The sequence below is a fragment of the Acidovorax sp. GW101-11A03 genome, from assembly GCF_059424825.1.
Map to the genome: position 1 here is coordinate 1 of NZ_JBWKZU010000007.1, position 115,343 is coordinate 115,343.

96 protein-coding genes and 1 tRNA gene (1 of these 97 running past the window's edge) are annotated in these 115,343 nt (G+C 65.5%); 46 read left to right on the forward strand and 51 right to left on the reverse strand.

The features are described 5' to 3' along the window. Window positions 1-115: 115 nt before the first annotated feature. The gene (gene polA, locus AC07Z7_RS04930; protein WP_494765528.1) at window positions 116-2,914 is read right to left on the reverse strand and encodes a DNA polymerase I; all 2,799 of its coding nucleotides are present in this window, start codon (window positions 2,912-2,914) and stop codon (window positions 116-118) included. Window positions 2,915-2,978: 64 nt separating this feature from the next. On the opposite strand from polA, the gene AC07Z7_RS04935 reads away from it, so the two are divergent. The 4 genes from AC07Z7_RS04935 to AC07Z7_RS04950 all read left to right on the forward strand — a co-directional run bounded on the left by AC07Z7_RS04935 (window position 2,979) and on the right by AC07Z7_RS04950 (window position 6,266). Next, entirely contained in the window at window positions 2,979-3,338 is a 360-nt protein-coding gene (locus AC07Z7_RS04935) for a hypothetical protein (protein WP_494765529.1), read from the forward strand. Between the two features lie 99 nt (window positions 3,339-3,437). After that, a complete protein-coding gene (locus AC07Z7_RS04940) occupies window positions 3,438-4,388 on the forward strand; it encodes a homoserine kinase (RefSeq protein ID WP_252657723.1) in 951 nt (316 codons plus the stop codon). 191 nt (window positions 4,389-4,579) lie between these two features. Further along, complete coding sequence (locus AC07Z7_RS04945) at window positions 4,580-5,428, forward strand: BPSS1780 family membrane protein (protein ID WP_252657722.1); 849 nt, start codon at window positions 4,580-4,582, stop codon at window positions 5,426-5,428. Further along, entirely contained in the window at window positions 5,382-6,266 is an 885-nt protein-coding gene (locus tag AC07Z7_RS04950) for a FecR domain-containing protein (protein ID WP_494765530.1), read from the forward strand. The genes AC07Z7_RS04945 and AC07Z7_RS04950 overlap by 47 nt, the downstream gene beginning before the upstream one ends. 134 nt (window positions 6,267-6,400) lie before the next feature. On the opposite strand, the gene AC07Z7_RS04955 is transcribed toward AC07Z7_RS04950, so the two are convergent. Then, complete coding sequence (locus AC07Z7_RS04955; protein WP_094285420.1) at window positions 6,401-8,617, reverse strand: PhoX family protein; 2,217 nt, start codon at window positions 8,615-8,617, stop codon at window positions 6,401-6,403. A 325-nt stretch (window positions 8,618-8,942) separates the two neighbouring features. Here AC07Z7_RS04955 and AC07Z7_RS04960 point away from each other — a divergent pair, with 325 nt between their 5' ends. The 4 genes from AC07Z7_RS04960 to AC07Z7_RS04975 are packed head-to-tail and all read left to right on the forward strand — an operon-like array spanning window position 8,943 to window position 13,855. Next, on the forward strand, window positions 8,943-10,157 hold the full coding sequence (locus tag AC07Z7_RS04960; protein WP_494765531.1) for an imelysin family protein: 1,215 nt from the start codon (window positions 8,943-8,945) through the stop codon (window positions 10,155-10,157). Window positions 10,158-10,159: 2 nt separating this feature from the next. Further along, window positions 10,160-11,641, forward strand: a complete 1,482-nt coding sequence (locus tag AC07Z7_RS04965) for a di-heme oxidoreductase family protein (RefSeq protein WP_494765532.1) — start codon at window positions 10,160-10,162, stop codon at window positions 11,639-11,641. Further along, complete coding sequence (locus tag AC07Z7_RS04970; RefSeq protein ID WP_494765533.1) at window positions 11,638-12,729, forward strand: imelysin family protein; 1,092 nt, start codon at window positions 11,638-11,640, stop codon at window positions 12,727-12,729. The genes AC07Z7_RS04965 and AC07Z7_RS04970 overlap by 4 nt, the downstream gene beginning before the upstream one ends. Further along, window positions 12,719-13,855, forward strand: a complete 1,137-nt coding sequence (locus AC07Z7_RS04975) for a DUF1513 domain-containing protein (protein ID WP_494765534.1) — start codon at window positions 12,719-12,721, stop codon at window positions 13,853-13,855. The genes AC07Z7_RS04970 and AC07Z7_RS04975 overlap by 11 nt, the downstream gene beginning before the upstream one ends. Window positions 13,856-13,986: 131 nt before the next feature. On the opposite strand, the gene AC07Z7_RS04980 is transcribed toward AC07Z7_RS04975, so the two are convergent. Then, the gene (locus AC07Z7_RS04980) at window positions 13,987-14,532 is read right to left on the reverse strand and encodes a P-loop nucleotide/nucleoside kinase family protein (protein WP_494765535.1); all 546 of its coding nucleotides are present in this window, start codon (window positions 14,530-14,532) and stop codon (window positions 13,987-13,989) included. Beyond that, window positions 14,533-16,986 (reverse strand): UvrD-helicase domain-containing protein, encoded by a 2,454-nt coding sequence (locus AC07Z7_RS04985; protein ID WP_494765536.1) that lies wholly within the window; start codon window positions 16,984-16,986, stop codon window positions 14,533-14,535. 43 nt (window positions 16,987-17,029) lie between these two features. On the opposite strand from AC07Z7_RS04985, the gene AC07Z7_RS04990 reads away from it, so the two are divergent. Together AC07Z7_RS04990 and AC07Z7_RS04995 are read left to right on the forward strand one after the other, a co-directional pair. Continuing rightward, on the forward strand, window positions 17,030-17,737 hold the full coding sequence (locus AC07Z7_RS04990; RefSeq protein WP_494765537.1) for a hypothetical protein: 708 nt from the start codon (window positions 17,030-17,032) through the stop codon (window positions 17,735-17,737). Window positions 17,738-17,980: 243 nt separating this feature from the next. After that, window positions 17,981-18,958 carry a GMP reductase gene (locus tag AC07Z7_RS04995; protein ID WP_094285413.1) on the forward strand — a complete coding sequence of 326 codons (978 nt, stop codon included), beginning with the start codon at window positions 17,981-17,983 and terminating at the stop codon, window positions 18,956-18,958. Between the two features lie 48 nt (window positions 18,959-19,006). On the opposite strand, the gene AC07Z7_RS05000 is transcribed toward AC07Z7_RS04995, so the two are convergent. Then, window positions 19,007-19,888 (reverse strand): alpha/beta hydrolase, encoded by an 882-nt coding sequence (locus AC07Z7_RS05000; RefSeq protein ID WP_494765538.1) that lies wholly within the window; start codon window positions 19,886-19,888, stop codon window positions 19,007-19,009. Window positions 19,889-20,010: 122 nt separating this feature from the next. Between AC07Z7_RS05000 and AC07Z7_RS05005 the strand changes: the two genes are divergently transcribed. The 11 genes from AC07Z7_RS05005 to AC07Z7_RS05055 all read left to right on the forward strand — a co-directional run bounded on the left by AC07Z7_RS05005 (window position 20,011) and on the right by AC07Z7_RS05055 (window position 37,264). Continuing rightward, on the forward strand, window positions 20,011-20,919 hold the full coding sequence (locus AC07Z7_RS05005; RefSeq protein ID WP_494765593.1) for an NAD(P)-dependent oxidoreductase: 909 nt from the start codon (window positions 20,011-20,013) through the stop codon (window positions 20,917-20,919). Window positions 20,920-21,006: 87 nt separating this feature from the next. Next, window positions 21,007-21,082, forward strand: a tRNA-Lys gene (locus AC07Z7_RS05010). 469 nt (window positions 21,083-21,551) lie between these two features. After that, a complete protein-coding gene (gene bcsB / locus AC07Z7_RS05015) occupies window positions 21,552-23,942 on the forward strand; it encodes a cellulose biosynthesis cyclic di-GMP-binding regulatory protein BcsB (RefSeq protein ID WP_494765539.1) in 2,391 nt (796 codons plus the stop codon). Then, the gene (gene bcsZ, locus AC07Z7_RS05020; protein WP_494765540.1) at window positions 23,935-25,092 is read left to right on the forward strand and encodes a cellulose synthase complex periplasmic endoglucanase BcsZ; all 1,158 of its coding nucleotides are present in this window, start codon (window positions 23,935-23,937) and stop codon (window positions 25,090-25,092) included. Before bcsB ends, bcsZ begins: the two co-directional genes overlap by 8 nt. Then, window positions 25,089-29,009, forward strand: coding sequence for a cellulose synthase subunit BcsC-related outer membrane protein (locus tag AC07Z7_RS05025; protein ID WP_494765541.1), 3,921 nt, complete (start codon window positions 25,089-25,091; stop codon window positions 29,007-29,009). The genes bcsZ and AC07Z7_RS05025 overlap by 4 nt, the downstream gene beginning before the upstream one ends. Before the next feature lie 118 nt (window positions 29,010-29,127). Then, complete coding sequence (bcsE, locus tag AC07Z7_RS05030; RefSeq protein WP_494765542.1) at window positions 29,128-30,816, forward strand: cellulose biosynthesis protein BcsE; 1,689 nt, start codon at window positions 29,128-29,130, stop codon at window positions 30,814-30,816. Further along, entirely contained in the window at window positions 30,813-30,992 is a 180-nt protein-coding gene (locus tag AC07Z7_RS05035; RefSeq protein ID WP_494765543.1) for a hypothetical protein, read from the forward strand. Before bcsE ends, AC07Z7_RS05035 begins: the two co-directional genes overlap by 4 nt. 25 nt (window positions 30,993-31,017) lie before the next feature. After that, window positions 31,018-31,806, forward strand: a complete 789-nt coding sequence (gene bcsQ / locus AC07Z7_RS05040; protein ID WP_494765544.1) for a cellulose biosynthesis protein BcsQ — start codon at window positions 31,018-31,020, stop codon at window positions 31,804-31,806. After that, window positions 31,803-34,334 carry a UDP-forming cellulose synthase catalytic subunit gene (gene bcsA, locus AC07Z7_RS05045; RefSeq protein ID WP_494765545.1) on the forward strand — a complete coding sequence of 844 codons (2,532 nt, stop codon included), beginning with the start codon at window positions 31,803-31,805 and terminating at the stop codon, window positions 34,332-34,334. The genes bcsQ and bcsA overlap by 4 nt, the downstream gene beginning before the upstream one ends. Continuing rightward, on the forward strand, window positions 34,331-35,911 hold the full coding sequence (gene bcsG, locus AC07Z7_RS05050) for a cellulose biosynthesis protein BcsG (protein ID WP_494765546.1): 1,581 nt from the start codon (window positions 34,331-34,333) through the stop codon (window positions 35,909-35,911). Before bcsA ends, bcsG begins: the two co-directional genes overlap by 4 nt. Before the next feature lie 120 nt (window positions 35,912-36,031). Then, entirely contained in the window at window positions 36,032-37,264 is a 1,233-nt protein-coding gene (locus AC07Z7_RS05055) for a multidrug effflux MFS transporter (protein WP_494765547.1), read from the forward strand. A gap of 102 nt (window positions 37,265-37,366) precedes the next feature. On the opposite strand, the gene AC07Z7_RS05060 is transcribed toward AC07Z7_RS05055, so the two are convergent. The 3 genes from AC07Z7_RS05060 to orn all read right to left on the reverse strand — a co-directional run bounded on the left by AC07Z7_RS05060 (window position 37,367) and on the right by orn (window position 41,828). Continuing rightward, window positions 37,367-38,839 (reverse strand): sensor domain-containing diguanylate cyclase, encoded by a 1,473-nt coding sequence (locus tag AC07Z7_RS05060; RefSeq protein WP_205734069.1) that lies wholly within the window; start codon window positions 38,837-38,839, stop codon window positions 37,367-37,369. A 147-nt stretch (window positions 38,840-38,986) separates the two neighbouring features. Then, window positions 38,987-40,837 carry a DEAD/DEAH box helicase gene (locus AC07Z7_RS05065; RefSeq protein ID WP_494765548.1) on the reverse strand — a complete coding sequence of 617 codons (1,851 nt, stop codon included), beginning with the start codon at window positions 40,835-40,837 and terminating at the stop codon, window positions 38,987-38,989. 397 nt (window positions 40,838-41,234) lie between these two features. Further along, entirely contained in the window at window positions 41,235-41,828 is a 594-nt protein-coding gene (gene orn / locus AC07Z7_RS05070) for an oligoribonuclease (RefSeq protein WP_094285863.1), read from the reverse strand. 37 nt (window positions 41,829-41,865) lie between these two features. Between orn and AC07Z7_RS05075 the strand changes: the two genes are divergently transcribed. Genes AC07Z7_RS05075 through rsgA form a run of 3 tightly spaced genes read left to right on the forward strand, consistent with a single transcriptional unit; the run spans window position 41,866 to window position 44,471 of the window. Beyond that, entirely contained in the window at window positions 41,866-43,176 is a 1,311-nt protein-coding gene (locus tag AC07Z7_RS05075; RefSeq protein ID WP_494765549.1) for a M48 family metallopeptidase, read from the forward strand. Then, complete coding sequence (locus tag AC07Z7_RS05080) at window positions 43,173-43,514, forward strand: 4a-hydroxytetrahydrobiopterin dehydratase (protein WP_094285401.1); 342 nt, start codon at window positions 43,173-43,175, stop codon at window positions 43,512-43,514. Before AC07Z7_RS05075 ends, AC07Z7_RS05080 begins: the two co-directional genes overlap by 4 nt. A 12-nt stretch (window positions 43,515-43,526) precedes the next feature. Beyond that, window positions 43,527-44,471, forward strand: coding sequence for a ribosome small subunit-dependent GTPase A (rsgA, locus tag AC07Z7_RS05085; protein ID WP_494765550.1), 945 nt, complete (start codon window positions 43,527-43,529; stop codon window positions 44,469-44,471). Between the two features lie 29 nt (window positions 44,472-44,500). Here the strand turns inward: rsgA and AC07Z7_RS05090 are convergent, their stop codons facing one another. The 6 genes from AC07Z7_RS05090 to rpsP all read right to left on the reverse strand — a co-directional run bounded on the left by AC07Z7_RS05090 (window position 44,501) and on the right by rpsP (window position 48,581). Continuing rightward, window positions 44,501-45,487: a CobD/CbiB family protein gene (locus AC07Z7_RS05090; RefSeq protein ID WP_094285399.1), complete on the reverse strand. Its 987-nt coding sequence runs from the start codon at window positions 45,485-45,487 to the stop codon at window positions 44,501-44,503. 55 nt (window positions 45,488-45,542) lie between these two features. After that, window positions 45,543-46,265, reverse strand: a complete 723-nt coding sequence (locus AC07Z7_RS05095) for a CoA pyrophosphatase (RefSeq protein WP_252657648.1) — start codon at window positions 46,263-46,265, stop codon at window positions 45,543-45,545. 111 nt (window positions 46,266-46,376) lie between these two features. After that, window positions 46,377-46,760 (reverse strand): 50S ribosomal protein L19, encoded by a 384-nt coding sequence (gene rplS / locus AC07Z7_RS05100; RefSeq protein ID WP_056061081.1) that lies wholly within the window; start codon window positions 46,758-46,760, stop codon window positions 46,377-46,379. A gap of 128 nt (window positions 46,761-46,888) precedes the next feature. Further along, window positions 46,889-47,647, reverse strand: a complete 759-nt coding sequence (trmD, locus tag AC07Z7_RS05105) for a tRNA (guanosine(37)-N1)-methyltransferase TrmD (RefSeq protein ID WP_494765551.1) — start codon at window positions 47,645-47,647, stop codon at window positions 46,889-46,891. 33 nt (window positions 47,648-47,680) lie between these two features. Next, a complete protein-coding gene (rimM, locus tag AC07Z7_RS05110; protein WP_494765552.1) occupies window positions 47,681-48,253 on the reverse strand; it encodes a ribosome maturation factor RimM in 573 nt (190 codons plus the stop codon). Window positions 48,254-48,329: 76 nt separating this feature from the next. Next, window positions 48,330-48,581, reverse strand: coding sequence for a 30S ribosomal protein S16 (gene rpsP / locus AC07Z7_RS05115; RefSeq protein ID WP_063461301.1), 252 nt, complete (start codon window positions 48,579-48,581; stop codon window positions 48,330-48,332). A gap of 146 nt (window positions 48,582-48,727) precedes the next feature. On the opposite strand from rpsP, the gene AC07Z7_RS05120 reads away from it, so the two are divergent. Further along, on the forward strand, window positions 48,728-49,249 hold the full coding sequence (locus AC07Z7_RS05120; RefSeq protein WP_494765553.1) for a GNAT family N-acetyltransferase: 522 nt from the start codon (window positions 48,728-48,730) through the stop codon (window positions 49,247-49,249). A 13-nt stretch (window positions 49,250-49,262) separates the two neighbouring features. Beyond that, entirely contained in the window at window positions 49,263-49,709 is a 447-nt protein-coding gene (locus AC07Z7_RS05125; RefSeq protein ID WP_063461303.1) for a TM2 domain-containing protein, read from the forward strand. 108 nt (window positions 49,710-49,817) lie between these two features. On the opposite strand, the gene AC07Z7_RS05130 is transcribed toward AC07Z7_RS05125, so the two are convergent. The 11 genes from AC07Z7_RS05130 to AC07Z7_RS05180 form a co-directional block, all read right to left on the reverse strand. After that, window positions 49,818-50,828 (reverse strand): inorganic phosphate transporter, encoded by a 1,011-nt coding sequence (locus AC07Z7_RS05130; RefSeq protein ID WP_094285395.1) that lies wholly within the window; start codon window positions 50,826-50,828, stop codon window positions 49,818-49,820. 19 nt (window positions 50,829-50,847) lie between these two features. Continuing rightward, on the reverse strand, window positions 50,848-51,495 hold the full coding sequence (locus AC07Z7_RS05135; RefSeq protein ID WP_055403060.1) for a DUF47 domain-containing protein: 648 nt from the start codon (window positions 51,493-51,495) through the stop codon (window positions 50,848-50,850). Window positions 51,496-51,660: 165 nt separating this feature from the next. Next, window positions 51,661-52,023 (reverse strand): DMT family protein, encoded by a 363-nt coding sequence (locus AC07Z7_RS05140; protein ID WP_094285394.1) that lies wholly within the window; start codon window positions 52,021-52,023, stop codon window positions 51,661-51,663. Between the two features lie 231 nt (window positions 52,024-52,254). Continuing rightward, window positions 52,255-52,983, reverse strand: coding sequence for an ABC transporter ATP-binding protein (locus AC07Z7_RS05145; protein WP_094285393.1), 729 nt, complete (start codon window positions 52,981-52,983; stop codon window positions 52,255-52,257). A 2-nt stretch (window positions 52,984-52,985) separates the two neighbouring features. Further along, a complete protein-coding gene (locus AC07Z7_RS05150) occupies window positions 52,986-53,768 on the reverse strand; it encodes an ABC transporter ATP-binding protein (protein ID WP_015013097.1) in 783 nt (260 codons plus the stop codon). A gap of 25 nt (window positions 53,769-53,793) precedes the next feature. Continuing rightward, window positions 53,794-54,870 (reverse strand): ABC transporter permease subunit, encoded by a 1,077-nt coding sequence (locus tag AC07Z7_RS05155; RefSeq protein WP_094285859.1) that lies wholly within the window; start codon window positions 54,868-54,870, stop codon window positions 53,794-53,796. Window positions 54,871-54,883: 13 nt separating this feature from the next. Beyond that, window positions 54,884-55,813, reverse strand: coding sequence for a branched-chain amino acid ABC transporter permease (locus tag AC07Z7_RS05160; protein ID WP_094285392.1), 930 nt, complete (start codon window positions 55,811-55,813; stop codon window positions 54,884-54,886). Between the two features lie 327 nt (window positions 55,814-56,140). Beyond that, window positions 56,141-57,490, reverse strand: coding sequence for a replication-associated recombination protein A (locus AC07Z7_RS05165; protein WP_494765554.1), 1,350 nt, complete (start codon window positions 57,488-57,490; stop codon window positions 56,141-56,143). A gap of 94 nt (window positions 57,491-57,584) precedes the next feature. Further along, window positions 57,585-58,217, reverse strand: a complete 633-nt coding sequence (gene lolA, locus AC07Z7_RS05170) for an outer membrane lipoprotein periplasmic chaperone LolA (protein WP_440114001.1) — start codon at window positions 58,215-58,217, stop codon at window positions 57,585-57,587. A gap of 44 nt (window positions 58,218-58,261) precedes the next feature. Then, on the reverse strand, window positions 58,262-60,598 hold the full coding sequence (locus tag AC07Z7_RS05175) for a DNA translocase FtsK (protein ID WP_494765555.1): 2,337 nt from the start codon (window positions 60,596-60,598) through the stop codon (window positions 58,262-58,264). A 70-nt stretch (window positions 60,599-60,668) separates the two neighbouring features. Then, entirely contained in the window at window positions 60,669-61,346 is a 678-nt protein-coding gene (locus tag AC07Z7_RS05180) for a Crp/Fnr family transcriptional regulator (RefSeq protein ID WP_063461312.1), read from the reverse strand. Between the two features lie 186 nt (window positions 61,347-61,532). Here AC07Z7_RS05180 and trxB point away from each other — a divergent pair, with 186 nt between their 5' ends. The 3 genes from trxB (at window position 61,533) to rpmG (ending at window position 63,084) form a co-directional block, all read left to right on the forward strand. Continuing rightward, window positions 61,533-62,486, forward strand: a complete 954-nt coding sequence (trxB, locus tag AC07Z7_RS05185) for a thioredoxin-disulfide reductase (protein WP_094285389.1) — start codon at window positions 61,533-61,535, stop codon at window positions 62,484-62,486. 182 nt (window positions 62,487-62,668) lie between these two features. Then, window positions 62,669-62,902, forward strand: coding sequence for a 50S ribosomal protein L28 (rpmB, locus tag AC07Z7_RS05190; RefSeq protein ID WP_015013086.1), 234 nt, complete (start codon window positions 62,669-62,671; stop codon window positions 62,900-62,902). Window positions 62,903-62,913: 11 nt separating this feature from the next. Then, the gene (gene rpmG, locus AC07Z7_RS05195) at window positions 62,914-63,084 is read left to right on the forward strand and encodes a 50S ribosomal protein L33 (protein ID WP_063461314.1); all 171 of its coding nucleotides are present in this window, start codon (window positions 62,914-62,916) and stop codon (window positions 63,082-63,084) included. 95 nt (window positions 63,085-63,179) lie between these two features. Here rpmG and AC07Z7_RS05200 read toward each other — a convergent pair whose 3' ends face one another. Further along, a complete protein-coding gene (locus AC07Z7_RS05200) occupies window positions 63,180-64,685 on the reverse strand; it encodes an aminotransferase-like domain-containing protein (RefSeq protein WP_494765556.1) in 1,506 nt (501 codons plus the stop codon). Between the two features lie 232 nt (window positions 64,686-64,917). Between AC07Z7_RS05200 and AC07Z7_RS05205 the strand changes: the two genes are divergently transcribed. Then, window positions 64,918-65,310 carry a hypothetical protein gene (locus AC07Z7_RS05205; protein ID WP_494765557.1) on the forward strand — a complete coding sequence of 131 codons (393 nt, stop codon included), beginning with the start codon at window positions 64,918-64,920 and terminating at the stop codon, window positions 65,308-65,310. A 67-nt stretch (window positions 65,311-65,377) separates the two neighbouring features. Here the strand turns inward: AC07Z7_RS05205 and AC07Z7_RS05210 are convergent, their stop codons facing one another. The 3 genes from AC07Z7_RS05210 to AC07Z7_RS05220 all read right to left on the reverse strand — a co-directional run bounded on the left by AC07Z7_RS05210 (window position 65,378) and on the right by AC07Z7_RS05220 (window position 70,005). Then, complete coding sequence (locus tag AC07Z7_RS05210) at window positions 65,378-66,592, reverse strand: DesA family fatty acid desaturase (protein ID WP_494765558.1); 1,215 nt, start codon at window positions 66,590-66,592, stop codon at window positions 65,378-65,380. A 180-nt stretch (window positions 66,593-66,772) separates the two neighbouring features. Continuing rightward, the gene (locus AC07Z7_RS05215; RefSeq protein ID WP_494765559.1) at window positions 66,773-68,047 is read right to left on the reverse strand and encodes an RsmB/NOP family class I SAM-dependent RNA methyltransferase; all 1,275 of its coding nucleotides are present in this window, start codon (window positions 68,045-68,047) and stop codon (window positions 66,773-66,775) included. Window positions 68,048-68,151: 104 nt separating this feature from the next. Beyond that, window positions 68,152-70,005, reverse strand: coding sequence for a M48 family metallopeptidase (locus AC07Z7_RS05220; protein WP_494765560.1), 1,854 nt, complete (start codon window positions 70,003-70,005; stop codon window positions 68,152-68,154). Window positions 70,006-70,075: 70 nt separating this feature from the next. Between AC07Z7_RS05220 and AC07Z7_RS05225 the strand changes: the two genes are divergently transcribed. Beyond that, window positions 70,076-70,330, forward strand: coding sequence for a DUF1653 domain-containing protein (locus AC07Z7_RS05225; RefSeq protein WP_094285855.1), 255 nt, complete (start codon window positions 70,076-70,078; stop codon window positions 70,328-70,330). 12 nt (window positions 70,331-70,342) lie between these two features. Here AC07Z7_RS05225 and AC07Z7_RS05230 read toward each other — a convergent pair whose 3' ends face one another. After that, window positions 70,343-71,476 carry an ATP-binding protein gene (locus AC07Z7_RS05230; RefSeq protein ID WP_494765561.1) on the reverse strand — a complete coding sequence of 378 codons (1,134 nt, stop codon included), beginning with the start codon at window positions 71,474-71,476 and terminating at the stop codon, window positions 70,343-70,345. Continuing rightward, window positions 71,476-72,204: a response regulator gene (locus AC07Z7_RS05235; RefSeq protein WP_494765562.1), complete on the reverse strand. Its 729-nt coding sequence runs from the start codon at window positions 72,202-72,204 to the stop codon at window positions 71,476-71,478. The genes AC07Z7_RS05230 and AC07Z7_RS05235 overlap by 1 nt, the downstream gene beginning before the upstream one ends. Before the next feature lie 251 nt (window positions 72,205-72,455). On the opposite strand from AC07Z7_RS05235, the gene xopAW reads away from it, so the two are divergent. Continuing rightward, window positions 72,456-73,442, forward strand: a complete 987-nt coding sequence (gene xopAW, locus AC07Z7_RS05240; RefSeq protein WP_494765563.1) for a XopAW family type III secretion system calcium-binding effector — start codon at window positions 72,456-72,458, stop codon at window positions 73,440-73,442. A gap of 197 nt (window positions 73,443-73,639) precedes the next feature. On the opposite strand, the gene purN is transcribed toward xopAW, so the two are convergent. Further along, complete coding sequence (gene purN, locus AC07Z7_RS05245) at window positions 73,640-74,221, reverse strand: phosphoribosylglycinamide formyltransferase (protein ID WP_094285380.1); 582 nt, start codon at window positions 74,219-74,221, stop codon at window positions 73,640-73,642. 24 nt (window positions 74,222-74,245) lie between these two features. On the opposite strand from purN, the gene AC07Z7_RS05250 reads away from it, so the two are divergent. The 4 genes from AC07Z7_RS05250 to AC07Z7_RS05265 all read left to right on the forward strand — a co-directional run bounded on the left by AC07Z7_RS05250 (window position 74,246) and on the right by AC07Z7_RS05265 (window position 78,791). Continuing rightward, the gene (locus tag AC07Z7_RS05250) at window positions 74,246-74,950 is read left to right on the forward strand and encodes a YceH family protein (RefSeq protein ID WP_094285379.1); all 705 of its coding nucleotides are present in this window, start codon (window positions 74,246-74,248) and stop codon (window positions 74,948-74,950) included. A gap of 46 nt (window positions 74,951-74,996) precedes the next feature. Next, on the forward strand, window positions 74,997-76,178 hold the full coding sequence (locus AC07Z7_RS05255) for an acyl-CoA dehydrogenase family protein (protein ID WP_094285378.1): 1,182 nt from the start codon (window positions 74,997-74,999) through the stop codon (window positions 76,176-76,178). Window positions 76,179-76,202: 24 nt separating this feature from the next. Next, window positions 76,203-77,318, forward strand: a complete 1,116-nt coding sequence (locus AC07Z7_RS05260; RefSeq protein WP_494765564.1) for an acyl-CoA dehydrogenase family protein — start codon at window positions 76,203-76,205, stop codon at window positions 77,316-77,318. 78 nt (window positions 77,319-77,396) lie between these two features. Beyond that, window positions 77,397-78,791 (forward strand): alpha/beta fold hydrolase, encoded by a 1,395-nt coding sequence (locus tag AC07Z7_RS05265; RefSeq protein ID WP_494765565.1) that lies wholly within the window; start codon window positions 77,397-77,399, stop codon window positions 78,789-78,791. Window positions 78,792-78,906: 115 nt separating this feature from the next. Here the strand turns inward: AC07Z7_RS05265 and AC07Z7_RS05270 are convergent, their stop codons facing one another. The 3 genes from AC07Z7_RS05270 to AC07Z7_RS05280 form a co-directional block, all read right to left on the reverse strand. Continuing rightward, the gene (locus AC07Z7_RS05270) at window positions 78,907-79,398 is read right to left on the reverse strand and encodes a DUF3617 domain-containing protein (protein ID WP_494765566.1); all 492 of its coding nucleotides are present in this window, start codon (window positions 79,396-79,398) and stop codon (window positions 78,907-78,909) included. Between the two features lie 162 nt (window positions 79,399-79,560). Beyond that, on the reverse strand, window positions 79,561-81,714 hold the full coding sequence (locus AC07Z7_RS05275) for an IPTL-CTERM sorting domain-containing protein (RefSeq protein WP_494765567.1): 2,154 nt from the start codon (window positions 81,712-81,714) through the stop codon (window positions 79,561-79,563). Window positions 81,715-82,143: 429 nt separating this feature from the next. Next, a complete protein-coding gene (locus AC07Z7_RS05280; protein WP_494765568.1) occupies window positions 82,144-82,827 on the reverse strand; it encodes a response regulator transcription factor in 684 nt (227 codons plus the stop codon). Window positions 82,828-82,897: 70 nt separating this feature from the next. Here AC07Z7_RS05280 and AC07Z7_RS05285 point away from each other — a divergent pair, with 70 nt between their 5' ends. Both AC07Z7_RS05285 and AC07Z7_RS05290 read left to right on the forward strand, forming a co-directional pair. Beyond that, the gene (locus tag AC07Z7_RS05285) at window positions 82,898-84,958 is read left to right on the forward strand and encodes a sensor histidine kinase (protein WP_494765569.1); all 2,061 of its coding nucleotides are present in this window, start codon (window positions 82,898-82,900) and stop codon (window positions 84,956-84,958) included. A gap of 137 nt (window positions 84,959-85,095) precedes the next feature. Beyond that, entirely contained in the window at window positions 85,096-86,406 is a 1,311-nt protein-coding gene (locus AC07Z7_RS05290; protein WP_494765570.1) for a tetratricopeptide repeat protein, read from the forward strand. Between the two features lie 56 nt (window positions 86,407-86,462). Here AC07Z7_RS05290 and AC07Z7_RS05295 read toward each other — a convergent pair whose 3' ends face one another. Beyond that, complete coding sequence (locus tag AC07Z7_RS05295) at window positions 86,463-87,020, reverse strand: HNH endonuclease (RefSeq protein ID WP_094285371.1); 558 nt, start codon at window positions 87,018-87,020, stop codon at window positions 86,463-86,465. Window positions 87,021-87,277: 257 nt separating this feature from the next. Here AC07Z7_RS05295 and AC07Z7_RS05300 point away from each other — a divergent pair, with 257 nt between their 5' ends. From AC07Z7_RS05300 to AC07Z7_RS05315, 4 genes are all read left to right on the forward strand, one after another. Beyond that, window positions 87,278-88,327: a bifunctional riboflavin kinase/FAD synthetase gene (locus tag AC07Z7_RS05300; RefSeq protein WP_494765571.1), complete on the forward strand. Its 1,050-nt coding sequence runs from the start codon at window positions 87,278-87,280 to the stop codon at window positions 88,325-88,327. A gap of 113 nt (window positions 88,328-88,440) precedes the next feature. Continuing rightward, on the forward strand, window positions 88,441-91,326 hold the full coding sequence (ileS, locus tag AC07Z7_RS05305; protein WP_494765572.1) for an isoleucine--tRNA ligase: 2,886 nt from the start codon (window positions 88,441-88,443) through the stop codon (window positions 91,324-91,326). Further along, complete coding sequence (gene lspA, locus AC07Z7_RS05310; protein WP_094285368.1) at window positions 91,326-91,844, forward strand: signal peptidase II; 519 nt, start codon at window positions 91,326-91,328, stop codon at window positions 91,842-91,844. The genes ileS and lspA overlap by 1 nt, the downstream gene beginning before the upstream one ends. A gap of 354 nt (window positions 91,845-92,198) precedes the next feature. Then, complete coding sequence (locus tag AC07Z7_RS05315; RefSeq protein ID WP_094285367.1) at window positions 92,199-93,854, forward strand: Na/Pi cotransporter family protein; 1,656 nt, start codon at window positions 92,199-92,201, stop codon at window positions 93,852-93,854. Window positions 93,855-93,921: 67 nt separating this feature from the next. On the opposite strand, the gene AC07Z7_RS05320 is transcribed toward AC07Z7_RS05315, so the two are convergent. Both AC07Z7_RS05320 and AC07Z7_RS05325 read right to left on the reverse strand, forming a co-directional pair. After that, a complete protein-coding gene (locus AC07Z7_RS05320; protein WP_494765573.1) occupies window positions 93,922-95,409 on the reverse strand; it encodes a flagellin N-terminal helical domain-containing protein in 1,488 nt (495 codons plus the stop codon). A 192-nt stretch (window positions 95,410-95,601) separates the two neighbouring features. Continuing rightward, the gene (locus tag AC07Z7_RS05325; protein ID WP_494765574.1) at window positions 95,602-96,531 is read right to left on the reverse strand and encodes a LysR family transcriptional regulator; all 930 of its coding nucleotides are present in this window, start codon (window positions 96,529-96,531) and stop codon (window positions 95,602-95,604) included. A gap of 118 nt (window positions 96,532-96,649) precedes the next feature. Here AC07Z7_RS05325 and AC07Z7_RS05330 point away from each other — a divergent pair, with 118 nt between their 5' ends. Next, window positions 96,650-97,690, forward strand: coding sequence for an NAD(P)H-binding protein (locus AC07Z7_RS05330; protein ID WP_494765575.1), 1,041 nt, complete (start codon window positions 96,650-96,652; stop codon window positions 97,688-97,690). Here the strand turns inward: AC07Z7_RS05330 and AC07Z7_RS05335 are convergent. Then, window positions 97,644-98,477 (reverse strand): NUDIX hydrolase, encoded by an 834-nt coding sequence (locus AC07Z7_RS05335; RefSeq protein WP_494765576.1) that lies wholly within the window; start codon window positions 98,475-98,477, stop codon window positions 97,644-97,646. The genes AC07Z7_RS05330 and AC07Z7_RS05335 overlap by 47 nt on opposite strands. Then, window positions 98,474-99,457 (reverse strand): quinone oxidoreductase family protein, encoded by a 984-nt coding sequence (locus AC07Z7_RS05340; RefSeq protein ID WP_094285362.1) that lies wholly within the window; start codon window positions 99,455-99,457, stop codon window positions 98,474-98,476. The genes AC07Z7_RS05335 and AC07Z7_RS05340 overlap by 4 nt, the downstream gene beginning before the upstream one ends. Window positions 99,458-99,621: 164 nt before the next feature. Between AC07Z7_RS05340 and AC07Z7_RS05345 the strand changes: the two genes are divergently transcribed. Next, window positions 99,622-100,521, forward strand: a complete 900-nt coding sequence (locus AC07Z7_RS05345; RefSeq protein ID WP_494765577.1) for a DMT family transporter — start codon at window positions 99,622-99,624, stop codon at window positions 100,519-100,521. 136 nt (window positions 100,522-100,657) lie between these two features. On the opposite strand, the gene AC07Z7_RS05350 is transcribed toward AC07Z7_RS05345, so the two are convergent. The 3 genes from AC07Z7_RS05350 to AC07Z7_RS05360 all read right to left on the reverse strand — a co-directional run bounded on the left by AC07Z7_RS05350 (window position 100,658) and on the right by AC07Z7_RS05360 (window position 105,468). Further along, window positions 100,658-103,342: a bifunctional diguanylate cyclase/phosphodiesterase gene (locus AC07Z7_RS05350; protein WP_094285360.1), complete on the reverse strand. Its 2,685-nt coding sequence runs from the start codon at window positions 103,340-103,342 to the stop codon at window positions 100,658-100,660. Between the two features lie 4 nt (window positions 103,343-103,346). Continuing rightward, window positions 103,347-104,447, reverse strand: a complete 1,101-nt coding sequence (locus AC07Z7_RS05355) for a TRAP transporter substrate-binding protein (protein WP_494765578.1) — start codon at window positions 104,445-104,447, stop codon at window positions 103,347-103,349. A 181-nt stretch (window positions 104,448-104,628) separates the two neighbouring features. Continuing rightward, complete coding sequence (locus AC07Z7_RS05360; RefSeq protein ID WP_494765579.1) at window positions 104,629-105,468, reverse strand: SDR family oxidoreductase; 840 nt, start codon at window positions 105,466-105,468, stop codon at window positions 104,629-104,631. 64 nt (window positions 105,469-105,532) lie between these two features. On the opposite strand from AC07Z7_RS05360, the gene AC07Z7_RS05365 reads away from it, so the two are divergent. Then, window positions 105,533-106,153 carry an SH3 domain-containing protein gene (locus tag AC07Z7_RS05365; protein ID WP_494765580.1) on the forward strand — a complete coding sequence of 207 codons (621 nt, stop codon included), beginning with the start codon at window positions 105,533-105,535 and terminating at the stop codon, window positions 106,151-106,153. A 10-nt stretch (window positions 106,154-106,163) separates the two neighbouring features. Next, a complete protein-coding gene (locus AC07Z7_RS05370) occupies window positions 106,164-107,156 on the forward strand; it encodes a M48 family metalloprotease (RefSeq protein ID WP_494765581.1) in 993 nt (330 codons plus the stop codon). A gap of 42 nt (window positions 107,157-107,198) precedes the next feature. Here the strand turns inward: AC07Z7_RS05370 and AC07Z7_RS05375 are convergent, their stop codons facing one another. The 8 genes from AC07Z7_RS05375 to AC07Z7_RS05410 all read right to left on the reverse strand — a co-directional run. Continuing rightward, window positions 107,199-108,083 (reverse strand): DMT family transporter, encoded by an 885-nt coding sequence (locus tag AC07Z7_RS05375; RefSeq protein WP_494765594.1) that lies wholly within the window; start codon window positions 108,081-108,083, stop codon window positions 107,199-107,201. Window positions 108,084-108,323: 240 nt separating this feature from the next. Next, window positions 108,324-109,622 carry a DUF3422 family protein gene (locus AC07Z7_RS05380; protein ID WP_494765582.1) on the reverse strand — a complete coding sequence of 433 codons (1,299 nt, stop codon included), beginning with the start codon at window positions 109,620-109,622 and terminating at the stop codon, window positions 108,324-108,326. Window positions 109,623-109,745: 123 nt separating this feature from the next. Continuing rightward, window positions 109,746-111,257 carry a tripartite tricarboxylate transporter permease gene (locus AC07Z7_RS05385; protein WP_094285354.1) on the reverse strand — a complete coding sequence of 504 codons (1,512 nt, stop codon included), beginning with the start codon at window positions 111,255-111,257 and terminating at the stop codon, window positions 109,746-109,748. 15 nt (window positions 111,258-111,272) lie between these two features. Beyond that, a complete protein-coding gene (locus AC07Z7_RS05390) occupies window positions 111,273-111,761 on the reverse strand; it encodes a tripartite tricarboxylate transporter TctB family protein (RefSeq protein ID WP_094285353.1) in 489 nt (162 codons plus the stop codon). Window positions 111,762-111,936: 175 nt separating this feature from the next. Further along, window positions 111,937-113,730, reverse strand: a complete 1,794-nt coding sequence (tfpB, locus tag AC07Z7_RS05395) for a type IV pilus assembly ATPase TfpB (protein ID WP_494765583.1) — start codon at window positions 113,728-113,730, stop codon at window positions 111,937-111,939. A 12-nt stretch (window positions 113,731-113,742) separates the two neighbouring features. Next, window positions 113,743-114,507 (reverse strand): class I SAM-dependent methyltransferase, encoded by a 765-nt coding sequence (locus AC07Z7_RS05400; protein WP_494765584.1) that lies wholly within the window; start codon window positions 114,505-114,507, stop codon window positions 113,743-113,745. A gap of 9 nt (window positions 114,508-114,516) precedes the next feature. After that, window positions 114,517-115,086, reverse strand: coding sequence for a DNA-deoxyinosine glycosylase (locus tag AC07Z7_RS05405; protein WP_494765585.1), 570 nt, complete (start codon window positions 115,084-115,086; stop codon window positions 114,517-114,519). A gap of 95 nt (window positions 115,087-115,181) precedes the next feature. Further along, window positions 115,182-115,343, reverse strand: partial view of a TatD family hydrolase gene (locus tag AC07Z7_RS05410; RefSeq protein WP_494765586.1) — the end only. It continues 696 nt past the right edge of the window; 162 of the gene's 858 nt are visible here — the last part of the coding sequence; its start codon lies off the right edge, out of view; the stop codon is at window positions 115,182-115,184.

The window sequence follows — 115,343 nt, forward strand, 5'->3', positions numbered from 1 at the left end:
GGTTGTCTTCGTCTTGCGTGGCATTCATGCTCCTTGTTGACATGCTATGCCTCACACACAAAACATCTGACAGGCTCGCGAAAACCGATGTATCCCTCAAAGCTATCTCCCAACCTCAATGCGCCTTATCCCAATTAGCCCCCACCCCCACCTCCGCCAGTAGCGGCACCTTCAGCGCCGCCACTTCCGCCATCAGGCGCGGGATGTGGGTCTTGAGCCAGTCCACCTCGCTCTCGGGCAGCTCAAACACCAGTTCGTCGTGCACCTGCATGATCATTTGGATTTCCGGCTTGTGGGCGTCCAGTTCCTTTTGCACGGCCACCATGGCCAGCTTGATGAGGTCGGCCGCCGTGCCCTGCATGGGCGCGTTGATTGCGGCGCGTTCGGCCCCGGCGCGGCGGGGGCCGTTGGGGGAGTTGATTTCGGGCAGGTACAGGCGGCGGCCAAACACGGTTTCGACATAGCCCATGGATTTGGCGGCGGCCTTGGTGTCGTCCATGTACTGCTTCACGCCGGGGTAGCGCTGGAAGTATTTGTCGATGTACGCGGCAGCGGCCTTGGTCTCGATGCCGAGGTTCTTGGCCAGGCCAAAGCTGCTCATGCCGTAGATGAGGCCAAAGTTGATGACCTTGGCATAGCGGCGTTGCTCGCTGGTGACCTGATCGACCTCCACTCCAAACACTTCGGCAGCGGTGGCGCGGTGTACGTCCAGCCCGGCGTGGAAGGCGTGCAGCAGCGAGTGGTCGCCGCTCAGGTGGGCCATGATGCGCAGCTCGATCTGGGAATAGTCGGCACTCGCAATCACGCGGCCTGCGGGGGCTACGAAAGCCTCTCGCACGCGGCGGCCTTCGGGGGTGCGGATAGGGATGTTCTGCAGGTTGGGGTCGTTGCTGGACAAGCGGCCTGTCACAGCCACGGCCTGCGCGTAGTGCGTGTGCACGCGGCCTGTGCGTGGCAGGGCCAGTTGGGCGAGCTTGTCGGTGTAGGTGCCTTTGAGCTTGACGAGGCTGCGGTGCTCCAGCAGCTTGGCGGGCAGGGGGTAGTCCTCGGCCAGCTTTTCCAGCACTTCTTCGTCGGTGCTGCGGGCGCCGGTGGCGGTCTTCTTCACCACGGGCATGCCCAGCTTGTCGAAGAAAATTTCGCCGAGCTGCTTGGGGCTGCTCAGGTTGAAGGGCTGGCCTGCAATCTCATACGCCTCGGTTTCCAGCTGCAGGATGCGCTGGCCCAGTTCGTGGCTTTGCGCGGCCAGCGTGGGGGCGTCAATCAGCACGCCGTTGCGTTCGATGCGGTACAGGGCTTCGCTGCTGGCAATCTCCAGCTCGTAGATAAAGCGCAGTTTGTCGTCCGCCTGCAGCAGGGGCCACAGGGCGTTGTGTACGTCCAGGGTCTGGTCGGAGTCTTCGCACGAGTAGGCGGCTGCCTTGTCCACAGGTACTTGCGCAAACGGGATCTGGTGTGCGCCCTTGCCGCACAGGTCTTCGTAGGTGATGCCTTTGCGGCCGGTGTGGCGCTCGGCCAGGCTGGTCAGGTTGTGGGGTTTGTGCACTTCAAGCACGTAGCTTTGCAGCATGGTGTCGTGCGCGTAGCCCTGCACTTCGATGCCGTGGTTGGCGAACACATGGCGGTCGTACTTGATGTGCTGGCCCAGCTTGTGGTGCTTGGGGTTTTCCAACCAGGGCTTCAGGCGGACGAGCACTTCGTCCAACGGCAGTTGCGCGGGCGCATCGGGGCCTTCGTGGCGCAGGGGGATATAGGCGGCTTCGCCGGGCTGCACGCTGAAGCTGATGCCGACGATTTGCGCGCGCATTTCGTCGAGAGAGTCGGTTTCGGTGTCGATGGCCGCGAGTGGGGCTTTGTGCAGGCGCTCCAGCCACTGGTCAAAGTCGGCCCAGTTGAGGATGGTGTCGTACACCACCGTGCGGTGCTGGGCCTCCTCGGCCACGGTGCTGGCGGAGTGGTCGGCAAACAGGTCACCGCTGTGGCCGGGCATGGCGACGGTGGGGGCTGTAGCCGCTGGAGCCGATGCACCCTTGATGGCGGCTGCCAGGCCCTTGAAGCCGTACTTTTCGTAAAACGGCAGCAGGCCAGCGTTGTCCGGCGCGTCCAGCGTGATGTCGTCAAACGCAGGCAGGCCGGGGATGTAGTCGGCCAGCGCGCAGTCGGTCTTCATGGTGACGAGCTGGCGGCTCAAGGCCAGCTGGCCGCTGGCAATGGCCTCGCGCAGGTTGTTGCCCGCCACGCCCTTGATGGCGTCGGCGTTGGCGATCAGGTTGTCGAGCGAGCCATATTCCTCCAGCCACTTGGCGGCTGTCTTGGGCCCCACCTTGGTCACGCCGGGCACGTTGTCCACGGTGTCGCCCACCAGCGCCTGGTAGTCCACCATCAGCGCAGGCGGCACGCCAAACTCGGCCGTCACGCCCGCCACATCGCGGCGCTTGCCGCTCATGGTGTCGATGATGGTGATGTGCTCGTTGACCAGCTGGCTCAGGTCTTTGTCGCCGCTGGACACAATGACCTCGATGCCCTGCGCCGCGGCCGTGTGGGCCAGGGTGGCGATCACGTCGTCGGCCTCCACGCCGGGCACGGCCACCACCTTCCAGCCCAGCAGGTCCACCACCTGGTGGATGGGCTCGATCTGGCTGCGCAGATCGTCGGGCATGGGCGAGCGCGTGGCCTTGTATTCGGTGTACAGGGCATCGCGGAAGGTGGGGCCCGAGGCGTCGAACACGCAGACGGCGTAGTCGGCAGTCACCTCTTTGCGCAGCGCCTGCATCATGTTGATCATGCCGCGAATGGCACCGGTGGCAGGGCTGCCAGGGTCGCCCGGTACGGCCCGCAGGTCGGGCATGGCATGGAAGGCGCGGTAGAGGTAGCTGGAGCCGTCCACCAGCACCAGGGTCTTTTTGTCAGTCATGCGGCAATTGTGCACGGCCGGGCCGCGCCACGGCGCCTGCCAGGCAGCGCTCTACAATCGCCCGATGCGCGCTCTTCACCTTCTCTTGCTGCTGGGCATGGCCTGCGGCACCGCCCTGGCCCAGAATACAAGCCAAAATGCCCCTTCGGGCGCAACTGATAAGCGCGAAGCGCTCTCAAATCAAGAGCAACCGGCGGGCCGCACCAACCAGCGCACCGAGCGCATCCAGGTCGAAGACGCGGGCAGCCGCGTCGATGAGCTGCGTGTGGGTGGCCAGACACAGACCATTTCGGTACAGCCCAAGACCGGCAACATGCCCGGCTACGAAGTGCAATCGCCCGATGGCGCCCGCAGCCGTGCGGGCAGCAACAGCGGCGCCGAAACCACCACGGCCCCGCGTGTCTGGAACGTGCTGAAGTTCTGAGCCTGCGGCGGCCTCGCCGTCTGCCTTCAACGGCAGCGCTCCGCCCTGCCACCTGCCTCCCCGCCACTCCCCCCTTCTTTTTTCGATACCTTCCGAGCGATGGCCGTTTTTACCGAAGTCTCCAACACCGAGGCGCGCGAGCTGCTGCGCCGTTTGCAACTGGGTGAGCTGGTAGAGCTGCGCGGCATCGAAGGCGGTATCGAGAACACCAACTACTTCCTCACCAGCGACCAGGGCGAGTTTGTGCTCACGCTGTTCGAGCGCCTCACGGCCGAGCAGCTGCCCTTCTACCTGTACCTGATGAAGCACCTAGCGCATGGCGGCGTGCCCGTGCCCGACCCGCGTGCCGACAAGAACGGCGACATCCTGCACACCGTGTGTGGCAAGCCCGCTGCGGTGGTGAACAAGCTGCGCGGCAAGAGCCAGCTGGCGCCACAGGGCGCGCATTGCGCGGCCGTGGGCACCATGCTGGCGCGCATGCACCTGGCCGGGCGTGACTTTGATCGCCGCCAGCCCAACCTGCGCGGCCTGCCCTGGTGGAACGAGACCGTGCCCGTGGTGCTGCCGCACATTGGCGAGGCGCAATCGGCCCTGCTGCGCGCCGAGCTGGCTTACCAGAATCATGTGGCGGCCAGCTCGGCCTACGCGGCCCTGCCCTGCGGCCCCGTGCATGCCGACCTGTTCCGCGACAACGTGATGTTCGAGGGCGAGGAGCTGACCGGCTTCTTCGACTTCTATTTTGCGGGCGTGGACACCTGGCTGTTCGACCTGGCCGTGTGCCTGAACGACTGGTGCATCGACCTGCCCACCGGCGCACACGATGCCGAACGCGCCACGCGCATGCTGGATGCCTACCAAGCCGTACGCCCCCTGACTGCCGCAGAGCGCGAGCTGCTGCCCGCCATGCTGCGCGCAGGCGCGCTGCGGTTCTGGATCTCGCGGCTGTGGGACTTTTACCTGCCGCGCGAGGCTTCCATGCTCAAGCCACACGACCCCACGCACTTCGAGCGCGTGCTGCGCCACCGTGTGGCGCATCCGGTGCACGCCTGACCCCATCCCCACCAGACCACGGGGCATGGCGATGACGCTGCCCCTGCGCCGTGGCTGGAATGGGCTCCTGGGGTAAATTCCTGCCCATTGCTTCTTGCCTGTTGCCCGCAGCGCCCCGCGCCAAGCCAGCGCCCCCGGCGCGGCGCAGCGAAGGCGGCGTGAACCGGCCCACCCTCTCCTGCACCCATTCAATGAAACTCCACATCGTCCCCGCCCGCACCGGCATGGCCTGGGTCAAGCTTGGCATCCGGGCGTTCTGGCGGCAGCCCATGGCGCTGGCAGCGCTGTTCTTCATGACCATGGCCTCCATGTCGGTGGCCACCATGGTGCCCCTGGTGGGCCCAGCCATTGCGCTCGCGCTGCTGCCGTCGGCCACGCTGGCCATGATGGTGGCTGCGGCCGAGGCCACGCAGGGGCGGTTTCCGATGCCCACGGTGCTGCTGGTGGCGTTTCGCACCGGCCGCCAGCGGCTGCGCGACATGCTGGTGCTGGGCGCGCTGTATGCGGTGGGTTTCCTGGGGGTGATGGGCCTGTCGGCCCTGATCGACGGCGGGCAGTTTGCCCAGGTGTACCTGGGTGGCGCCAAGCTGACCCAGGAGGTGGCGCAGGACCCGGCCTTCCAGAGCGCCATGTGGCTATCCATGGTGCTGTATTTGCCGCTGTCACTGCTGTTCTGGCATGCGCCGGGGCTGGTGCACTGGCACGGCGTGCCGCCGGTCAAGGCGCTGTTCTTCAGCATCGTGGCCTGCGTGCGCAATTTTGGCGCGTTTCTGGTCTACGGGCTGGGCTGGCTGGGGGTGTTCCTGCTGGGGGGCCTGGTGGTCAGCATCGTTTCAGCGCTGCTCGCAGTGGCGGGGCTTGCCGGTGCGGCGGCCGGTGGCATCATGGTGGGGGCGGCCATGATGATGGCGGCCATGTTCTTCACGTCGGTGGTGTTCACCTTCCGTGACTGCTTCGACCCCCCATCCACGGCCACCGTGCACGAGGCGCCCCATGACGAGCCACCGCAACCACCCCCATCAACTCCTGGGCCGCTCTGAACAAGAGCTGGCCTGGTTCCAGCGGCGCAGCCTGCTGCAGGCTGCCGCCCTGTGGATCACATCCGGCGGCTGGGCGGCAGCCCATGCGCAGGGCCGCAGCAACATCGTGGAGCTGCGCGGTGACGTGCTGCGCAATGGCGAGCCGCTGACCGCCCAGCACACCATCACCGCCAACGACCGCATCGAGACCGGTCCGGGCTCGACCGCCGTGTTCACCGTGGGCGACAGCGCCTTCATGGTGCGCCAGAACTCACGTGTGGCGCTGGAGAGCGACACCCCCACGGCCGTCAAGGCGCTGCGCGTGCTGAGCGGCGCCGTCGCCAGCGTGTGGGGCAAGGGTGCCGACCGCCAGATCGTGCTGCCCACCGCCACGGCCGGGATCCGGGGCACCGGGGTCTATGCCGAGGTGTTCCCGGACCAGGCCCTGCGCGGCTATTTCTGCAACTGCTACGGCACGGTGGACCTGGCGGCAGGCAGCGAGAGCCTGGTGAGCCAATCGTCCTACCACCAGGCCTTCTGGGCCGAGCCTGCCCCCCGCAATGGCCGGCTGCTGACGCCTGCAGGCGCTATCAACCACACCGACGAAGAGCTGGAGTTTCTGGCGGGCCTGGTGAACCAGCGCACGGCCTGGCAGGTGGCCGGGCGCAAGGGTGTGAAGGACGGGCGCGGGCAGATGGACTATTCAGCCCCACCGGGCAGCGCTGGCAACACTGGCAGTGGTGGCGGTTCTGGCAGCGGCGCAAAACCCCCGCCCCCACCAGCTCCGGCTCCTGCGGCCCCCTCACCGGCCCCCGCGTCCCGCCCCCGGCCCGCATCACCTTACGGCCCGGACTACTGAGCGCGGCGGCAAGCTGCCGCTGCGGCCCTCTGCGCCAGCCTTGCCAAGCCGCGCACGTTAACCGCCCCAAAAACAAAAAGGCCGGCTCAAGAGCCGGCCCATGCACCGTGGGAGGCAACCCTCCCACCGCTGCATCAGGTCCCGATGGTGCCGCCATCGTTCTTGGTGATCACGATCGTGGCCGAGCGGGGGCGCTTGCCCGCGCCGTAGCCCGCATTGGAGGGCCACTGGCTGGTGTACTTGGCAGGGTCGCCCAGATTGGCCAGCGCGGTGGTCTCACCCGGGTGCTGGATGTTCACGAAGATGGCCTTGCCGTCGGGCGTTTCGGCCACACCGGTGATCTCGCTGCCGCTAGGGCCCACCAGGAACCGCTTGAGCGTGCTCTCGGTCGCGGCCTTGCCCACGGGGGTCACGATGTCCATCTTGGAGCCATCGGCCTTGGTGTAGCTCAGCGTCTTCTTGCCACCGTCACCCACCTGGCCGGGCACGGCGGCCAGCATCATGCAGTTGGTCACGTCGGTGTAGGCGCCGTCGTCGGTCTGGATCCAGCAGATGCCGGTGGCCTTGCTGAAGGCCAGGCCGTCGGGGCTGGAGAAGTCCTGGTCGGCCGTCAGCGACGAGATGTTGACCATCGTCTTGTCAGCACCGGCTTCGGCACCGAACAGGTACACGTCCCAGGTGAACGCCGACACGGATGCACCTTCCTTCAGGCGCACCATGTGGCCGTTGGGGTTGCCGTTCTGGGCGCTGCTGCCCTTCATGTCGGTATAGGCGCGGGGGTTGGCCGCGTCGGGCAGGTACTGGCTGCCGGTGGGGTTCACACTCCGGTTGCTGTTGTTGGTCAGCGTGAAGTACACCTCGCCATTGGCGGGGTTCACCGCATTCCATTCGGGGCGGTCCATCTTGGTGGCACCCACGGCGTCGGCTGCGATGCGGGTGTTGATGGCGATGTCGGCCGCGTCGGCAAACTTGTAGGCCGCGTAGCCGCTGATGGCGGTGTTGGCCAGCGACAGCTCGATCCAGCTGCCCGTGCCGTCGGCGTTGAACTTGGCCACATAGAGCTTGCCGCTGTCCAGGTACTTGTCGCCCACGGCCATGCGGTCGGCGGCGTTGGCGTCGGCCGCGTTCCACAGCGCGGTGGAGACAAACTTGTAGATGTATTCGCCGCGCGAGTCGTCGCCCATGTACACGCTCAGGGGCTTGCCCGCTTCCACCTTGCCAAACGCTGCGCTTTCGTGCGCGAAGCGGCCCAGGCCCGTGCGCTTCTTGGCCATGCGGGTCTTGTCGTAGGCGTCGATCTCGACGATGTAGCCCATGCCGTTCATCTCATTGCGGTAGTCGTCGCTGCCGTCGGCCGAGGTGCCGGTCTTGCTGTTGTTCCAGCGCTGGTACTGGTCGGCAGTGCCGCCGCTTTCCCAGCCGTGGCGCGATGCGGCGCCCTGGTTGCGGCCATAGCGCTTGAGGGCCGTCACGCTCTTGTCGTTGCCGCGTGCGGCATCGTCAGCGGCGCTGCGGGTGAAGTAGCCAAACCAGTTTTCCTCACCGGTCAGGAATGTGCCCCAGGGCGTCTTGCCCGTGCCGCAGTTGTTCAGCGTACCGCGCGTGGTGGTGCCGGTGGGCGAATACTTGGTGACCAGCTGTGCATTGCCGCGTGCGGGGCCCGAGATTTCGATGGGGCTGAGCGCCGTCAGGCGGAAGTTCAGTGCCGAGTTGGGCGTGTAGGCCCACTTGCCCGCCGTCTTGGCCACCTCGATCACGGCGATGCCGTGGGCAGCGGTTTCCTTGTCGATTTCCGACGCAGGGCGGGGCAAGGTGGTGGTGCCGCCATTGGCGTGCAGAAAGTGCGACGACAGCTTTTCGTCGGTGGTGGCTTCGTGGTTGATGGCCAGCAGGCCGCGCTCGGTAGCGTTGTCGTTGCGCTTGCCATCGGCGCCCAGGCCAAACCACTCCATGCCGTCGTGGTGGTCACCCGCACGCTTGTCGAAGTCGCCATCGGTGCCGTCGTTCTTGTAGGCAGGCACGCCAGCGGCGATGGGGTCGCCCAGCGCGAACAGCACGCTGGCGGTGTAGCCCGCAGGCACGGTCACCACGTCGGCCAGGCTCTTGGGCACGGCGCCAAAACCCAGCAGCTTGGGGCCCGCAGGCACGGCATCGTCACTGCCACCACCACAGGCGCTCACACCGAACCCGGCCAGCATGGCCGTGCCCACGGTGCCCACGCTGCCACGCAGCAGGCCGCGGCGCGACAGGCGTGCACCCAGCACGGCGTCGAACGTGGGGTTGGCGGAGGTGTTGGCGTTTTCGTTGTTGAAATCGATGGCCTGCTCGGGCGCATCCACACGGTGGGTCATGGGGTTCCTCGGGGGTTGTTGGTTACAAAGCCTGTGGAGCGTAGAAACACCGGGTGACACCGCCGTGAAGCTTTTGCGTCGGTTTCGTGACATGCGATTCCAGGCTGCGCCCGAGGGATTGAATAAATACGAATAACTATCATTTGTATAATCTCCATCGCCCCAGACCGCCCAGCCAATCTCCGCGCGCCCCCGCCTTCCCAAGGCCTGTGCGCGGCCCCCACCAGCCAGTGCGGCCCCTCCGTTCCCACCCCGTCATCGCGGCGCCCCGCCCAGCCCCCGGCTGTCGGTGCGGCAGCCTGCGTGCCCCTTTGGAGACCCCTGCATGACCTCGCCCTTCCTGAAGACATCGCTGCTGGCAGCGGCCCTGTGCACCACCACCCTCGCCTGCAGCACCGGCGCCGCAGCACAGACCCCGACAGCAGCCGTCCCCCAGGCCCAGGCCGCACAAGCGGTGACCTCGCAGGCCGTGGCAGCGCACTACGCCACCCTGGTGCATGCAAACTACGCCGACACCCTGGCCAGCGCCCAGGCGCTGCGCGAGGCGGTGCTGGCCTTCACTGCCAAGCCTTCGGCCGAGACCCTGGCCGAAGCCCGCAAGAAGTGGCTGGCTGCGCGCGAGTTCTATGGCCAGACCGAGGCCTTCCGCTTTTACGGTGGCCCCATTGACAACGACAACGGCCCCGAAGGCCGCATCAACGCCTGGCCCATGGACGAATCCTTTGTGGACAGCGTGCAGGGCAAGCCCAGCGCTGGCCTGGTCAACAACCGCAAGTTCGCCATCACCAAGAAGAACCTCACGGCCCAGAACGAGCGCGGCGGCGAAGAGAACATTGCCACCGGCTGGCACGCCATCGAGTTCTTCCTGTGGGGGCAGGATCTGTCCGAGACGGGCCCAGGCAACCGCAACTTTGAAGACTTCGTGGACGGCAAGGCCCCCAACGCCGACCGCCGCCGCCAATACCTGAACGTGGTGACCGACCTGCTGATTGACGATCTCACCACGCTGGTGAAGGCCTGGGCGCCCGATGCGAAGAACAACTACCGCGCCAAGTTCGTGCGCGGCGGCAATGAGTCGATCCGCAAGATGCTCGTGGGCCTGGGCTCGCTCTCGCGCGGCGAGCTGGCGGGCGAGCGACTGGAAGTGGCCCTGAACAGCCAGGACCAGGAAGACGAACATTCGTGCTTCTCCGACAACACGCACCGCGACGCGGTGACCAACGCGAAGGGCATCCAGAACGTGTGGCTGGGCGAGTACCAGCGCGCGGACGGCAGCGTGCTGCAAGGCCCATCGCTGCGCGCGCTGGTGGCCGCCAAGGACGCGGCGCTGGCCGCCAAGACCACGCAGCAAATTGCCGCCTCGGTGGCAGCCGCCGAAGGCATACAGGCACCGTTCGACCGCGAGATCATCGGCGGCAAAGACGCCCCGGGCCGCCAGCGCATCCAGAAAACCATCGACAGCCTCACGCAGCAAAGCAAGGACCTGGTGGCCGCAGCCAACGCCATCGGCATCACCAAACTCACGCTGGTGCAGCCCTGAACATGCAGATTCCGCAAGCCACACGCCGCCAACGCGCCCTGCGCGTGGCGGCAGCCAGCATCGGCGTGATCGCCCTGGGAGGCATCGGGTTCAGCTCCCTGACGGCCGCCCCCGCGCCCGACCCGCTGGGCGAGAAGACCGGCGGCGACACCACCGTGTTCGCCACCGGGCGCAATGCCTTTTCGTTCCCGGCCGCCAACCTGAGCGATGAAGAGCGCACGCGTTTTGTCATCGGCAACTCGTTCTTCCGCCGCAACTGGGTGGAGGCGCCCGCCTCCACCAAAGCCCGCGACGGCCTGGGCCCGCATTTCATTGCGCGGTCCTGCGGTGGCTGCCATGTGCAGGACGGGCGCGGCGAGCCGCCAGCCATCTTCAACCGCCTGGGCGAGACCAAAGACCCGACCGTGGCCTTGCTGATCCGCCTGTCCATCCCCGGCACCGACGCGCACGGCGGGCCCCGGCCCGACCCGGTGTACGGCGACCAGTTCAACAATGCGGCCATCCAGGGCGTCCAACCCGAAGGGCGCGTCACGCTGCGCTACGACACGATCAAGGGCAAATTCGCCGACGGCACGCCCTACAGCCTGCAAAAGCCCGTGTACGGCCTTGCCAACCTGGGCTACGGCCCCATGCACCCTCAGGTGATGACCAGCCCGCGCATCGCACCGCAGATCATCGGCGTGGGCCTGCTTGAAGCCATTGCCGAGGCCGACATCCTGGCCAACGCCGCCGACCAGGCCGCCGCCCCCGGCCCCATCAAGGGCGTGCCCAACCAGGTGTGGGATGCGCCATCAGGCCGCATGATGCTCGGGCGCTTTGGCTGGAAGGCCAATGTGGCCACGATTGCGCACCAGACAGGCGGCGCCTTCCTGGGCGACATGGGCATCACCTCACGCCACTTTGCACAGGAGGCCTGCACGCCCGCGCAGAAGGACTGCCTGGCCGCACCCAGCGGCCAAAGTGGCGGCGACCAGGGCCAGCCCAGCGTAGAAATCGACGACAAGACCCTGGCCGACGTGGTCTTCTACCAAGCCACGCTGGCACCGCCCGCGCGCCGCAGCATCAACGATGCGCAGGTTCTGCGCGGCCAGGCCCTGTTTGCGCAAGCCCAGTGCGCCACCTGCCACCGCCCGAGCTACGTCACCCAGGGCGGCCCCTTCCCGCAACTCACCAGCAAGGCGCTGAGCGGCCAGCGCATCTGGCCCTACACCGACCTGCTGCTGCACGACATGGGCGAGCGCCTGGCCGACAACCGCCCCGACTTTGGCGCCAACGGCCGCCAGTGGAAGACCCCGCCGCTGTGGGGCACGGGCCTGATCAAGGACGTGAACGGCCACACCCGCCTGCTGCACGACGGGCGTGCACGCGGCGTGCTGGAAGCCGTGCTGTGGCACGGCGGCGAGGCCGAGGCAGCCAAGGAGCAGGTGCTGAAAATGAAGAAGGCCGATCGGGATGCGCTGGTGAAATTCGTGGAGTCACTATGACCATGAGAACCCTTGCCGCGCTGCTGCTGGTCCTGCCCCTGGCCGCCCCGGCGCAAACAGCCCCCCCCGCCTGGCAGCGCAATGCCGTGCCCTTCTACGACACGGTGCACGCGCTGCAAGGCATCTACGGCCATTGGGCCCTGCCGCGCGCACAGGACTTCGACCGCAGCGCACGCGCCCTGGTGCCCGCCGTGGCGGCGCTGTGCGAAGCGCCTGCGGCCGGCGGCAAGGCGGCGCTCGAATCCGCACGCACCGCCTGGCAGGCCACGGCCCGCGCGTGGGAGCAGCTGTCTGCCGTGTCCGTAGGCCCCGTCATCGCCCGCCGCAGCCAGCGCGCCATCGACTTCACGCCCACGCGCCCTGCCCTGATCGAGAAAGCCATCGCCGCCCAGCCCCAGGGCGCCAAGGCGTTCGAGCGCATCGGCACGCCCGCCAAGGGCCTGCCCGCGCTGGAATGGCTGCTGTGGACACGCCCCGCCCAGCCCGGCAGCCCCGCCTGCAGCTACGCCCACGAGGTGGCGCAGGACGTGGCCCGCGAGTCCGCCGCGCTCGAAAAAGCCTTTGCCGACGCCTCGGGCACCGACTGGGGCGCCGAGGATGAGCAGGAGCAGTCCACCCAGGCCATCAGCGAGTTTGTGAACCAGTGGGTGGGCGGCATCGAACGCCTGCGCTGGGCGCAGATGGAGAAGCCGCTGCGCGCCGCCGGATCGGGATCTGGCGCGCGCACGCCGGATTACCCCCGCACCGCCAGCGGCAGCACGCTGCCCGCCTGGGCCGCCACCTGGGGCGGGCTGCGCAGCCTGACCACCCTGCCCGCCCACGCCCACATCCCCGCCGCTGGCGAGGCGCTGGTGCCACTGGAGATGTACCTGCGCGGCAAGGGCCTCAACCCGCTGGCCGACAAACTGCGCCAGGCCACCGACAAGGTGGACGCATCGATGGCGCAGGTGCAGAAGTCCGGCTTGCAGAACAAGGCGGCCATTCAGCAGACCGCGCGTGATCTGGCCGCGCTGAAGTTCCTGGCCGAATCCGAAGTGGCGCCTGCGCTGCAGGTGAGCATTGGTTTCTCGGACGCCGATGGCGACTGACCTGCACCGCCGCCATGCCCTGGCCGCTCTCGCGGGCCTGGGCGTCTGCGTGCTCGCCCCCGGCGCGGCCTTCGCCACCGCCGGTGACCGCGTGTACCTGGCCGCCGCGTGGGAACACCGGGGCAGTTTCCATATCGGCGTGCTGTCCACGCGCGAAGGCGCCGGGCAGGCGCTGCAGGTTCACGCCGCGCTGGAGGTGCCGACCCGCGCGCACGGCCTGTGTGTGTTGCCCGACGGGTCGCTCATCGCCACGGCCCGCCGCCCCGGCGACTGGCTGGTGCGCTGGCGGCCCGGCGCAGGCGGCGGGCCCCAGTGGCTGTGGCAAGACGGCGAGCGCTCCTTCAACGGCCATGTGCTGGCCAGCGCCGACGGCCAGCGGCTGTACACCACCGAAACCGATGCCGAGACCGGTGCGAGCTGGGTCGTGGTGCGCGACGCCCGCACGCTCGCTACCACCGCCGCTTGGCCCACCCACGGCATCGACGCACACGAGCTGGTCTGGGACACCCGGGGACGCAACGGCGGCGCCCCCACCCTCATCGTCGCCAACGGCGGCGTGCCCACCGCGCCCGAAACCGGCCGCGTCAAGCGCGACCTGGGCGCCATGGACTCATCGCTCGTGCGGCTTGACGCCCACACGGGCCGCCTGCTTGGCCAATGGCGCCTGCTGGACCCGCGCCTGAGCCTGCGCCACCTGGCCTGGAGCCCCGACGGCGCCCTGCTGGGCATCGCGCTGCAGGCCGAACACGACGATGCCGCCATCAAGAACGCCGCCCCCGTGCTCGCGCTGTTTGACGGCACCGCGCTGCGCGGGGTGGCGGCGCCAGAACCAATTGCCCAGCGCCTGCGCGGCTACGGCGGCAGCATGGCCGCCACCCCCACCGGCTGGGCCGTGAGCTGCCCGCGCGCCCATGGCATCGCCACGTTTTCGCTGCAGGGCGATTGGCAGGGCCTGGTGCCGCTGCCCGAGGCATGCCCACTGGCCGTGCGCAGCGGCGCGCTGTGGGCGGGTGGCCTGGCAAGCAGCCTGCAGAACGCGCAGGCTGCGGCACCGTTGGCGCATCCCCATGAAGCGGGGTTGCAAGGCGCGCGGCTGGACAACCACTGGGTTACGCTCCAGAGCTGAAATTTCAAGCAAAAAACAGGCTTCTCCGCGCTATATACAAGCGCTTTAAGCTATCAAAAGAGAAGCAAAAACCCATCCAGAGCAACGCCCCGCAGGTCGGGTTGGCGCAATGCAACCCGACCTGCGCAGGCTCATCCGCCGGACTGTTCAAAAAGGCGCTGCCGCAACGCGGCCAACACCTCAGCGGCAATCTGCTCCGGCGCCATGCGCGCGGTGTCCACCACCCTCCGCGCGGTCTGCGATGCAGGCCAGGGCTGGTAGTCATGCTGCTGCACGGCGTGCCAGCTGGGCGGCGTGAGCCCGGGGATGTCGCTGCTGCGGCTCTCGACGCGGCGCCGGTGCTCTGCCGCGTCCGAGCAGACCACCTCCACATCCAGCCACGGCACCGGCACGCCACGGGCCACGCTGTGCCAGGCATCACGCGTCACCGGCAAGGGGTTCACACAGTCCACCAGCACCGGCAGGCCCTGCGCCAACTGAGTGCGCGCCAGCGCGTAGGCGACCCGATAGCCTGCGGTGCCGACCTCGGCCCCGGCATCGCGCAGCGCCTGTTCGATGGTGTCAATGCGCAGGTACACCGCCTGCCACTGCGCCAGCAGCGCGCGGGCCACAGTGCTCTTGCCCACGCCCGGCAGTCCGCCCAGCACCACCAAGGCTGCGGCGCCGGGCACGCCCATTCAGTCCACCACCGTGAGCTTGGCCACCGACAGCGCCAGCCACTTCGTGCCGTGGCGCGGAAAGCTGACCTGGGCGCGCGCATCGTCGCCCTGCCCCTCGATGGCCAGCACCTTGCCTTCGCCAAATTTGGTGTGGAACACGGCGATGCCCACGCGCAGGCCGTGCGAGGGTGCGGCCTTCTGTACGGGCACCGGGGGGCTGGCGAAGGTCTCTGACTTCAAGCCAAAACTGCCTCTTCCGCCTGCTGCATATGGGTTTGTTGCTCCCATATTAGGAGCATACGAGCCAAACCCCTGCTGCTTGGGCGTGATCCACTTGAGCGCGGCCTCGGGCAGCTCGTCAAAAAACCGGCTCTTGATGTTGTAGCGCGTCTGGCCGTGCAGCATGCGCGTTTGCGAGTGGCTCAGGTACAGGCGCTTGCGCGCGCGGGTGATGGCCACGTACATCAGGCGGCGCTCTTCCTCCAGGCCGTCGCGGTCGCTGGCGGAGTTCTCGTGCGGGAACAGGCCCTCTTCCATACCGCCGATGAACACGCAGTCAAACTCCAGGCCCTTGCTCGCGTGCACGGTCATGAGCTGCACGGCGTCCTGTCCGGCCTGGGCCTGGTTGTCGCCCGCCTCCAGCGCGGCGTGGGTGAGGAAGGCTGCCAGCGGCGAGAGGGTTTCGCCGGTGTCGGCGTCCACGATGCCGGGCACGGCGGGTTTCAGGGGCTCGTCCAGCACCGGCGCATTGGGGTCCAGCCCTTGGCTGACCATGCTCTGGGTGAGCGGCGTGCCGTGCTCGTCCAGCGGCAGGGCCACAGCGTCGCGGCCAAAGCCCTCTTGCGTAACAAAACTCTCGGCGGCGTTGACCAGTTCCTGCAAGTTCTCGATGCGGTCGGCGCCTTCCTTTTCGGTGCGAAAGTGCTCCACCAGGCCCGTGGATTCGAGCATCTGCTCGATGATGCCGCGCAGGTTCAGGCCCTGGGTCTGCTCACGCAGCACATCCACCATGGCCACAAACGCGCCCAGGTTGGCGCCCGCCTTGCCGGGCACGGCGCTCACCGCATCGTGCAGCGAGCAACCGGCAGCGCGGGCCGCGTCCTGCAGCACCTCGATGCTGCGCGCGCCAATGCCACGCGGCGGAAAGTTGACGACCCGGGTGAAGCTGGTGTCGTCGTGTGGGTTCTCCAGCAGGCGCAGGTAGGCCAGCGCGTGCTTGATTTCAGCGCGCTCGAAAAACCGCAGGCCGCCGTACACGCGGTAGGGCACGCTGGCGTTGAACAGCGCCGATTCGATCACGCGGCTTTGCGCATTGCTGCGGTAGAGCACGGCGATTTCCTTGCGCTCAAAACCATCGCTGCGCACCAGCTGCTTGATCTCGTCCACCATCCACTGCGCCTCGGCCAGGTCGGAGCTGGCCTCGTACACACGCACGGGCTCACCCGCGCCCTGCGTGGTGCGCAGGTTCTTGCCCAAGCGGCGGCTGTTGTGGCTGATGAGGTGGTTGGCCGAGTCGAGGATGTTGCTGTAGCTGCGGTAGTTCTGCTCCAGCTTGATCTGCTGCCTGACATCAAACTCGCGCACAAAGTCGGTCATGTTGCCGACGCGTGCGCCACGGAAGGCATAGATGCTCTGGTCGTCGTCGCCCACGGCGATCACACTGCCCCGCGCCTCGTAGTGCCCGTTCACCTCGTTGCCCGCCAGCTGCTTGAGCCAGGCGTACTGCAGCTTGTTCGTGTCCTGAAACTCATCCACCAGGATGTGCTGGAAGCGGCGCTGGTAGTGCTCGCGGATCGGGTCGTTGTCGCGCAGCAACTCGTAAGAGCGCAGCATCAGCTCGCCGAAGTCCACCACGCCTTCGCGCTGGCACTGTTCCTCGTACAGCTGGTAGATCTCGACCTTCTTGCGGCTGTCGCTGTCGTGCGTGGGCACGTCGCCCGGGCGCATGCCTTCTTCCTTGCAGCTGGCGATGAAGTACGACAGCTGCTTGGGCGGAAAGCGCTCCTCGTCCACGTTGTGCTGCTTGCACAGGCGCTTGATGGCCGAGAGCTGGTCTTGCGTGTCGAGAATCTGGAACGACTGCGGCAGCCCCGCCGCCTTGTGGTGCGCGCGCAGCAGGCGGTTGCACAGGCCGTGGAAGGTGCCGATCCACATGCCGCGCACGTTCACGGGCAGCATGGCCGACAGGCGGGCCACCATCTCCTTGGCGGCCTTGTTGGTGAAGGTGACGGCCAGGATGCCGCCGGGTGTGGCGTGGCCGTTTTGCAGCAGCCAGGCAATGCGGGTGGTGAGCACGCGGGTCTTGCCCGAACCCGCGCCCGCCAGGATGAGCGCATGGCCTGCGGGCAGGGTGACGGCGGCCAATTGCTCGTCGTTCAGGTTCTGCAGCAGGGGGGACAAAGGTGCGGGGGCCGGGGCAGCACCGGCGGGGGAAGGCGACGGCGCACCCGAAAACAGGTCTTGTGGGAACATCCGGCCATTGTAGAAAGCGCCCCCGCCCCTGCCCCGTCCCCCCATGAAAAACACTGCTCCTACCCTGGCCGGCCTGCTGCTGGCCCTTTCTTACGCCCCCGGCGCCTGGGCCCAGGCCAGTTGCAGCAGCGACGGCGTGCCCCGGCCCGTGGTGGTGTTCGAGCGCTTCATCAACGCCGACTGCGAAGCCTGCTGGACCGACCCGGCCACCCCTGCCCCGTCCGCCCGAGGCCAGGCCGTGGTGCTGGACTGGATCGTGCCCGGCGCCCTGGGCGACGACGCGCCCCTGTCAGCCGCCGCCAACGGCGATGCCCTGGCGCGCCTGGACACGCTGGCCCGCCCCGTGCCTGCACGCACCGACGTACACATCGCAGCCCTTGAATCAGCAGCCCCTGCGCAACTGCGCGTGGCGCAGGGCCCGCCGTTCAACGACTACATGGGCGCCGCCATCACCTTCACGCCGGCCCGCGCCGCGCGCCAGCACGGCCCCTGGCGTTTTCACCTGGCGCTGGTCGAATCCGTGCCTGCCGGAACCGATGGCACTGCAGTGCCCAGAAACGTGATCAGAAACATGCTTCTCGGCGCATGGGATAAAGGCAAAAAGCTATCAAAAACAGAGCAATTCAAGCAGCAGGAGATGCGCCCGGTGCGCATCCCCGAAGGGGCGAAGCCAGAGCACCTGCGCCTGGTGGGCTGGGTGCAGGACGCCCAGGGCCGCGTGGTGGCCGCTGCGCAGTCCCGCTGCCAGTGACACCGGCCGCATCGGCGGTGCCCGTGATACCGCTCATACCATCAGTGTTATAGGGTCTGCCGCACAGGCGGGTAGAATCAATCACCGGGCCCAAGTTTCTTGTCGCCCGGTTTTTTGTGCCCGCGCATTGCGGGGCTCGGAGCGGCCACCACGGCCCCGCCCACAAACCAAGCCGGTCCCAAGCCAAGCGCCCCACGCTGCTGAAATGGTTTGGCAGCGCCTTTCAAAGGAGCTTGGAATCTCATGGAAATCTTCGACTACGACAACATCCTTTTGCTGCCGCGCAAGTGCCGGGTGGAAAGCCGCTCGGAATGCGATGCCAGCGTGGAGCTGGGCGGGCGCTCGTTCCGCCTGCCCGTGGTGCCGTCCAACATGAAAACGGTGGTGGACGAAAAAATCTGCACCTGGATGGCGAAGAACGGCTACTTCTACGTGATGCACCGCTTTGACCTGGACAACGTCCAGTTCGTGAAGGACATGCACGCACAGGGCTGCTACGCATCCATTTCGCTGGGCGTGAAGCAGCCCGACTACGACACCGTGGACCAGCTGGTGGCCCTGGGTCTCACGCCCGAGTACATCACCATCGACATCGCCCACGGCCATGCCGACAGCGTGAAGAACATGATCGGCTACCTGAAGGACAAGCTGCCCAAGTCCTTTGTGATTGCGGGCAATGTGGCCACCCCCGAGGCCGTGATCGACCTGGAAAACTGGGGCGCCGATGCCACCAAGGTGGGCGTGGGCCCGGGCAAGGTGTGCATCACCAAGCTCAAGACCGGTTTTGGCACGGGCGGCTGGCAGCTGTCGGCCCTGAAGTGGTGCGCGCGTGTGGCCACCAAGCCCATCATTGCCGACGGCGGCATCCGCAGCCACGGCGACATCGCCAAGAGCATTCGCTTTGGTGCCAGCATGGTGATGATCGGCTCGCTGTTTGCAGGCCATGAGGAATCGCCCGGCAAGACGGTGGAAGTGGACGGCGCGCTGTTCAAGGAGTACTACGGCTCGGCCAGCGACTTCAACAAGGGCGAATACAAGCATGTCGAAGGCAAGCGCATCCTGGAGCCCATCAAGGGCCAGCTCGCCAACACGCTCATCGAGATGGAGCAGGACGTGCAAAGCTCCATCAGCTATGCCGGGGGCAAGAAGCTGATGGACATCCGCAAGGTGAACTATGTGATCCTGGGCGGCGACAACGCAGGCGAACACCTGCTGATGTAGAGCCCGCGCTGCCGGGCGCCGTGCACCATGCCACGGCCTCGCGGCAGGCTATATCCGCAGCAGGTTCTGCGCCATGTGGTGCAGGTCCTTGCCGGGCTGGGCCAGGGTGTCGAGGATGCTGAAGTGGTTCAGCCCCGGCAGCACCTGGCAGCGCGGCACCGAGTGAACACCCCAGGCCTGCTGCACCAGGCCATTCTGGCGGTGGAATTCTTCGCTCTCATCCCCGCCCGCCACGCAGTAAAGAATGCCGTGCTCGGGCGCCAGCAGGCGCGCGGGGCTGTCCTGCAGCACATGCTGGTCGGTCAGGTGCAGCGCCTCTTGCAGAAAAGGGGTGTGCATCAAAGGCTCCAGGTCGTGCAGCCCCGAGATCGACAGCGCGTTGCGCACCAGCCCATCCGGCAGGCCCGCACCGATCAGCGGCCACACACTCGTCAGCAACATGGCCGCCAGATGCCCGCCCGCCGAATGCCCGGCCACGGTGATGCGCCGCGCATCCCCGCCATGGGCCTCGATGTTGCGCGCCACCCAGGCAACCGCTTTTTCCATCTGCCGCACGATGTGCGGAATCGTGACCGGCGCCTCGGGCGTGCCCGGGCACAGCGCGTAGTTCACCACCACCACACAGAAGCCCGCCTGGTTGAACGGGGGTGCGATGAAGGAATGGTCGGATTTGTCGAGGGCCCGCCAGTAACCGCCGTGGATGAACACCAGCACCGGCACCGGGGCGCCGGCGGGGCGCGTGGAGGGGAAAACATCCAGGGTTTCCCCAGCACCCGCGCCATACGCCACATCCAGCACACAGGGCACCTGGGCACGCACCTGCGCGGAATCCCGTGCCCAGCGCTGCAGGTAGTCCATGTGGTCGGGAACCAGCGCGCGGTTGTTGTACATGCGCTCCAGCCAGGCCGGGTCGTTCAGGGGCAAGCTCATGGGCGATGTCTCCTTGGGCAAAAACAGCTTCGGGCATCATCTTTCCATTCGCTCCAAGCTGCAAGCTCCGTGACAGGCTGGTGCACCAAAAAGGCACATGATGGCAGCAGAGACAGCCTTTCATCTCAGCAAAAAAGAAGTACGCCATGACCACTACACCCCTGCGCATCGCCGTTCTCGGCATTGGCATGATGGGCCTGCCCATGGCCCGCCGCCTGAGCGAAGCGGGCCACCCGGTGCGGGCCTGGAACCGCACCCGTGCGAAGGCAGAGCCGCTGGCCCTGTATGGTGTCACCGTGAACAATACGCCCGCAGAAGCCGTGCAGGACGCCGACATCGTGATCAGCCTGCTCGAAAACGGCCCCGTGGTCGGCCATGTACTGTTTAACCAGGGCGCCGCCCGGGCCATGCGCAAAGGCAGCCTGTTCATCGACATGGCCTCCATCCAGCCCAGCGAAGCGCGTGACCATGCCGCGCGCCTGGGCGAGCTGGGCGTGGCGCACCTGGACGCGCCAGTCTCCGGCGGCACCGTGGGTGCCGAAGCGGGCACCCTGGCCATCATGGTCGGCGGCCGCCCCGAAGATTTTCAGCGCGCACTGCCCGTGTTTACCCCCCTGGGCCGCGCCACCCATGTTGGGCCCCATGGTGCGGGACAGCTCGCCAAACTGGCCAACCAGATGATCGTGGGCATCACGATTGGCGCCGTGGCCGAGGCGCTGCTGTTTGCGGCCAAGGGCGGGGCCGACATGGCCAAGGTCCGCGAGGCCATCAGCGGTGGCTTTGCCGACAGCCGCATCCTGCAACTGCATGGCCAGCGCATGGTGGAGCGCGACTTCGCCCCCCGGGGCCGCATGGCCGTGCAGCTCAAAGACATGCGCAACGCCATGGCCACTGCCCATGAGACAGGCTTTGATGCCCCCATCACCGCACTGTTCGAAGCCCTGTATGCCGACGGTGTCGAGCATGGCCTGGGCGATCTGGACCACAGCGGCCTCTTTGTGGAACTGGCCAGCCGCAACGCGATGCAGTGAAATTTTTTGGCCCGACTTGCTAACGACCAAAAAATTAGTGCATAATTCGAGGCTCTGCAGCAACGCAGACAGATTTTAAAAAGATTTGGGTTCTTAGCTCAGTTGGTAGAGCAGCGGACTCTTAATCCGTAGGTCGAGTGTTCGAGTCACTCAGGACCCACCAAATCGAAGCCGCGAGGCACAAAAAGCCTGCTACCTATAAGTAGCAGGCTTTTTTGTTTTCAGAACAACTGCTCCCCTCTCGCAGCCAGTACGCGCGCACCGCCCGGAAACCTGCCGGTGCATGCTCTGACCTCCGGGCCACACGGCCTTGGTGTCCGCCCTCCTCAGGCGGCAACGAATGCGTCTCCCCAGACGGCCACCATCCCACGATCCACATTGCCACCGCCAAAGGCTGAGGCAGTGTGATGGCGCGTGGTTCTGGCGGCCATTTTTTGACCCACGAATCCAAACGCACACCCGCCTCGTACCCATGGCAGGAACACTCCCACCAGGCCTGGCGGCGATTGCAAACAAATGTCTCCCGGCCATTTGCGGACGAAACGCGTGGCTACACTTTGTCAAACACATGACACACCGGTGAAGTAAGCCCACGACGCCATCCTCACCCGGAACGAGACACCCAGAACACCGTGACATCCAGCCCCCAAAAAACCGGCGCGCCCTCCATCCTGCTCGCACTCATCGCCGTCGGCCTGATCTCGCTGCCCCACCCTGTTGCCAATGCACAGTCCTTCAAATCGCGTGACGCCGGGGCCAAGGATCGCAACCAGGCCAGGGCAGAACGCGATGTGGTGCGCAGCAAGGTGGCGCCCGCAGACACAGGAGCCAGTGCAGCCCATGCAACAGTGGCAACGCCCTCGCCACTGCCCTCCCGGCAGTGGAGGGTCAGCCTCAAGGATCTTGGCGTGGCGCGCCCCATCGCCCTGCGCGGCGTGGAGAGCGAGGCCAGCGTGGGCGTGGGCGTGCGGCGCGACGAAGCGGTGGAATCGGCCCGGCTGCGCCTGACCTTCACGCTGTCGCCTGCCTTGATCCCGGTGCTGTCGCACCTCAAGGTGATGCTCAACGACGAAACGCTGCAAACCCTTGTCCTCGACAAAGAGCGTCTGGGCACACCACAGACCGTCGAACTCAACATCGACCCACGCTACTTCACCGACTACAACCGTTTCCGCTTCCAGTTCATCGGCCACTACACGATGGAATGCGAAACGCCCAACCATTCGAGCTTGTGGGCCACCATCAGCAACGAAAGCCAGCTCGAACTCTCGCTGCGCCAGATCCCGCTGCGCGACGATCTGGCCCTGCTGCCCGCACCGTTCTTCGACCCACGTGACAACCGGCCCGTCAACCTGCCTTTTGTGTACGGCGACAAGCCCAGCATGGGCACACTCAAGGCGTCGGGCTCCGTTGCAAGCTGGATCGGCATGCTGGCAGGCTACCGTGGCAACCAGTTCCCGGTGTTTGAAAACCAGCTGCCACGACAGCACGCCGTGGTACTGGCCACCAACAACAACCGCCCCGCCTTCCTGCAGACCCTTCCAGCGGTGGAAGAACCCACGCTGTCCGTCGTGCCACACCCCGACATGCCGGGGGCCAAGCTGCTGCTGGTGCTGGGCAAGGACGATGCGCAGTTGCAGATGGCGGCCGACGCTCTGGCCCTGGGCAAAGCTGCGCTCTCGGGGCAGAGCATCACCGTCAAGTCGCTGGAGTACCCGGCCCTGGCCAAGCCGTACGACGCACCCCGGTGGATCACGACCCAACGGCCTGTGAAGCTGGCAGAACTGGTGTCCAGCGCTTCGGAGCTTCAGCTGCGCGGCGCGGTGCTCAACGACACGGTGAACGTCTACACCCGCATGGCGCCTGACCTGTTCACCTGGAACGCCAAGGGTGTGCCGCTGGACCTGACCTACCGCTACACGCCCAACAGTGTCTCGGACCATGGGGCGCTCAATATCTCGATCAACAACCAGTTCATCCAGTCCTACCCGCTGCAGTCGCGCGAAGACCGCACCAGTGGCAAGAGCACCATCATGCTGCCGCTGTTCGACGATGGCAGTGCCCAGACCCGTTCGGACCTGAAGATCCCGGCCTTCATGATCGGTGGCGACAACCAGCTGCAGTTTGCCTTCCAGATCCCTCCCAACGATCTTGGCCGCTGTCGCTCGGCACCGCCCACCGAGTTGTTCGCAGCCATCGACCCGCAGTCCACCATCGACCTCACGGCTTTCCGCCACTACCTGGCCATGCCCAACCTGGCGGCCTATGCCAACAGCGGTTTCCCGTTTACGCGGGTGCCCGATCTGGCGCAGACGTCCATCATCCTGCCGAACCGGCCGACGCCATCCGACGTGGAAGTGTTTCTCACGGCCGTGGGCCGCATGAGCGCGTCCACCGGCTATCCCGGTACGCGCTTCAAGTTGCTCAGCGCGGCCGAGGCCGACAAGGCGGCCGACACCGACATCCTGGTCATTTCCCAGGGTGACAGCGACGGACTGCTTGAAAAATGGAAGAGCCACCTGCCAGCCCTGCTGGCAGCGGGCGCACGTTCGGTGCAACCGCTGGAACGCGCGATGGGTTCATTCTTCGATCTTTTCAACCTGGAGCCCCACCAGCGCCTGTCGGCTTCGGGGGGCCAGGCCGTGTTGCAGGGCAAAGGCCCGCTGGCAGCCGTGACGGGCTTCGAATCGCCCCTGAGCAGCGGGCGCAGCGTGGTAGCCCTTACCGCCACCGACAAGGATGCCATGTCCCTCTTGAGCCAGGGCCTGAATGACGCGGGCAAAATCAAGAGCCTGCGTGGCGACCTGGGACTGATGCGCGGCGACGCCATCGAAAGCTTCCGCATCAAGCCGGTGTACTACGTAGGTGACCTGCCCTGGTGGCAGCGCCTATGGTTCCACATGCACAGCCATCCGCTGCTGCTGGCCCTCGTGGGCATTGGCACTGGCCTGCTGCTGACTTTCATCGTCTACGCAGCGCTGCGCAGCATGGCGCGGCGCCGACTGGCTGCACACCATGACTAAGCCCGTTCATCGCCGCGCCGCCTTGCAGACCTGCGCCAGTGCCGCCCTGCTGGCCTGCTTACCGAGCGCACAGGCCCAGCCAGCCGCAGCGGGCGGAGGCCGCACCGCCTGGCCCGCCTGGGACGCTTTCAAAGCCCAATTCATCAACGAAGGCGGCCGTGTGGTCTCTGACGATGATGGGGGTGGCCAGACCTATTCCGAAGGCCAGTCCTACGCACTTTTCTTTGCACTGGTGGCAAACGATCGGCCCATGTTCGACAAGCTGTTGCGCTGGACCGAGAACAACCTCTGCGAAGGCGACATGACCGCGCGCCTGCCTGCATGGCTCTGGGGCCGCCGCCCCGACGGCACATGGGGTGTGATCGACAGCAACGCCGCATCGGATGCCGACCTGTGGATTGCCTATGCGCTGGGCGAGGCCGGCCGGCTGTGGAACGAGCGCAGCTACCGCGCCCTTTCGGCCCTGCTGGCTGCACGTGTGTTGCGCGAGGAAACCGCCGACATCCCGGGCCTGGGCCCCACGCTGCTGCCCGCGCCCAAAGGGTTCGCGCAGCCCAACGGCCGCTGGCGCCTGAATCCCAGCTACATGCCCATGCACCTGATGCACTGGCTGGCCGCCAGTGACTACGACCCGCAATGGAAAAAGCTGGTGGACAGCTCGCTCAAAGTCATCCGTGGCGCATCGCCCAAGGGCTTCACCCCGGACTGGACGGTGTACGACGCCAAGCAGGGATTCCTGATCGACACCGAAGGCAAAGAAAAGGGCCAGGGCACCTACAACGCCATCCGTGTATACCTGTGGGCCGGTGTGATGCATGCCGACGCGCCCGGACGCAAGGCGCTGCTCGACACCCTGGCGCCCATGGCCCGCTATGTGCGCGAGCAGGGCTATCCGCCCGAATCCATCGATATCCTGACCGGACAGGCCTCGGGCCCTGCGCCCTCGGGCTTTTCGGCTGCGATGCTGCCCTTTCTGCGTGCCATGGGGGATGACAAGGCCCTGCAGTCGCAGCGCATGCGCCTGGAGGCACGCCCCCTGCGGCCCAAGGCCTACTATGAGCAGGTGCTGGCCCTGTTTGGCCAGGGTGCATTCGAGGGGCAGTACCGCTTCACAGCAACGGGCCAGCTCCTGGCACGGTGGAAACCGTGACCCGAGCCCCCCGCCGCCCCCTCCATTGGCTGCCTTCCATCACCCTGCTGGCCGCAGCCTGCCTTCCCCCCGCCCAGGGCGTGCATGCCAGCACGCCGTCGGCCGTCGAAGCCGAACTGCTCAGCGGTGCCCGCATGTGGGCATCCAAAAACCGCCCCGACATGGCCCGCCAGTTGGTGGACAAGGTCCTGGCCATGGACCCCTATTCGCCGCAGGGACTGGGCACGCTCGGCGACCTGGCGCTGCGCGAGAAAAAAATGGACGAAGCCAAGCGCATCCTCGACACCCTGCGCAGCCGCCACCCGGGCCACGCGGTGACTCAGGAGCTGGAGACCCTGGTGCGGGTCTACGGCAGCGAACGCGAAAAACTCTCGCAAATGCGCCTCATGGCGCGTGCAGGTCGCAAGGCCGAGGCCGCCGATCTGGCGCGCGAGCTGTTCCCGCAAGGCCCCCCTACCTTGGGTGGACTGGCGCTGGAATATCACCAGATCCTCGGCTCCAGCACCAAGCGCAATGCCGACTCACTGCGCCAGCTGGGCAAGCTGTACCAGGAGACCGGTGAATCGCGCTATCGCCTGGCGCAGCTCGAAATGCGCATGTACCAGAGCGAGAACCCCACTACCGTGGTGCAGGAAATCGAATCGCTGGCCACGCAACCCGATGTCAACGCCCAACAATTGCAGGACCTGTGGCGCCGTGCCATGGACCGGCTGGCCAACACCTCCGCCAACCTGCCCCGCGTGCGTGCCTTTCTGCAGCGCTACCCCGGCGACCAGGCCATGGAAGATCGCCTGGCCGCCATGCAACAGGCCGTGGAGCGCGCCGCACGGGCAGCCCGCGACCCCGCCAACCTGGCACGCAATGCTGCACGGGCAGCCCTGGACCAGGGCAACACCGAATTGGCCGAAGAACAGCTCCAGGCCGCACTGGCCTTGCGCCCCAGCGATGGCGACAGCCTGGGCAACCTCGGACTCATCCGTCTGCGCCGGGGTGAACATGCCCAGGCCCAGGAGCTGTTCGGCCAGGCCTATGCGCTGACCCGCCAGGGCAAATGGAAAGAGCTACAGGAGACGGCCCGGTTCTGGGGCTTTCTGCGGCAGGCAGACCGGGCCATCGAGAAGAACGAACTGTCTACAGCCGCGAACCTGGCCGAGCGGGCGCTGGCCCTGCAACCCGGCAACGCAGAGGCGCTGACCACGCTGGCCAGCATCCGCGACCTGCAGGGAGACCACGCGCTGGCAGAAAACCTGTATCTGGACGCGCTGCGGCATGACACCACCAGCAGCGCTGCCGTCAAGGGGTTGGCCAGCCTGTATGCCCGCACGCAGCGCTCAGGCAAAGCGCTTACCTTGCTGGCCGAGGCCGCCACTCGCGACGCAGCACTGAGCGCAAAGCTCGCAGGCACGCAGGCCGACATCTTGGTCGCCCAGGCCGAAGAGCACCTGCAGGCGCAGCGCCTCAGTGCCGCGCTGCGCGCCCTCGAAGCTGCCGTGGTGCTGGCCCCGGGCGACGCCTGGGTGCGACATCGCCTGGCACGGTTGTACCTGCGGCTGAACCTGCCCAAGGAAGCAATGAATGTCATGGACGAAGGCATGGCACGCGCCACAGCCACCCCACCAGGAACTGCCAGCAGTGCCATGCTGTACGCGCGGGCGCTGATCCGCTCTGCGGTGGATGACGACCAGGGGGCGCTGGCCGATTTGGCGCAGATTCCATCTGGCGAGCGCACCGAATCGATGCAGGCGCTGATCCAGCGCTCCACAGTCAACTCGCTGGTGGCGCGGGCAACCGCCAGCCGCCAGCCCGCCGAGGCGCAGGCCCTGCTCGCCCAGGCCGAGCAGACCGCTGGCACCGATGCCGAGCTGCTTTATGCCGTGGCCAATGCCTGGTTTCGCCGGGCACAGCCCCTGCAAGGCGTGGCAGTGTTCAACCGGTTGGCGGCGCGCACGCCCCGCATGGAGCCACAGACGCAGCTCGACCATGCCCAGTTGCTCAACCGCGCACAGGACGATGCTGCACTGGCCGAACACCTGCCTCGCCTGTTGCAATCACCGGGCTGGAGCGTCGAGCAAGAAGCGCGCCTCGTAGCCCTCTACACCGCCCACCGCGAGCGGCTCATCGAACAGCAGCGCCAGGCCGGTAACCTGACCGAAGCCGTGCGCATGGCACGCCAGCCACTGCAGCTGCCAGCCCCGGCAGCTTCTCCCGAAGCGGTCCAACAGCGTGCGCAAACGCAGGCCCGCCTGTTGATGGCGGCAGGCGAGTATGCCGACGCAGCCCAGCTGCTTGCACCACTGGTCAAAGCGCAGCCCGACGGCCTGGACCTGCGCATGGCCCTGGCGGATGCGCTATCGCGGCTGGGCGATGCAAGGGGCGCCACCGAACACGCCCTGTGGCTGCAAGACCATCTGCCCCCGAACGACGCCGGACAGCAGTTGGCGCTGCTGCGCATCTGGCAACGCGCCGGCCGTATGGAGGAAGCCCGGGCCCTTTCCACGCGATTGCTGCAGGCTTTCCCCCAGGACAGCGACGTCCTGCTGCATGCCGCGCGGCTGGAGCGCGCCAACCGCAACTATGCGCAGGCGCTGGTGTTTTTCCGCAGCGCTCTGATGCTGGAGACGCGTGGCGGCGCCGCAGCGACAGCTGAACCGATCCCGACCGAGGCGATGGATGCAGAGCCCCCGCTGGCGCTGCAAAAGAGCTACGCGCTGTCTTTGCCCGTGGATCCGGTCGTGGTGGCCAAGATCCAGGGCGAGATCGACGCCATCGAAGCCCGGCGACAGGTCTGGATCGAGGCCGCGCACACCGGGCTGCGAAAGAATTCCACCGAGGGAATCTCCAGCCTGCGCGGCTGGGAGCGCCCCCTCGTCGCCTGGATGCCACGCGGCTACGACGGGCACTATTTTCTGCATGTGGACCGGGTCAAGCTCAACGCAGGGGACTTGCCTGCCGATGGCTCGGACCTGCTGGACTTTGGCCAGATGGCCGCCCTGCCCCCAGGCTCGCCCCTAACCTCCCGCCGCCAGCGTGGCGCAGGCACCAACCTGGGCTTCGGTTTCGTGGGCGACGACATCCAATGGGACATTGGAGCCACCGGCGTGGGCTTCCCGGTGACCAACGTGGTGGGGGGGCTGGCCAAAACCGGCACCCTGGGCCGCTACGGCTACAAGCTCGAAGCTTTCCGTCGCCCCATCACAGGCAGCCTGCTGTCCTATGCCGGTGCCCGCGATCCCGTCTCCGGCGAGATCTGGGGTGGCGTGGTGGCCACCGGCGCCGCGGCGCGCCTGTCCACCGACTTCGGTCCCTACAGCGGCTCGGTGAGCCTGAATCTCGCAGCCCTGACCGGCAAGAACGTGGAAAACAACACCCGCGCCCAACTGCGCGTGGCTGTGGACCGCGACGTCTGGCGCAGCAGCCACAGCGTGGTCAACATGGGCGTGGCGTTTTCCGCCTGGCACTACGGCAAAGACTTGTCGGAGTACAGCTTTGGCCACGGTGGCTACTACAGTCCACGCAGCTATGCTTCCCTTGCACTGCCTGTGGAATGGAGCGGTCGCCACGGGGCCCTCACCTGGCTGGCGCGGGGTTCGGTATCGGTATCGCGCAGCAGCAGCGCCGACAGCGATTACTTCCCGCAGAGCGCGCTACTGCAGGCGCTGGCGCGTGCGCGCCTGGCGGAAAGCGGCAATTTCCCGGTGTACCCAGGCAGTTCAGGCTCAGGGGTTGGCCGGTCGTTCCGGGGCGTGCTGGAGTACCAGGTCACACGCAATCTTTCGCTCGGTGCCCAGCTGGAGCTGGACCGCTCCGCCTACTACGCCCCCACCAACCTCATGGTGTACGGCCGTTATCGCTTTGACCCGGTGCTGGCGCCGCTGGAAAACCGCCCGCGCCCCGTCCAGCCTTATTCGAGTTTCTGAGATGTCCACCGCCTCTTCTCCCCCGCGCAAAAGCCTTCTGCCTCCAGGGCGGGCGCGCACCTGGCTCCGGCGCCTGCGCCTTTCCCCTGGCCGTGGGCCTGACGGTGGCGCAACCCCCATGCACATCGGTATCCAAGGTCTGCCCGATGGCGTGGGCCAGTTGCCTGCGCATGTCCCTGTCTCCCTGGTCGCAGCCGATGCGCCCAGCGCTGCGCTGTGGTTCCCCGCACTGCTGGAGGACGCCCTCGCTGCAGGCTCCGTGGGCCTGGTCGCATCCGACACGTCATGGGTGGACGGGCTGCTGCGGCGCCCAGCCCTGCAGGCCGCCTACCGCGCCGGCGGCTTGCAGCTATGGGTGCTCTCGCCTGGCCTGCAGCCCGAGCTGCGGCGACATGGGCTTCTCTCCTTGATGCAGGAACTGGAGCGCACGGGCCTGAGCAATGCACATGCGCTGTTTGTCTGTGACGCCCAGGGCCTGCTGGCAGGCCTCAGCGTGGCGGAGCTGGCCCGGGTAAGCCGCCAGCTCAGCGCCGTGTGCCGCGAGCGTGCACGCCCTGTGGTGCTGGGGTTCTTCCCGCCGCTGGAGCCTGAAGTGCTTCTGCCCGCCTTGCGCAATCTGTGCCAGATGTCCATGCACATTGCCACCTTGCGCACCGATGCGGACCGCTGGAGCCTGGGCCTGGAGCGCTGGAATACCGATGGCGGCGCGCTCTTCCAGACGGCGTTCGGGCTGCTGCGCGACGACACAACGGGCCGCCTGGCTGCCGACGGCACGCGCACGCGGGGGGCCGCGCGCGAACTGGTCGAAGCGGCGGACCAGTCCGAGGTCATCGCCACGCGCGCTTCCATCGAAGGCCAGCGTGGCGTGCCCGGCCACTGGCGCATCGTCGAGGGCCTCGCCGACCTGGAGATAGCGGCCGCCGCCAGTGTGGCTGCCACCGTGCTCCTGGATGCGGGCCAGGCGTCAGACTTCGAATCCCGTGCACGCCTGGTGCATCAGCTGCGCCTGTCGCGCCCGCTCACGCTCAAGATCGTGGTGCGGGAAAACCTGGGAAAGCTGCGCACACACAGCGAGCAGGCCCTGCTGCAACTGGGCGCCAGTGCCGTGGTCTACAAGGAGGTGGGGTTTTCGCGGCTCCTGCAGCTGCTGCAGGACATCAACGCCCAAAGCCACACCCGCAAGGTGCACCCGGACTACGAGCAGGCGCTGGGCAGCTTCATGCCTGCACGCGAGCGGGGCTACCAGCCGCCGGCGCAGTTCTGTGCACTGGTGCGCAGCATGCTGGACCGCACACATGCGATCGGCCTGTCGCACAGCCTGGTGCGACTGAACGTGCTGGCGCAGATCCCGCACCTGGATGCCCTGCGCGCCTGCCACACCGCACGCGACGGCGACCTCTTCACTGCCGACCATGAATCGGTGTACGTCTTCCTGTTCGCCTGCCGTGAACCCGATGTGGGTCTGGCGCTGCACCGCCTTTTTGCTCTGCCCTTGACCCAGTTGTTCTCATCCGAAGCCACCGACTGCTCGGACACAGGCATCCGAGCCATGACCGGCCACCTTCAAGAGGCCTCGCGCAAGGGCTTGCCCGACTACAGTGCGCTGCTCGGCCACACACCAGCGGCGCCGGCAGTCACCACTGCTGCGCCAGCTTTCATGCCCCCTCTTCCCTCGTCCACACGGCCTGCATTGCCCGCATTGCCTGCGGACATCGGCGCCGTGCATGTCGCGACAGGCCCCAGCGTGCAGCGCTGCCCCATTGCACGGCGCGCCGTGCCGCACCCTGCCGGGAGATCCGTGGCATGACGCTGTTGATGCTGCTGCTCTACATGCTGCTGGGAGCCCTGCTGGCCTGGTCATGCTGGTTGCTGCTGCGCCGTGCGCAACGGGCACGCCAGCCACTGCGCTGCGTGAGGCCCTACCGGCCCGAACTACCGCAAACGGATGCGGCCGGTGCGCCAACGCCACCTTCCGCACCTTGAGTGAACGAATGAACAGAGACTTTGCATGCGTGTGATTGCCGTTGTATCGCCACTCGGAGGAGTGGGGCGAACCACCCTGACTGCCCATTTGGCCACCCTCCTGGCGCGCCAGGGCCAGCGCAGCCTGGCGGTGGAGCTGTGCGCCCAGAACCTGCTGGGGCGGCACCTGGGCATGCACGAGGCCAGCACCGCTGGCTGGGCCCGCGCGGCGGCGGACGGGCAATGGTGGGCTGAAAACGGATTTGACAACTCGGATGGCGTGCGAGTCCTGCCTTTTGGAGCGGCTTCCCTGGAAACCATCAGCACCCTGCACCAGCTGTTGCAGGTGCAGCCACGCTGGCTGCAGGACCAAATCGAACTGCTGGACATCCCCTCTGACAGCACCGTGCTGCTGGACACTCCCTTGTGGCCCTTACCCTGGGCCCAGGCCGCACTGCGGTGTGCCGACACCGTGCTGGTCGCTCTGGAAGCCTCTGCCCGCGCCTGTGCCGCCCTGGGCAGTGTGCAAACCCTGCTGCGCGGCGCTACCGCAGCCCCCGGCGAGCAGGGTGTGCTGGTCACCCGCTTCGATCCGCGCCGGGTCTCCCATCGCGAGGCTTTGCAGACCCTGCGTGAACAATGGGGAGAGCACCTCATCCCCTACACCTTGCACGAGGATGAGAACGTCGCGCGCGCGCTGGCCCGCGCCATGTGTGTGGGCAGTCTGGCGCCCCACGCACAGTCTGCCCACGACCTGCAGGGCGTGTGCAACTGGCTGGAAGGCCAGCGTGCGGCCCCTGCGTCCATGCTGGTGCCCGGCGCCACCCTGCCATGACCTACCTGCACGATACGGGGGTGGCGCCCCGCGCAAATACACCACAGCCTCAGCAAGACCCTGCGAACGAGGGCTCCGGGCCAGGCCGGGTCGGGCAATGGATACGCTGGCTTGCGCAGCAGCTGGAAGTGACACCCGGTGCACCCTGGTGGATGTGGCTGTGGCGCTGCGTCGTGCTGCCCGCCACGCCCGAGCGTGCACTGCTGCCTTGGCTCCTTCAGCCGGGGCGCTGGCTGCTCGCAGGACTGGTGTTTGTGCTGCGCTGGGGCTGGAAAGGCCTGGCCCTGCTTCTGAACGGGGTGTTCTGGCCCATACGCCTCTTCCTGCGCGCCATGGACCGGTTGGCCACCCATGTCAGCGTGGAGAAGGGCATGCGCCTGGCCGACCAGGTGCTGTCCCCCCTCATGGAAATTCCCGGGCTCCGGTGGGTGGTGCTGGCCGTGGGCCTTCTGGCCGGGCTGGTCGTCATGACGACCCCCTTCAACTGGCTCGGGCAGACACTGTTCATGCTGCTTTGCTGGGGCCTGTCGCTGGTGCTGCGCCGCCTGCCAGGGCGCTACCCCTCGCTGGCACTGGCGGCCATCAGCCTGCTGGCCATGGGGCGCTATGCCTGGTGGCGGGTGACCTCGTCCATCGAGTTCGAATCGGCCATTGAATCCTTCCTGGGCTACGGCCTGCTGGCCGCCGAAGCCTACACGTGGCTGGTAGTGGTGCTCGGATTCATCCAGACCGCCTGGCCCCTGCACCGCCGCCCGGCCGACCTGCAGGGCCAACCTGCCTCCTGGCCTACCGTCGATGTCTACATTCCCACCTACAACGAACCCCTGAGCGTGGTGCGGACCACCGTGCTGGCGTCCATGGCACTGGACTGGCCCAAGGACAAGGTGAAGGTCTTCATCCTGGACGATGGTCGGCGCGAGGAATTCCGCGAGTTCGCTGAGTCCATGGACGTGGGTTACATCGTGCGCCCCGACAACAACCACGCCAAGGCTGGCAACCTGAACCACGCGCTGGGCAAAACCGGCGGCGAGCTGATCGCCATTTTCGATTGCGACCACATCCCCACACGCTCATTCCTGACCACGGCCGTGGGCTGGTTCCAGCGCGACCCGAAGTGCGCCATGCTGCAGACGCCGCATCACTTCTTCTCGCCCGACCCGTTTGAACGCAACCTGGGCACCTTCCGCCGCGTGCCCAACGAGGGCGCACTGTTCTACGGGCTGATCCAGGATGGCAACGATTTCTGGAACGCCACCTTCTTCTGCGGCTCCTGCGCCGTGATCCGCCGTGGCCCGCTGCTGGAGGTGGGTGGCATCGCCGTGGAAACCGTGACCGAGGACGCACACACGGCCCTCAAGCTGCACCGGCGCGGCTACACCACGGCCTACATCAACGAAACCCAGGCCGCGGGCCTCGCCACCGAGAGCCTGTCGGCCCATGTGGGGCAGCGCATCCGTTGGGCGCGCGGCATGGCACAGATCTTCCGCGTAGACAACCCCTTCCTCGGCAAGGGCCTCACGCTGTGGCAGCGCATTTGTTATGCCAATGCCATGGTGCACTTCTTCTTCGGACTGCCGCGGTTGGTGTTCCTCACGGCGCCCATGGCCTTCCTGTTCTTCGAGTGGCACATCATCAACGCGGGCGCGATCATGATCGCGCTGTACGTGCTGCCCTACATCCTGCAATCCAACATTGCCAACGCACACGTGCAAGGCGAGCACCGGCACACATTCTGGGCCGAGGTCTATGAGACCGTGCTGGCCTGGTACGTGGCGCTGCCCACCACGGTGGCGCTGATCAACCCGCGCCTGGGCAAGTTCAACGTGACAGCCAAGGGCGGACTGGTGGATGAGCCCTACTTCGACTGGGCCATCTCGCGCCCCTACACCGTGCTGGTGCTGCTGAACTTCGCAGCCTTTGGCATGGGGATCATGCGCCTGTTCTTCTGGAACACGGAAGAAACGGCCACCGTGCTGCTGAACCTGCTGTGGACCGTCTACAGCATCCTCATGCTGGGGGCTGCGCTGGGCGTGGCCTCCGAGGCGCGCCAGGTGCGCCGCATGCACCGTGTGGCAACCCGGCTGCAGGCCACGCTGTACCAGGACGACGGTACGGTGCTCCAGGCCGTCTGCATCGACTTCTCCATGACAGGAGTGGGCCTGGAGCTGCCCGAAGGCATCCGACCGGCAGTGGGGGAAAAGGTACAAGTGGGCCTGTGGCGCGGCCATTCCGAATGCACCTTCCCCGCCACCATCATGCTGCACCGGGGCCAGGGCGCCACGGGCCTGCAATTCGACCCCATGACGCGCGAACAACAGATCGACCTGGTGCAATGCACCTTTGCCCGCCCCGACACTTGGCTGCAATGGAACGACAGCCATGACATCGACCGCCCCTTGCACGGCCTGCAGGAGATCGCCCAGCTCGGCGTGCTCGGCTACCGCAAGTTCTGGGAATCGCTGCTCGACGCTGCCCGCACCCGCTGGCCCACCGGGAGACAACGCAGACAACAGGGACTGGGCGCATGAGCTACTGGAACCTGTACTTCCTGGCCAAGGTCGGCCTGTACTTCACGGGCTACATCGGTTTTAGCTGGTGGCTGAACCTTCTGCTGTGGCTGGCGCTGCTGCCCCCCATCGGCCACCGGCTGCTGAGACGCACCCGCGCCGTGCTGGCCTGGCCAGCGGCGATTGCCCTGCTGTACTACGACTCCTACCTGCCCACCCTGGGACGCGTGTTATCCCAGCTCAAGGCTCTCGCGGGTTTCAGCGCCGACTACTGGATGGAGTTGGCCGGGCGGCTGGTCAACCCCACCGCTGTGGCGATGGCTGTGGCCGGTGTCTTTTTCTATGCAGCATTGGCGCGACGCGTGCGCTTTGCCACCTTGGCCCTTGTTGGCATCTTGAGCGTGCCAGTGGTGGCAGCCCTCCAGGAGCGGGAGGCTCAGATCACCGATGCCGGAAGTGCCCAGGCCAACACTGGCGATGGCTCCTCCGTGGCGGGCGCCGACGCGGCAGACCCCGACGCCCTCCTGCAAAAGTTCTATGCCAGCGAAAGCCATAAACGGATGCAGTTCAGCACCGCAGGCGGACCGCCCCCCTTCGACATCATTCTGCTGCACGTATGCTCACTGTCCTGGGACGACATGGAGTTTGTGGGCCAGCGCAACCACCCGCTGCTCCAACGCTTTGACGTGCTGTTCACCAACTTCAACAGCGCCGCCAGCTATAGCGGGCCGGCTTCGCTGCGCGTGCTGCACGGCTCGTGCGGGCAAACGCCCCACAACAAGCTGTACGAGGGCATCGATCCACAGTGTTACGTGTTTCCCAACCTGGAGAAGGTGGGCTACCAGACAGCGGCTCTGCTCAACCACGACGGCGTATACGAAGAGTACGCCCATGCGCTGGAGCAGCGCGGCGGTTTGGCGGGCAAGCTGCAGCCCAACCAGAGTGCGCCCGTACACATGCAGAACTTCGATGGCTCGCCGATCTACAACGACCACGCGCTGCTGTCGCAGTGGTGGAAGAAGCGCAGCAGCGAGCGGGGTGCCGCCCCCGTGGCGCTGTACTACAACACCATCTCACTGCACGACGGCAACCGCGTGCCCGGCATGACCTCCCGCAGCAGCCTGGACACCTACAAGCCTCGCCTGGTGCAGCTGATGGCTGATTTCGACAAATTCATTACGGAATTGGAAACGGCGGGTAAACCGGTGGTGGTGATGCTCGTGCCTGAACACGGCGCATCGCTGCGCGGCGACAAGATACAGATTTCGGGCATGCGCGAGATTCCAGGCCCACGCATCACACTGGTGCCTGCTGGCGTAAAGCTCGTGGGCATGAAGAAAAAAGACCCTGCGGCCGAGTCCACAGCGCCGGTGGTGGTGAACCAGCCCATGAGCTACCTGGGCCTGTTCACCTTGCTTGGCGACCTGCTGAGCGACAGTCCCTATGCCGACTCCGCCCGTCCGCTGACCGATCGCCTGCAGGCACCGGAGACCACGCCCTTCGTCTCGGAAAACGCCGACGTGATCGTGATGCGCAACGCGGCCGGCAAGTATCTGATGAAGTCGGGCAACGGAGAGTGGATTCCCTACAGCTATTGATCCACGGCGTTGGCCCAGGCAGCGGCCAGAAGCCGTGTCCCGCATAATCGGCTGCTGCGCCCGCGCACCGGGCCCTCGCCCGCCTGCGGCGTGCGCCCGTCAACCCCTTCCCCTCTTCGCATGAACCCACAAGCCCACCTGCTCTGGAAAGCGCCCCGCTGGGCCTTGGCGGTGTTGCTGGCGGTGCTGGGGATGCTGGGGCCGTTCTCCATCGACACCTACATCCCCGCGTTCTCGGGCATCGCCACAGCGCTGGGTGCTACGCCGGTGCAGATGCAACAGACGCTGTCCGCCTACCTGTTCGGCTTCGCGTTCATGAGCCTGTTCCATGGTGCGCTGGCCGACAGTTTTGGCCGCAGACCGGTGATCCTGTGGGGCATCGCGGTGTTCACGCTGGCATCTGCGGGCTGCGCGTTGTCGCAGACTATTGGGCAATTGGTCTTTTTCCGGGCATTGCAGGGCCTGTCCACAGGAGCCGGCATCGTGGTGTCGCGCGCCGTGATCCGCGACATGTTCCCGCCCGCCCAGGCACAGAAAGTGATGAGCCAGGTCACCATCTACTTTGGCGTGGCCCCGGCGATTGCCCCCATCGTGGGGGGCTGGTTGTTCGTGCACCTGGGCTGGCACAGCATTTTCTGGTTCCTGACACTGGTGGGTGTGGCACTGTGGACCGCCAACTACCGCCTGTTGCCCGAAACCTTGCACCACGAGCACCGACAGCCCTTCAACGTGCGCCACCTGATGCGCGGCTATATGCAGCTCGGGTCCAGTGCGCGGTTTGTGTTGCTGGCCCTGGCCAGTGGCGTGCCATTCAACGGCATGTTCCTCTACGTGCTCTCTGCACCGGCTTTCCTGGGCGAACATTTGTCGCTGGCGCCCACGCAGTTCTTCTGGTTCTTCATCCTGACCATCTCGGGCATCATGGGCGGCGCCTGGCTTAGCGGGCGCCTGGCCGGGCGCATCCCACCCAAGCGGCAGATACGCCATGGTTTTCTGATCATGTGCACGGTGGCGGTGCTCAACCTCGTGGCCAACCTGCTGTTTCCGCCACACGCCTGGTGGGCCCTGCTGCCCATTGCCATCTTCTCGTTCGGCTGGGCACTGATGGTGCCGGTGGTCACGCTGCTGGTGCTGGACCTGCACCCGGAGCGCAGGGGCATGGCCTCGTCGATGCAAGCCTTTGTGGGCTCCAGCGCCAACGGCCTGGTGGCCGGTCTGATTGCCCCCCTGGTCATGCACTCCACGGTGCTGCTGGCGCTGGCCTCGCTGCTGATGATGGGCATAGGCCTGGCGGCCTGGATCTATCTGCACCACCGCTGGCCCGACATCGGACGCACACCCGTTCAGCTCTGAGCATCCGTCCCGGGTTCACCCAAGATCGCTCCTGGGGCTGCACTACCCTGCAGGACCATGACCAACTGTCAGTGCAAGGTGGTCACCGGGCATGCATCCACCTCAGGTGTTGTGCGGCTGCCGACGGTCCACATTTTTCTGCTGGTAATAGCGGTTTTTCTCGGCGTACATGGCTTGGTCGGCACGATTGATCGCCGCTTCCACCCCATCGCCGGAATGGCAACTGGCGATGCCCATGGCCAGACTCAAGTGCTGGCCGGGGTAGAACTGGTTGTTCAGCTCCAGCATCGAGATGATGCGCTCCTGCAACGCATAGGCCCCGCGCTCTTCAGTGCCAGGCAACAGCACGGTGAATTCATCGCCGCCAATGCGCGCCGCGCAGGCCGGGGCATCCACGGCCTTGGCCAGCACCTCACCCACGCGCCGCAGCATCGAGTCGCCCGCCGCGTGGCCTTGCTCGTCATTGACCACCTTGAGCCCATTCAGGTCAATGGCGATGACGGACAGCGGCCAGGGCCCTTTGCGCGTGAGCCGGTTCAACTCTTCGGCATAGAAGGCGCGGTTGCGCAGCTGGGTGAGTACATCGTGTTTGCCCAGGTATTCGAGGTAAGCCTCGGCCTTTTTTCGGGCCGTGATATCCACCAGCGACAGGAGCACCAGGCCCCAATCATGCCGATGGCTATCGAGCACCGAGAATTGCATGTGGATGTTCACCGCGTCGCCCGACAGTGAGTAGTTCACCACCTCGCGCTGCTGGAAGGTCTTCCCCTCCCACAGGTCCTGCAGCTGCTCTGCGAAGGACTCATGCATTTCGCCACGGAACACGCGGCCGATGTTGTTGAGCAGCATCTCCTTGCTGGCAGCGCCGAACATGCGCAATGTCTGCTGGTTCACGTCGATGACGCGGATCTCCTGCATGCAGCGGCTCACGAAGTCGGGGTGTACCTTGAGGAAGGTCTTGAAGTCGCCAATGCCCTGGGCACGTACGCCATCGAGCAGATTCTTCACGGCGCTGAAGTCTTCCACCCAGAGCGAGACCGGCGAATGCTCGAACAGGTCGCGCGCATACTGCTCGCTGCGCCGCAAGCGGCGCGCAGCCTCCAGTTGCTGGGTGTTGTCCTCCAGAGAGACCAGCACGCGGCTCCAGTCGGCCTCATGACCAGGCAGTATGCGCGCGCGGACCAGCACGTCCAGGCGCCGGCCGTCGAGCGCGTAGTTCACCGTCTGGTTGGCAAACTCCATCTGCCCGTCCCACAGCTGCGCAAGCTCATGCGCCGCAGTGTCGTGCCGGTCATCCCGAAAGACTTTGTCGAGGTTGGCTTCCAGATGCTGCTGGCTGTCGGCCGAGAACAACTCCAGCGTGCGCCGATTGACCTGCAGCACACGCAGCGACGCACTGCATTGGCGCAGGCGGGCCGGGTCTTCGGCCAGATGGGAGCGTATGTCGGTGACCCCTTGCGCACGCCAGCCATCGAACAGACGTTTGAGTTCGCTGAAATCCTCCAGCCAAAGCGACACGGGCGCCAGCTCGAACATGTGTTCGTAATCGGCCCCCGAGGAGAGAGAAGACACCACAACAAATTCCTCCGTGGGCAATTATTGACGACACGGCCCGCAAAAAGCAGGGGGCCCGCACTCCAGCCACAAAAAAGGGCTGGCACCTTGCGGTACCAGCCCTTGATCGGTGGGAGCGCTCAACACGCCCCCAACCCTATTCATCAATCAGCGTGCGGGGCGCGCTGGGCGCTTGCGCGCATCGTGGGCCACAAAGGGCTTGCCACCACCACCCGCCGGCTTGGAGAACGCAGGCTTGCGCGGCGCGAAATCACCACGGGGTGCGCCGGCATCGCCACGGGGTGCAAAGCCACCGCGGCCCGCATCACCAAAGCCCGGCTTGCGGCCATAGCCTTCGCCGTCGCGGCGAGGAGCAAAACCACGGTCAGCACCACGATCGTCACGACCACCGAAGCCGCCACCATCGCCACGGGCTGGAGCACCACGGTTGTCACCACGGCCAGCAAAACCGCCGCCAAAACCACCACCGAAGCCGCCACGGGCAGGACCACCGAACTTGCGGTCACGACTGTCACGGTCATAGCCACCCGAGCGGCCACGGCCACCAAAATCACCGCCACGGGGCGCCTGGGGGGCGCGTTGGGCAGGCTCCATGCCAGGGATCACTTCGGCCTTGAACTGCTGGCGGCTGTACGACTCAATGTCGTAAATCTTGCGGCGGTCGCGGAACTCGGCAAAAGTGACGGCCAGGCCGTCGCGGCCCGCACGGCCGGTGCGGCCAATGCGGTGGGTGTAGTCCTCGGCCTTCATGGGCAGGCCGAAGTTGAACACGTGGGTGATGGTGGGCACGTCGATGCCACGGGCTGCGACATCGGTCGCCACCAGAATCTGCACCTGGCCACTGCGCAGCGCCATCAGGCGGCGGTTGCGCAGGCCCTGGCTCAGGGCACCGTGCAGGGCGACAGCCGAGAAGCCGTCTTGCTGCAGGTCGTTGGCCAGACCATCGCACTCCACCTGGGTGCTGGCGAACACGATGGCTTGGTTGATCGTGGTGTCACGCAGCCAGTGGTCCAGCAGCTTGCGCTTGTGCTGGGCGTTGTCGGCCCAGTACAGCACCTGCTTGATGTTGGTGTGTTTCTCTTGCGGAGAGTCGATAGTCACCTTTTGCACGGACGAGCCGCCGTCGTGCATCACACGCATGGCCAGCTGCTGGATGCGGGGCGCGAACGTGGCGCTGAACATCATGGTCTGCTTGCGCTGGCTGGTCAGCTGGTTCAGCTCGGCCAGGTCGTCCGAGAAGCCCAGGTCCAGCATGCGGTCGGCTTCGTCCACCACCAGGAACTGCACCTTGTCGAGCTTGATCTGCATGGAGCGCTGCAGGTCCAGCAGGCGGCCAGGGGTAGCAACCACCAGATCGGCGTTCTGCAGCTTGGCGATCTGCAGCTGGTAGGGCATGCCGCCCACCACATTGGCCACGCGCAGACCACGGCAGTGCTTGACCAGATCAATGGCGTCGTGCGCCACCTGCTGGGCCAGTTCACGGGTGGGGCACAAAATCAGCGCGCCCGGCGTGGCGGCCTTGAAATTGCGCGAGCTGGTGGGGTCCTTGCGCTTGGCACGCTTGGGGGCGGGCTCGCCACGGGCAGCCGCTTCGGCCGCCGCACGCTCGAACGCTGCGCGCTCTTCAGCCTGGGCCACGGCCTGCTGCTGGATCAGCGTGTGCAGCACCGGCAGCAGGAAGGCGGCGGTCTTGCCGCTGCCCGTCTGGCTGGAGACCATCAGGTCGATGAACTTCGAGGCATCGCTGCCCATGGCCAGAGGAATGGCCTTGCGCTGCACGTTGGTGGGCTGTGTGTAGCCCAGGTCGGCCACGGCTTGCACCAGCTCGGGCGCCAGGCCCAGTTCGACGAACCCATTGGGCTCGGCGGTCACGGCGGCAGCATCTTCAATAGCGGCGGCCACCACGGAATCGAGGGAGGAGGACTGCACGGAAACGTCGGCAGCAAAGGAATTATCAGCAGGCGCGAATTCGCCCTGCACCAAAGAGGTGTCGGTCATGAATTTTTCTCTCACGAAGACGGTCGCGGGCGCTGCCCACGATTGGCTTCGTCAAATGGTTAAAAAACATCAACCATCAAACGAAACCTGCGCTGGCTCTGGGGAATCAGGCCGATGCGGGTGGGCTGTTATTCGCCAGTCCTGCACTGCCGGCTTACATTTGCATGTGGGCAGTGGGCTGGCAAGCCCGGTGTGTGAGGGGAGATGCACAAACTGCGAGGCGGATTTCCTGCGCAGCCCGCAATTATGACACGGTTAAGGGTTTCCCCGCAATACCCTTCCAATGCGCAGCCTCTCCAAGGCGTGCTCCGGGCGCACGCCCTCGCGCAATGGCCGCACCGCTGCAGGGGCGCCCCATACCGCGCATGCGCCGAGGGCGCTCCTGACGCCAAGCGATTCAGGGGTTTTTCACTTCCACGGACAACAGGTGCTGGCGGTAGTGCGCCAGCTCATCGATGGACTCGTGCACATCCGCCAGGGCCGTGTGCTTTTGCGCCTTCTTGAAGCTGGTGTAGGCCTCGGGCTTCCAGCGTTTGGCCAGCTCCTTCAAGGTGCTGACATCGACGTTGCGGTAGTGGAAGAACTTCTCCAGCTTGGGCATGTAGCGCACCAGAAAACGGCGGTCCTGCCCGATGCTGTTGCCACACATGGGGGCTGTGCCCTTGGGTACATACTGGCTCAGGAAGGCAATGATCTGTTGCTCGGCCTCCTCCTCGGTCACCGTCGAGGCCTTCACCTTGTCGATCAGGCCGCTGCGGCCGTGGGTCCCCTTGTTCCAGGCATCCATCTTGTTCAGCAATTCGTCCGACTGGTGGATGGCAAACACCGGGCCTTCGACACGGGGCTCCAGACCAGGGCCCGTCACGACCACGGCGATTTCCAGCAGGCGGTCCGTATCCGGCTCCAGGCCGGTCATTTCGCAATCGAGCCAGACCAGGTTCTGGTCGGATTTGGCAAGCGTGGCAGGGGTGGGGTTGTTGGCTTCTGACATGGCGCGCATTGTCGCCGATGGCCTAAACTCGCCGCACATGCCCACCCCCGACGACTTCTCCCCCTCCATGCTGCTCACGCTGGCCTTTGCGACTGCACTTGTCCTGGGCCTGGCGCTCAAGTTCTGGCTGGCCACCCGCCAGGTGCGGCATATCGCCCGCCACCGCGCCGCCGTGCCTGCACCGTTTGCCGAGCGCATCTCCCTGGCAGCCCACCAGAAGGCCGCCGACTACACCATAACCAAGGCCCGCCTGGGGCTGCTGGAGATGGCCCTGGGCTGCGTGGTGCTGCTGGGCTGGACCTTGCTGGGCGGCCTGGACGCACTGAACCGCACCCTGCTGGACACCATGGGGCCCGGCATGGCGCAACAGCTGGCGCTGCTGGTGGCCTTCGCCGCCATCGCTGGCCTGATCGACCTGCCCTTGTCGCTGTACCAGACCTTTGTGATCGAAGAGCGCTTTGGCTTCAACAAGATGACCTGGCGCCTGTGGCTGGCCGACGCGGCCAAGGGCCTGCTGGTGGGTGCGGTCATCGGCCTGCCGATTGCCGCGCTCATCCTGTGGCTCATGGGCGCGGCCGGCCCGCTGTGGTGGCTCTGGGCCTGGTGCTGCTGGATGGGCTTCAACCTGCTCTTGATGGTGATCTACCCCACCTTCATCGCGCCCCTGTTCAACAAATTCCAGCCACTCGAAGACGAATCGCTCAAGGCCCGCGTCACGGCCCTGATGCAGCGCTGCGGCTTCTCGGCCAAGGGCCTGTTTGTGATGGATGGAAGCCGCCGCAGTGCCCATGCCAATGCCTATTTCACGGGCTTTGGCGCGGCCAAGCGCGTGGTGTTCTACGACACGCTGCTGAAGCAGCTGGCCCCGGGTGAAGTCGAGGCCGTGCTGGCGCATGAGCTGGGCCACTTCAAGCACCGCCATATCATCCAGCGCATCGTGGTCATGTTTGGCCTCAGTCTGGCCGGTTTTGCGCTGCTGGGATGGCTCTCCAACCAGGTGTGGTTCTATACGGGCCTGGGCGTGCGCCCCAACATCTCGTTGGACCCCACCATAGCGGCCGCGCCCAACGACGCCTTGGCGCTGCTGCTGTTCATGCTGGTGGTGCCCGTCTTCACCTTCTTCATCTCGCCGCTGTTCTCGCAACAGTCGCGCAGGCACGAGTTTCAGGCAGATGCCTACGCCATGGCCCAGGCCAGCGGCGCCGATCTGGCTTCGGCCTTGCTCAAGCTGTACGAAGACAATGCCTCCACGCTCACACCCGACCCGGTGTACGTGAAGTTCTACTACTCGCACCCGCCCGCCACCGAACGGCTGGCACGCATGCTCCCCACCCCTGTCTACCCATGACCACCACCATGTTGAAGAAAAAAGACTGGTCTGCGCTTTCCCGCCGTGCGCTGACCGCTACTGAAGTTGTAGCAAATCTGGCCAAGCTCGAAGGCTGGAGCCTGAGCGGCGACGGCGCAAACGTCGCCATCGAGAAGACCTACCGCTTCGCCAACTACTACGAGACCATCTCGTTCGTGAACGCGCTGGCCTTCGTCGCCAATGCACAAGACCACCACCCCGACCTCTCGGTGCACTACAACCGCTGTGTGGTGCGCCTGAACACCCACGATGTGAACGGCATCTCCTCGACCGACTTCGAGTGCGCCGCCCAGTTCGACGCATTGGTCGCGCTATGACACCAGCCCACCATGGCTGAACGCAGCGCCCTCATGGAAGGCACCGTGGTGGCCAGCCATGGGCGCCATTGCATGGTTGAAACCGCCGACGGCGAGCGTCGCATCTGTCACCCGCGGGGCAAGAAAAGCCACGCCGTGGTGGGCGACCGGGTGCTGTGGCAAGCCCCTCCGCCCGGCCAGGGCGACGAAGGCACCATCGAGAAGGTGCTGGAGCGGCGCAACCTGTTCTACCGCCAGGACGAGATCCGCACCAAGTCGTTTGCGGCCAACCTGGATCAGGTGCTGATCCTGATCGCGGCAGAACCCGTGTTCTCCGAAAGTCAGCTCGCCCGCGCCCTGATCGCAGCCGAGGCCGAAGGCATCAAACCACTGATCGGCCTCAACAAAAGCGATCTGGTGGAGCCCTTTGCCCGCGCCTGGGAACGGCTGCTGCCGTACCGCCACATGGGGGCAGGCACGCACTATGGTGTGCTGCCCTTGTCGCTGGCGCTGTCCAGCGATGTGGACCGCGCGCTGCTGATGGAACACCTGCGCGGCAAGACCACGCTGGTGCTGGGCCCCTCAGGCTCGGGCAAAAGCACACTGATCAACCTGCTGGTGCCAGGCGCTACCGTGCAGACCGGCGAGATATCGCAAGCGCTGAACTCCGGCAAGCACACCACCACCAGCACCCACTGGTACTGGATGGATGCGGAGCGCACCACGGCGCTCATCGACTCACCCGGGTTCCAGGAATTCGGTCTGCACCATGTGGCGCCCATGCAGCTCGCCGCCTGCATGCCGGACATCGCAGAACATGCCAACCACTGCAAGTTCTACAACTGCACCCACCTGCATGAGCCCGGTTGTGGTGTTCTGAAAGCGGTTAAAAACGGCTCTTCCGCGCACGGGATAAGCCCAAATCGCTATAAAATTTATAGCGATTTATTTGAAGAGCTGAGCCACACCCGCTATTGACGCGAGCCCTGCACAAAGGGTGCCCAGCCCTACCCCAGCAGGCGGGCCAGCGTGAGCAGCGCCAGCAGCAGCATCCAGACCACCACCGATCGCCACACCAGCCCCACCACACTGCGCAGGTGGCCCACTTCGGGCTCCCGGCCGGGAGTGGAGTCGCTGTCGCCCATGTCGGCGTCGATCTCCAGCCCTTGGGGGGCCTGCGTTTCGGTGCGAGCCTTCAGGGCCTCGCCCCCCAGGCGCACATTGATCGCGCCCGCTGTGGCAGCCAGTACCACGCCATCGTTGTCGTTGGGGAACCGCTGCGCATGAAAACGCCAGCCCTCGATCGCTTCCTCAAAACTCCCGACCACGGCAAAGCTGAGTGCCGTGAGCCGCGCCGGCAGCCAGTCCACCACAGTCCAGGCCTGGGCACAGGCCTGCTGCAGCGAGGCACTGGCGGGCTGCGTGCCCGCGCGTTGCCGGTAGTGCCAGTAGCGTGAAACAAATTCGGCCAGACGGTACAACACCGCCCCCGTGGGCCCCAGCCCCAGCGCCGCCAGCACCGAGAACCAGGCCAGCACCCCAAACACATGGCGGTGCGCGGCGAGCACCGAATACTCGATCACATGGCGCACGATCTCGCTGCGGGGCAAGGCCCCCACATCCACCTGCTGCCAATGTGCAAGGCGCTCGCGGGCCGCATCTTCATCGCCTTCTTCGAGCGCATCGCGGATGCCCGTGAAATGGTGGCTGAACTGGCGAAAGCCCAGCGTGACATACAGCACCGCCACGCTCCAGAGCACCGCAAACGGCCAGCCCAGACCCCACAGCAGCGCCCAATGGATGGCCAGCGTGATCAGGGCCGGGAGCAGCACCGCCAGGCTCCAGGCCACCCAGCCATGGTGGGGCTTGCCTGCGTCGAAGTTGCGACTCACGGACAGCGCCCACGCCCGCAGACCCGCATGAATGGGGTTGCTGCGAGCCAGGGGGCGGGCCTGCTCGATCAGCAGAGCGAACAGGATGGCGAAGAAACTCATGGGGGGCAATGATACTGGCGCTTCGCCCCCGTGCACCCTTTATGTGCGAGGCGGATCAGGCCTGCATGAAGCGGTAGAAATTGCGCAGCATACCCGCCGTCGCACCCCAGATGAAATGGTTCTTGCGGCTGTCCTGGTAGGGCATGGAGAACCACTCGCGGTGCACACCGTCCCGGTCGAACACATGGCGCCGGTGGTTGGCGGGGTCCAGCAGAAACGCCAGCGGCACCTCGAACAGGTCCGCCACCTCGTAGGGATTGGGCTGCAGCACGCAGTCTGGCCGCACCAGCGCCACCACTGGCGTGATGATGAAGGACGAGCCGGTGACGTAGGTTGGCAAGGTGCCCAGCACCTCGACGAACTCGGGCGCGAGCCCGACTTCTTCCTGTGCCTCGCGCAAAGCCGTGTCGGCGGCCGTGGCGTCGCCAGGGTCGGCCCGCCCGCCCGGGAAAGCCACCTGCCCCGAGTGGGTGGACAGGTGGGCCGTGCGCTCGGTGAGCAGCACCGTGGGCTGCTCGCGCAGCATGATCGCCAGTAGCACGGATGCGTGGGCTGGCTCGCGGTTCATGAACTTCTTCTCCAGCAGCACCTCGGGCTCCCAGCGGGGCGGGTGCGCAAACCGCGCGCGCAGCGCCTCGGGCGTCTGCGCCGCCGCAGGCACAGCGGGCAGGTGCGCATCCACGCCCACCACCGGCACCAGGCGGGGGTCGAAATCAGGCAGGCTGGACAGCGGCGCAACGACGGACGAAACGGCGGGGGCGGGAGAAGAGGCGTTCACTCAAGAAATTCGGTTCGGGTTCAGGTTCGGATTCAACAGGCCAAAAAACAAAAAGCCGCTACAGGCTGATGCTGTAGCGGCTTGTCAGGGCAGGCCCTCGCCTTGCTTGGATTAAGCGGCGGTGGCAGCAGCCTTGACGCGCGAAGGCAGCTTTTCCTTGATACGTGCCGACTTGCCGCTGCGGTCACGCAGATAGTACAGCTTGGCACGGCGCACGTCACCACGGCGCTTGACTTCGATGCTGGCGATCAGGGGGCTGTAGGTCTGGAACGTACGTTCCACGCCTTCGCCGCTGGAGATCTTGCGCACGGTGAAGCCGCTGTTCAGGCCGCGATTGCGCTTGGCAATCACAACACCTTCGTAGGCCTGCACGCGCTTGCGGGTACCTTCCACCACGTTCACGCTCACGATGACGGTGTCACCGGGGGCGAATTCGGGGATGGTCTTGTTCAAGCGGGCGATTTCTTCCGCTTCCAGGGTCTGGATCAGGTTCATGTTTGATGTCCAACGATCTTGTCCGCGCCAAAAGTGGCTGCGTCGGGATTGACGGTTCAGTGTTTTGCGGGAGGAAACCCTGTCAAAACGGCCGGCCAGAGGATCGAAAAGCCTTTGATTATAACAATTCAGGCGAGCTTGGCCAATACCGCCTCGTCGGCCGGGGCCAGACGCCCCGCCTGGCGCGCAGCGTCGATGAGATCTGGGCGGTGGCGGGCCGTGATGGCCAGCCGCTGGTCGCGCCGCCAGCGCTCGATCTGCGCATGGTGCCCGGACATCAGCGCCGCGGGTACCTGCTGCCCCGCCCACTCCTCCGGCCGCGTGTAGTGCGGGCAGTCGAGCAGACCGTCGAGCGCGGGGTTGAAGCTGTCGAGCTGGTGGCTGCCTTCGTCGTTGAGCACGCCGGGTTGCAGGCGGGCGACCGCATCCAGCAAGGCCATGGCGGCTATTTCGCCGCCCGAGAGCACAAAATCCCCCAGACTCATCTGCACATCCACATGTGCGTCGATGAATCGCTGGTCAATGCCTTCATAGCGGCCACACAGCAGCACGGCGCCTGCGCTGGCAGACCAGCGCTCCACAGCAGCATGGTTGAGCGGCGACCCGATGGGTGAAAAGAGCATCAGCGGCGCCCTGCCCTCCTCCGGCTCGGCCCGCTCCGCTCGGATGGCCGCGAGGCACCGCTGCAGCGGCTCGGCCATCATCACCATGCCGGGGCCGCCCCCAAAGGGCCGGTCGTCCACGCGGCGGTAGTTGCCTTCGGCATGGTCACGCGGGTTCCACAGGCGCACATCGACCTGGCCGCTGGCATAGGCGCGGCGGGTCACGCCGCTCGCCAGGAAAGGCGCGAACAGCTCAGGGAACAGGGTGATGATGTCAAAGCGCATGGTGCGTGCAGGGCGCAGGAGAGCGGCATCCGCTCAGTAGTCGGGCTGCCAATCGACCGTGATGCGCTTTTCAGGCAGATCCACCTTGTCCACAAAAGCCGAGACAAAAGGAATCATGCGCTCGCGGGCCTTGCCATCTTCCTCATAAGCCAGCACCAGCACGGTCTGGGGGCCGGTGGACATCAGCTCCTGCACCTGCCCCAGCGCCACGCCTTCCCGGTTGACGACCGCGAGGCCGATCAGATCCACCCAGTAGAACTCATCCTCCGAGGTGGACGGAAAACTCGACCGGGGCACAAAAATGCGCGCACCGCGCAGGGCCTCGGCGGCATTGCGGTCATCAACGCCCTGCGCCCAGGCCACCACGGTGTCGGAATGGTCCTTGGCCTGTCGGATGGACAGCACCACCGTGCCCGCAAATGCCTTGGCCCCCCGCTCGGACGGCTGCAGGTACCAGCGCTTGGACGCGAACAGCGCCTCGGGGCTGCTGCTGTGGGACAGCACCTTGAACCAGCCCTTGACGCCCCAGGCATCGGCAATGCGCCCCACTTCAACGGCATCGGGCGGCAGCTCTGCGGGTTCGAGGGTCAGGGGAGTGGTGGCCATGGCGGGGGGATTCCAGAATAGGAAAAGGGCGGGTTCCGCCAGACTAGCCGACGGAACCCGCCCTTTTCAGGGAGCTTTAAGCAGCCTTCTTGGCGGCTTGCTTGATCAGGCGGTCCACCGTGGGGGAGGACTGGGCACCAACGCCCACCCAGTAAGCCAGACGGTCTTGCACGATGCGCAGGCCTTCTTCGGTTTCCTTGGCGGTGGGGTTGTAGAAGCCGATGCGCTCGATGAAGCGGCCGTCACGGCGCACGCGCTTGTCAGCAACGACGATGTTGAAGAAAGGACGGCCCTTGGAGCCGCCGCGGGAGAGTCGAATGACGACCATGATTTATCCTTCGGGTGGTGAACTCCGGCAACATTTGCCGTAAGCCACAGTGTTCGCAACCATATTCGCAACGCTTGAGACACGCGACATGGCCACCCGGCCAGCGACACGCTGCAAAGCCCGCGATTATATCCATTTCCTCCAAAATGCCCACCATCCGTCCCAGTACCGACAGCGATATCTCTGCCATTACCGCCATTTACCAACACCACGTGCTCCACGGCACGGGCACCTTCGAGATCGATCCCCCGTCTGAAGCCGACATGGCGGGCCGCCGCGCCGACGTGCTGGCGCGTGGCCTGCCCTGGCTGGTGGCCGAGCAGGACGGGCAGGTGCTGGGGTTTGCCTACGCCAACTGGTTCAAGCCGCGCCCGGCCTACCGTTTTTCGGCCGAAGACTCGATCTACGTGGCCGACAGCGCCCGTGGCATGGGCCTGGGCCGCCAACTGCTGGCCGAGCTGGCCATGCAGGCCGAAGCCGTGGGCGTGCGCAAGCTGCTGGCCGTGATTGGCGACTCGGCCAACGCGGGCTCCATCGGGGTGCACCGGGCGCTGGGGTTCACTGATGTGGGCATCATGCGCTCAGTGGGCTGGAAGTTTGGCGCCTGGCGCGACATCGTGCTGATGGAGAAGACCCTGGGCGCGGGCGACACCACCTCCCCCGAATGACACGATGCCCCGCATGAAGAACAAGACCCTGGCGGCCTGGCTCGCTTTTCTAGGCGGGCCGCTGGGCCTGCACCGCTTCTACCTGCACGGCATGTGGGACCTGATTGGCTGGCTGCTGCCACTGCCCACGGCACTGGGGGTCTACGGCATCCAGCGTGTGCAGCAGTTTGGTCAGGACGATCACACCAGCTGGATGCTGATCCCGCTGCTGGGCTTCACCATCGCGGGCTGCGCGCTGCAGGCCATCCTGTTTGCCCTGAAGACGCCCGAAGCCTGGAACGCCCGCTACAACCCCCACGCTGCGCCCGACGCCGCGCCCGGCCGCACGGGCTGGATCACCATTGCCGCCATCGTGGCGTCGCTGATGATCGGCACGGCGGTGCTGATGGCTAGCATCGCGTTCAGCTTTCAGCGCTACTTTGAGCACCAGATTGAAGAAGCCCGCAAAATTTCTCAATGAAATTGGGGCCTTGCGCTTGATGGGCAAGCGCAAGAAGCTATAAAAAATATAGCGACTGAGAATTGGCGATCCACCATCCGCTGGCTCCCAGCGGATGGTGGCGGGCCGTCAGAAGATCTGCAGGCTGATCCAGTAAGCCACTGCGGCCACAAACGCGCTGGCCGGGATGGTCAGAATCCACGCCCAGACGATGTTGCCCGCCACGCCCCAGCGCACGGCGCTGGCGCGCTGCGTGGAGCCCACGCCCACGATGGCACCGGTGATGGTGTGGGTGGTGGACACCGGAATGCCCAGCGTGGTCGCCAGGAACAGCGTGAGCGCCCCGCCCGTTTCGGCGCAGAAACCACCCACGGGCTTGAGCTTGGTGATCTTCTGGCCCATGGTCTTGACGATGCGCCAGCCGCCGAACATGGTGCCAAGGCCAATGGCCACGTAGCAGCTCACGATGGTCCAGGTGGGAGGCGAGGCTTCCGTGGCCGAGGTGTAGCCCGTGGCGATCAGCAGCAGCCAGATGATGCCGATGGTCTTTTGCGCATCATTACCACCGTGGCCCAGGCTGTAGGCCCCGGCAGACACCAGTTGCAGGCGGCGGAACCACTTGTCCACCTTGCTCGGGCGCGTGCGCCGGAAGATATGCGCCACCGCCACCATCATGATGGAGCCCAGCATGAAGCCGAGCAGCGGCGAGACGAAGATGAAGGCCACCGTCTTGAGGATGCCGGTGGAGATCAGCGCACCCGCCCCGGCCTTGGCGATCACCGCGCCCACGATGCCACCGATCAGCGCGTGCGACGAGCTGCTGGGGATGCCGTAGTACCAGGTGATCACGTTCCAGGTGATGGCGCCCACCAGGGCGCCAAACACCACATGGGTGTCCACGATGCCGGGCTGCACGATGCCCTTGCCCACCGTGGCCGCCACGCTCAGGTGGAACACGAAAATCGCGATGAAGTTGAAGAACGCCGCGAACAGCACCGCCTGCGCGGGCTTGAGCACGCCGGTGGAGACCACCGTGGCGATCGAATTGGCGGCGTCGTGGAACCCGTTCATGAAGTCGAACAGGAGCGCCAACGCCACGAGCAGAACCACAACCCACAGGGCCGTCTGTATGGTTTCCATGCTGGTCAGCCTGCGGGGTTCAGGAGTTTTCGAGGACGATGCCCTCGATGCAGTTGGCCACGTCCTCGCACTTGTCGGTGATCGTTTCCAGCAACTCATAGATGGCCTTGAGCTTGATCACCTCGCGCACATCGGGCTCTTCGCGGAACAGCTTGCTCATGGCGCTGCGCATCACGCGGTCGGCGTCGGATTCGAGCTTGTCGATTTCCTCGCAGGTCTTGAGCGCGGCCTCGGCCACGGCCGGATCGGCGATCTTGTCGAGCAGCTTCACGGCATCACGCAGGCGCTCGCAGCACTTGAGGCTCAGGTCCGTGAGGCGCGTGATCTCTTCCGTCATGTGGCGCACGTCGTACAGCGCCATGGTCTCAGCCGAGTCCTGGATCAGGTCGGCCACGTCGTCCATGGTGTTGATCAGCGTGTGGATCTGCTCGCGGTCGATGGGGGTGATGAAGGTCTTGTGGATCGCCTTGTTCACCTCGTGGGTCACGCGGTCGGCGGCGCGCTCGGCGTTGTCCACATCCTGGTTGTACTTGTCGCGCAGGTGCGGATCACTGTAATTGGCCACCAGCTGCGAAAAGGCCCGTGCCGCCTCGACGATGCGGTCCGCATGCTGGTTGAACATTTCGAAAAAATTGCCTTCGCGTGGCAACAGCTTGGCAAACAGCATGGGAGAGGCTCCTGGAACGGGATCGAATTTTGAAAAAAGGCAAAGCCATGACAGAACCATGACTTTTTCGTGACCCGGGGAGTTTAACCGTCCACCCCCAACGGGCCGATGCCTGCGCAGCATGCGGTCATGCGCCGGGGCAAGCCCCTGGCGCGCGCGTGCGGCTCAGGCGCCGCGGAAGATGAAGTACACCGCACCGACCAGGCACAGCCCCGCCCAGAGGTAGTCCCACTTGAGCGGCTGGCCCATGTAGAACACCGCAAACGGCACAAACACCCCCAGCGTGATCACCTCCTGCATGATCTTGAGCTGCCCCACATTGAACTGCGTGTAGCCGATGCGGTTGGCAGGCACCTGCAGCAGGTATTCAAACAGTGCGATGCCCCAGCTCACCAGCGCAGCGGTGTACCAGGGCGAAGATGCCAGGCTCTTGAGGTGCCCGTACCAGGCAAAGGTCATGAAGACGTTGCTGGCAATGAGCAGCAACACGGTCTGGAGCGAAACGGGCAGGGATTGGAGGGTGGACATCGACGGCCTCGGCCAGGAGGGGCTGAACAAGGGCTGGATTATGAACAAAAATGGCACTCTGCGCGCGACAGGCAAGCGCTTTAAGCTATAAATTAAATAGCAACATCTGCCTGCCTACCTGCAGAGGCCAAAAAAAAGCACCGCCCGAGGGGGCAGTGCCTTGTTGTCTGCCCCAGTTCCTGCGCCCTTTGGCAGGCGGCAGGCGGGGCACATCGGTGCGAATGGTCCGGGTTACTCGCCCAGGTAGGCAGCACGCACCTTGGGGTCGTTCAGCAGCTGCTGGCCTGGGCCAGTCATGGTGATCAGGCCCGACTCCATCACGTAGCCACGGTCGGCAATGGCCAGCGCACGGCTCGCGTTCTGCTCCACCAGCACGATGGTCACGCCCAGGGCGTACACGTCGCGCACCACCTCGAAGATCTTGTCCACCATGATGGGCGACAGACCCATCGAGGGTTCATCCAGCAGCAGCACCTTGGGCTGGCTCATCAGCGCACGGCCCATGGCCAGCATCTGCTGTTCGCCACCGGACATGGTGCCCGCCAGCTGGTCCTTGCGCTCGCGCAGGCGCGGGAAGATGGTGAACATCTTCTCGATGTCGGCGAGGATGCCCGCCTTGTCCTTGCGGATGTAGGCGCCCATCTGCAGGTTCTCGGTGATGGTCATGCGCGCGAACACGCCGCGGCCTTCCGGCACCATCACGAGGCCTTCCTTGACCAGGTCCCAGGCGCCCTTGCCCTTGATGCTCTTGCCCAGGTACTCGATGTCGCCGTCGTTCATGCCCAGCGTGCCGGTGATGGCCTTCATGGTGGTGGTCTTGCCCGCACCGTTGGAGCCGATCAGCGAGACCAGTTCGCCTTCGCGCACTTCGAAGTCCACGCCCTTGACGGCCTGGATACCGCCGTAGGCCACCTTCAGGCCCTTGACCTGCAGCAGTACCTTGTTGGATTTTTCGGCCATTCTCAATGTCCTCCGGTGCCCAGATAGGCCTCAATCACTTTTTCGTTCTTCTGCACTTCGGCAGGGTTGCCTTCGGCGATCTGCTTGCCGTAGTCGAGCACCGTCACACGGTCGCACAGGCCCATCACCAGCTTCACGTCGTGCTCGATGAGCAGGATGGTGCGGTTGTCGTTGCGGATGCGGTCGATCAGCTCGCGCAGCTGCACTTTCTCGGTGGCGTTCATGCCGGCGGCGGGCTCGTCCAGCGCAATGAGCTGCGGGTCGGTGGCCAGCGCACGGGCAATTTCGAGGCGACGCTGGTCGCCGTACGACAGCGTGCGCGCCTTGTAGTCGGCAAACTTGCCGATACCCACGTAGTCCAGCAGCTCCTGGGCGCGCTTGGCAATCGCGGCTTCTTCTTCCTTGAAGCCCTTGGTGCGCAGCACCGCGCCCAGCAGGCCGGACTTGGTACGGATGTGGCGGCCCACCATCACGTTCTCGAGCGCCGTCATTTCGGCAAACAGGCGGATGTTCTGGAAGGTGCGCGCAATACCGGCCTTGGCCACTTCGTGCACGGCCGTTGGCTCGTAGGGCTTGCCGGCCAGCTCGAAGGTGCCCGCGTCGGGCGTGTACAGGCCGGTGATCACGTTGAAGAACGTGGTCTTGCCTGCGCCGTTGGGGCCGATCAGGCCATAGACCTGGCCGCGCTGGATGGTGATGCCCACGTCGGACAGGGCCTGCAGGCCGCCGAAGCGCTTGGAAATACCGGCGACCTTCAGCACCACTTCATTGGATTTCTCTGTCATTGCTAACTTTCGGTGGTGTTCTGCTTCAGGTCTTCTGCGTCAGGCTCTTGCCGTGCTCAGGCGACGGCCACAAGCCACGAGGGCGCAGCAGCATGATGATGATCATGGCCAGGGCGATCAGCAGCTGGCGCAGGATGGCGGAGTCCAGACGGCCGTCCGTCATGGCCTGCAGCGGGCCGGCCACGTAGCGCAGCACTTCGGGCAGGGCCGACAGCAGCACGGCACCCAGGATCACGCCGGGGATGTGGCCGATACCACCCAGCACCACCATGGCAACGATCATGACCGACTCCATCAGGCTGAAGGACTCGGGCGACACGAAGCCCTGAAAGGCGCCGAACATCGCACCCGACACACCACCAAACGAAGCGCCCATGCCAAAAGCCAGCAGCTTCATGTTGCGGGTGTTGATGCCCATGGCCTTGGCGGCGATTTCGTCTTCACGGATGGCCATCCAGGCGCGGCCGATGCGCGAATCCTGCAGGCGGTAGCAGATCACGATGGAGACCACCACCAGCACCAGGAACAGGTAGTAGTACAGGGTGACGGAGTTGATGTCGAAGCCGAACAGCTCCAGGCGCTTGCCCAGGTCCAGGCCAAAGATCTTGACCGAGTCGATCTGGCCCAGGCCCTTGGGGCCGTTGGTCAGGTTGACGGGGTGGTCCAGGTTGTTCAGGAAGATGCGGATGATTTCGCCGAAGCCCAGCGTCACGATGGCGAGATAGTCCCCGCGCAGCTTGAGCGTGGGCGCCCCGAGCAACGCCCCGAAGAACGCCGCCAGTAACGCCGCCACCGGTATCACGAGCCACAACGAGGTGTGCAACCCGTTGGGGAACATGGCGGCAAACGCCGCAAAGTTGTCCGCGAGGTGCGGCGAGGCCATCAAGGCAAACAGGTAGGCGCCCACGGCGTAGAACGCCACGTAGCCCAGGTCCAGCAGACCGGCATAGCCGACCACGATGTTCAGGCCCAGGGCCAGCAGCACGTACAGCAGGGCCAGATCGGCAATGCGCACCCAGGCGTTGCCGAAGGATTGCAGGATCAGCGGCAGCACCAGCAGCGCAACGGCGCCGATGATCCAGTTGGTTTTGGTGTTCTTCATGGTGTGAGGCTCCTCAGGCGCGATCCGCCACACGCTCACCCAGCAGGCCCGAGGGGCGCAGCGTCAGGATGATGATGAGCACGATGAACGCAAAGATGTCGGTGTAGTGGCTGCCCAGCAGGCCGCCCGTGAGCGTGCCGATGTAGCCAGAGCCGATGGCTTCGATGAGGCCCAGCAAAATGCCGCCCACCACCGCGCCGGCCAGGTTGCCGATGCCGCCGAACACGGCCGCCGTGAAGGCCTTGAGGCCCGGCAGGAAGCCCATGGTGTGCTGCGCCGTGCCGTAGTTGGAGGCGTACATCATGCCGGCGATGGCCGCCAGGACGGCGCCGATGATGAAGGTGGCCGAGATCACCATGTCGGGCTTCACACCCATGAGGGACGCCACGCGGGGGTTCTCTGCGGTGGCGCGCATGGCACGGCCGAGGTTGGTGTGGTTGACCAGATAGACCAGCGAGGCCAGGGCCACGGCCGTCACACCCAGGATCAGGATCTGCGTGGGGGTGATGAAAGCGCCACCGATCTGGAAAGGCGAGCTGGGCAGCAGCGTGGGATACGGCTTGTAGTTGGGCTTCCAGATGATCATCGCCAGCGTCTGCAGCAGGATCGACATGCCGATGGCGGTGATCAGGGGCGCCAGCCGCGGGCTGTTGCGCAGCGGCTTATAGGCAATTTTCTCGATCGTGAAGTTCAAGGTGGCAGCGACCACACACGCAATGATGGTGGCCAGCAGCAGGATCATCCAGCCCGGCGCGCCCGGCATGGCGGCCTGCATCATTCCAATACAGCTCCAGCTGGTCAGGGCGCCGATCATGAGCACCTCGCCGTGGGCAAAATTGATGAGTTGAATAATGCCGTACACCATGGTGTAGCCCAAGGCTATCAAGGCGTACATGCTGCCGAGTACCAGACCGTTGATGATCTGTTGCAGCAAAATGTCCATAAGAGAAGTCCTTCGTTTGTGACGCACCCACCGCTCAGGCACCGGAATCGGTACAGCCTTGTGGGCCCGACTGCCATCTAGCAAAAAACCCGCCAGGAGTACTACTGTGCGGGTTTGTGGACGGGATTGTAGCGAGTAGTCCTCTCCGTCCCCATCCGCGCCGGGCGGGGTTTTCCCTCGGGTTTTCGTCCCATCAGCGCGCCACGCACTGTATAAGGAAAAATGATCCACGCAGGATCATTGATGTGCAAACTTATTACCTACAGTATGCAGAATCAGCATAACGCGGCAAATGGGATCACAAGACGCTCTCTCTGAACCCCTGCTTTATTCGCCTTCGCCGGGGTCTGTACCCGCACCTGCCGACACGTTGCGCGCACGCAGTTCACGCAATTTCTGTGCAATCTTGATTTCGAGCCCACGCTCCACCGGCTGGTAGAAACCGGGCTCCGGCATGCCCTCGGGCAGGTAGTTTTCGCCTGCGGCAAAGCCACCCTCCTCGTCGTGCGCGTAGCGGTAGCCCTTGCCGTAGTCGAGCTGCTTCATGAGCTGTGTTGGTGCGTTGCGCAGGTGCATGGGCACGGGCCGGGTGCCATCCTGCTTCACCCACGCGCGCGCCGCGTTGTAGGCCTTGTAGACCGCGTTGGATTTGGGCGCCACGGCCAGGTACACCACACACTCGGCCAGCGCCAGCTCGCCCTCGGGGCTGCCCAGGCGCTCGTAGACCTCGCTCGCGTCCAGCGCCAGGCGCAGGGCGCGCGGGTCGGCCAGGCCAATGTCCTCGCTGGCCATGCGCACCAGGCGGCGGGCCATGTAGCGCGGGTCGGCACCGCCGTCCAGCATGCGCACCAGCCAGTATAGCGCGGCATCGGGGTCGGAGCCGCGCACGGACTTGTGCAGCGCGCTGATGGTGTCGTAGAACTGCTCGCCGCCCTTGTCATAGCGGCGCATGCGCTCGCCCAGCACCTTGAGGAGCCACACGTCGGTGATCTCGGCAAGCTTTTCCTGCGCGGCCGCCATGGCCAGCGTTTCCAGTGTGTTGAGCAGGCGGCGCGCGTCGCCATCGGCATAGGCCACCAAGCGGTCAATTGCTACGTTTTCAATAGCTGGCAGCGCTTGTTCCGCCTGCGCCAGGGCCACAATTTTCTTCAAATCCTCTTCGGACAAGGGCTGCAACACATAGACCGCCGCACGCGACAGCAGCGCGGAGTTGACCTCAAACGAAGGGTTCTCGGTCGTGGCACCGATGAAGGTGAACAGGCCCGACTCGACATGGGGCAGAAAGGCGTCCTGCTGGCTTTTGTTGAAGCGGTGCACCTCGTCCACAAACACGATCGTGCGCTGCTGCATCAGCCCGTCGCGCGCGGCCTGGGCCTGCTCCACGGCCTCGCGGATGTCCTTGACCCCGCCCAGCACGGCGCTGATGCTGATGAACTGGGCATCAAAGGCATCGGCCATGAGCCGCGCAATGGTGGTCTTGCCCACGCCCGGCGGGCCCCACAGGATGCAGCTGTGCGGGCGACCTGATTCAAACGCGAGCCTGAGCGGCATGCCCGGACCCAGCACATGCTGCTGGCCAATCACCTCGCCCAACGTGCGGGGCCGCAGGCGCTCGGCCAGGGGCTGGTGGGTGGAGGCCTGCGCCGCTGGGGAGGTGGAGGCACTGCGTGTGGCCATGGTGGAGTCGGTCCTGTCTACATCACGCTTATCGAGCAAAAGTGCTCTTTGCGCCTGACCAGCATGCGCTGGAAGCTATATTATTTATAGCAAATCACTGCTTCACCACATCCGCCCCGGCAGGCGGCTTGAACTGGAAGCTGCTGGCGGGCAGCGCTGCATTGGCCTGCATGCCGGTAAAGCGGATCAGCGAGCGCTGGCCAAAGCTGTCCAGGATGTCGAGCGCCGCCAGCTGTTCGCCCGCAAAACCCACGCGCACGCTCTTGAGCTGGCCGTCCTTGGCCTTGGGGCTGGCCAACACCCACTGCAGGCCATCGGCATCGGGGGCGGCCTCCAGCGTGAATTCGGCCTTGAGCGCCGACAGATCGGGCGCCGACGCCAGCAGCGCAGCGGGCGTACTGCCCAGCGCCTGCGACTGAGAGCGCTGCGTGACCTGATTCAAATCCACGTCATACAACCACAGCGTCTGGCCATCGGCCACGATGGTTTGCTCGAACGGCTTTTTGTAGACAAACTTGAAGCGCCCGGGACGCTGGAACTCGAAGCTGCCGCTCGACTGTTTGGTGCGCGCAGCCTGCCCTTCTTTCGGGGGCGAGGTCACGGTCTGGGTGAAATCCGCCTTGCCCGTCTGCGTGCCCTTCATGAAGGATTCCAGGCTTTTCAGGCCGTCAGCGCTTGCTGCGCTTGCCGCAGCAGCTATCAAAATTGCAGTGGCGATCTTTTTCAACAGAAACTCCTGTGGGGTGCGGGCCGGGCGCGCAGCCCGGTCCATCATTCGCTGCGGTTAGGCACCAGCACTTCGCGCTGGCCGCTGGCGGTGAGGCCGCTGACCAAGCCAGCTTTCTCCATGTCTTCCAGCAGCCGCGCCGAGCGGTTGTAGCCAATGCGCAGCTTGCGCTGCACGTACGAGATGCTCGCCTTGCGGTCCTTGAGCACCACTTCGACGGCCTGGTCGTACATGGGGTCCTTCTCGCCCCCTTCGCCACCGCCGCCGTCCCCTGACAGATCACCGTCGCCATCCACAGTTCCGCCTTCGAGCACACCCTCTATGTAGTCCGGCTCCCCTTGTTCCTTGAGGTAACTGACGACACGGTGCACTTCTTCGTCCGACACAAAGGCGCCATGCACCCGGATCGGCAGGCCGGTGCCGCTGGCCATGTAGAGCATGTCGCCCATGCCCAGCAGGGCTTCGGCGCCCATCTGGTCGAGGATGGTGCGGCTGTCGATCTTGGAGCCCACCGAGAACGCGATGCGGGTGGGAATGTTGGCCTTGATCAGGCCGGTGATCACGTCCACGCTGGGGCGCTGGGTGGCCAGAATCAAGTGGATACCTGCCGCGCGCGCCTTCTGCGCCAGGCGGGCGATGAGTTCTTCGATCTTCTTGCCCACCACCATCATCAGGTCGGCCAGCTCGTCGATGATGACCACGATGTGCGGCAGGCGCTGCAGCGGCTCGGGCTCTTCGGGTGTGAGGCTGAAGGGGTTGTAAATGAACTCCTCCTTGGCCTTGGCTTCGTCGATCTTGGTGTTGTAGCCCGCGAGGTTGCGCACACCCAGCTTGGACATGAGCTTGTAGCGGCGCTCCATCTCGGCCACACACCAGTTCAGACCATGCGCCGCCTGCTTCATGTCGGTGACCACGGGCGCCAGCAGGTGCGGAATGCCTTCGTACACCGACATTTCCAGCATCTTGGGGTCGATCATCAACAGGCGCACATCGCGCGCCTCGGCCTTGTACAAGAGCGACAGGATCATCGCGTTGATGCCCACCGACTTGCCCGAGCCCGTGGTACCCGCCACCAGCACATGAGGCATCTTGGCGAGGTCGGCCACCACCGGGTTGCCCACGATGTCCTTGCCCAGGCCCATGGTAAGCATGCTCTTGGCCTCGTGGTAGACCTGCGAGCCGAGGATTTCTGACAGGCGGATGGACTGCCGCTTGGCGTTGGGCAGCTCCAGCGCCATGAAGTTCTTGCCGGGGATGGTCTCCACCACGCGAATCGACACCAGGCTCAGCGAACGCGCCAGGTCCTTGGCCAGGCCCACGATCTGCGATCCCTTCACGCCGGTGGCGGGCTCGATCTCGTAGCGCGTAATCACCGGGCCGGGCATGGCCGCGACCACGCGCACTTCCACGCCAAAGTCCTTGAGTTTTTTCTCGATGAGGCGGCTGGTCATCTCCAGCGTCTCGGGCGCCACGGTTTCCTGGCGCTGCTGCGGGCCATCGAGCAGGTCCACCAGGGGCAGCTTGCTGTCAGGCATCTCGGTGAACAGGGGCTTTTGCCGCTCTTTCACCACACGCGTGCTTTGGGGCACCTCCACCAGCACGGGTTCGATGATCTGAATGGGTTCGGGGTGGTGCACCTCGCTCTCGGTGCGCTCTTCCAGCACCACTACTTCGCGCTCGCGTGCGGCCTTGCGGCCCACGGCCACATCCTTGGCCACCTCGCGTTTTGCCAGGCGAGATTGCACCAGCGCATCGATGCGCGCCCCCAGAAACTCCGCCACATGGCCCCACGAAAAGCGGAACACCAGCGCCGCGCCCAGCACGGCCAGCACAATGGCCAGCAGCCCCGAGCCGGTGAAACCCAGCCATTTCACGCTGGCGGGCCCCGTGAGGTACCCCAGCACACCACCGGCATGGCCCGGCAGGAGAGATTCAAAACGGTACAGCCGCGACCACTCCAGGGCCGTGCTGGCACACATCAACACCACCAGGCCCAGCCAGAACGTGGCCCGGCGCACCAGCGGGCTGGCCGCCCCGGCCACTGCTTCGCCCCCGCGCATCCAGCGCGCCAGCGAAGACAACCAGGCGCGCACACCCGCCGCCACACACAGCCACACCGAAAAGCCCATCGCAAAATAACTGCCGTCAGCCAGCCAGGCCCCCAGCCGACCCGCCCAATTGGCCACCGCGCGCGCATCCCGCGCGCCCGAGGTGGACCAGGCCGCGTCCTGGGCCGAATAGCTGACCAGCGCCAGCAGCCAGAAAACCAGGGCCAGCAGGCCCACCAGCAGGCCAATCTCATGGCCAAAACGGGCCGCGCCCGTGCGGGGCGGCGACTTGGCCGCCGCCGATGCATTCAAGGTATTGAGGGAATAGGTCATAAGCGTGCCGGGCGAGCTTACCCCAAGCATCCCAGGACCGTGGGCTTGCCCCGCCGCAGGGCGGTAAACGTCAGCCCAGCGCGTTCAGCCGGTCCCGCAGCAGCGTGGCGCCGCTCGGGAGCACTTCGATGAAGCCCCGCTCTTCCAGGTCCTTCATCACGCGGCTGACCATCTCGCGCGAGGCGCCCACCATCTTGGCCAGGTCCTGGCGCGATATCTTGTCCTTGATCACCTGCTGGCCCTGGGCATCGGGCACGGCAAAGTCCAGCAGGGCATGGGCCACACGGCCGTACACATCCAGTAACGCCAGTGACTCAATCTTGCGATCGGCATGGCGCAGGCGCTTGACCAGACCACGCATCACCACCAGCGACATGGAGGCGTTCTCGGTCAGGCAACGGGCGAACTCGGTGCGGCCCAGCATCAGCACGTCGGTCTGCACCTCGGCCCGCACCGTGGCCGAGTGGGGTTCGTTGTCGATGATGCTCATCTCGCCCAGGTAGTCGCCCTGCGCCAGGGTCGCCAGGATCACTTCGCGCCCCCGGCTGTCCGAGGTCATCACCCGGGCCCGGCCCGTGAGGAGGATGAAAAGGGCATTGGATTTCTGCCCCTGTTCCACCAGGGCCTCGCCACGCTTGAAACGGCGCTTGATCACCGCGCCGCTGATCACCTCGGCCTGCGCCACCGTCAGCAGCGAGAACAAGGGCACCCGGCGCAGCAGGTCCAGGTTGGACAACATCGTGGACATGCAGACATCTCCTTTCAGGGGTGCGGCTCAACCGGCGCCGCAACGGGTTATCAATCGCTTCTTACAATCGCCGTGATTGAAAAACGGGCTGCGTGCAGCCGCATCCGCCGGTTGATACTCGGCGGCTCAACCCCCAGCTTTTCCAACAGCGCCCCGTGTAGCGGGCGCAAAACACAGGCTTTTACCATGTCCACCACCCAACACGCGAAAGTTCTGATTCTCGGCTCGGGCCCTGCGGGCTACACAGCGGCCGTCTATGCCGCCCGCGCCAACCTGAACCCGGTGCTCATCACCGGCATGGCCCAGGGCGGCCAGCTGATGACCACGACCGAGGTGGACAACTGGCCTGCCGACGTGCACGGCGTGCAGGGCCCCGACCTCATGCAGCGCTTTCTGGAGCACGCCGAGCGCTTCAAGACGCAAATCGTCTTCGACCACATCAACAAGGTCGATTTCAGCAAGCGCCCCTTTACCCTCACCGGCGACAGCGGCACCTACACCTGTGACGCGCTGATCCTGGCAACGGGCGCATCGGCCAAATACCTGGGCCTGCCTTCGGAAGAGGCTTTCATGGGCAAGGGCGTGTCGGGCTGCGCCACCTGCGACGGTTTCTTCTATCGCGAGCAGGACGTGTGCGTGGTCGGCGGTGGCAACACCGCCGTGGAAGAAGCTCTTTACCTGTCGAACATTGCCCGCAAGGTCACGCTGGTGCACCGCCGCGACAAGTTCAAGGCCGAGCCCATCCTGGTGGACAAGCTGCATGAGAAGGTCGCTGCGGGCAAGATCGAGCTCAAGCTGTTCAACACGCTGGACGAAGTGCTGGGCGACAACACTGGGGTGACCGGTATCCGCATCAAGAGCACCAAGGATGGCAGCACGGAAGACATCAAGCTGCAAGGCTGCTTCATCGCCATCGGCCATGCCCCCAACACCGAGATCTTCCAGGGCCAGCTGGAGATGGAGAACGGCTACATCATCACCCAGGGCGGACTCAAGGGTTTTGCCACCCAGACCAGCGTGCCCGGCGTGTTTGCCGCTGGCGATGTGCAGGATCATGTGTACCGCCAGGCCATCACCAGCGCAGGCACGGGCTGCATGGCCGCGCTGGACGCGCAGCGCTTCCTCGAACAAGAAGCTTGATCAAAAACTGGGCAACAGGCTATAATCTGTGGCTTTGCTGAATTCGGCCCGTTTTTTGCGGCACCTGAAACCAAGCAAATCGGGTTACCGCCACCCTTTCTGGCGAGGTGAGGCCGCAAGCCAACCCGGGAAATTGATCCCGGGGCCCAGCAAACGGCCGTTAAAAGTATCGGAGTGTCCTCATGGCACGCGTCTGCGACGTAACGGGCAAGAAGCCCATGACCGGGAACAATGTTTCCCACGCCAATAACAAAACCAAGCGCCGGTTCCTGCCGAACCTGCAATACCGCCGTTTCTGGGTCGAGAGCGAAAACCGCTGGGTTCGCCTGCGTGTTTCGAGCGCTGCCCTGCGTTTGATCGACAAGAACGGTATCGACTCGGTGCTCGCAGACCTGCGTGCCCGTGGCCAGGCTTAAGGAGTAGCACCATGGCAAGCAAAGGCGGACGCGACAAGATCAAGCTGGTGTCCTCGGCGGACACCGGTCACTTCTACACCACCACCAAGAACAAGAAGACGATGCCTGAAAAGATGTCGATCATGAAGTTCGACCCCAAGGCTCGCAAACACGTCGAGTACAAGGAAGCCAAGCTGAAGTAATTCGGCACCGCTCCCCGAAAAAACCGCCCTTCCAGGGCGGTTTTTTTATGCCTGCGGCACAACGGACCGCCAAAAGGCGGACGACCTCAGCGGCCTCAGGCCACCTTGCGCGGCACAGGCAGCTCCGCCATCTGGGCAGCCAGCAAGCCACCCAGGGTGCGGTAGCCCGCCTCCACCTCGGCGGTGAACGGCATGCCGCAGCTCAGCCGCAGAAAATGCTCATACCGCCCCGTGTTGGAGAACATGGGGCCCGGGGCCACACGGATGCCGTTCTCCAACGCTTCGTCGTACAAGCGTGTCGAGGAAATGCCGACAGGCAGCTCCAGCCACAGGCTCAACCCACCCGGCGGCAAGCTCAGGCGCGTGCCCGCGGGGAAGTAGCGCGCCACGGCCCGCGCCGCCTGTTCGCGCTGGATGCGCAGTTGCGCCCGCATGCGGCGCATGTGGCGCTCGTAGGCTGGGGAATCCACGCTGCGCGCGGCCAGCAACTGCGACCAGGTCTGCATGTTGCGCGTGCGCGCGAACTTGATCATCTGCACCCGCGCCTGCCAGCGGCCGGCACTCATCCAACCCTGGCGCAGGCCAGGCGCAAAGCTCTTGCTGAGCGATGCACAGTAAATCACCTGGCCCGCATCGCCCGGGCGGTCCCAGGCCTTGGCGGGGCGCAGCACGCGGGGAGACTCCACAAACTCCCGGTAGATATCGTCCTCGATGAGCGCCAGCCCATGCTCCACACACAGGGCCACCAGGCGTTCCTTGTGGGCGTCGGGCATGACGCTACCCAGGGGCATCTGCAGGTGGGGCACCACCACCACGCCCTTGAGCCGGGGCTCATTGCGCGCGGCCAGCTCCAGCGCCTCCAGCGACATGCCGGTGTGTGGACTGCTCGGAATCTCCAGCGCGCGCAGCCCCCGCACCTCGATGGCCTGCAGGATGCCAAAAAACGTGGGCGATTCCACGGCAATCACATCGCCCGGCTCGGCCACCGCATCCAGTGCGAGGTTCACAGCTTCAGAGTTGCCGTGCGTCGCGCCAATGTCGGCAGGCGCCACACACACGCCAAAGGTGAGCGCGTGGCGCGCCATGGCCTGCTGGAACTCCGGGTGCGTGGTCGGCGCCGAGGGGCCATACACCAGGATATCGGGCTGCTCCCGCAGCAGGCCATGGGCCAGCCGGTTGAGCGCGGCCGCATCAAACAGGCTGGGCGCAGGCATGGCGCTGCCCAGGTCCAGCGGCAAAGGGCCAGCCCGGCGCGCCTTCTCCAGAAAGCCTGAAATACGCTCGTTGATGCCAGCGAAGACACGCGGATCCTGGGCCAGGGGCTCATGCAGGTCGGGCTCGCGCGCCCCGGGCAGCGCCACGCCACCCAGATCCCGCACAAAGTAACCCACCCGTTCCCGGGCCTCCACACACCCCTGGGATTCAAGCTGGCGCAGCACCTGGAGCGCCGTCGTCAGGCTCACCTGGTGCCGCTGGCACAGCTCGCGCACCGAAGGCATGCGCATGCCGGGTGTGAGGCTGCCTGCGGCGATCGCTTGCTCGTACAAGGCCGCCAGCTGGCGGTAGATCGGGACTCCCCGGGGCTCGGAGGAATGTGACATGGCGTGGTGCGCAGCCGTGGGACGGGCTCGGCAGCGGCTCCGTGCATCGTGCCTGAACACCGCTGGCGGGTACAGATACAGGAAAGGGGATCAAGGACCATAACAGCATTCAAGAAATCAACACTGTTCTACCCTTCCGCGCCGGTGCGTGTACCTGTTGAACCGAAGCGGCTTTTCCTACGCTAAGGCCCTCACTGCAGCCTTTCCTTTGTTCACCCGGAGCCCCTGCACCATGTCCCTGCACACCAGCACGCCCCCCTTCACCCAGCATCTCACCCCCGGCCAGGGGATCTGGATTTGCCTGGCCCCTGGCAGCACACTGCGCACCACGCGGGGTGATGTGGCTGTCCACTGGCCCCCTCAAGCCTGCGGACAAGGATTGCAGACACCACCTCCCACCTGGCTGGAGGCCGGGCAGCATCTGCCGTGGAACGGGCAGGCGCAGGCCGTCTGGCTTCGGCTGCACAACCCCCGGCAACGCCCCGCCGAAATCCAGCTCACGGAAGCCGCACCTGCGCCAGGGCTATGGCAGCAGATCTGGCGCGGGCTGCGCACCACCCTCCAAAGCCCCCGGAAAGCCGCCAAGGGCTCAGGCCATGGCGGCGCCTTGCACGCTGCGCGGTAAACAAGAACCCAAAAATGAAAAGGCCTTGCCAAGCGGCAAGGCCTTTGTGTGGTCAGGGCAAACCGCTTCAGGCTTGCGCCGCCCGCAGCCGCAGCGAGAACTCGCGCAGTGCGGAAATCCCGCTTTCTTCCGCCCGGCGGCACCAGGCTTGCAGGTCGGCCGTGAGCTGCTCACGCGATTGCGAGGTGTTCAGCCACAGCTGGCGCAGTTCTTCGCGCATGGTCACCATCTTGTCGAGCGCAGGGTGCGCCGCGCGGGCTTGTGCCAGTTGTGGCAGCGCGATGGCCGGGATTTTTTCGGCATCGCGGGGCAGCCAGCGCTTGGCAGCCTTCAGCACCGAGACATCCGCCTGGCGTGCCTTGAGCGCAGCAATCTCTTCCTTGCACGCCTGGCGTACCCCTCGGGCATAACCGGCCATGACCTCATAGCGGTTGGCGATCAAGGCCTCCAGGGTTTTCTCATCGGCCACGGCTTTCACATCACCCAGCTGCAGCTTGGGCGGCACCTTCTTGACCGTGGCCCAGCCCACCTTTTTCATCAGGCTGATGTAGACCCAGCCAATATCGAACTCATAGGGCTTGACCGAAAACTTGGCCGACGTGGGGTAGGTGTGGTGGTTGTTGTGCAGTTCTTCACCGCCAATGATGACGCCCCAGGGCGAGAGGTTGGTGCTGGCGTCCTGCGCCTCGAAGTTGCGGTAGCCCCAGTAGTGGCCCACACCGTTGACCACACCGGCTGCCCAGAACGGAATCCAGAGCATCTGCACCGCCCACACAGCGGCACCGATGGCGCCGAACAGGGCCAGATCGAGCACCAGCATCAGGCCCACGCCCTGCCAGCCGAAGCGGGTGTACACATTGCGCTCCATCCAGTCATCCGGTGTGCCATGACCGAACTTCTTGATGGTTTCCATGTTCTTGGACTCGGCGCGGTACAGCTCGGCACCACGCCACATCACGGTATCCAGGCCACGCGTCTGCGGGCTGTGGGGGTCGTCCACGGTTTCGCACTTGGCGTGGTGCTTGCGGTGGATGGCCACCCATTCCTTGGTGACCATGCCCGTGCCGATCCACAGCCAGAAGCGGAAGAAGTGCGAAGGAATGGCGTGCAGGTCGAGCGCGCGGTGCGCCTGAGCGCGGTGCAGAAAAATCGTGACCGCCGCAATGGTGATGTGGGTCGTCGCCAGGGTGTACAGCACGATTTTCCACCAGGCCAGGTTCCACAACCCATGGCCCAGCCAGTCAATGGCAGCGTTCAGCACAGCCCAATCGGGTAACAGCATATTCAACAAAAGCCTTACTACAAAGAGCCCGCTCACCAGCGAAGCAGGTCACCCATTTTAAAGTGACACCCCTTTGAAAAACCGGGGACATCCATAGGATTTACGCTGATTTAGAGGGCATTCTCAGCGCATCTGTCGCCAACTGGTCATATCCCCAAGTTGGTGCAGGCAAGGCATCCCTCAGCGCTTGCGGGTCCAGACGGCTGCGAAGAAACCGTCGGTCTGGTGCAAATGGGGCCACAGGCGCAGATAACCACTGCCGGATGCGCCTCCACTGCACAGCCCCTGGGCACCTTCAACCTTGAGCTGCGCCAGCAGCTCACCCGCATCGACCAGCTCAAAATCCGGGTGCGCGGCGCTGAAGGCTTCGGCGATCGCCTCGTTCTCCTCGGGCAGTATGCTGCAGGTGGCGTACACCAGCCGCCCACCCGGCTTGAGCAGGCGTGCCGCACTGGCCAGTATCGAGGTCTGCTTGGCGGTCAGTTCCTCCACCGCCTTGGGGCTTTGGCGCCACTTGAGGTCGGGGTTGCGGCGCAGGGTGCCCAGGCCGGAGCACGGCGCATCCACCAGCACGCGGTCGATCTTGCCCGCCAGGCGCTTGACGCGCTCGTCGCGCTCGTGCGCGATCGCGGCCGGGTGCACATTTGAGAGGCCACTGCGCGCCAAGCGGGGCTTGAGCGCGTCCAGCCGGTGGCCCGACACGTCAAAGGCATACAGCCGCCCCGTATTGCGCATGCTGGCGCCAATGGCCAGCGTCTTGCCACCTGCACCAGCGCAAAAATCCACCACCATCTCGCCCCGTTTGGCATCGAGCAGCAGGGCCAGCAGCTGCGAGCCTTCGTCCTGCACCTCGATGGCCCCGCGCGTGAACGCATCCAGCTTGGTCAATGCGGGCTTGTCGTCAATGCGCAGGCCCCAGGGCGAATACGGCGTGGGCTGGGCCTTGATGCCGGCCTTGGCCAGCTCTTTTTGCACATCGGCGCGCTTGTCCTTGAGCGCATTGACGCGCAGGTCCAGCGGCGCGCTCTGGGCCAGGCTACCCACCAAGGGCCAAAAGCCAGCGCCCAGCTGGTCCTTGAGGGGCTTGACCAGCCATTCGGGCAGGTTGTGGCGGTGGCGCTCCATCAGGTCGTCCACCGTCACGGCATCGCACTGGTCCAGCCAGTTCTTTTCCTGCTCGGTCAGCGCTGCCTTGAGGAAATCGCGCGGCCCATGAAAGCCCAGGATGGCCAGGCGCCGCTCCTTGGGGCCCGAGCCCGAGGGCGCCATGTGGTCAAACAGCAGCTTCTTGCGCAGCACGGTGTAGACCGTTTCGGCCAGCGTTGCGCGCTCGCGGGGCCCCAGGCCCCGGTTGTCACGGAAAAAACGCGACACCACCGCATCGGCGGGGTGTTCAAACGTGAGGGTGAGCCTGACCAGTTCGGCGCAGGCGTCGAGAAGAACTTTGGGATGCATCCCCCGATTGTCCCATTCCCCGCCGTGTTGGCTGCCTCCGACGTCCCGGCCCAGTGCCCGGCAAGGAGGGAGATGACAACGCTGCTGTGTGCGGGGCTTCTACGTCAACGGGTGTAGATGGGCTCGAACGCCGAGCGCTGGATCTCCTGCAGCGTCGGCGATTCGCCTGCCCACAGCACCAGTGCGGGGCCGGGCAGGCTCAGGTTGCGTTCCAGCGCACGGCACAGGTGGTAGCGGCTTTCGTCGTCCATGCCCGGCAGTTCCACAAACACCAGGTAGGCCCTGCGCTGTGGGTGTTCGCGCAGGTTCTTGCGCACCAGCCAGCAGCGGGCCAGGGGGGCGCAGCGGGCCAGTTCCGACTGCAGTTCGGCCAGCTCGAAAGAACTCAGGTCATTGCGCGTGGTCTGGCTGAAGAACGAGGTGCCCGACAGCTCCTCCCAGGCACGCTCTTCCGACTCCTGGGCGCGTTCCAGGCGCTTGCGCCACTGCTTGAAGGCGGCGGCGTCGTGGTCCAGTCCCAGGCGTGGGGTTTCCAGCTCGGCCAGCGCCGTGCGTGCGGCCCAATAGCGGTCACTGCTGCCGGCTTCCCACACCCGGTTCAACAGCTGCAGCTTGGCTTCGCGGTCGCCTTCGGGCAGGCAAGGCACCAGCCCGCGCAGCGCGGCCGGGTAATCGGTGCTGCGCTCCAGCGCCAGTTCGTACAGAGCACGCACATCGGCATGCGGGTCCAGGTGGCGCTTCAGGCGCGCCAGCTCCACCAGATCAGCGGCACTGCTCTGCGCCGTGGAGGCACCCAGTGCCTCGGCGCGGGCACGCACGCGCCCCAGCCAGGCGTGGTGTTGCTTCCACTCGGTGGCGTTGTCGCGGCACCATTGCTTGTCGAAATGGGTCACCCAGCGTTTGGCATCGGGGCCCAGCAGGGCCAGGGCATTGCCGCGCGACCAGTCCGGCACGGTGGGCGTCGCATCCAGCGCCTCGATGCGGTCGCGCAGGCCGGGGTGGGTGTCGTCCACGCTGCTCAGGCGCTTGAGGGCCTGGCGCAACGCATCGTTGGCAAACACGGCGTCGGGGGCCTTGGCCAGCTGGCGGCGCATGCTGCGGTAGGGGCCCACCGGCACCGGGTTGTCGGCCGCCACACACCAGTGGTTGCCCCAGAACTCCGCCTGCAGCCAGGCGCCCCGGATCTCGATCTCGGCCAGGGCAGCGGCTGTCACATCGCGGCCCAGCAGCTTGCCCGCAATGCGGTCGGCCTCGTATTCGTCCTGGCGGGCCAACGCAAAGGTCTTGGCAGAAAAGCGCGGAAAGTACCAGCGCATGAAGGCCTGGGTGGCAGCCGCCACCGGGCCTTCGTCGTCCGCCAGGCTGTGGTTCAGGCGCATCCACGACAGGCGCGTGCGGTAGATCCAGGCGGCAAACCGGCCGTGGTCGCCGCGCAGGTGCCCATATTCATGGGCCAGCACGGCCAGGAAACGCGGCCGGTCCAGCGCCATCAACAGGGGCAGGCCGATGCTCAGGTGGTTGACGGCGCCGCCCAGCAGGCCAAAACGCGGCAGTTGCTGGATGCTGGCGTTGAATTCGTCGGTGAGCGTGACCTTGTGGATGGGCGGCCCCTTGATCTTGCGGCGGATGCGCGCCAGAGCCTCGAACAGGTCAGGAGCGTCCAGCGCCGTGACCTCCACCCCGGCAGGCTCATCAAACCGCACCCACAGGGCCCGCAGGCTGACCCAGAGCAGCCCACCCGCCCCGAGCAGCGCCCAAACCAACGCCAAACGAAAGCGGCCGTGCAGCAGCTGCGGCACCACCCACATCAAAATACCCACGGCCAACGCCAGGCACCCCAGCACCCATGCGTAGCCCAGCGCCGCAAACGCCGCCACACTGCGGCGGTACGCTCGGCTGTTGTCGGCACTGGCATGCTCACTCATGCGCACCAGATGCACAAAATCTGCCTGATCCACGGACGTCCCTCACTCTTGCTTGATTTTTATCAGCCGCCATCCTAACCACTTGAGCCCCCGCCCCACCACCATGACCGACGACGACCTGCCCGCACTCATCCGCACGCCCCCGGGGCTGTACCGCCATTACAAAGGCATGCTTTACGAGGTGATCGACACCGTGCGCCACAGCGAGACGCTGGAGCCCATGACGCTGTACCGCGCGCTGTATGGCCAGCGCGGCCTGTGGGTGCGCCCCGCCGCCATGTTTGAAGAGCAGGTGCTCATCGATGGCGTGCTGCGGCCCCGTTTTGAGAAATGCGACGACGCCGCCGAAGCGGGCTGAGACCAGCCCTCTTCAAGCCGCCTTGCGCGGAAAGGTGGCCGCCGCCACCAGCCCGCCACCTGCGGCATTGCGCAACACCAGCTGCCCGCCATGGCGGCGCGCAATATCGCTGGCAATGGTGAGCCCCAGCCCCGCTCCGCCGCTCTGGCGGTTGCGCGAGGCCTCGACGCGGTAGAACGGCTCCATGACGCGCTCCAGTTCCTCCGGCGGCAAACCGGGGCCATGGTCGCGCACCTCGACGGTCAGCGCGTCGGCCGCATCGTGCAGCGTGATCTCCGCACTGCCGCCGTAGCGGATCGCGTTGCCCACCAGGTTGTCCAGGCAGCGCCGCAGCGCCACGGCCTGTGCACGCAGCGGGGCCGACTGCCCGGCCACCGAGACCCGGTGGCCCAGGGCCAGCTGGTCATCGGCCAGGCTGTCGGCCAGCGCCCGCACATCCAGCAGCGCCCAGGCCTCGGCGCCCGCCACGCCGCGCAGGTAGTCCAGCGTGGAGGTGATCATGGCGTCCATCTCGGCAATGTCGCGGCGAAACAGCTGCTGCGCACGGGCATCGCCCAGGCTTTCGGTGCGCAGGCGCAGCCGGGTCAGCGGTGTGCGCAGGTCGTGCGACACCGCCGCCACAAACCGGTCGCGCTCGGCCAGTTGCTGGCGGATGCGCGCCTGCATCTGGTTGAACACCCGGCTGGCGTCGCGGCACTCCAGCGTGCCGTCCTCGGGCAGCGGGGGGCGGTTGATGTCGCGGCCCAGCTGCTGCGCGGCCGTGGCCAGCCGGTGCATGGGGCGCGACAGCCAGCGTGCCGCCCACCAGGCCACGGCCACCAGCGCGGCCAGGCGCACGCCGATGTCGAGCAGCAGGCCTAGCTGCAGCGACGGCGGCGCATTCCAGAAACCGGGCCGTTCGCCATGGGGCGGCTGGCCCGGGGGTGGCAGGGGGCGTCCCTCGGCCACACCCCAATGCGGCGGCGGGCCGGGCGGGCCCGGCGGGCGTTCGGGGTGCGCTGGGCGCAGTTCAAACATGAGCGTGAGCGCCAGCACATGGCTCGCGATCACCGCCACGATGAGCAGCAGCGCGAGCCGTCCAAACAAGGTGTTTGGCAACCAGCGCTGCAGCGCCACACGCCAGCGTGCCGCCATCCATGAGGCCATCAGTGGGGCCACCCCACCTGCCCCTGCAGCGACTGCACGTTGAGCAGATAGCCCGCGCCACGCACGGTGCGGATCATCGAGGGCGAACGCGGGTCGTCCGACAGCTTGCTGCGCAGGCGCGAGACCAGCAGGTCGATGCTGCGCTCGAACGCATCCATGGCCCGGCCCCGGGCCTGCTCCATGAGCTGGTCGCGGCTGAAGACGCGGCGTGGCATGCGCAAAAAGGTGCAGAGCAGGCGGAATTCGGCGTTGGACAGCGGCACCACCACGCCCTGGGGGGACACCAGGTGCCGCTCGATGCTGTGCAACGTCCAGCCGTCAAAACGCACCACCTCGTCCGGCCCCTGCCGGGCCGGGGCCGTGTCGCCCGCGACGCGGCGCAGCACGGTCTGGATGCGGGCCACCAGCTCGCGCGGCTCGAAGGGTTTGCCCATGTAGTCGTCGGCCCCCATTTCCAGGCCCAGCACACAGTCATAGGGGTTGGCGCGGGCGGTGAGCATGATGATCGGCACCCGGGAGCGCTCGCGCAGCTCCCGCGCCAGGGTGATGCCGTCGCTGCCGGGCAGCATCACGTCCAGCACCACCAGGCCGATGGGGTGCGCGGCCATCTGGGCCCGCATCGACAGCGCATCACCCGCTGCGTGGGCGGCATAGCCAAAGCGGGCAAGGTATTCGGTGAGCAATGTGGTGATCTCGACATCGTCGTCCACCACCAGGATGTGTTGCATGGGTGGGCACAGGCGCAAAAACGCCTCCAAAAGATCGTCCCAAGTTTAGGCAGCCGCCCCCGCGCCCTCGGGGCAATCTGGCGGGCATTTGCCCCCCTGTTCGGGGCTTGCAGGCGCCCTTTGTACCGGCCTTGGTACAAAGCAGACAAACCCCGGAGACATGCCCGCCCAAGAATGGACGCGGGCCATGGCTGAGGGCTTCCGCTGTGGGGGACCAGGCACCGACCCGCCTTTGGAAGAAAGGAACAACGATGACGACCATCAGTAGCGTCAGCAGTGCCTGGTCCAGTGCCAGCGTGCAGCGGGCATCGCGCCCGCAGCCCTCGCCAGAGCGGCTGCTGTCCAAAATCGATGCCGACGGCAGCGGCGGCGTGAGCGACACCGAACTGCAGGGCCTGCTGGACGATGTGGCCCAAAAGACCGGCGTGAGCAGCCAGGCCAGCGCGGCCGACCTGGTCAAGCAGTACGACACCAACGGCGATGGCAGCCTCAATGCCGACGAGCTGGGCAAGACGATGCAAAACGTGCTGCCCCCGCCCCCCTCGACCATGGCGTTTGCCCAGTCGCGCAGCAGGGACAGCAGCACCAACGCGGCCGCCACCGGCGAGGCAGGTGACGACCTGTTTGGCAAGGTGGACAGCGACGGTGATGGTGCCGTGAGCCAAACCGAGCTGCAGGCCCTGCTGGAGGCCATGTCCGGCGGCACGGCCAGCAAGACGGGCGTGAGCAGCGACGAAATCTTCAGCCAGCTGGACGCGGATGGCGACGGCAGCCTGAGCGAAGCCGAATTCGACGCGGGCCGCCCTTCGGGCGTGGGGGGAGAAGCAGGAGGCATGCAGGCCATGGGCGGCATGCCGCCGCCTCCCGGGGGGGGGCCGGGTGGTGCTGGGGGCAGCAACTCGGCCGCCAGCTACGACCCGCTGGACACCAACGAGGACGGCACGGTCTCGGCCGCCGAGCGCTTGGCAGGCAGCACCAGCAGCGTGGCGCAGGACGCAATCACCGCGCTGTTCAACGCCATCGACACCGATGGCGACGCCAGCATCAGCACCAGCGAGTCCCAGGCCTTCATCAACCAGCTGACCCGCCAGGCCCAGTCAGCGACCACCGGCAGCGAATCCGGCGGCCGCACCGACCTGGCGCGGCTGGCCGACTTTGCGCGGCAGCAGTACGCGCTGGCCGCCAATGGCTGGAGCGCCGCATCGTCCAGCACCAGCAGCCTGAGCGCGGTGGCCTGACGCGGCCGGGGAGACACGCGCAGCCCCTGGAAGGGGGCTGACGGAGCCCCTTCCAGCCCCTTGGCACGCGCAGTGCGATTCGCCCGTCAGTTGACGAGCTGCGCGCGCCAGTAGGTTTCAGGCAAAAAACAGGCCTCTGCGCGCGACCATATTGCCTTTAAAGCTATTGTTTTTATAGCATTGACATCACAAGGGCACTACAGCGCCTGCACCAGCGCCCGCACGGCGCGGGGGTAGATCACATGCTCCTGGGTCAGCACCCGCGCCGCCAGCGTCTCGGCCGTATCGCCAGGCAGCACCGGCACCACGGCCTGGTCCAGGATGGGGCCCACGTCCAGTTCGGCCGTCACCTGGTGCACGGTCACGCCCGCAAACTTGCAGCCTGCATCAATCGCGCGCTGGTGCGTGTGCAGCCCGGTAAAGGCGGGCAGCAGCGAGGGGTGGATGTTGATCAGCCGCCCCGCGTAGTGCGCCACAAACCCGGGCGTCAGGATGCGCATGAACCCGGCCAGCACCACCAGCGCGGGCTGGTGGCGGTCGATGGTGGCGGCCAGTTCGGCATCAAACGCCTCGCGGCTGGCAAAGGCCTTGTGGTCCAGCGCCTCCGTCGCAATGCCCTGCTCCCGCGCAAAAGCAAGCCCTGCAGCATCCGGTTTGTTGCTGATGACGGCCGCCACGCGGGCGCCGTAGCGCTGCTCCCAGTGCTCCTGCTGCGCAGTCCGGACGATGGTGGCCATGTTGGAGCCGCCGCCAGAGATCAGAATGACGATGTTCTTCATAAATTGCCCCGGATTATCCCAGCCATGCCTTTTGATCCTGCGACCCGCCCCCTCACCCCCCACGAAGCCCGCGTGCTCGCCACCCTGATGGAGAAGGCGCGCACCGTGCCCGACAGCTACCCCATGTCGCTCAACGGCCTGGTCACCGGCTGCAACCAGAAAACCAGCCGCGATCCGGTGATGAACCTGAGCGATGCCGAGGCGCAGGAGGCGCTGGATTCGCTCAAGCTGCTGACCCTGGCGTTTGAGAGCAGCGGCAACCGCACCACGCGCTGGGAGCACAACTTCCAGCGTGGCGTGGGCGTGCCCGAACAATCGGCCGTGCTGCTGGGCCTGCTAATGCTGCGCGGCCCGCAGACGGCGGGCGAGCTGCGCATCAACGCCGAGCGCTGGTACCGGTTTGCCGACATTTCCTCGGTCGAGGCGTTTCTGGACGAGTTGCAGGAACGCAGCGCCGAAAAAGGCGGCCCGCTGGTGGTGCAGCTGCCCCGCGCACCCGGCGCGCGCGAGCAGCGCTGGGCGCACCTGATGTGCGGGCCGGTGGACACCAGCAGCAGCCATGCCCCCCAGCCAGGCACCGGCGCAGCGGGGCCATCCCCCGCCCTGCAGGCCCGCGTGGACGCGCTGGAGGCCGAGGTGGCCAGCCTGCGCGCCACCGTGCAACGACTGTGCGCAGAGCTGGGCATGGCCGCAGACGCCGCGCCGATGTCGCCACCCGGACAGGAATAAAACGAACGACCGTGCTACAAACAGGACTTCTCAGGAGACAAGCCGCATGGATCTCGCATTCACCCCCGAAGAACAGGCCTTTCGCGACGAAGTTCGCGCATGGGTTCACGCCAACCTGCCAAAGGAAATCTCGCACAAAGTGCACAACGCCCTGCGCCTGACCCGTGCAGACATGCAGGGCTGGGCCAAGATCCTGGGCAAAAAAGGCTGGCTCGGTTTTGGCTGGCCCAAGGAATTTGGCGGCCCCGGCTGGACGGCCGTGCAAAAGCACCTGTTTGAAGAAGAGTGCGCGCTGGCTGGCGCGCCCCGCATCGTGCCCTTCGGCCCGGTGATGGTGGCCCCGGTGATCATGGCGTTTGGCAATGCCGAACAGCAAAAGCGCTTTTTGCCCGGCATCGCCAGCGGCGAAGTCTGGTGGAGCCAGGGCTACAGCGAACCCGGTTCGGGCTCGGACCTGGCCAGCGTCAAGACCCGCGCCGAGCGTGTGGGCGACAAGTACATCGTCAACGGCCAGAAAACCTGGACCACGCTGGGCCAGCATGGCGACTGGATGTTCAATCTGGTGCGCACCAGCAACGAAGGCAAGCCGCAGACCGGCATCTCCTTCCTGCTGCTGGACATGAAGTCCAAGGGCGTCACCGTGCGCCCCATCAAGCTGCTGGACGGTGAGTGCGAAGTCAATGAGGTGTTCTTCGACAACGTCGAAGTGCCCGCAGAGAACCTGATCGGCGAAGAGAACAAGGGCTGGACCTACGCCAAGCACCTGCTGAGCCACGAGCGCACCAACATCGCCGATGTGAACCGCAGCAAGCGCGAACTGGAGCGCTTGAAGCGCATTGCCAAGACCGAAGGTGTGTGGGACGACCAGCGCTTCCGTGACCAGATCGCCCTGCTTGAAGTGGACATCGTGGCGCTGGAAATGCTGGTGCTGCGCGTGCTGTCGGCCGAGAAGAGCGGCAAGAACTCGCTCGACATCGCGGGCCTGCTCAAGATCAAGGGCAGCGAGATCCAGCAGCGCTACGCCGAGCTGATGATGCTGGCCGCCGGCCCGTTCAGCCTGCCCTTCATCGAAGAGGCCATGGAGGCGGGCTGGCAGGGCAACTTCCCCGGCGGCGTCACCGCCAACGCACCACTGGCATCCACCTACTTCAACCTGCGCAAGACCACCATCTACGGCGGCTCGAACGAGGTCCAACGCAACATCGTGGCTCAGACCGTCCTCGGCTGACCCCAAGTTCCAGGAGACAAGAACATGGATTTCGATTTTTCTGACGACCAGGAACAACTGCGCGACGCCGTGCGCAAGTGGGTGGACAAGGGCTACAGCTTCGAGCGCCGCCGCGCCGCCGTGGCCGCAGGCGGCTTCGACCGCGCCGCCTGGGGCGAGCTGGCCGAGTTGGGCCTGACCGCGCTGACCGTGCCCGAAGCCCACGACGGCATGGGCCAGGGCGCGATCGACGCCATGGTGGTGGCCGAGGAGCTGGGCCGTGGCATGGTGCTGGAGCCCATCGCCCAGGCCTTCATCGCCAGCAGCGTGCTGTCGTACTACGCCCCCGCCGACGTGCAAGGCGCCTGGCTGCCCCGCGTGGCCAGCGGTGAAGCCCTGGTGGTGCTGGCCTACCAGGAGCGCAAGGCACGCTACCGCCTGGATGTTTGTGAGGCAAAAGCGGCCTCTGCGCCCGCTGGATATGCCGTAACAGCTACAAAAAGCATAGTAGCCGCTGGCGACCAGGCCGACGCCTTCATCGTGCCTGCGCAGCTGGACGGCAAGATCGCCCTCTTCCTCGTGGAACGCTCGGCCGCTGGTGTCACCACGCGCGGCTACGTCACGCAAGACGGCAGCCGCGCCGCCGAAGTGCAACTGGCCAACGCCCCCGCCACGCTCATCACCGCCGACGGCCTGGCCGCGCTGGAGCTGGCCGTGGACACCGGCATTGCCGCCACCTGCGCCGAAGCCGTGGGCGTGATGGACAAGACCGTGGCGCTCACCGTCGAATACATGAACCAGCGCAAGCAGTTCGGCGTTTTCATCTCCAGCTTCCAGGCGCTGCGCCACCGTGTGGCCGACATGAAGATGCAGCTGGAACTGGCCCGCTCGATGAGCTACTACGCCAGCCTCAAGCTCGGCGCCCCTGCGGCCGAACGCCGCGCTGCCATGGCCCGCGCCAAGGTGCAGCTGGGCCAATCGATGCGCTTTGTGGGCCAGCAATCGGTGCAATTGCACGGCGGCATCGGCGTGACCGATGAGTACATCGGCAGCCACTATTTCAAGAAGCTCACGCAGCTGGAAATGACCTTTGGCGACACCCTGCACCACCTGGGCGAGGTGTCGGCCCGCATGCAGGACACAGCTGGCGTTTTTGCATAAACCGGAGCTGTCACGCACTTGTGCAATGCTCGTGGGCTGAACGGCTCACGGGCATTTTTTCTTTCAGGAGACCTTCCGATGAACACGCTGTGGATGCAACGCCGATCCCTCCTCCTCGCCACCGCTGCTGCGGCAGCCACCCTGGCCCTGGCTGGTTGTGCCACCCAGAGCCCCGGCCTGGCCGAGGCCCCGCCCATCGTTTTTGTGCACGGCAATGGCGACACCGCCGCGCTGTGGCAGACCACCGTGTGGCGCTTCGAATCCAATGGCTGGCCGCGCGAGCGCCTGCACGCCATCGACCTGCCCTACCCACTCGCGCGCGATGAAGACGCCAAGCCCCAGCCAGGCCGCACATCAGCCGCAGAGCACATGGCCTACCTCCGGGCCGAAGTGGACAAGGTGCTCAAAACCACCGGTGCCCGCCAGGTCGTGCTGGTGGGCAATTCGCGCGGCGGCAATGCCATCCGCAACTACATCTACAACGGCGGGGGTGAAAAAACCGTGAGCCACGCCATTCTGGGCGGCACACCCAACCACGGCGTGTGGGCCATTCCGGGGTTCCGCGAAGGCAATGAGTTCTCGGGCACGGGCCCTTTTCTCAAAGCACTGAATGCGCCCAAAAATGCGGCAGGCGACGAGGTGAGCGGCCCCGTGAAATGGCTGACCATCCGCTCGGACAACAACGACAAGTTCGCCCAGCCCGATGGCCTGTGGATCGGCCAGAAGGGCACAGCCACCAACGTGACCGCCGCGGGGCCCGAGCTCAAAGGCGCCACCAATGTGGTGATCCCGCGCATCGACCACCGCGAGACCTCGTACTCGCCCGCCGCGTTTGAAGCCACCTACCGCTTCATCACCGGCAAGGCTCCGCAGGCCACCACCATCGCGGCAGAAAAGCAGGTGGTGCTGAATGGCAAGGTCACCGGCCTCGGTGTAGACCCGGCCGACGCGAAGACCGGCAACTTCAGCAACAACCTGCCACTGGCAGGCGCCCAGCTGGAGGTCTATGCCACCGACGCCGGCACCGGCGCCCGCAGTGGCCCGCCACTGCTGCGCAAGACCGTGGGGACCGATGGCGTGTGGGGGCCGTTGAGCATCCCGCCTGGCACCCCCACCGAGTTCGTGATTTCAGCGCCCGGCTACGCCACCACCCACATCTACCGCAGCGGCTTTCCCCGCAGCAGCAACCTCATCCACCTGCGCGCAGAACGCATGGCCGACGCGGACAAGGCTGCAGAGTCCATCGTCACCCTCACCCGCCCCCGGGGCTACCTGGACCCGGCGCGCGACAAGATGCTGCTGGATGGTGCGGCACCGGCAGGTGTGCCCGCTGGCGCGGGCGTGGCGACAGCCAAGGTCAAGCCCTCGGGCGGGCAGCGCACGATTGCAGCCGAGTTCAACGGCGAACGCGTGGTGGGCCAGACCTGGCCTGCCTCGCAGGGGCGTCTGGTGATGCTGGAAATCAGCCAGTAGCCCAGACCAAAGCCGAAGGCTGCGCATTGCCGCGCAGCCTTTGCCTGCCTCTCATGCGGAGGGCAAAGGACGAAGCTGACGCCCGCGCAATACCCCCTTGTGCTGCACTACACCTTCAGTGTTTGTGCCCTTCATGCCCCTGGTGCCCGTGGGTTTCGGCACGTTTGCGGTCATCCACCACGTTCACCGTTGCGCCGTTTGGCAGCAACATGTCTCCCGCGCGCTGGCCTGCCTTGCAAGCGCCCAGCCAGCGCCCCTCAAACTCTGTCCGGCCAGGGTTGAAGCGCACCGGCTTGGAGTACTTCACATCAAAGACGCCCCGATAAGCGGCCTGCAAGTCTCCCGACAGTTCCACGGCGGCTTCCACCCGGTTGTCGTGCACGTAGCACATGGTGCGTATTTCATGCCCCTTCCCTGACTTCTTCACGGTCACGTCATGGCAGTGTTCCTGGCCAGGAACCACGGACAGCAGCATGATGGATTCGACCTCTTCATTGGTGCACTGCAGCACCTTCTGTTGCCGCATCATGGAATCGCCCGCGCCCCGGATCGTGACCTCCCACAGTCCGGCTTTTCTCACCGGCAGCGACTGCGTCTGTGCAAACACAGGCCCTGCTGCAAACGCCAAAATCCCCAGGCCAGCCACCCACGGTGCGCAAATCCTGTGCATCGCTCGATTCATCGCTCTACCCTTCAAAACAAAAAAGAAAAGGGTTCGGCGGCAGATGGCGCCGCCGAACCCGATTCATCGCATCGGGCTGAAGTCAGCTCAGCGCATCTGGCGTCGGTGCATGCCCACAAAGAACAGCGCCATCAAGGCCGACAGAATCAGCAGGCCCCATTCTGACAAGGTAGGAATGGACGTCGGCACCATCACAAACGAAAACGCCACAGTGCAGGACGCATTGACCGGATTGGTTGTATAGGTGTTGCCCACCAGGTTGCCACCACAGGCGCTGCCCCCCGAAGCGACCCGCGCGGTATAGCCCGGGCTGGGTGTCACGGTGTACACCACGGTATTGCCGGGCGCCGCAACGTTGGTCACCCCCAAGGGCGTCACGGTTCCGTTGGGGCCTGCACTGGCCGTCACGGACAAGGCCGCAAAGCTGAAGGCCACGTTGCAATCTGCAGTCACAGGATTGATCGTGTAGGTGTTGCCTGCGAGCACGCCATTGCACGTGCCGCTCGCGCTGGGGATGTTCCCCGCACCGGGTGTCAGCGTATAGGTCACGGAACCGCCCACAGCCACTGTGCGCGAGGTTCCGGGCGACACGGTCCCACCGGCACCGGATGTCATGGTGACGGTGGCTGACAACGCGAAGTTGGCAGTCACGGCCGCGTCGGCCGTCATGGCCGGCACGGTACATGGGTTGGCCGCTCCGGTGCACGCACCCGACCAGCCCGTGAAAATGCTACCCGCCGCTGCCGTCGCCGTGAGGATGGCCTGGCCACCATTGGCCACGGGCATGGCGCAGGTGGCGCCGCAGCTCATGCCAGCAGGAACACTGACCACCGTTCCACTGCCCGCCCCCGACTTCGTCAGGGTCAGGTTATGCAAGGTTGCAGCCGCCGAGTTGGTGTCACCCGCCGTGTTGTTGGCCGTGTTGCTGTCTGTGACACCTGCCGGGGGCGCGATGTTGAAAACTGTGGACGCGGACGTGGGGCCCGTCACCGTCGCTCCAAACGTGAGGGTGACGCTGCCGCCCACAGGGACATCCAGCAAGACGCCGCCACCAGGCAATGCGCCTGCAGCAGGAGCACCTGCCTGGCAGGCACCACCGCCCGCACCGCTGCAGGTCCAGCTTCCTACGGTCAGGCCCGAAACGGTGGGCTGGGTCAGGGTGGCGCCGATCACGGGCGAGGGACCATTGTTGGTCACCACCACCGTGTAGGTGGGCGTGCTGCCCACCGCACTGGCCGATGCACCGTCGGTCACGGTCACCACCAGGTCCGTGAGCGTGGCACCGCTCACCACCTGCGTCTGCACCATGGGGCCCAGCACCGTGCTGGCGCCCGTGGCGGACATGGAGTACGTACCGTGATTCAGCGAGTTGTTCGGGCTGGTCGTGCTCGCATTGGCAGGAATGCCCCAGACGATCTGGAAGGTACCGCTCTGGTGATCGACCAAGGAACCGAAGTCGCAGGTCACGGTACCGGCAGACCCCACGGCCGGCGTGGCGCAAGACGCTCCCGCAGGCACACTCACCGACTGGAAGACGGCATCAATGGTCGCGGTGTTGGTGCTGTTGCGAATCTGTGGGCTGGTGGCGCTGACCTGGCTGTTGAAAACCATCACCCCGCTGTTGTTGCTGTAGGTGTAGGTGTAGGTCACGTTGTCGCTGGGCTGCGCCGTAGTCGGCCCGGTTGCAGACACCAGAAGACCCGCGAAGAACGGCCCGATCGAGTCCACATAGACTTCACCCGAGTGGCCGCCTGCGCTACAGCCTGAGGCGATGATTTCCACCTCCACGGTGTCACCCACGTCCAGCAAACCACTGCCAGGCGCCACATCAATTGCCTGCCATCCCGTGTACTGGTAGCCGCCCACGGTCTGCCATGGCACACCCGGCTGGGCTGCGAAATTGAACGTGTAGAAGAGGCGCGTGCCCTTGGTGACATTCCGCACTTCTACATAGAAATAGGCTTGACCATCGGGAGCATGGCCACCGTCTTGAATCACCGGCGCGACCGCCATGCGCAGGTGCACCTTGCCATCGACAGGGTCAACGTCGCCGAGCACCATCTGCGCGGACTGATGGATGCCACTGGCCCGATTGTTGTTGCCACGCGCGTTCACGCGCGCGCTGTAGGTGCCCTGAAAGGGAATACTCAAAGCCTGGCCAGGAGCATCCGGTGCGTTGGCGGGCGTACCCGATGCCGTGCTCACCACCTGGGTCACAGGCGCCTGGCCAGGCGCCTGCAAGTTCAGATGGCTTTTCTGGGTAGGAGGGAAGGTAGCAATACCGATGTTCTGGTAGTGCGTCACCGTCCAACCCGTGAAATCCCCGGTTTCAAAATTGCCATTGACAACACCTGCTTGTGCAACGGAAGTCGCCAGCACCGCGCCAGCACCAGCCGCAAGCACACTTCGCAGGCACTGACGCACCAATGCCCGCGCCACTTTCCACATACTCATTGTTTTCAACACATTCCCCCTCTTGGTAGATAAGCTGCCGACGCACTTGCGAACGCAGGCAGATACAAAACGAACACACACTTCACGCAAAAACGGCGCACGCAGACGAAGCCACCCCTCGGCGGCCTTCTGGTCACCGATGCAAGAATTTCTTAGGTGGGGTATGAGGGGGATCCAGCACCGGATGAATCGATGCCCTCCCCGGCAGACAGTCGTTTAAGGCACGAAGACAAGCCCTTTGCCAAACACCGCCCGCACCGGCAAAGGCGTGCCGGTGGCTTCGAGGGTCTTGCGGCGCAGCCGCGTCAGAGCAGACTCGATGCGATGGAAATCGTCATCCAGCGCGCGCCCCCCCACGGCCTGGACCAGGGCCTGTTTGCTCACCACCGCGCCCCGTGTCTGCACGAGGCAGGACAGAAGCTCCAGCTCCCGGGTCGTGAGGGCCACGGTCTGCTGATTGGGGGCCCGCAAAGTTGCGCTGGCAGAATCCAGTTGCCACGGCACGGCTGCCACCGCTTCGCCGCCGCCATGCAATTGCTTGTTGCGCAACTGGGACCGAATGCCTGCAACCAGCTCCTGCATATCGACCGGCTTGACGAAATACTGCAAGGCACCGGCCTCCAGCCCCTTGATCCGGCTGTCTAGATCCGCGCGGGCCGTCATCAGCACGGTAGGCACACCCTGCGCAGCCAATCGGGTCAGCAGGCTCAAGCCATCCTCGCCGGGCAATCCGATGTCAATGACCACCAGATCGGCACGGCTGCGCAGTAGGCGGACATAAAAATCCTCCGCGGAATCTGCCCCCCAGGACTGGAAACCCGAGCGCCCGAGAAACCGGCACACATTGCTGCGGATGTCTTCGTCGTCCTCTACGACTGCGATGATCGGTTCTGCAGACATGACAGGAATAGATGGTGGGTCCGAAACATTTGGCTACGTACCATTGTGTCAGCGCATCGACGAGCCAGCCATGCACAACAACTCACGAAAACTCACAGCCAACCCACCTCCAATCCAATCTCATACGGCGTGCTGCTGGCTGGCTGCGCTGTGGGTCTGCCTGCTTGTGGTGATCGCCTTGTGGCCTGCGACAGCCCGGTCCTCCACGCTGTTCGCCACCGCCCAGCTAGGCTGGGACATTCCCATGGACAGACTGGATGACCCACTCGGTCATCTCGGGCCCGATGCCGTGGCTGGCACCGAGGCGAGTGCCATGACATCCCGGCTGAGCACCCCCTTGAACGCAGGGTATCTGGGCCATACCGTATGGCTTCGGTTTGAGGTGCCTGCCCCCACCCTGGGCCCCGGCCAGGAAGGCCTCTGGCTACTCGCCCAACCCACTTATCTCGACTACGTGACCCTCTACCAGAAGGGTGTGAACGGGGAGTGGCTGGAGCAAACCAGCGGCGACTTGGTTCCGCCGAACCAAAAAGTCGGCATCCGGCAACACCTCTTTCGCCTGGTACCCGGCCAAACGGCCTTGGTTCGAATCCAGACCACCAGCGCCATACAGTTCCAGGCGGAGGTGCTCACCACAGAGGCGCTAGCGGTAGAACTTGCCCGATCCGAGCGCGGCATGGGGTTGTACTTTGGTGCCATGGCGATCTTGCTCGTCTGTATTTGGGCGGCGACTGCCATCTTCCGCACGCGAGCGCTGTTCTCGCTGGCTGTGCTGGGAACCGTCAGCACCATCCACATCTTCAATGTGCGCGGCTACGGGAGCCTCTGGTCGCCGGACGAATTCACGGTGTGGGCCAGCCACGCCGTGGGCATAGGGGCATTTCTGCTGCCCGCCACGCTGGCTTGGCAGATCAAAGAACAGCTGACGCGCGGAACCCGCTACCGCAGGACAGACAGGCTCCTCACATTCCTGATCGCACTGAACTTGCTCGGTACCTTGAGCGTGCCGCTGGGGTTTTACCCGGCCGTGGCATGGGTCAACCTGGTCTCCCTTCTCGCCGCCGACGTGGCGGGCGTGGCCATGTGCTTGCTGACATTGCGACGGCGAGATCGCATCGCTGCGCATGCGCTGCTGCTCGCTGCCTATGGCCTGCACGGCTTGGGCGGGGTCCCCATCGCCATCCTCATGACAGGACTGCTCCCATTGAGGATGGATGCCACATCACTCTGGCAACTGGAAGCCATCGCCTTCACCAGCTTGCTCGCCATCGCTGTTTTTGTCGGCATGGTGGCACGGTACCGACAGGCGCAATTGGCCAAGGACCGGGCCATCGAGCGGCTAGCCCTGTCCGAGCACTCTCTGGAGGAGCGCATCGAGCAGCGCACCGCTCAGCTCTCGGAAGCGCAAACGGCCCTGGGCCAGGCCCTGGAGAACGAGCGAGCCCTGCGGGATGAGCAAAAGCAGTTCTTCCACATGATCAGCCATGAGTTCAGAACCCCTCTGGCCGTCATAGACAGTGCAGCAGCGGAGCAACAGACCTTTCCTTCGCCCGATCTCCCATCCCAGACTGACCGTGCAGCACAGATCCGCAGGGCCTGCAGGCGCCTCACGTCATTGGTAGACAGCTGCCTGATCAATGAAAGATTGGATAGCGCGGGATTCTCTCTACGGGCATCATCCGCCAAAGTGAGCGATCTGTTGCAGCATGCAGCACAGTTGGCGCACTGGTCTCCACGCCATCACTTGCGGCTGTCTATCGACGCTGCACCCGAGGAGTGGGTGTGCGATGCGACGCTGGTACACATTGCACTGTCCAATCTGGTGGACAACGCCGTGAAGTACGCCTCTGCGGGAGAAATTTTTATCGCAGCACGAAAAGCAGAATCAGGGCTTCTGGAAATTTCGGTGGCGGATGAAGGCTCCGGCATGTCGCTCGATGTCATGAACCGGATCTTTGAGCGGTTTGAACGGGGTGACCGCACCGACCAGAGCAGAGGATTTGGCCTGGGACTGTGGGTGGCACGCAGGGTGGCGCGCCTGCATGGTGGCGACATCACCGTCGAATCCAACGTGGGAGAGGGCACCTGTTTCACGCTGTCCCTGCAAGCCCAGCGCATGGGCCAGGGCTGAGTCGCCGCGCAGCCGCCAACCATTCCCAAGGACCCGCCGCAGGAATCCTGGATAATTCGCCACCCATTCCTTATCGACACGGGCTCGCAGAGCCTGGCAGACCGCACAGCGGTCCGTTTGCAACCATCCAGCACCCCATGAGCGCCACAGCGACCGACCCCAACCTCCAACACCTGACCAAGGCCCGCGAGCAAATTGCCCGGGGCGACCTCAAGAATGCGGCGCAGACGCTCAACAAGGCCAACACCCAATGGCCGCAAGACCCGCGCGTTTTCATGCTGGGTGGCCTGTTGGCAGAAAAGGCTGGCAATGTAAAGGGCGCGTTTGAAGCCCTGCGCAAGTCGGTGTCGCTGGCCCCGGATTGGGGCCCTGGCCTGCTGGAACTGGCGCTGCTGCTCGCCCGCCAGAACCAGTTCAAGGAGGCGGTAGAAACCGCTGAAAAGGTTGCACTGATCGAACCGCAGAACCTGCAGGTTCTGGCCGGCGTGGTGGACATTGCCCACCGTGCAGGCCATACCGAAATGGCGATCCGCCACCTTCGTCGAGGCCTGGAACTGGTACCCGGCGACGTGATGCTTCGGCGCCTGCTGGCCGCCGACCTGAGCGGCCAGGGTCAGCACGCGGAGTCCCTGGCAGTGTGGAGCGCACTCGTCGCAGAGAACCCTCAGGATTCCCAGGCCCTGATTGGACGTGTGCAGGCCTGCATTGCTGCCGGCAAGCCCGCCGAAGCAGAACAAGACACCGCAGCCCTGCTGAATCTGGCGCCGGACGACGTGGTCTATCAGTACTACGCACAGCTCGCGCGCGGCGAAACACCCAGGCAGCAACCTGCTGAGCTGACACGCCCGATGTTTGACAACATGGCGGAGTTCTACGACCTGCACATGGTGCGGGGCCTCAAGTACCAGTTGCCCAAGCAGGTGGGTGACCAGATCCTGGCGCGCCACCCAGAAAAGAAAATCAATGTGCTGGATCTGGGTTGCGGCACCGGCCTGCTGGGTGTGTGCCTGGGCCGCCTGGACGGCGCACTGGTGGGCGTGGACCCGTCAATGAAGATGATCGAGCAGGCGGCGCGCCACAACGTGTACGACCGTTTCCACACCGTGAACCTGCACGATGCCCTGCGCGAGACACCCGATGGCCTCTACCAGGTGATCGCGGCGCTCGACGTGTTCATCTACGCCGGTGACGTGACCGAGGCAATTCCCAATGCTCTGCGTGTGCTGGTGCCGGGCGGCATGATGGTCTTTTCATTCGAGACTGCACCCGAGCAAGGCGCCGACCTGGTGCTACAGCCCTCTGGCCGCTACGCCCACAAACGCAGCCACATCGAGGCCCTGTGCAAAGCCGCAGGCTTTGCTTCGGTGGAAGTGCGTGACACCGAACTGCGCGAGGAAAACCACCAACCCGTGAACGGGTTCGTAGTGACCGCCTGCAAGGCCGCTTGAGGCCTTCACGCTTCAAAAATCCCTGACCACCCCGCGCCCAGCCGGGTGTCAGGGCGTCAGGCCAGCAGGCGTGACGACTTGGGTACATGCGCCATCAGAAAATCCATCTGATCAGCCAGGATGCGCCGGTTGCGCAGGATGAAGTCCTCCCACAGGCTGGGCACGTAGGGCGTGTACAGCAGCGGCATGTGCGCCTGCTCGGGTGTGCGCGGGCCCTTGCGATGGTTGCAGGGACGGCAGGCCGTCACCACGTTCATCCAGTGGTCCTGCCCGTTGCGGGCAAAGGGCACGATGTGTTCGCGCGTGAGGTGTTCCTCGTGGAAGTGGCCGCCGCAGTAGGCGCACACATTGCGGTCGCGGGCGAAGAGCTTGCTGTTGGTGAGGCTGGGCTTGAGATCGAACGGGTTGATGCTGGGCACGCCCTTGGTGCCGATGATGCTGTTGATGGCAATCACCGATTGTTCACCCGTGATGGCGTTGTGCCCACCCCGGAACCGGGCGATCTGGCCGCCGGATTCCCAGCGCACCTCCCCGGCGGCGTAATGAATCACCGCCTGTTCAAGCGAAATCCACGATTGGGGCAGCCCTTGGGCTGACAGCTTCAAGACCTTCAAAACACGCCTCCTGGAACACAAAGTACACAAGGACATGACTTACGCAAAACAGGACTCTGGCAAGCGGTTCGCCCCAAGGAGAAGGCGGTTGTTGCATCCCGGTTTGCGCAAGTCCTAAAGGATTCTGAACGCAGATGTCTCGCGGGCAGCCCTGCGCGGGGCCAGCCGTGGGTCACAATATACTCCGTTTTCATGACAAATTGGCGTCCTGCGCTTGATGGACCTGCGCATGGTGCTATCAAAAATATAACAAACCGATGAAGATCTTTCGCGGCTTCCACCACCCTGGCATTGCCAATGCCTGTGCGCTGACCATCGGCAATTTCGATGGCGTGCACCGGGGCCACCAGGCCATGCTGGCCCTGCTCAACAGCGAGGCCGCGCACCGGGGGGTGGAAAGCTGCGTGCTGACGTTCGAGCCGCACCCGAGGGACTACTTTGCCGGGGTTCACAGCAAGCCGGAACTCGCCCCCGCGCGCGTGGGCACGCTGCGCGACAAGCTGACCGAGCTGGCACGCTGCGGTGTGCAGCAGACCGTGGTGCTGCCTTTTGACGCCCGGCTGGCCGCCCAATCGCCCGACGCTTTCATCGACGAGGTACTGGTGCGCGGCCTGGGCGCCCGCTATGTGCTGGTGGGCGACGATTTCCGCTTTGGCCGCCAGCGCGCGGGCGACTACGCCATGCTGGACGCTGCCGGGCAAGCCAAGGGCTTCGACGTAGCGCGCATGAACAGCTACGAGGTGCATGGGTTGCGGGTGTCGAGTTCCGCCGTGCGCCAGGCCCTGGCCGCAGGCGACATGGAAGCAGCAGCTCGCCTGCTGGGGCGGCCCTACACCATCAGCGGCCATGTGGTGCATGGCCGCAAACTGGGGCGCGAGCTGGGCGCCACGACGGAAGGCGCGGGCGACGGCTTTCGCACCCTCAACCTGCGGTTTGCGCACTGGAAGCCCGCCGCCAGTGGCATCTTTGCGGTGCTCGTGCATGGCCTCTCGGCCGAGCCTTTGCCGGGTGTGGCCAACCTGGGTGTGCGTCCCTCGCTGGACCCGAACGACGTCAACGGCGGCCGCGTGCTGCTCGAAACCCATTGCCTGCACTGGCCCGCCGAACTGGGTGCCGAAGGGGCGTACGGTAAAATCGTGCGCGTGGAACTGCTGCACAAACTGCACGACGAGCTGAAGTACGACGGTCTGGACGCCCTGACAGCGGGCATTGCCAAAGACTGTGCGGATGCGCGCGCCTACTTTGCATCGGCCCACGCCCCCAATCACACCGAGACACGGCGTCAGACCACGCGCGACCGAATTTAGGGGGCTGCCTGCGCAGCGCCTGCCCTGCAGGCCCGACACCTCTCGCGTTTCGCTCCCTGTTTCCCCGCATTGCTCCGGGCCTGCCCCGGAATGCCCCGTTTTAAGGCTCCCTCATGTCCGACAACGCCAGCACGCCCACCTCCACTGCTCCGGATTACCGCAGCACCCTGAACCTGCCCGACACCCCCTTCCCTATGCGCGGCGACCTGCCCAAGCGCGAGCCAAACTGGGTGAAGGACTGGGAAGACAAGGGCATCTACAAGCGCCTGCGCGACGCCCGCCGGGGCGCCCCCAAGTTCATCCTGCACGACGGCCCGCCTTATGCCAACGGCCAGATCCACATGGGCCACGCGGTCAACAAGATCCTCAAGGACATGATCACCAAGGCGCGCCAGCTGGAAGGCTTTGACGCGCTGTACGTGCCGGGCTGGGACTGCCACGGCCTGCCGATCGAAAACGCCATCGAGAAGAAGCACGGCCGCAACCTGAGCCGCGACGACATGCAGGCCAAGAGCCGCGCGTTTGCCACCGAGCAGATCGCGCAGCAGATGGTGGACTTCAAGCGCCTGGGCGTGCTGGGCGAATGGGACAACCCCTACAAGACCATGAACCCCGCCAACGAGGCGGGCGAGATCCGCGCCTTCAAGCGCGTGATGGAACGCGGCTTTGTGTACCGGGGCCTCAAGCCCGTGTACTGGTGCTTTGACTGCGGCTCGTCGCTGGCCGAGTTCGAGATCGAATACCAGGACAAGAAGAGCACCACGCTGGACGTGGCCTTCAAGTCGCACGACCCGGCCAAGCTGGCGGCCGCGTTTGGCTTGCCCGCGCTGACCAAGGACGCGTTCGTCGTCATCTGGACCACCACCGCCTGGACCATCCCTGCCAACCAGGCGCTGAACCTCAACCCCGAGATCAGCTACGCGCTGGTGGACGCGGGCGAGCGCATCCTGCTCGTGGCCGAGCCGCTGGTGGCCTCGTGCCTGGAGCGCTATGGCCTCACCGGCAGCGTGCTGGCCTCCACCCTGGGCAAGAACCTGGGCGGCCTGGAATTCGAACACCCGCTGTACGACGTGGCCAGCGAAGACGGAAGCTTTGGCTACCGCCGCCTCTCGCCCGTGTACCTGGCCGACTACGCCACGGCCGACGATGGCACCGGTATCGTGCATTCCTCGCCCGCCTACGGCCTGGAAGACTTCAACTCCTGCCGCGCCCATGGCCTCGCACTCGAGGACATCCTGAACCCCGTGCAGGGCAATGGCACCTATGCGGCCGACTTCCCGCTGTTCGGCGGCCAGCACATCTGGAAGGCCGTGCCCGTGATCATCGAAGCCCTGCGCAATGCGGGCCGCCTGATGACCACCAAGGACATCACGCACAGCTACCCGCACTGCTGGCGCCACAAGACGCCGGTGATCTACCGTGCAGCGGCGCAGTGGTTCATCCGCATGGACGAAGGCGAGGGTGTCTTCACGAAGCCCGGCATGAAGCCTGCCAAGACGCTGCGCCAGATCGCCCTCGATGCCATCGAGCACACCAGCTTCTACCCCGAGAACGGCAAGGCCCGCCTGCACGACATGATTGCCGGACGGCCGGACTGGTGCATCTCGCGCCAGCGCAGCTGGGGCGTGCCCATCCCGTTCTTTTTGCACAAGGATTCGGGCGAGCTGCACCCGCGGACCATGGAGATCATGGACCAGGCCGCCGACATCGTCGAAAAGGGCGGCATCGAGGCCTGGAGCCGCGTGACGACCGAAGAAATCCTGGGTGCGGCTGACGCGCCCCACTACACCAAGAGCACCGACATCCTGGAAGTGTGGTTCGACTCCGGCTCCACCTTCAGCCACGTGCTGCGCGGCACGCACCCCGAGGTGCACCACGACACCGGCCCCGATGCCGACCTGTACCTCGAAGGCCATGACCAGCACCGCGGCTGGTTCCACAGCTCGCTGCTGCTGGCCTCCGCGCTGGAAGGCCGCGCGCCCTATCGCGGCCTGCTGACCCATGGCTTCACCGTGGACAGCCAGGGCCGCAAGATGAGCAAGTCGCTGGGCAACGGCATCGACCCGCAGGAGATCAACAAGAAGCTCGGCGCCGAAATCATCCGCCTGTGGGTGGCCGCCAGCGACTACTCGGGCGACATCGCGGGCGACGAGAAGATCCTGGCGCGTGTGGTGGACGCCTACCGCCGCATCCGCAACACGCTGCGCTTTTTGCTGGCCAACGTGAGCGATTTCGACCCGGCCAAGGATGCCGTGCCGTTCGACCAGATGCTGGAGATCGACCGCTACGCCCTCACCCGCGCGTCCGAGTTTCAGGCCGAGGTGCTGGCGCACTACAAGGTTTACGAGTTCCACCCCGTGGTCGCCAAGCTGCAGCTGTACTGCTCAGAAGACCTGGGCGGCTTCTACCTGGACGTGCTCAAGGACCGCCTCTACACCACGGCGCCCAAGAGCCTGGCCCGCCGCAGCGCGCAGACCGCGCTCTACAACATCACGCACGCCATGCTGCGCTGGATGGCGCCGTTTTTGTCGTTCACGGCCGAAGAGGCGTGGAAGGTGTTCGGCAGCTCCGACTCCATCTTCCTGGAGACCTACGGCAACGTGGCGGGCGTGGGTGCCGGTGCCGACGAAGGCCTGCTGGCCAAGTGGTCGCGCATCCGCGAGATCCGCGATGCGGTGAACAAGGAGATCGAAACCCTGCGCGCCGATGGCAAGGTGGGCTCATCCCTGCAGGCCACCGTTTCGCTGACGGCAGCCCCCGAAGACCACGCGCTGTTGGCCAGCCTGGGCGACGACCTGAAGTTTGTATTCATCACATCCGCTATCGAATTGATAGCTGGAAACGATCTACAGATCAGCGTGAACCCCAGTTCTGATGCCAAATGCGAGCGCTGCTGGCACTACCGTAGTGACGTGGGCAGCGATGCCGCGCATCCCACCATCTGCGGCCGCTGCACCAGCAACCTGTTCGGCAGCGGCGAGAGCCGGGCCCACGCGTGATGGCGAGCACCACCGCACGCAACGGCCCGCGCATCTGGGTCTGGCTGGCCTGGGCCGCGTTCCTGATGGTGGCCGACCAGATCACCAAGACGCTGATCCTGAACCACTACCAGCTGGGCGACTCCACGGTCATCACCGGCTTCTTCAACATCGTGCGGGCGCACAACACGGGCGCGGCGTTCTCGTTTCTGGCCAATGCCGGGGGCTGGCAGCGCTGGCTGTTCACAGGCATCGGCGCAGTGGCCACGGTCTTCATCGTGTGGCAGCTGCGCGCGCACCCCGGGCAAAAGCTGTTCTGCTTCTCGCTCGCCAGCATCCTGGGCGGCGCGGTGGGCAACGTGGTGGACCGCCTGATGCACGGCTATGTGGTGGATTTTCTGGACTTCCACTGGGACTTCCTCTCGGGCATCTTCCACGGCGGGCATTTCCCGGCCTTCAATCTGGCGGACATGGCCATCAGCGTGGGCGCGATCTGCCTGATCCTGGACGAGTTGCTGCGGATGCGGCGCGAGCGCTGACGCCGGGTCCCCAACCCAGCACACACACCACGGCCCGCTGCACGCGGGCCGTCTTGTTTCTGCTCTTGTTTTGCGCCACTGCACTGCGGGCGTGCCAATACAACGCCCCCCCTGTCCCAGCATGGACATCTGCGCCGACGCTATGGAATCAGGAGTATGCTTATATGTCAGTTTTGTGACAAACCAGCGTGTGCAGTTCTTGCATGTTGCGTGGGGACCGACAGCCGCACGGGCCAACGGGGCACCGCAACCGCGTCTACGCGCCGCACAATGGAGTCATGAACGCAGCACCGGCTCCTGGGGAGCCGGGCAGAAGTCTGCGCAGGTCACAAGAAGAAGAAACAACGGGTTTTCATGAAGCATCTCCTCAATCTCCTGGCAGCCGTGGCGCTGCTGATCTGGGGCACCCACCTGGTGCGCACCGGCATCCTGCGGGTCTTCGGCGCCAACCTGCGCCAGCTCATCGCGCACAGCGTCAGCAGCCGGTTCACGGCGGTCCTGTCAGGCATCGGCGTGACGGCCGTGGTGCAGTCCAGCACGGCCACCGCACTCATCGTGTCGTCTTTTGTGGGCCAGGGCCTGGTGGGCCTGCCTGCCGCGCTGGCCGTGATGCTGGGGGCCGACGTGGGAACCAGCGTGATGGCGGTGGTGTTCTCGATGGACCTGTCGTGGCTCTCACCGCTGTTCATCTTTGTGGGCGTGGTGCTGTTCATCTCGCGCAAGGACACCGCCGTGGGCCGCGTGGGCCGCGTGCTGATCGGCCTGGGGCTGATGCTGCTGGCACTGCGCCTGATCACCGAATCCACCACCGTGCTCACCCAGTCGCCCACCGTGCGCACCTTGCTGGGTGCGCTCACCAGCGACCTGCTGCTGGAGATTTTCACCGGTGCAGTGCTGGCCATCGTGGCCTATTCGAGCCTGGCCACGGTGCTGCTCACGGCGGCGCTGGCGGGCTCGGGCGGTATTCCTGCCGACGTGGCCCTGGGCCTGGTACTGGGCGCCAACCTGGGCAGCGGTGTGCTGGCCGTGCTGACCACCATGAAGGCCAATGTGCAGACGCGCCAGGTGCCGCTGGGCAACCTGTTCTTCAAGATCATTGGCGTCATCATCATGACGCCGCTGACCGGACTGTGGCTGCAGCATGTGCGGCCCTATGTGCCTGAAACCGCCGCACTGGTGGTGCTGTTCCACCTGGCGTTCAACGTGGTCGTGGGCATTGTCTGCATTGGCCTCACTGGCACCGTGGCCCGCACTGTGCAGCGGCTGCTGCCCACCGAAAAAACCCAGGCTGCCGCTGGCACCCGGCCCCAGCACCTGGACCCTTCGGCCCTGGCCACGCCCTCGCTGGCCATCTCCTGCGCAGCGCGCGAAGCGCTGCACCAGGCGGATGTGGTCGAGTCCATGCTGCTCGGTCTGCAGAAGGTGATCCAGACCGACGACCTGCAGCTGGCCGAAGACCTGCGCAAGCTCGACGACGAGGTGGACGGCCTGTACTCAGCCATCAAGTACTACATGACCAAGATCTCGCGCGAAGCCCTGGACGAGCGAGAGGGCCGACGCTGGGCCGACATCATCAGCTTCACGATCAATATGGAGCAGATTGGCGACATCATCGAGCGGGTGCTGATCGACATCGAGGACAAGAAGATCAAGAAGGGCCGCCAGTTTTCCGAGGCGGGCATGGAAGAGATCAACGAGTTGCACGCGCGCCTGATCGACAACCTGCGGCTGGCGATGAGCGTGTTCTTGAACGGCAGCGTGCGCGATGCGCAAAAGCTGCTGGAGGAAAAAGCACGCTTCCGCGACCTGGAGCATGCGTATTCGGCCACCCATCTGGCGCGCCTGTCGGACAACACGGTGCCCAGCATCGAGACCAGTTCGCTGCACATCGACCTGATCAGCGAACTCAAGCGCATCAACTCGCTGCTGTGCTCGGTGGCCTACCCCATCCTCGAATCGGCCGGGGCGCTGGCGCCCAGCCGACTCAAGACGATGGTGGACCAGGGCTGAGAGAAGAGAGGCAGTACAGCGGCCAACACCCGCCGCACTTGGCGGGCAGCAAGGCCGCGCCAGCGCTCTAACGCAGCAGAGCCAGCACCCCCTGCGGCAGCTGGTTTGCTTGCGCCACCATGGCCGTTCCGGCCTGCTGCAGGATCTGTGAACGCGAGAGGTTGGCCGTTTCTGCCGCAAAGTCGGCGTCGAGGATGCGGCTGCGTGAGGCCGACAGGTTTTCGGACGTCACTTGCAGGTTGCTGATCGAGGTTTCGAAGCGCGACTGCAGGGCACCGAGCTTGGCGCGTTCGCTGTTGATAAAGGCCAGGGCCGAATCCACGGTCTTGAGCGCGTTGGTGGCATTGGCGAACGTGGTGACATCCAGATTGGCGACCGTCTGCAGCGTGGACCCTGCGCTGGTGAGCTGATTGCTGGCCGAGGTGATGGCGAAGGATTTTTCCGAGTCCAGCGTGATGTAACCACCGGTAGTCACCTTCCAATCGACACCTGGGGTAATCATTGTTTCTGTTGCACCAAATGCAACTCCGGCAGCGTTGTAGGCCTGCACGCTGGTGTTGCCCGCGTTGTCCGCGGAACTTTCACCCACCGTGATGTTATTGCCCGTGGTGTTCGTCAAAATCACCTGGGTTCCATCCGCACTAAGGGCTGCATTGATGCCGGTTTTAGCCGATTGATCATTGATGGCCGATACCGCCGCCGACAATCGGTCAGTCCCCGTGGCCGACGTCAACGTAAATGAGACCGTACGTGGCGACCCCACGTTGTCACCCTCGATGAAATAGGTATAGGAGCCCACTGCGGCCATACCTGACATACGCACCTCCGTGCGCGCCGTAGCGGTAACTCCGGTGGTGGACTTGAGCGCATTGATTTGATCGGCCGTGGCCTTTGCTGTTGCTTGCGAGGCCACGGAAAGTGTGCCTGTGCCCAAGTAGCCGCTGATGGATACCGCACCGGATGTCACGCCATTGACACTGGCACTTATCAAACTCGTGCCCACCGCCCCAAAGCCCGCACCGTTGGCAGCCAGATTTTGATTGTTTCCGTACACACTGGTGCGCAGGTTGCCCGTGGCCGCCACGATGGTCTGGTTGGCATTGGCCCCCACCTGGAACTGTTGCGTACCGAACGTGCCGTCCAGCAGCTTGGAGCCGTTGAATTCCGTGGTCTGCGAAATGCGGTCCAGTTCGGACACCAGCTGGCCCACTTCCTGTTGCAGGGCCTGGCGGTCACCCGCACTGTTGGTGGCATTGGCCGACTGCACGGCCAGCTCGCGCACCCGCTGCAGGATGTCGCCGGAGGCCTTGAGCGCGCCTTCTGCTGTCTGCGCCAGCGAGATACCGTCGTTGGCATTGCGCACCGCCTGGTTCAGACCCCGGATCTGGCTGGTGAAACGCTCGGAAATGGCCAAGCCAGCAGCATCGTCCTTGGCGCTGTTGATGCGCAGGCCCGACGACAGGCGCTGGATGGAGGTGTTCAGCGAGGTCTGGCTCATGCCCAGGTTGCGCTGGGCCGTCAGCGATGACACGTTGGTATTGATTGTTGAAGCCATGTCGATTGCCCGCCCAGTCCGCTCGCTAGAGTTTTCGTTTTGTTGCGTGGCGCGGCACAGGCAGCGCTTGTCCATGTTTCGGCCAAGCCTGGGCGAACTTGAGGCGCTTTTCGCGGCGCTGCGGGTATCCCCGGCCCCCGCATCTCGCGAAATACGGGGCTTTGGTACGTGGGCCCCGCAGAGAAAAAGCTGTCAGGCCACCACACCCACCCCCTCCTCTGCCTGCCCCGTGTACTTCAGCAGCCCCGCCACCAAGGCATCAAACGTATGCCTGCAGCGTGGGTTGTTGCGCAGGTCTTCGTGCATCACCACCCAGGTGTCCAGCGCGGCATTGAACTGCTGTGGCAGCACCCGCACCAGCTGCGGCGTGCGCCGCGCCAGTTCCACCTGGCATATGCCAATGCCGCCGCCCGCGCGGATCAGTGCCAGCTGGGCCAGGTCGCTGTCGCTGCGCAGGGCAAAACCTTCGCGGCGCCACGGGGGCAGCGCCTTGCGGGCGGCGCGGATGAACGGGGTTTCCAGGTCGAAGCCGATCAGCCGGTGGTGCGCCAGGTCGGCCAGCGACGTGGGTGTGCCCTGCGCCTGCAGGTAGCTGGCATGGGCGTGCAGGCCCAGTGCCACCACACCCACGCGGCGGGCGATGAGCGCCTCCTGGCGGGGTTCGGTCATGCGGATGGCGATGTCGGCCTCGCGGTGGAGCAAGTCCTGCACGCGGTTGCTCAGTGCCAGCTCCACCGTCAGCCCGGGGTGCCGGGCCTGCAACTGGGCCAGCAGCGGGGGCAGCACCTCGACGCCAATCACCTCACTGGCCGTGACACGCACGGTGCCGCGCACGCCCTCGCCATGGCCGCTGGCCGCCCGTGCCAGGGCGGCGGCCGAATGCTGCATGGCCTGGGCGTAGGGGCGCAGCTCCAGCGCGGCCTCGGTAGGCAGCAGACCCTGCTGCGAACGGGTGAACAGGGTGAGCCCCAGGGCGTGCTCCAGTGCGGCGATGTGGCGGCCCACCGTGGGCTGGGTCACGCCCAGAGCCCGGGCAGCGCCCGACAGCGAACCTTCGCTGAGCACCCCCAGGTAGGAGCGGTACAGCTCCCAGCCAATCGATTCTGCAGAGGGTTGAGTCATACATAAATGTATAGCCTCACCTCTATTTTCAGCAATTTCTTTTTGACGGGCCACGCTCCACACTGGCACCCATCAACACGGCAACGGCCACATCCACGGCCACACAAGGAGCAGTTTCATGGCACAAGGCAACAAGGTTCTGGTTCTGGGCGCCACCGGCGGCATTGGCGGCGAGGTGGCGCGCCAGCTGCGCGACCGGGGGTGGGAGGTGCATGCGCTGCACCGGGGCGTGGCGCAGGCCCGCGAGCAGCGCGAGGGCATGACCTGGGTGCGTGGCGACGCGATGCGGCGTGAGGACGTGGTGGCCGCTGCCGCAGGCTGCGACGTGATCGTGCACGCGGTCAACCCACCCGGCTACCGGCGCTGGGGCGAGCTGGTGCTGCCGATGATCGACAACACCATTGCGGCGGCCGCAGCCACCGGGGCCACGGTGGTGCTGCCCGGCACGGTCTACAACTATGGGCCCGATGCCTTCCCGGTGCTGCGCGAGGATGCACCGCAACAGCCCCACACCCGCAAGGGCGCCGTGCGTGTAGAGCTGGAGCGCCGCCTCCAGCAGGCCACCCAGCCCCACCCGCTGGGCCCGGGCACCTGCCGCGTGATCATCGTGCGGGCGGGCGACTACTTTGGCCCCCAGGTGGGCAACAGCTGGTTTGCCCAGGGCCTGGTGCAACCGGGCCAGCCCGTGGCCAGCGTCAAGCAGCCCGGCCGCCCCGGCGTGGGCCACCAGTGGTCTTACCTGCCCGATGTGGCGCGCACCATGGTGCTGCTGCTGGAGCGGCGCGCCGAGCTGCCCGCGTTTGCGCCTTTCCACATGGCCGGGCACTGGGATGCCGACGGCACGCAGATGGCTGATGCCATCTGCCGCGCCGTGGTGCGCAGCGGCGGTGCGGCGCCCCGGGTGCAGGCGTTTCCGTGGTGGCTGGTCACGCTGGCATCGCCGTTTGTGGCGACCTTGCGCGAGCTGCGCGAAATGCGCTACCTGTGGCAGCAGCCCGTGCGCATGGCCAACGACCGCCTGCTGGCGGTGCTGGGCAGCGAGCCCCACACCCCGCTGGATGTGGCGGTGCAGGCCACGCTGCAGGGGCTGGGCTGCCTGCCCACAGAGCGGCTCACTGCCCCAGGTAGCCCGCAATCACCAGGCCAGCTTCCAGCGTGAACAGGCCCTGGGCCACCTGCGTGCGCAGACCTTCCAGCGGCAGCAGGTCAAAACGCTCGACCTCCCCATCCTGGTTGCTGGGCTCCATGCCCTCGGGAACCTGGACGCAGAACCAGTCGATGCGCTCGCGCATGTAGCCCGCGCCGCCGCCCTCGCGGCTCGGGCGGCTGAAATCCACATGACCGCCGTGGCGCAGGCCGTGCAAGGCCTCCACCCGCAGGCCAGCCTCTTCCCAGGTCTCGCGCGCCAGGGCCTGGGGCAGCGAATCGGCGGCAGAGACCATGCCGCCCATCAGCGTGTCCCACAGGCCCGGGTTGTTGGGTTTGGTCATGGAGCGCTTTTGCACCCACATGCGGCCGTCGGGCGCCAGGCCCACCAGGTGCACGGCGCGGGTGGTGATGCCCAGCACCCGCACGGCGCCACGCTCCACCGTGGCCACCACCTCACCGGCGGGGTTGCACACGGCCAGTTGCTCGTTGCGCCAGGGGCCACACAGGTCTGCATCACGCAGGGCCGCAGCCAGGGTGTTGAGCGCCTCCGTGGCCGCGCCCGTCGGCACATCCAGGTGCCAGGCAGGCGCACCAGAATGCTCACTATTTGATAGCTTAAAGCGCTTATCCAGCAGGCGGTGGAGGCCGATTTTGTTCATAAAACCCTCCGCCACCGACCCCACCACCTGCCCGGCCACCAGCAACGGCTGGCGCGGCAGCTTCGGGGCCTGCTGCGCCGACGCGCGTGCGCCCGCCAGCCAGTGCTCGAACGAGGGGTTCTGCACGTCGGCGTTCACAGCGTGAGGATGGTGCAGCCCGTGGTCTTGCGCGCCTCCAGATCCCGGTGCGCCTGCTGCACCTCGGCCAGCGGGTAGCGCTGGTCGATGTGGATCTTCACCTGCCCGCTGGCCACCACGGCGAACAGGTCGTCGGCCATGGCCTGCGTGGCTTCGCGCGTGGCGATGTGGGTGAACAGCGTCTGCCGCGTGACGTAGAGCGAGCCCTTGGCGCCCAGACTGCCCGGCGCAAACGGCGGCACGGGGCCGGAGGCATTGCCGAAGCTGGCCATCAGGCCGAAGGGCCGCAGGCACTCCAGCGACTTGTCCCAGGTGTCCTTGCCCACCGAGTCATAGACCACCTTCACGCCCTTACCGCCAGTGATCTCTTTCACACGGGCGGCGAAGTCCTCGGTGCTGTAATTGATGGCGTGCGCCGCGCCGTTGGCCAGAGCCAGCTGGCACTTGGCATCCGAGCCCGCCGTGCCGATGAGCTGCAGGCCCAGGGCCTTGGCCCACTGGCTGGCGATCAGGCCCACCCCACCAGCCGCCGCGTGGAACAGCACAAAATCGCCGGGCTCCAGGCCTTCCACCGGGCGTGTCTTTTTCAGCAGGTACTGCGCCGTCAGGCCCTTGAGCATCATGGCCGCACCGGTCTCGAAGCTGATGGCGTCGGGCAGCTTGCACACGCACTTGGCGGGCATCACGCGCACCTCGCAATAGGCGCCCGGCGGATTGCTGGCATAGGCGGCGCGGTCGCCCACCTGCAGGTGTGTGACGCCCTCGCCCACGGCCTCGATCACGCCCGCGCCCTCCATGCCGATGGTGGCGGGCATAGTGAGCGGGTACAGGCCGGTGCGGTGGTAAACGTCGATGAAGTTCAGGCCGATAGCGTGGTGGCGGATGCGGACTTCGCCGGGGCCGGGGTTGCCCACGGTCACATCAACCACCTGGAGTTCTTCGGGGCCGCCGTGCTGGCGGATCTGGACGGCAAGGCTCATGGCAAACGGTCTCCTCAAACAAACGGGAAATGGGGGTGAGAACGGCGGCCATCCTGCCACGATTCATGCGGGCGTGCCGCATGTGGCAGCAGCGCCGATGGTGGCCTGGGGCCTTGTGGCCTTCCGGCAGCGGGGCACGGCATGCACCGTTACAGTGCAGCCCCATGACTCACAAACTCACACCCGGCACGGCCGTGCTGCTGGTGATTCCGCCCCTGCTGTGGGCTGGCAACGCCGTCACGGGGCGGCTGGTGCATGACCTGATTTCCCCCGCCGCCCTCAATTTCATCCGCTGGGTGCTGGCCTTCTTCATCCTGCTGCCGCTGGCGCATGGTGTGCTGCGCACAAACAGCCCGCTGTGGCCGCACTGGCGCCGCTATGCGCTGCTGGGGCTGCTGGGCATTGGCCTGTACAACGCGCTGCAGTACATGGCGCTGCAGACGTCCACGCCCATCAACGCAACGCTGGTGGGTTCGAGCATGCCGGTGTGGATGCTGGCCGTGGGGGCACTGTTTTTTGGCGCGGCCGTGACGCGGCGCCAGGTGGTGGGTGCGCTGCTGTCGGTGTGTGGCGTGCTGCTGGTGCTGAGCCGGGGCGAATGGGCGCAGCTGCTCGCGTTCCGCCTGGTGCCGGGCGATCTGTTCATGCTGCTGGCCACCATCTCGTGGGCGTTCTACAGCTGGCTGCTGGCGCGCACCAGCGAGCCGGGCAGCATCCGGGGCGACTGGGCGGCCTTCCTGATGGCACAGATGGTGTTCGGCCTGGCCTGGTCGGGCAGTTTTGCCGGGGCCGAATGGGCCACCAGCCACGCGCACACCACCTGGGGCTGGCCGCTGGTGGCCGCGCTGGCCTTCATTGCCGTGGGCCCTGCGGTGCTGGCCTACCGCTGCTGGGGTGTGGGCGTGCAGCGGGCGGGGCCTGCGGTGGCGGGCTTTTTTGTCAACCTCACGCCCCTGTTTGCCGGGCTGCTGTCGGCCGCGTTTCTGGGCGAAACGCCCCAGGCATTCCACGGCGTGGCGTTCGCGTTGATCGTGGGTGGGATCGTGGTGTCGTCGCGGCGCTGAGGCCTGCCGATTTATTGATGCAAATCGGCCTTACCGCTCGCCCATCATGCCTTGATAGCTATCATAAATATAGCATTCGCCTGTATGCAGAGGGCATGGGCGTGCACTGCACCCCTTGGCCTCTTCTCCCAGCCTCTCAACGGGGCATGTCGAGGTCTTCGGCGGTGGTGGCGGCCGGCTCCAGCAGCGCCTCCAGCTCCGCCACGGGGACGGGCCGCCCCATCAGGTAGCCCTGGAAGTAGGTGCAGCCGTACTGGGCCAGCAGCTTCTTTTGCGCCTCGGTTTCCACGCCTTCGGCGATCACGTCCAGCTCCAGGTTGCGCGCCATGCCCAGGATGGTCTGCACGATCACATCGTCGGTGTGCCGCACGCCCAGGTTGTGCACAAAAGACTGGTCGATCTTGAGCTGGTCCAGCGGCAGCCGCGTGAGGTAGGCCAGCGACGAGTAGCCAGTACCGAAGTCGTCCACCGAGAAGCGCACGCCCTTGGTCTTGAGCGTGCCGATCTTGGCGATGGTGTCGTCCACGTTGTCCAGCACCAGCGATTCGGTAAGTTCGAGCTTGAGCAGGTGGGGGCGCGCGCCGGTTTCGCGCAGCACCTCGACCACCCGGGCCACAAAGTCACGCTGGCGGAACTGCCGCGCGCTCACGTTGACCGAGAGCTGCAGGTGCTGCAAGCGCGGGTTGCCCTGCCAGGCGGCCAGCTGCTCGCAGGCGGTGCGCAGCACCCAGTGGCCCATGGGCACGATGAGTTCGCTTTCTTCCGCCACGCCAATGAAGGCCCCCGGCGCCACCAGGCCCCGCTCGGGGTGCTGCCAGCGGATCAGCCCCTCGGCGCCCACCATGCGGCCATCCAGGTGGAACTGCGGCTGGTAGTGCAGCACAAACTGCCGCGCCGTGAGCGCCGCCTGCAGGTCGGCTTCGAGCTGTGCGCGCAGGCTGATGCTGATCTGCATTTGCGGGTCAAAAAAGCACAGCGCGTTGCGCCCTTGCGACTTGACCTGGTACATGGCGATGTCGGCCTGCTTGAGCAGATCGACCGACGACTGGATCGCGCCCCCCATCAGCGTGGCGCCGATGCTGGGCGTGCTGTGGTGGGCATGACCTCCAAGCGTGTAGGGCACGTTGAGCTTGCGCAGGATCTTTTCGCCCACACGGCGGACGTGGGCGCCCGCCTCTTCGCTGCTGGCCGACAGGTCACTCAGCATCACCACAAACTCGTCGCCACCCAGCCGGGCCACGGTGTCCTCGCGCCGCACACAGGTTTTCAGGCGCTGGGCCACCTGGCGCAGCAGCATGTCGCCCACCTCGTGGCCCCGGGTGTCGTTCAGTGTCTTGAAATGGTCCAGGTCGAGGAACAGCAGGGCCCCATACTGCCCGCTGCGCGCGCTGGAGGCGATGGCCTGCTGCATGCGGTCCATGAGCAGGCGGCGGTTGGGCAGGTTGGTCAGTGGGTCGTAGAACGCCAGGTTCTCGATCTCGGCACTGGCGCGCCGCAGCGCCGTCACGTCGTGGTAGCTGATGACCAGGCCGCCGTCGGGGGTGGTGCGCTCGGTGATCTGGATGGTGCGGCCGTTGGAGTAGACCTGTTCATGCGGTTCGTGCTGCGGCTGTTTTTGCCGCAGCAGCCGCTGCTCCACCCAGCGCGCATGTTCTTCGTCGGCCAGCCGGGGGTGGTGGTGCTTGACGGTTTCCTCGATCACCGCACGAAAGGGCAGCCGGGGGGCAATGATGCCCCTGAGCCAGGGGAAGATCACCTCGAACTGGCTGTTCCACTGCACCACACAGTTGTTCTTGTCGAGCAGCAAGAAGCCGCTGACCATGGACTCCAGCGCCTGGTCGAGCGTGGCCTTGGACTGCGCAATAGCCACGCGGGCCTGCGACAGGCGGTCCAGATAACGAAAAGCCAGCCCCCCCGCCGCCAGGATCATGGCCACAAACACCAGCGCGGTCAGCCCGATAGCGTCGCGCTGGTCGCGCCAGCTGCTCAGTGCCTCGTGCAGCGGAATGCTCGCGGAGATCCGCAGGTCCTGGTACAGGATGGGACGGAAGACCACCAGGGCAGGATCCCCCGTGAGGCGCGCCGGGGCCTTCCACTCCTGGCCCAAATCGGCCAGTTCGGCCAGCGGCGGCGCCAGCGTGGGGGCGATGACCTCCTCGCGGCCCGGCACGCCCAGCAACAGTTGCCCGCCGGCGCGCTCCAGCGTGACCTGCAGGCCGCTGATGTCCACGCCCTGGAGCAGCACCGCACCCAGGGCACCCACAGGCAACTCGGCCACGGCGGCCACGCGCGTGTTGTCGGCCAGGCGCAGGTGGCGCGCGAAATACAGAACCCGTTCGGAGCTGGCAAAACTCACCACCGGGGCGCTGACCATCAGGGTGGACACCGACTGCTCCAGCACGGACTCCAGAAAGCCTGCCGGCAGCTGCACGGCCAGCGCGCCACCGGCCGGATCGGACGACGCCATGGTCTTGCCCGTGGTGTCCAGCAGCGCCACATAGCGCACCATCAGGTTCTGCCGGGTGGAGCCGCGCAAACGCTGGCTGGCCGATTCCGCATCGATCCAGGGCGCGGTCGTGTTCGACAGGTTGAGCAGCTCGTCCATGCTGGCCAGCAGCACGTCCACCGTCAGCAGCGAGCGGTTGAGCGCCACTTCGGCCCCCGCCACAAAACGGGTGGCCTGGGCCTCACTGTCGTTGAGCGCCACCTTGCGGGCGTTCCAGGCCACAGCAGCCGCCACGATGGCCACGGCCACCACAAACACCACAACCCCAGCCCCGACAAAGGCCTTGATGCGCAGTGGCGTTATGGGTTCTCTCATTGATTTATTTGACGGGCGCGGCCAGCAGGCCACGCGCGGGGCCAATCGTCTGGTTCCAGGTCTGGGCGCAGCGTGCGCCGCAGCGCTGCACCCAGCGCGGCAGCACGGTGGAGGCCAGGATCTCCTGGCGGCTGCGCTCATCCTGAGGCGAAGCAGGCACCACCACCATCGCACCCTTGGTGCCGCCAGTGCAGGTGGGTGCGCCCCGGTTGCAGGCCAGGCCTTCGGCGGTTTCGCGCTCAGACTCGGCCCAGATGGCCGACTCCAGCCGGGGCAGCTCGCGCTTGAGCAGTTCGCGCAGGTCGGCAGGCAGGCCCGCCCAGGCCGCCTGGTTGGCGCCAAAGATGGCCAGGCCCCACGTCACGGGCAGGGTGTGCACATGGGAAGTGAGTGTGGGCAGGCCCAGGATGTTGCCCGACATGGTGCCCGTGATCGCACATTCGGTATTGCCCGCTGTCAAGCTGGGCACGATCTGCGAGAAGCTGGTCAGCACCGGCACGCCGCCCAGTGCCCCCACAAAGTCGGCCTGCGTGGAAGACGAAACCCGGACGCGGCGCCCGGACAGGTCGGACAGCGCACGCAGCGGCTTCTTGCAGAACACCACCTGCGCGGGGTACACATAGATCGCCAGCGCCTGCACACCATGCTGCTCGCGCAAGGCTTTTTCCAGATAGGGGCGAAAGGCACCCAGGGTGGTCTTGAGTGTGGCGATGTCGGGGTTCAGGCCCGCCAGATCGGGGGCGGTGTACTCGGGGTATTGCGAGGTGAATGAACTCATCAGCGTGGTGCCAAACGGCACCACCCCCAGCTGCAGCAGGCGCAGCATTTCGTTGCCGGGCACCCCCGCCCGGTCAAACGGCACGATCTCTGCCTGGAACTTGCCGCCACTGAGGCGGGACAGCTCCCTGCTCCAGAAGGGCTCTTCCTGGCGTGTGTACTGATTGATCGCAGCCAGCCCGCCGACCACCCGCAGTTTGTACGGCGCAGCAGCGCTGCTGCCAGGGGGATCGGCCGCGTGCACCCCGCCCCATGCAACCAGCGCTGCACACAGAAGAAGCGCCTGGCGGCGAAAGTGGGAGGTCAAGGTGCGGGGGGTGGTGAACATGGCAGACAATGGCGTGCAGTATTCCACCAATTTTTCAGCCCCAAAGGCAAATTGTCGGCAAAACGCCACGCGTGAGCCTTCGAGAGAACTGGTGCATGGCATGGCCTTGCCCCTGCCCTCCATGCGGTCTCCCAAAGGGGCCTGGTAGCCGCTGTCCCCCGTCACTGGCCACCATGTGCCGTCAGAAGGTGCCTGGGTAGGCACCACCATCGGCCAGCACGTTCTGGCCGGTCATGTAGCCCGCCTGCTGGCTGCACAAAAAGGCACAGATCGCCCCAAACTCTTCGGCCGTGCCATAACGGCCCGCCGGGATCTGCGCCTGCTGGACGGCACGGACATCCTCCACGCTTTTGCCCGCCTTGCCTGCAGCCGCCGTCACAGTGGCCGCCAGGCGGTCGGTGTCGAACTTGCCAGGCAGCAGGTTGTTGATGGTCACGCCCCTCGCCGCGATCTTGCTGCGCGACACACCCGCCACAAACCCTGTGAGGCCACTGCGTGCGCCGTTGGACAGGCCCAGGATGTCGATGGGCGCCTTCACCGCACTGGACGTGATGTTGACGATGCGGCCAAAGCCCCGCGCGGCCATGCCATCCACCGTGGCCTGGATGAGCTCGATGGGCGTGAGCATGTTGGCATCCACCGCCTTGATCCAGGCGTCACGGTTCCAGTCGCGGAAGTCACCGGTGGGCGGCCCCCCGGCATTGGTCACCACGATGTCGAAATCCCGCCCTGGGCCACCCGCCACGGAGAACACGGCCTCGCGCCCGGCAGGGGCGGTGATGTCGGCCGCCACGGCCAGCACCTGGGGCACCTGAATTTCATACTCTTTGAGCCCCTTTGCGCGCGCCTGGCTTGCACATTCAGCTATCAAACGGGCAGCAGCCTGATCGAGTGCACCGGCATTGCGGGCGTTGATGACCACGTTGACGCCCTCGCGCACCAGCGCCTGCGCACAACCAAAGCCCAGCCCCTTGCTGGCGCCACACACCAGCGCCCATTTGCCTGCGATACCCAAATCCATAACAATCTCCAAGTTGCACACTGATACATATAGCGTGGGCAAATCATAAATGGAGAGTTGAACCATGAAATGGCTGCACCCTAACGCTCTGGCCACCTCACTGGCGGGGGTCGCGCTGGCCTTGGTCACTGGCGCCACCCATGCCCAGGAAAGTGCCGTGATCAAGCGCGCCACGCAGTTGCGCGACAGCCCCGCAGACAACGGTGCCAGCCTCGCCCCGCTGGAGGCCAACACCGTCGTGACACGCAGCAGCGAGCGCAAAGGCCCCTGGACCAAGGTGAGCACACCCCAAGGTGCCACAGGCTGGGTGCACATGTTCGATCTGGGCCCCCAATCCGGCGCGGCAGCAGCCAGCAACAACACCGCCACCGGCGGCCTGCGAGGCCTCGGGGGGCTGTTCGGCGGCAACAGCGGCGCGAACACCACCACAGCAACCTCCACAGTGGGCATTCGCGGCCTGGATGCTGAAGACATTGCCAAGGCACAACCCAACCCGGCCGCTGTGGGCAGGGTTGAAGGCATGCGGGTGAACGCCGACCAGGCGCGCCAGTTCGCCAGTTCCGCGTCGCTACAGGCGCGTGACGTGCCCGCCATGGCACAGCCCGCCTTGCCGTCCGGTGGGTCCGGCAGCCGCTCCGGTGGCAGTTCCGGCAACCCGTCCGACCCCAACTACAGCCCGAACTGAGGAGATGAACATGCACCGGAACTTCGGCCGGAAGCGCTGTGCAGGGGTGGCCGCCCTGTTGACTGCCCTGGCGGCGGTCCCCCTGGCGGCCTACAGCCAGAACGTCATGAACAACCTGCTGAACTCCCTAGGCGGCGGCCTAGGCTCGACGATCACGGGCGGCAAGGCCGCACCGGCTGCGCAAGGGGACGACCTGATCAGCCTGCTGACCCAGTCGCTGAACAACATCGACGAGCCCAAGGAGATCGAGATCGGCCGCCAGTTGGCCGCCCTGCTGCTGGGCGCCAAGCCTGCCCACCCGGACATGGCGCTGCAACGCTACGTGAACCGCCTGGGCCGCTGGATCAGCCTGCAGTCGCCCCGCCCCGGGCTGCCCTGGGCCTTTGTGGTGCTGGATGACGCCGGGTACAACGCCTTCGCCGCACCCGGTGGTTACGTGTTCGTGACCAAAGGCCTGATCGACCGCTGCGCCGACGAATCCGAACTTGCGGGCATCCTTGCGCACGAGATCACGCACGTGACCGCCAAGCACCACCTGCAGGCCATCCGGCAAAGCGCCATGGCGGGTGTGGGCACCCAGCTGCTGGCCTCACAGATCCGCACCAGCAACGTGGCGGGCCAGCTTGTCAAAGACCAGCTGCTGTCGCTGTTCCGCACGGTCTACACCAAAGGGCTGAGCCAGTCCGATGAGTTCGAAGCCGATCGCAGCGGCGTGGCCATGGCGGCCAAGGCCGGGTTCGACCCGTACGGGCTGGTGTCGGTGCTGCAGCAGCTACGCACCGTGACGCCGGACAACCCGATGTTCACGCTGACCATGTCCACCCACCCGGCCGCCCAGGCCCGCCTGGACTACCTGGAGCAGTCCATGGGTCGGCAGCTTGATGGGCTGGGGGGCTCCCGGGCCACGATTGCGCAGCGCCTGGGCGGTGGTGGTGGAGGCGGTGCACCAGCCGCACCCACACCCGCCAACCGGCCAGCGCCCGCCGCCAAAAAGGCGGGGTGAGGATGCGCCAGTACCCTGCTGCCAGGGTACGGCGGCCCCGCTTCAAGCACCCGGGCGGCGCGCCAGGCGGGTGAACACAAAAATCCCCGCCACCACCAGCGCCGTGCCCGCCGCCACCCAGACGGTGAAGGGCTCGCCCAGAATCCACACCCCCATCAGGATGGTGGACAGCGGCCCCACCATGCCCGCCTGGGCAGCCATGCCCGCGCCAATGCGCTCGATGGCCATCATCACCATCAACACCGGCGCGGCCGTGCACAACGTGGCGTTGAGGACAGATAGCCAGATCACCTCCGGCGCCACCACGGCAGCCTCCAGGGGCCGCAGCACCACAAACTGCGCCAGGCAGCACAGGCAGGCCACGGTGGTTGCCAGCCCCACCAGGCGCAGGGAACCCAGGCGTTGCACCATCTCGCCGCTGTAGACCAGATAGATGGCATAACTCACAGCACTCAGAAACACCAGCAGCGCCCCCCAGGCCACGTTGGTGCCCTGCAGGTTGGCCTCGTGGCCAAACACCAGCACCACCCCGCAGTAACTGACCAGCATGCCCGCTGCCTGCGCCCAGCGGATGCCCCGGCCATACAGCAGCCAGCCCAGCACCACGACCAGGGTGGGGTTGAGGTACAGGATGAGCCGCTCCAGGCTGGCGCTGATGTAGGCCAGTCCGGCAAAGTCGAGAAAACTCGCCAGGTAGTACCCCGTGATCCCGAGACCCAGCACACCCAGCCAGTCCTTGCGGCTCAGGGGCGGTTTGCCCCGGCTGGCCCACCAGGCCATCACGGCAAAGATGGGCAGCGCAAACAGCATGCGGTACATGATGAGCGTGACCGCGTCCACGCCGTGGCGGTACGCCAGCTTGACAATGATGGCCTTGCCACTGAACGCAATGGAGCCTGCCAGCGCCAGCAGCAGGCCCGAGGCCATGTGCGCCTTGGCAGTAGGCACCGGGGTGGGGGCCTGCGCGGATGGAGGGGGGGCTGACGACACGGGGCTTGGATTTTTTGTCAGAAAACGCGCGGGCTGAACGCACTGCGCACACGCTGATCGCTAGCCGCCGAGTGTGACAGGCATCCCCAACCAGTGCCATCGAAGCTCTGTGTGGGCACCCCCTTCATCAGCGATGGCCAGAAGTGGCGCAGGCCCCGCATCGCTCCGTTGGACAGCTCAACCTTGCTTGTGAAACACCTTGTGATGCAGGCGCCGCAGCGACCACCACACGCCCACAGCCACCACGGGAATGGCAATGGCCGCAGTGGTTTCGGGCGACAGGGGCCAGCCCAGCTTTTGCGCTCCTTTCGCCAGGTAGCTCACCAGACCCACGATGTAGTAGGTGATGGCCGCCACGGACAGTCCCTCCACGGTGGACTGCATCTTGAGCTGCAGGTCCTGCCGGTGGTTCATGGTGGTCAGCAGTGCCTGGCTGCTTTGCTGCTGCTCGATCTCCACGCGGGTGCGCAGCAGGTTGCTCATGCGCGAGACACGCTGCGATAGTGCGTCCTGGCGGCGCGCAGCCCACTCGCAGGTACTGCGTGCAGGGGTCAGGCGCCGGTCCATGAACTCGCGGATGGTCTGCATGCCCGCCAGGCGCGATTCGGCAATGTCCTCGATGCGCTTGTCCAGCAGCTCGAAGTAGGCGCTGCTGGCCGAAAACCGCGAGTGCGAGGCGGCATATTGGCTCTCCACCTGGCCGGCCAGCCGGGTCAGGCGGTCCAGCAGGGCCGGCTCATCGTCACGGTTGGCGGTGCGGATGGCATTGGCCAGCTCGGCCAGTTCGCGCTCGGCAAAGGCCAGGACGCTGGCCGCTTCGCGGGCGGCGGGCAGGCCCAGCAAGGCGGCCATGCGGTAGGTTTCGATTTCCAGCAGGCGCTGCACAAGGCGCCCCAGGCGGCGCGGCGTCATGCCCCCCGCCAGCAGCACCATGCGCGAAAAACCGTCGGCATGGATGGCGAAGTCGGTGTAGACCTCGCCATGGCCATCGGCCACGGTGGAGGCCACCAGCGTGTCCTCGTGCAGCACATGTTTGACCAGCGAACCCGAGCCAAAGGTGTGCGTCGGCAGCACCCACAGGTTCAGACTGCACAGGCACTGCCCGGGCAAAGCGGCCAGCCAGTCGTGGGGCACGGCATCCATGGCGCTGACGGGCTCGCGCTCGCCAAAAGCCTCCATGGGGGCTGGCACCATGAAGGTCCAGGTGACGAACTCGGTGTGCAGCTCCCAGCGCATGCGAAAGGCGCCCAGATCCATCCGCAGATGGGTGGTGTGCGCATCCGGCAGGGCCATGTGGTGGTCGCGCAAAAGCGCGGCAACATGGGCCCGGCTCGCCTCGCGCCCGGCAGCATCGGCCAGCATCACGATATGTGCGATGGCCAGGGGGGCATTCATCGCCTCGGGCGGGCGGGCGTGGATTTCGTTGTGCAGCATGGCCCGGTGGGGGTGCTGCGCGGGATGGAATGGTGTGGGCATGCGGACCTCTGCCTGCGATTGTGTACCGGCAACAGCAGCCAGAAACGAATGCCTCTGCCCAAAAAACAACGGCACCCTCAGGTGCCGTTGTTCAGTCAGGGAAAGCAGGAAGCCCGAGGGCGATCAATCTTCCACAAAAGCTTCTTCGCGCTTGTTCTTCACGGCAGGCAGCAGCACGATGATGAGCAGCAGGGCCGCAGCCGCCAGCAGGCCAGCCGACAGAGGACGCGTCACGAACACGCTCCAGTCACCGCGCGAGAGCAGCAGCGCACGGCGCAAGTTCTCTTCCATCATCGGGCCCAGGATGAAACCCAGCAGCAAAGGCGCGGGTTCGGTACCCAGCTTGTAGAAAATGTAGCCAATCAGGCCGAACGCACCCACCATCCAGATATCGAAGGTGTTGTTGTTGGTGGAGTACACACCCACCGCGCAGAACAACACGATCGAGGGGAACAGCCAGCGGTAGGGCACTGTGAGCAGCTTGATCCAGATGCCGATCAGCGGCAGGTTCAGGACGATCAGCATGGCATTGCCGATCCACATCGAAGCGATCAGGCCCCAGAACAGTTCGGGGTTGCTGGTCATCACCTGGGGACCAGGCTGGATGTTGTGGATGGTCATGGCGCCCACCATCAGCGCCATCACGGCGTTGGGTGGAATGCCCAGGGTCAGCAGGGGGATGAACGAGGTCTGCGAGCCCGCGTTGTTGGCCGACTCGGGAGCCGCCACGCCACGGATGTTGCCTTGGCCAAAAGGCACTTCGCCAGGTTGCAGCTTGGTCTTCTTTTCCACCGTGTAGGCGGCAAAAGCGGCCAGCAGAGCACCACCACCGGGCAAGATGCCCAGGGCAGCACCCAGCGAGGTGCCACGCAGCACGGCAGGAATCATGCGCTTGAAGTCGTCCTTGGTGGGGAAGAGTCCTTCCACCTTGGCAGTGAACACCTCGCGGTCTTCGTCGGGACGCGACAGGTTGGCAATGATTTCACCGTAGCCGAACACGCCCATGGCGATGGTCACGAAGCCAATGCCATCGGTCAGCTCAGGGATGTCGAAGCTGAAGCGCGCCACGCCCGAGTTCACGTCGGTACCCACCAGGCCCATCAGCAGGCCCAGCACGATCATGCCCACCGCCTTGAGCAGGGAGCCCGAGGCCAGCACCACCGCGCCGATCAGGCCCAGCACCATCAGCGAGAAATACTCGGCCGGGCCAAACTTGAAGGCGACTTCGGTCAGCGGAGGTGCGAAGGCCGCCAGAATCAGCGTGCCTACACAGCCTGCAAAGAACGAACCCAGGCCGGCAGCCGCCAGCGCCGGGCCCGCGCGGCCCTTGCGCGCCATCTGGTAGCCGTCGATCACGGTCACCACCGACGACGACTCGCCAGGCAGATTCACCAGAATGGCGGTAGTGGAACCACCGTATTGCGCGCCGTAGTAGATACCGGCCAGCATGATCAGCGCCGCCACGGGCGGCAGCGCATAGGTGGCCGGCAGCAGCATGGCGATGGTTGCCACGGGGCCAATGCCGGGCAACACGCCAATCAGCGTACCCAGCAGACAACCGACAAAACAGTAAATCAGGTTCTGGAACGTGAACGCCACGCCAAAACCCATCGAGAGGTTATTGATCAAATCCATGGTCGGTGCTCCTGCTCAACCCGTGATGAAACTGGGCCACACGGGGAACTGCAGCTTGAGCGCCCAGACGAATGCCACATAACTGCCAATGGCCAACACGGTGGCCAGGAGGAACACGGACTTCGCGTGAAACTCCTGACCCGCCAGACTCGCAATGAAGGTCAGTGCATAGATGCCCACGATGAGGCCCATGGCCGGAACCCCGAGGCTGGGCAACCCTCCCAGCAAAATGCCGAACGCGAAGTTGGCAGCCAGGATGAAGAACAGCGGCTTCCAGGCCCACTTGCCGATCTTGTCGCCATCCTGGGTCTCCACCGTGACTGCCTTGAAGGTGATCACGCTGCCGATGATGGCAAGCAAGATACCCAGCAACAGGGGGAAATAGCCGGGCCCCATGCGGGCGCCAGTGCCGACGTTGTACGTGGTTGCACCCCACGCAAACGCCACTCCGACACCCATGAACATGAGGCCGGAAAAAAAGTCTTTTTGACTCTTGATTTTCACGAAATGTCTCCTAGGCGGAAATCTTGACTGCGCGATTGTGCGTGCAAGCATGGCCCGCGCGAATGTGGATTCCACCTACATCCAGTAACGCCCCATGGCCACACCGCGCGGGCAAAGCATCGCGTGCGAACCACGAACCGCTGCCCAGGGAGACGCCTGTACGGCGCTGGGCGCGTTACTCCAGCGGGGGAGTGGCCGCGATCACTTCGTCCATGGTGGTCAACCCCTCGGCCACCCGCAGCGCCCCCGCCAGACGCAGCGGACGCATGCCGTCCTGCACAGCCTGGCGGCGCAGGGTGTCGATGGATGGGGCCTGGGTGATCCGGTCCTTGAGTGCTTCGCTCACGGTCAGCAATTCATACAGCCCCATGCGCCCACGGTAACCGCCCATGCGGCAGTCCACGCAACCCACGGGTTTGTAGGGCTGGTAGGCGCCATTGATCTTCCAGGGCTTGACGACCTCGGCCAGCGCATCGCGCGAAGCCGTTTCGTCCCGCTGTTTGCACTGCTTGCACAGCGTACGCACCAGCCGCTGGGCCAGCACGCCCAGCAAGGTGGCGTTGAGCAGGTAGGGCGGCACCCCCAGCTCCATCATGCGGGTGATGGCACTGGGTGCATCATTGGTGTGCAGCGTCGAAAACACGAGGTGCCCCGTGAGCGCAGCCTGGATGGCCATTTCTGCGGTCTCCAGATCCCGGATTTCACCCACCATGATGATGTCCGGATCCTGGCGCATCAGGGCACGCAGGCCTTCGGCAAAGTTGAAATCGAGCTGCGGCTGCACCTGGGTCTGGTTGAAGCTGGGTTCGATCATTTCAATCGGGTCTTCCACCGTGCTCACGTTGACCTCTTCGGTCGCCACACGCTTGAGCGTGGAGTACAGCGTGGTGGTCTTGCCCGAGCCCGTGGGCCCGGTCACGAGGATGATGCCGTGCGGGCGTTTGACCAGCGCCTCCCAGCGCTGTGCGTCGTGCTGTGCAAAACCCAGGGCATCCAGGTCCTTGACCGCGTTGTCCGGATCAAAGATCCGCATGACCATCTTTTCGCCGAATGCGGTGGGCAGCGTGGACAGGCGCATTTCCACTTCTTCGCCGCGCGGGTTGCGCGTCTTGATGCGACCGTCCTGCGGGCGGCGTTTTTCCACCACATCAATGCGACCCAGCAGCTTGATGCGCGACACCATGGCGTTGTGCACCCCCATTGGCATCTGGTAGACCGGGTGCAGCACACCGTCGATGCGGAAACGGATCACGCCCTGCTCGCGGCGCGGCTCCAGGTGGATGTCGCTCGCACGCTGGTCAAACGCGTACTGCCACAGCCAGTCCACCACCTTGACCACACCCTGGTCGTTGGCGTCGAGCTGCTTGTTGCTTTTGCCCAGCTCCACCAGCTGTTCAAAGCTGCTGCCGCCCGAATTCCCCCCCGCCTTCTGCGCCGCACGCACGGATTTGGCCAGTGCAAAAAACTCCGCAGTGAACCGGTGGATGTCCTGCGGGTTGGCCACCACACGGCGCACCGCGCGGTGCGACTGGCGCTCCACCTCGGCCACCCAGTCGTCGATGAAGGGCTCGGCCGTGGCCACCACCACTTCTTTGGCCGAAACCTGCACGGGCAGCACCTTGTGGCGCTCGGCGTAGGTAGCGCTCATGGTGTCGGCCACACGGCCCACATCCACCTTGAGTGGGTCAATCCGCATGTAGTCCAGGCCTGCCCGCGTGGCCAGGTACTCGGACAGCGCCTCGATATCGAGCGGCCTGCCGTCGCTTGCACGCTCCATGGCCACACTGGCCAGTCGCACCAGCGCATGCTGCGAACTTTCGGCCTGTGAGCAGCGGGCAATGGTGCGCTGCGCTTCCTCGCGCGAGATCACATGGTCATCGCTGAGCCACTGCACCATGCGGCGCCAGTCCACCGGACCGACGTGCTTCGCGGCCTTCAGGCGGCCGGGGATGTCCACGGAGGCATTCATGTCAAAAACCTTTCAGGGGGCCACCGGCTTGAACGCCCGCAGCCATTTGGTGGTGGGCAGATCCCAGCGCGCCTGGATCGCTTCGGCCTGTTCCGCCAGCTCCGCACGTTTGGGCCGAGAGGGCGTGCGCTGTGCCAGCACCACCGTATTGCCCTCGCGGGTTGGCTTGAATGCCCACAGCGCATCGTTGCCAAAGGCCTGGGCCATGCTCTGGAGGCTGCGGTCAAAGCTGGACGCACGGCCGAACAGGTTGACCGTCATGCAGCCCGTGTCCGACAGCAACGCCCGGCAATCAGCATAAAAATCCGGGCTATCCAGAACCGGCGCTGCGGCCTCGTGGTCGTAGAGATCCACCGCCAGCGCATCGACCGTGCCCAGCCACATGGGGTTCTGGATCTCCTTGGCCGCATCGGCCAGCACCACACGCAGCTTGGGGCCATCGGGCGGCAGCTTGAACCACTGGCGACACACAGCCAGCACCTGCGGGTTCAGCTCGATCGCTGTACTGCAGATGCGCAGCTTCTTGTGGCAAAACTTGGTGATGGCGCCTGCCCCCAGGCCCAGTTGCATGGCATGGCCCTTGGACACCTGCGCCAGGTCGGAAAACAGCAGCCAGGCCATCATGCGCTGCACATACTCCAGCTCCAGCGCAAAGGGCTCATCAATGCGCATGGAACCCTGGATCCACGGTGTACCCAGGTGCAGGTGGCGCACCTCACCGTCGTCCGACACACTGACTTCGGGCAACTCTTGCAGTTTTTCTTTTTTGCGGGTCATTCAAAGCGTTCAAAGCAGGCGGTGGGCCGACAACACTGCCGCCCAGGCCGCCAATTTACGGTCAAAACTCCAGGACGCGTTGGCCGGGCTGGTCGATGGCAGTCGCACGGATTGCAACGGCGGCCTGTGCAGCGCCGCCAGGCTGGCCTGCACCGCCGGGGCATGCCGGAAGCTCTCGGCCCCGTTGTGGGCCACGGCCACCAGCCGGGGACAGCGCCCGAGCAAGCGGGCAAAGTCGTTGACAAGGGGGTTGCGGATACTGGTGTCCAGGCTGCCTTCGCGTTCGCAGCTGGCATAGACATCCCACAGCCCCAGCCCGCGCGCCAACAGCCAGTCGCAGCGCTGCAGGTAATGCTCCGGCCCGGCTGCGGGCAGTGGATGCTGCGGCCAGAGGGCCTGCAGGATCTTCCAGAAATGGTTTTGGGGGTGAGCATAGTACTGCTGCGCCCGCAAGGAGGCCGCGCCCGGAAAACTGCCCAGCACCAGCACCACCGTCTTTTCAGACGCCACGGGTGGCAAGCCCTGCCACCGAACAGGAGCAGGAACAGGCGCAAGGCTGGGGGCGCAGAGGTCGGACATGGGCCAATTCTGGACCGAAACCACGCAAGCACCTTGGGGTGGCCGCAAAAAAAGATAGCTGTAAACCGTTTACCACACGGCCCAAAGCTCCCAAATTACTCCTCAATTTCGCCGTCAATGCCTCGCAACGCCAGCAAGGGCACCAGCCGGGGCAGTGCCGCGCAGGCGTTGGCCGTGGTGGCCTGGGCCAGTGCCGCCAGGGGCTGGCCACGCAGCTGCGCCAGCACCTCGGCAATGCGCGGCAACTCGGCCGGGGC

Coding starts and splice junctions, on each gene's coding strand:
- AC07Z7_RS05345 (WP_494765577.1), top strand. CDS start 99,622: ATGACTCACAAACTCACACCCGGCACGGCCGTGCTGCTGGTGATTCCG.
- AC07Z7_RS04955 (WP_094285420.1), bottom strand. CDS start 8,617: ATGACCCACCGTGTGGATGCGCCCGAGCAGGCCATCGATTTCAACAAC.
- AC07Z7_RS05260 (WP_494765564.1), top strand. CDS start 76,203: ATGGATTTCGATTTTTCTGACGACCAGGAACAACTGCGCGACGCCGTG.
- AC07Z7_RS04945 (WP_252657722.1), top strand. CDS start 4,580: ATGAAACTCCACATCGTCCCCGCCCGCACCGGCATGGCCTGGGTCAAG.
- trmD (WP_494765551.1), bottom strand. CDS start 47,647: ATGCGCTTTGACATCATCACCCTGTTCCCTGAGCTGTTCGCGCCTTTC.
- AC07Z7_RS05125 (WP_063461303.1), top strand. CDS start 49,263: ATGAAGAACAAGACCCTGGCGGCCTGGCTCGCTTTTCTAGGCGGGCCG.
- AC07Z7_RS04965 (WP_494765532.1), top strand. CDS start 10,160: ATGCAGATTCCGCAAGCCACACGCCGCCAACGCGCCCTGCGCGTGGCG.
- AC07Z7_RS04990 (WP_494765537.1), top strand. CDS start 17,030: ATGAAAAACACTGCTCCTACCCTGGCCGGCCTGCTGCTGGCCCTTTCT.
- AC07Z7_RS05250 (WP_094285379.1), top strand. CDS start 74,246: ATGCCTTTTGATCCTGCGACCCGCCCCCTCACCCCCCACGAAGCCCGC.
- AC07Z7_RS04975 (WP_494765534.1), top strand. CDS start 12,719: ATGGCGACTGACCTGCACCGCCGCCATGCCCTGGCCGCTCTCGCGGGC.
- AC07Z7_RS05180 (WP_063461312.1), bottom strand. CDS start 61,346: ATGTCCACGATGTTGTCCAACCTGGACCTGCTGCGCCGGGTGCCCTTG.
- trxB (WP_094285389.1), top strand. CDS start 61,533: ATGTCCACCACCCAACACGCGAAAGTTCTGATTCTCGGCTCGGGCCCT.
- AC07Z7_RS05200 (WP_494765556.1), bottom strand. CDS start 64,685: ATGTCACATTCCTCCGAGCCCCGGGGAGTCCCGATCTACCGCCAGCTG.
- AC07Z7_RS05155 (WP_094285859.1), bottom strand. CDS start 54,870: ATGAAGAACACCAAAACCAACTGGATCATCGGCGCCGTTGCGCTGCTG.
- AC07Z7_RS05255 (WP_094285378.1), top strand. CDS start 74,997: ATGGATCTCGCATTCACCCCCGAAGAACAGGCCTTTCGCGACGAAGTT.
- AC07Z7_RS05375 (WP_494765594.1), bottom strand. CDS start 108,083: ATGGCCTCGGGCCTGCTGCTGGCGCTGGCAGGCTCCATTGCGTTCAGT.
- AC07Z7_RS05135 (WP_055403060.1), bottom strand. CDS start 51,495: ATGCTGTTTGCCAAGCTGTTGCCACGCGAAGGCAATTTTTTCGAAATG.
- lspA (WP_094285368.1), top strand. CDS start 91,326: ATGGCGAGCACCACCGCACGCAACGGCCCGCGCATCTGGGTCTGGCTG.
- AC07Z7_RS05165 (WP_494765554.1), bottom strand. CDS start 57,490: ATGGCCACACGCAGTGCCTCCACCTCCCCAGCGGCGCAGGCCTCCACC.
- AC07Z7_RS05350 (WP_094285360.1), bottom strand. CDS start 103,342: ATGAGAGAACCCATAACGCCACTGCGCATCAAGGCCTTTGTCGGGGCT.
- AC07Z7_RS05315 (WP_094285367.1), top strand. CDS start 92,199: ATGAAGCATCTCCTCAATCTCCTGGCAGCCGTGGCGCTGCTGATCTGG.
- rsgA (WP_494765550.1), top strand. CDS start 43,527: ATGGCTGAACGCAGCGCCCTCATGGAAGGCACCGTGGTGGCCAGCCAT.
- AC07Z7_RS05385 (WP_094285354.1), bottom strand. CDS start 111,257: ATGGATTTGATCAATAACCTCTCGATGGGTTTTGGCGTGGCGTTCACG.
- AC07Z7_RS05325 (WP_494765574.1), bottom strand. CDS start 96,531: ATGACTCAACCCTCTGCAGAATCGATTGGCTGGGAGCTGTACCGCTCC.
- AC07Z7_RS05280 (WP_494765568.1), bottom strand. CDS start 82,827: ATGTCTGCAGAACCGATCATCGCAGTCGTAGAGGACGACGAAGACATC.
- rpmB (WP_015013086.1), top strand. CDS start 62,669: ATGGCACGCGTCTGCGACGTAACGGGCAAGAAGCCCATGACCGGGAAC.
- AC07Z7_RS05330 (WP_494765575.1), top strand. CDS start 96,650: ATGGCACAAGGCAACAAGGTTCTGGTTCTGGGCGCCACCGGCGGCATT.
- bcsA (WP_494765545.1), top strand. CDS start 31,803: ATGACCTACCTGCACGATACGGGGGTGGCGCCCCGCGCAAATACACCA.
- AC07Z7_RS05235 (WP_494765562.1), bottom strand. CDS start 72,204: ATGCAACACATCCTGGTGGTGGACGACGATGTCGAGATCACCACATTG.
- AC07Z7_RS05215 (WP_494765559.1), bottom strand. CDS start 68,047: ATGCATCCCAAAGTTCTTCTCGACGCCTGCGCCGAACTGGTCAGGCTC.
- AC07Z7_RS05035 (WP_494765543.1), top strand. CDS start 30,813: ATGACGCTGTTGATGCTGCTGCTCTACATGCTGCTGGGAGCCCTGCTG.
- polA (WP_494765528.1), bottom strand. CDS start 2,914: ATGACTGACAAAAAGACCCTGGTGCTGGTGGACGGCTCCAGCTACCTC.
- bcsE (WP_494765542.1), top strand. CDS start 29,128: ATGCACATCGGTATCCAAGGTCTGCCCGATGGCGTGGGCCAGTTGCCT.
- AC07Z7_RS04995 (WP_094285413.1), top strand. CDS start 17,981: ATGGAAATCTTCGACTACGACAACATCCTTTTGCTGCCGCGCAAGTGC.
- bcsQ (WP_494765544.1), top strand. CDS start 31,018: ATGCGTGTGATTGCCGTTGTATCGCCACTCGGAGGAGTGGGGCGAACC.
- tfpB (WP_494765583.1), bottom strand. CDS start 113,730: ATGAATGCCTCCGTGGACATCCCCGGCCGCCTGAAGGCCGCGAAGCAC.
- AC07Z7_RS05400 (WP_494765584.1), bottom strand. CDS start 114,507: ATGACCCGCAAAAAAGAAAAACTGCAAGAGTTGCCCGAAGTCAGTGTG.
- AC07Z7_RS05080 (WP_094285401.1), top strand. CDS start 43,173: ATGACCACCACCATGTTGAAGAAAAAAGACTGGTCTGCGCTTTCCCGC.
- AC07Z7_RS05075 (WP_494765549.1), top strand. CDS start 41,866: ATGCCCACCCCCGACGACTTCTCCCCCTCCATGCTGCTCACGCTGGCC.
- xopAW (WP_494765563.1), top strand. CDS start 72,456: ATGACGACCATCAGTAGCGTCAGCAGTGCCTGGTCCAGTGCCAGCGTG.
- AC07Z7_RS05140 (WP_094285394.1), bottom strand. CDS start 52,023: ATGTCCACCCTCCAATCCCTGCCCGTTTCGCTCCAGACCGTGTTGCTG.
- AC07Z7_RS05130 (WP_094285395.1), bottom strand. CDS start 50,828: ATGGAAACCATACAGACGGCCCTGTGGGTTGTGGTTCTGCTCGTGGCG.
- AC07Z7_RS05300 (WP_494765571.1), top strand. CDS start 87,278: ATGAAGATCTTTCGCGGCTTCCACCACCCTGGCATTGCCAATGCCTGT.
- purN (WP_094285380.1), bottom strand. CDS start 74,221: ATGAAGAACATCGTCATTCTGATCTCTGGCGGCGGCTCCAACATGGCC.
- AC07Z7_RS05365 (WP_494765580.1), top strand. CDS start 105,533: ATGAAATGGCTGCACCCTAACGCTCTGGCCACCTCACTGGCGGGGGTC.
- AC07Z7_RS05090 (WP_094285399.1), bottom strand. CDS start 45,487: ATGAGTTTCTTCGCCATCCTGTTCGCTCTGCTGATCGAGCAGGCCCGC.
- bcsG (WP_494765546.1), top strand. CDS start 34,331: ATGAGCTACTGGAACCTGTACTTCCTGGCCAAGGTCGGCCTGTACTTC.
- AC07Z7_RS05340 (WP_094285362.1), bottom strand. CDS start 99,457: ATGAGCCTTGCCGTCCAGATCCGCCAGCACGGCGGCCCCGAAGAACTC.
- AC07Z7_RS05145 (WP_094285393.1), bottom strand. CDS start 52,983: ATGGCCGAAAAATCCAACAAGGTACTGCTGCAGGTCAAGGGCCTGAAG.
- AC07Z7_RS05000 (WP_494765538.1), bottom strand. CDS start 19,888: ATGAGCTTGCCCCTGAACGACCCGGCCTGGCTGGAGCGCATGTACAAC.
- AC07Z7_RS04950 (WP_494765530.1), top strand. CDS start 5,382: ATGACGAGCCACCGCAACCACCCCCATCAACTCCTGGGCCGCTCTGAA.
- AC07Z7_RS05230 (WP_494765561.1), bottom strand. CDS start 71,476: ATGGCCTCATGGATGGCGGCACGCTGGCGTGTGGCGCTGCAGCGCTGG.
- AC07Z7_RS04940 (WP_252657723.1), top strand. CDS start 3,438: ATGGCCGTTTTTACCGAAGTCTCCAACACCGAGGCGCGCGAGCTGCTG.
- AC07Z7_RS05370 (WP_494765581.1), top strand. CDS start 106,164: ATGCACCGGAACTTCGGCCGGAAGCGCTGTGCAGGGGTGGCCGCCCTG.
- AC07Z7_RS05380 (WP_494765582.1), bottom strand. CDS start 109,622: ATGCCCACACCATTCCATCCCGCGCAGCACCCCCACCGGGCCATGCTG.
- AC07Z7_RS04960 (WP_494765531.1), top strand. CDS start 8,943: ATGACCTCGCCCTTCCTGAAGACATCGCTGCTGGCAGCGGCCCTGTGC.
- AC07Z7_RS05320 (WP_494765573.1), bottom strand. CDS start 95,409: ATGGCTTCAACAATCAATACCAACGTGTCATCGCTGACGGCCCAGCGC.
- AC07Z7_RS05405 (WP_494765585.1), bottom strand. CDS start 115,086: ATGTCCGACCTCTGCGCCCCCAGCCTTGCGCCTGTTCCTGCTCCTGTT.
- AC07Z7_RS05355 (WP_494765578.1), bottom strand. CDS start 104,447: ATGTTCACCACCCCCCGCACCTTGACCTCCCACTTTCGCCGCCAGGCG.
- AC07Z7_RS04970 (WP_494765533.1), top strand. CDS start 11,638: ATGACCATGAGAACCCTTGCCGCGCTGCTGCTGGTCCTGCCCCTGGCC.
- orn (WP_094285863.1), bottom strand. CDS start 41,828: ATGTCAGAAGCCAACAACCCCACCCCTGCCACGCTTGCCAAATCCGAC.
- AC07Z7_RS05225 (WP_094285855.1), top strand. CDS start 70,076: ATGACCGACGACGACCTGCCCGCACTCATCCGCACGCCCCCGGGGCTG.
- AC07Z7_RS05160 (WP_094285392.1), bottom strand. CDS start 55,813: ATGGACATTTTGCTGCAACAGATCATCAACGGTCTGGTACTCGGCAGC.
- bcsZ (WP_494765540.1), top strand. CDS start 23,935: ATGACTAAGCCCGTTCATCGCCGCGCCGCCTTGCAGACCTGCGCCAGT.
- AC07Z7_RS04935 (WP_494765529.1), top strand. CDS start 2,979: ATGCGCGCTCTTCACCTTCTCTTGCTGCTGGGCATGGCCTGCGGCACC.
- ileS (WP_494765572.1), top strand. CDS start 88,441: ATGTCCGACAACGCCAGCACGCCCACCTCCACTGCTCCGGATTACCGC.
- rplS (WP_056061081.1), bottom strand. CDS start 46,760: ATGAACCTGATCCAGACCCTGGAAGCGGAAGAAATCGCCCGCTTGAAC.
- AC07Z7_RS05150 (WP_015013097.1), bottom strand. CDS start 53,768: ATGACAGAGAAATCCAATGAAGTGGTGCTGAAGGTCGCCGGTATTTCC.
- AC07Z7_RS04985 (WP_494765536.1), bottom strand. CDS start 16,986: ATGTTCCCACAAGACCTGTTTTCGGGTGCGCCGTCGCCTTCCCCCGCC.
- rpsP (WP_063461301.1), bottom strand. CDS start 48,581: ATGGTCGTCATTCGACTCTCCCGCGGCGGCTCCAAGGGCCGTCCTTTC.
- AC07Z7_RS05210 (WP_494765558.1), bottom strand. CDS start 66,592: ATGCTGTTACCCGATTGGGCTGTGCTGAACGCTGCCATTGACTGGCTG.
- AC07Z7_RS05265 (WP_494765565.1), top strand. CDS start 77,397: ATGAACACGCTGTGGATGCAACGCCGATCCCTCCTCCTCGCCACCGCT.
- AC07Z7_RS04980 (WP_494765535.1), bottom strand. CDS start 14,532: ATGGGCGTGCCCGGCGCCGCAGCCTTGGTGGTGCTGGGCGGACTGCCG.
- AC07Z7_RS05175 (WP_494765555.1), bottom strand. CDS start 60,598: ATGACCTATTCCCTCAATACCTTGAATGCATCGGCGGCGGCCAAGTCG.
- AC07Z7_RS05285 (WP_494765569.1), top strand. CDS start 82,898: ATGCACAACAACTCACGAAAACTCACAGCCAACCCACCTCCAATCCAA.
- AC07Z7_RS05065 (WP_494765548.1), bottom strand. CDS start 40,837: ATGACCGACACCTCTTTGGTGCAGGGCGAATTCGCGCCTGCTGATAAT.
- AC07Z7_RS05055 (WP_494765547.1), top strand. CDS start 36,032: ATGAACCCACAAGCCCACCTGCTCTGGAAAGCGCCCCGCTGGGCCTTG.
- AC07Z7_RS05120 (WP_494765553.1), top strand. CDS start 48,728: ATGCCCACCATCCGTCCCAGTACCGACAGCGATATCTCTGCCATTACC.
- AC07Z7_RS05360 (WP_494765579.1), bottom strand. CDS start 105,468: ATGGATTTGGGTATCGCAGGCAAATGGGCGCTGGTGTGTGGCGCCAGC.
- rpmG (WP_063461314.1), top strand. CDS start 62,914: ATGGCAAGCAAAGGCGGACGCGACAAGATCAAGCTGGTGTCCTCGGCG.
- rimM (WP_494765552.1), bottom strand. CDS start 48,253: ATGGCCACCACTCCCCTGACCCTCGAACCCGCAGAGCTGCCGCCCGAT.
- AC07Z7_RS05205 (WP_494765557.1), top strand. CDS start 64,918: ATGTCCCTGCACACCAGCACGCCCCCCTTCACCCAGCATCTCACCCCC.
- AC07Z7_RS05290 (WP_494765570.1), top strand. CDS start 85,096: ATGAGCGCCACAGCGACCGACCCCAACCTCCAACACCTGACCAAGGCC.